This is a genomic window from Streptomyces sp. HmicA12, assembly GCF_000373565.1.
Classification (GTDB): Bacteria; Actinomycetota; Actinomycetes; order Streptomycetales; family Streptomycetaceae; genus Streptomyces.
Genome location: NZ_KB891809.1, coordinates 455702 through 566149 on the forward strand (window position 1 = coordinate 455702; position 110448 = coordinate 566149).

The following is a 110448-nucleotide window of genomic DNA, read 5'->3' on the forward strand; positions in this document are numbered from 1 at the left end:
TGAGCGCGCCGTTGCGGGTTCTGCTTTCTTGTCGGGTGCGGCGCCGTCGTGTCTGGTCGCGCAGTTCCCCGCGCCCCTGAGGCATGCGCTCCGCGCAGCCTCCCCGGGGCGAGCGGAGCTCGCTTCAGGGGCGCGGGGCTGTGTCCATCAGCGGCTCCGCCGCGGGGCGCGAGAAGCCCCACCGGGCCGCACCCGCGAGACGAGCGGCGCCCCGCAGACGCCCCACGCGCTACCGGAACACAGAAGCCGGCGGCGCCGGGGACGCCTTCGCCGTGGCGTCCGTCACGGGGGACGCGCCACCCGTGAAGGACAGCAGATCGCGGCCGTGCTCGACCCGCCCGGGATGGGGATCACCGGCCGCGCGACGCGTCAGCTCCGCCACCGGCAACGGCACCGCCGAGGCGACGAGCACCGCGTTGCCGAAGCGTTTGCCGCGCAGCACCGTGGGGTCGGCGATCAGGGCCAGTTCGGGGAAGACGGCCGCGGCGGTGGCGATCTGGGCGCGGAGGTGGGTGAGGGGCGGCCCGTCCGCGAGGTTGGCGACGTACGTTCCCGTGGGCCGCAGCACGCGCCGCACCTCGGTCAGGAACTCCGTGCTGGTCAGGTGGGCCGGGGTGCGGGCCCCGCTGAAGACGTCCGCCACGAGCACGTCGGCCCACGCCTCGGGCAGTTTGCCGAGCGCCTCGCGGGCGTCCGCGGTCCGGACGCGGATGCGGGCACCGGGGTCCAACGGCAGCTCCCGGCGGACCAGTTGGACGAGCGGGCCGTCGCGTTCCACGATCTGCTGGGTGGCACGCGGGCGGGTCGCGGCGACGTAGCGGGCGAGCGTGAAGGCGCCCCCGCCGAGATGCAGGGCCTGGATCGGGCGGCCCCGGTCGGCGGCGAGATCGAGGACGTGGCCGATGCGGCGCTGGTACTCGAAGGAGAGGTGGGCCGGATCGTCCAGGTCGACATGCGACTGCGGAGCGCCGTCCAGGAGCAGCGTCCAGCCCGCGGGCCGGTCCCGGTCGGGTATCAGCTCGGCGAGCCCGCCGTCGACGCTCTCCACGACCGACTCGCGGGAACCCCGGCCGGCCCCGTCCCCCTTGCGCGCCTGCTGCTTCCCACCACGTGACCTCGCCATTCGGCCATTATCTGCGGGTTACGGCCATTCGGCCCAACGGCCGGGGGTCCCGGCCGTCGGGCCCGCCCGGCTCACTGGCAGTTGTCGGCGGCCTCGATCAGGCGCGCGGCCTCGTCGAGGGCGGCGCGCAGCACGGCCGGGTCGGTGACGAGGTCGGCGGTCCCGTCCCCGTCGGGGTCCGGCGGCAGCAGCCAGCCGGTGCCCTCGACCGGCGGGGCCAGCGGGGCGCCGCGGCCCTCCGTGTGCGTACAGGCGCTGCCCGGTACGTCCCAGGCGTCGGCGGTGCCGGGCGGCACGAGGAAGCCGAGGGTGTCGCCGCCGCCGTCGTGCAGCACCGGGGCCAGCGGCTCCGGGCTGCCGCGGCGCAGGATGTCCACCGCCTCCAGGCCCTGCCGGGCCGGAACCGTGACCAGGTCGCAGGCGCCCGGCGGCTGCTCGCTGTGCTCGTCGGTCGGGCAGTGCTGCGCCGTCGACGTCGTGGGCTGTACCGCGTCCAACACCTCGGCCCCTCCTAGCTCGTGGGGGTTTCGCCGCATGGTTCAACGCACAGACGCGTCAACGGCTACGGCGGCGCGCCGCCGCAAAGGATGGCAGTTCATGGCAGATCGCGGGTGAGATATCCGGTTTGTAGGCAAACCCTGCGTGTCGGCTCCGTCGCAGCCGGTACCTTCGAGCCTCGCCGGAACAAGGGCCCGCACGGCCCGACAGGTCCCCCGCACCCCTTGGTGTCCGGCACGGTTCGCACGGGAGGACCCGCTCATGACGTCGTCTCCGCATCGCCAGGATGCCTCGGCGCCGCAGCCCCCGCGGCCGAACCTCGCTTTCCGGGAGCTGCGCGGACTGCGCTCACCCGGCGAGTTCGCCGCCTCGGTGCGGCGCGCGGCGCGGGAGATCGGTGAGCGGGTCAGCTGCGACGCGCGCTACATCGGACGCGTGGAGGCCGGCGAGATCCGCTGCCCCAACTACGCGTACGAGCGGGTGTTCCTGCACATGTACCCGGGCCGAACCCTCATGGACCTGGGGTTCGCGCCCCGTTCCGCGGTACGCGGCCGGGGCGCGCGCCCGGCCCCCCGTTCCCTGCACGACGAGGAGAGCGACGTGCGACGTCGCGCATTCATGACCGGCATGACCGGCTCGACGGCCACCGTGGCCGTCGCCGCCCTGGCGCCCCTGGGCGCCCCCGCGCCGCAGGCTCCCCTGGACCGGCATCCCGCACGCGCGGGGGTCGGCGCCGTCGAGGAGGCGATCCGGCGGATCCGGCTGCTCGACGACCGGCACGGCGCCGACGGCCTGTACCGGCGGGCCGCGGCCCCGCTGCGCACCGCCTTCGAGCTGCTCGACTCGGGCACCGCGCAGCGTGACGTCACCGACCGGCTGCAGGCGGGGGCCGGTGAACTGGCCATCTCCGTCGGCTGGTTGGCGCACGACTCGGGCCGGTTCGACGATGCCCGCTCGCACTACGCGGAGGCGCTCGCGACGGCGCGGGTGGCGGGTGACGAGGCGCTGGAGGCGCACGCGTTCTGCAACACGGCGTTCCTCGCGCGGGACGCGGGGCGCCCGCGCGAGGCCGTACGGGCGGCGCAGGCGGCGACCCGGGTGGGCGCCCGCCTCGGCTCGCCGCGGCTGCTCTCGCTGCTCGCGCTGCGGGAGGCCGGGGGCTGGGCCGGTCTCGGCGACCAGCGCTCCTGCGAGCGGTCGCTGGCGCGGGCGCAGGCCCTGTTCGCGCGGGGGGCCTCGGACGCCGACCCGGAGTGGATGAGCTTCTACGGCGAGGCCGAGCTGGAGGGCCTGGAGGCGCAGTGCTGGTCGGCGCTCGGCGCGTGGGACCGTGCGGCCCGGCACGCGCGCCGGGCGGTCGCCCTTCAGGACCCGCACTTCACGCGCAACATGGCGCTGTACACGGCCGAGTCGGCGGACGATCTGGCCCGCGCGGGCCAGCCGGACGAGGCCGCCTCCGCGGGGGCGCGTGCGCTGGCCCTGCTCCGGGATGTGCGCTCGTCCCGGATCGAGGGGATGCTGGCGACGACGGCCCGGGTCCTCCTGCCGCACCGCCGGGCGGCCGGGGTGTCGGCGTTCCTGGAAGCCCACGCGGAATCCCGCCGCTGACCTCCGGTCGCGTGCCGGGTGCGGGTTCGGCGGGGCTGGTCGCGCAGTTCCCCGCGCCCCTTTTCGCCTTCGCGTCTGCTGAGTCGCTGTTCGTCTCGCGGGTGCGGGTTGTGGTGGGTTGCTCGCGCACCCGCACCCGCACCCGCACCCGCGAGACGGACCGCCACCCGGCGGACGGGACCGCGGCGCGGTCAGTTCAAGTGACCCGTCTCGTTCCACGACTCGATCGCCGGGTCACCGTAGGCCCAGCCCAGTACGGAGAGCGACGTCGGATTCAGGCGCACGCGGGCCGCGAAATCGAGCGGCAGCCCGAGCCAGCGCGCCCCGATCGACCGCAGCATGTGCCCGTGCGCGAACACCAGCACGTCCCGGTCCGCGCTCCGCGCCCACGCCACGACCTCGTCGGCCCGCGCCGTCACATCGGCGATCGTCTCGCCCTCCGGAACACCGTCCCGCCAGATGAACCAGCCGGGCCGCAGCTCCTGGATCTGGGCCGGCGTGAGGCCCTCGTACGCGCCGTAGTCCCACTCCATCAGCGCGTCCCACGCGGTGGCCCGCTCCCCGAACCCGGCGAGCTCGCACGTCTCGCTCGCGCGGACCAGCGGCGAGGTGCGCACCTCGACCCCGTCGAGCCCGTCGTACGGGGCGCGGTGCAGCCGCTCACCGAGCAGCTTCGCGCCGCGCCGGCCCTCTTCCAGGAGCGGAATGTCCGTCCTGCCGGTGTGCCGTCCGGACAGGGACCATTCCGTCTGTCCGTGCCGGGCCAACAGGATGCGCGGTGCCATGCGAGGGGGGCCTTCCATAACGACAGGGGTTTACGGGATGAACCGGGGGCAACAGGGAGTGTCGCCCCAACCATCATCGCGCAACCGGAACACGGGCCGCCCGCCGGGCAACCCGCCGCTTGATCTCTGCGTCTACGAGGATCAGGGGTCGCCCACGCAGACCCCCACATACACCTTAGGGTGGGCACGTGGCCGGAGGCCGCCGACAAGGAAGAGGGGGAGCGGCCCGAATGTCGCAGCAGATCGACGACGCACCACGCACGGAGGCAATACCCGTCGCCCGGCTCCGCTGGTGGACGGAGTTGCCGCTGCTCCTCCTCGTCTACGGCGCGTACACGGCCGGCCGGCTGCTGGCCCGGGGCGACGTGAGCACGGCCGTCGACCACGGCCTGGCGATCCTCAAGGCCGAGAAGGTGGTCCGGCTCAATCTCGAGCATCCACTGAATCGTCTGTTCACCCGCGAGGCCTGGATCGGCGTCCCCGCCGACTTCTGGTACGCCTCCCTGCACTACGTGGTCACGCCGGCCGTCCTGATCTGGCTGTTCCGCCGCCGCGCCCTTCTCTACCGCACGGCCCGCACCTGGCTGATGACGTCGACGATGATCGGCCTCATCGGCTTCACCCTGCTTCCGACCTGCCCGCCCCGGCTCCTCACTGCGGGCCACGGCTTCGTCGACACCATGGCCCAGTACAGCTCGTACGGCTGGTGGGGCGGCGCGGCCAGCGCGCCCAAGGGCATGGGCGGGATGACCAACCAGTACGCGGCCATGCCCAGCCTGCACGTCGGCTGGGCGCTGTGGTGCGGGATCATGCTGTGGCGCCACGGCGGCAGCCGCTGGGCCAAGGCCGCGGGTGTCGCCTACCCCCTCATCACCACGATCGTCGTGATGGGTACGGCGAACCACTACTTCTTCGACGCGCTCGCCGGGGTCGCGGTGATGGGAGTGGGCCTGCTGCTCACCAAGCCCGTGATGCGGGTCGCGGCGCTGGTCAGGGACTGGGCGGGCGGCCTCTTCGTGGGCGTGCGCGGGGGCACGGCGACGGCCCCTTCCGCCACACGTTCCTCGAATGTCAGTGGAGAGTGCCAGACTTCCCCGGGTGAGCGAATTCCCCGACAGCGCAAGGCCGCCACACAGCGCGACACAGGCGACGGGGCTGCGGCACCGGCTCGCTGAGCTGCGCGGCCCCGACACCCCGCCACGCCCGATGGACGCCCGCGCCCTGGCCGCCCTCGCGGCGAACCCGGGGTGCAACCGCAGAGCGCTCCTGGACGGCGCGGGCGTCGACAAGGGCCGGATCGCGGACGCGCTGGGTTCACCGGCCGCCTTCGGCCAGTCCCAGTTCGCGCTGACGCGGGGGAACGCGTTCGAGGCGCGGGTGAAGGCGGACGGCGGCGCGGAGCTGCTGCGGCTCGTGCACGCGTGCGTGGGCGGCGCCGACGACGCCGAGCCGGTCCCCGGCCTCGTACGGAATCCGGACCTGTCCGCGATCGGTCCCGAGGGTCGCACCGCGCGCACGGCGCTCGCCCTGCGCGAGGCGGTCGAGTCCGCGGCCGCCGACGGGACGTGGGCGTTCCTCGACCATCCGATGCTGGCGCTCGACGTGGCGGGCAGCCCCGCGTTCCTGGAGCCGGACGCGGTGGTCGTGCACCCGGACGGCAGCTGGACGGTCGTCGAGATCAAGTCCTTCCCGATGATCGACGGCGCGGCGGACGCGTCGAAGGTGGGTGCGGCGGCCCGTCAGGCGGCGGTCTACGTGCTGGCGCTCGAACAGGTGGCGGCGCGCATGCCGGAGGCGGGGGTGACGGTCCGGGACCGGATCGTGCTGGTCTGCCCCAAGGACTTCACGAACCTGCCGGCCGCGTCCGCGGTGGACGTGCGCAAGCAACGGGCGGTGACGCGGCGCCAGTTGACGCGGCTGACCCGGATCGACGACATCGCGGAGGCCCTCCCGCCGGGCACGGTCTTCGACCCCGAGCTGTCGCCGGACGCGCTGACGGCCGCCGTCGAGGCGGTCCCCGCGACGTACGCGCCGGAGTGCCTGGCCGCGTGCGAGCTGGCCTTCCACTGCCGCGACCGCTCGCGGGCGGCCGGCGCGGTGACCACCCTCGGCCGTCCGCTCCGCGCCGAGCTGGGCGGCCTGACGACGGTGGACGCGGTGCTCGCCGCGGCCCACGGCGAGGCGGGCGACCCGGCGGACCCGACGGTGGCGGCCCTGCGGCGGGCCGCGGCCCTGCGCGCGGAGGCGCTGGCCGGGGCGGGGGCGGGGAGCCGATGAGCCTGATCAACCACCTGGCCCGGCTGGAGGCGACCAGCACGGGCCGCGCCCAGCCGACCGCCACGGTCCGGCACCGGCATCTCTCCCAGCGCCCCCTGGTCCTGGTCCCCCTCACCACGGCGGGCGAGACGGGCGCGCCGCTCGGCGCCCTGGTCGGCACGGAGCGCACCTCGCCGCGTCTGCTGGTCGTGCCGCAGCCGCGCGACCGCGACCTGCGTTTCGCGTTCCTGACGCAGCTCGCCGAGACGGTCCTGCCGTACATCGACTCGTACGCCGCCGACGTCGAGACCGCCGAGCGCAGCGAGACGGACCCGGCCACGAACAAGCGGGTCAAGGTCGAGGTCGAACTGTGCGCGGACGCGCCGCAGTTGATCGTGCCGAGCCGGGCGGGCATCGAGTTCGTCCGCCTCCTCGGCCGCTCGATGCGCTTTCGCCGCACGGCGGAGCAGGACCCGGAGACGCCCTACCCCGCTCCCCCGCACGTCCCGCTCCTCGGCCGCTGGCTCACGCACTACGGCGAGCGCGCCCGGGTCCCGGGCTCCTCGCTGCTGCTCGCCATGACGGACCTGCTCTCGCGGCACTGGGCGACGGGCCAGTCCAGCCTGGAGGACCAGCACCTGGGCGCGCTGCTCGCCTGGATCGAGGCGCCGGAGGGCACCTCGGGCGCCGACGCGGCGCTCCGCGCCGAGCTGGACCGGGACGCGCACGGCCAGCTCCTGCACCCGCCCGCGGGACCGGCCACCGACCCCGCCTTCGACAACAAGCTGCTCGCGCCCGCCATCGAGCGCTACGACAAGGCCCGTACGCGCCTCGCGGCCACCGAGGACGCGGTCGAGGCCGACGGCCGGCTGGCCGAACTCACCGCCGCGGAGCGGGAGATCCACGCCCTGGTCGAGTCCCGCACCCGGCCCACCTGGGACGCGGCGTGGCGCGGCCTCGACGCGCTGTGCACCCTGCCCGAGGGCCCGCACGCCGCCGACCGCTGGACGCGGGACCGCTGGTCGTTCACCGGCCACCGCGACCGGGTCGCGGCGGGCGAGCCGCCTCAGCCGCGCCGCGACGACGCGGTGACGGCGGCGAACAAGCTGGCCACGCGCGAGCGCGAACAGGCCCGCCTGGACGCCCAGGAGGCGCTCGACGACCCGCTCGTCATGGCGGGCCGGCGCCTCGCCGGGGAAGCGCTGACCGGCGAGGTGACCGAGGTCGTGGCGGCGTACAACGAGAAGAAGCGCCCCCGCCCCCTGGTCACGCTCCGCACGGACGACCGGCCGCACCTCGGCGAGCGCGTGAAGCTCTACCGGTCGCTGGACGGCAAACCGCAGACCGCCGAGTTCGTGACGTACGAGAGTGACGGCTCGGTGGTGCTCCGGCTGCTGGACAAGATGGGGCGCGGCAAGGAGCCGGACCCCGGGTCGGTGCCGGACAAGGGCGACCGGCTGTGCTGGACGCTGTTCGAGCACGAGCAGCGCGGCGGCCCCAAGCTGCCGGAGCCCGAGGAGACGCCGTGGACCCACGGCGGGCCGCCCGGGGCCGGGACCGAGTCGCCGGACGCCGTGACCGTGGAGGACATCCTGTGACGACCGCACCCACCGCTGTCACCGCGTTCGACCCCGGCGCCGAGGCGGCCCGCGCCACCGACGCGATCCTGCGCGACACCCTGCACAGCGAGGCCCGCGGCATCGTCGTGGACTCCCCGCCCGGTGCCGGGAAGTCGACGCTCGTGGTGCGCGCCGCGCTCGAACTGGCCGACGCGGGCCGCCCGTTGATGATCGTCGCGCAGACGAACGCGCAGGTGGACGACCTCGTCCTGCGCCTGCACGAGAAGAGCCCCGAGCTACCCGTCGGCCGGCTGCACAGCAGCGACCCGGACGCGTACGACAAGACGCTCGACGACCTGCCGAACGTGCGCCTGTCGACCAAGGCCGGCGACCTCGCGCCGCTCCCGATCGTCATCTCCACCGCCGCGAAGTGGGCGCACGTGCGGCCCGACGACGCGGGTGGTCCGTGGCGGCACGCGATCGTCGACGAGGCGTACCAGATGCGCAGCGACGCGCTGCTCGCCGTGGCGGGACTCTTCGAGCGGGCGCTCTTCGTGGGCGACCCGGGGCAGTTGGACCCGTTCTCGACGGTCGGCTCGGAGCAGTGGGCGGGCCTGACCTACGACCCGTCGGCGTCGGCGGTGTCGACGCTGCTGGCCCACAATCCCGACCTGCCGCAGCACGAACTGCCCGTGTCCTGGCGGCTTCCGGCGTCGGCGGCGCCGCTGGTGTCGGCCGCGTTCTACCCGTTCACGCCGTTCCGCAGCGGTACGTCGGAGGGCGACCGCACGCTGAACTTCCGTGCCGCGTCGGACGGTTCGGGCCCGGACCGGGTCATCGACGAGGCGGCGCGCGCGGGTTGGGGCCTGCTCGAACTGCCCGCCGCGCACACCCCGCGCACGGATCCGGAGGCGGTGCGGGCCGTGGCGCTCGTGGTGCGGCGCCTTCTCGACCGGGACGGCGTGACGACGTCCGAGCGCGGCCCCGAGGAGACTCCGCTCACCGCCGACCGGATCTGCGTCGGCACGGCCCACCGCGACCAGGCGGCCGCGGTGCGCTCCGCGCTGGCCGGGCTCGGCGTGCAGGGCGTCACCGTCGACACGGCGAACCGGCTGCAGGGGCGCGAGTACGACGTCACGGTGGTGCTGCATCCGCTGTCGGGGCGGCCCGACGCGACGGCGTTCCACCTGGAGACCGGGCGGCTGTGCGTGCTCGCCTCTCGGCACCGGCACGCGTGCGTCGTGGTGTGCCGGGCGGGCGTCTCGGAGCTCCTCGACGAGCACCCTTCGGCGGAGCCCGTGCAGCTGGGGGTGACCGTGAAGTTTCCCGACGGATGGGAGGCGAATCACTCCGTGCTGAGCCGGTTGTCGGAACACCGGGTCGCTTGGGGTGGTTGAGGGGGTTGCGTTTGTCCGCGGGCCCGGTGGGGGCTTCTCGCGCAGTTCCCCGCGCCCCCGAGATGCGCACTTCGTGCGGCATCTCATCGGGGAAGGCTGCGCGCGGCGCACACCTTCAGGGGCGCGGGGAACTGCGCGACCAGCCCCCACTCACCCGCACCCGAAGGCCCACTTGCGCCCCCACGGACAATGGAAGGCGGCCCGGGCGACAAGACGGGCCGTGTCTCGGAACCAGGAGGAACACCATGGCGGAGCCCGAGCGGCAGCCCCGGCTGCGGCCCGCGCCGTTGATCTTCGAGCCCGCGGAAGCGGCCGCCGACCCGGAGCACTTCTTCGACCTGGAGTCCGTCGAGGACCCCCGCGAGCTGCTCGCCCGCGCCACGGAACTGACCCACGCGTTCCGCGCGGCGGCCGACCGTTCCGTCGAGTTCCAGGCGATCGCGGCGGCCCAGCTCGCCGATCCGCGCCGCTTCGACCGGCTGACCACGGCGGACATCGCGGAGCGCGCGGAATGGACCGAGGACTACGCCAAGAAAATGGTCGAATTCGGCCGTGACCTGCTGCGCGGCACCGCCGAGCCGACCGCCTGAGGACCGGGTCAAGATCTTTTGGCATATGCCAGAGGGGCAAGATACTCCACCCCGCCCCCTCCTGTCCTGATTTCCCGCAACCCTTTGGAGCTGCACCCTCACGCCCTGTAGATGTAGGGGTCATGAGCACCGCGTACCCCCACATCGCCCCCGCCCGCACGGACCGGGCCACGACCCACGACCGCTTCGACGTCTCGGGTGTGACCCCCGAGGGCGCTGCCTGGCTCGCCTCCGCAGGAACGTATCCGCGATCAACGCTGACTCACTGGGAGTCCCGGCCCCACGCCCCCGTGGTGCTGCCCTGCGGCTCCGTCTTCGACGTGGTGAACGTGCCCGCGATCTTCGGCCGCCGGATGTTAGACCGCCTCTGGGACGAGGGACCTGGCTCGGGCCCCGTCGCCGCGTACCGGGGCCGCATGCTCCTGTTCGCCGCCCCCGGCACCGCCCAGCGCCTGCCCTCGCTGCTGCGGTGGGAGGAGTGGGGCTCCGCGGTACCGCCGTTCCTGTGCCACGGCAGCGGCGACGCGGTCACCGTGCCGGCCCCGACAACCCCCGCCGAGCCGCACCATCCGTCCCGCTGGGTCGTCGCCCCCGACACCCGTCATCCCTGGCTGCCGGGGGCCGAGGTACTGCTCTGGGCCTGCGTCAAGGCGGCCCGCGCCGCCGCGCAGTCGACCGTGCAGGTATCGATTTTTCCTGCTGCCGATCAGAGTGCTAATGTCTACGACGTCAGCCGGCGCCATTAGCTCAGTTGGTTAGAGCAGCGGACTCTTAATCCGCGTGTCCGGGGTTCGAGTCCCTGATGGCGCACAGACAATCAAAGGCCTTCCGCAAGCGCGGAGGGCCTTTGTCGTCGAGCCTGCACTGTGGCCCGGCACCCGGCTGGGGGTCCGGGGGTTACCCCCCGGGGGATGCAGCATCCGCGTGTCCGGGGTTCGAGTCCCCGATGGCGCACAGACAATCAAAGGCCTTCCGCAAACGCGGAAGGCCTTTGCCGTTGAACCTGCACTGTGGCCCGGCACCCGGCTGGGGGTCCGGGGGTTACCCCCCGGGGGATGCAGCATCCGCGTGTCCGGGGTTCGAGTCCCTGATGGCGCACATACAATCAAAGGCCTTCCGCAAACGCGGAGGGCCTTTGTCGTTGAACCTGCACTGTCGCCCGGCACCCGACTGGGGGTCCGGGGGTTACCCCCCCGGGGAGATGCAGCATCCGCGTGTCCGGGGTTCGAGTCCCTGATGGCGCACCTGAAACGAAGGCCTCCCACCAGCGTGGAGGGCCTTCGTCATTGCCGGGCGCGGCTGTCGTCGCGGCTGGTCGCGCCCCGCGGCGGAGACGCTGATGGACACAGCCCCGCGCCCCTGACAGCGAGCTCCGCTCGCTTCAGGGGAAGCCTGCGCGCAGCAGGACCACCGGACCGCACCCGCTCACGAAACGCCGGCCCCGCAGACGGAGACGGTCGCCACCCCGGTCAGCCCGTCGTCACCTTCACCGTCCACGCGCCCGACGCCGTACGGTCCTCCACCTCGACCCGTACCTTCTCGCCGGGGACCGTGAAGCTCTCGCCCGCCTGGATCGGGGCGTCGGCGAGGGGTGGGTAGACCGAGTCGCCGTAGCAGGCCTCCGTGAACGGGTGGGAGTCGATGACCTGGACCGGGCCGCCCCCGGACGAGGAATCGTTGCGTACGCGGTAGGCGAGGACGCCCTGCGTGCAGGTCGCGTCGTCGTTGCCGCCACCGCCACGGGCCTCCAGGGCGATGGCGCTGGACGGACCGGTGCGGACGACCGCGAGCTTGGTGCCGCCCCCCGCACCGAACGGCGCGCCGGCCGAGCGCCGCGCCGTGCTCAGCGGCTCCAGGGTCAGCCGGGTGTCCCCGGCGCGCGTCACGCACGCCACCTGCCGCGGCTCCAGCCAGCCCAGCTTCCACTTGTGCCAGCCGAAGAAGTCGGGGGCCAGCCCGAACTGGCTGCCCATGACGTCCCAGTCGCCGACGTACGTGTCCCAGTCACCCTCGCCGTCGGCGGGCCGGTGATAGAGGTCGGGCAGGTCGAAGACGTGCCCCGTCTCGTGCGCGAGGACGTTGCGGTCCGGCGGGTGCTGCTCGAAGACCGTGACGATGCGCCGGATGTCGGTGCCGTCGGCCCGCATCGGCCGGTCGAAGTTCACGACCTTCGTCGCGTCCGAGTCGACACCCGGCGCCTCCGGATCGGCGACGAAGTAGACGACGTCGTACTTGCTGAAGTCCGTGTGCGCGTCCGCCACCTTCAGGGCGTCGCGCAGATAGGCGCTGCGGTGCGCGGCGTTCCAGTCACGCTTTATGGCGTACGAGGTCGAGTCGTGCGGCATCTCGATCCACTCGCGCTGCGGATGCGGCACCAGCCGGAACTTCCCGTACGAGGCGCGCTCGAAGAAGCGGCTGGTGGCCGGGAAGTAGTCGGCCGTCAGCTCCTCGGGCGTGGTGGTGGGCTCCCAGTCCGGGAAGGACAGGAACACCATCACCGCGTTGAGTGGCTTCGTCGGACGCGGGTATCCGGAATGCCATGAGTCCAGGCCCTCGGAGTGATGGGCGGCCGTGCGTTCCAGGGCGCACGGCCCGGCGTACGGCGCGGCGGCAGCGGCGGGGCCGGCGACCAGACCTGTGGCGGCCAGGGCGGTGAGAGCGGTCAGCGCTGCGGCGGCGGCACGCAGACGGCGCTTGTCCACTCCCCCGAGTGGCTGCGGACGCGGCAAGTCGACCTCCGGGCGAGGAATGCGGGACACCTGACCCAGACTGTGGCTATTTGCACAGGTTCGCCTTGTTTATCTGGCCCGGATGAGTGAGCACCCGACACCCCCGTCGCTCACAGAACGTCACAGATGATCGGGGTCCGGTCGCCGCACGGAAGAAGCCCGTACGACCCCGAGCAGAAACGATCTGTCGGAGTGGCGCAGTCCGGTCCGGAACCGAACCATCTCGGTCCGCAGGCTGGATAGGCCGTCCGACCTGCCTCTATGATCGGCACACTTTCCTGCCGGGACCCGGCGCACCAGATCACGCAACCAGACGACGCACTGCGGGAGCGAGCGGTGAGCGCACAGCCCGAAGGGCCCACGACGGCGGCGGAGGCGACCCCACCCGGCCCGCGCCTCGAACCCCTCACGGAGAGTGGCCGCGCCGGCCGGCCCGAGGCCGCCTACCGTTCCGCGTTCCTCGCCTCTCCTCTCCCCATGGCGGTCGTCGACCGCGCCGGAGTGATCGTCGGCGCCAATGCCGCGGCGCTCACGATGCTGCGCGGCGAGGGCACCGAGCCCCTCGTCGGCCGCGTCGCCGCCGAACTGCTCGACCTCTCCGGCGACCCGCGCACCTGGCACGCGTACCGCGAGGTGCTGCGCGGCCGCCAGCCGCGGCTCTCGCGCACCCGCCGGCTCAAGCACCCCGGCGGCCACTCGCTGTGGGTCCGGGTCACGGTCTCGCCGGTGCCCGGTGACGACGTCGTACTCATCTCGCTCAGCGACATCAGCGCGCACCGTGAACTCCAGGCCCGGCTGCGCCACCTGGAGATGCACGACCCGGTGACGAAGCTGCCCAACCGCGCCCTGTTCTTCGAACGGCTCACGGCAGCACTGGAGGCGGGCACGTACGACGACGCGGGGACGACCGGCCGGGTGGGCCTGTGCTACCTGGACCTCGACGGGTTCAAGGCGGTCAACGACACCCTCGGTCACCACGTCGGCGACCGGCTGCTCGCCGCCGTCGCGCAGCGGCTCGGCCAGTGCGCGGAGCGGGCCCGGCAGACCACCGGCGCCCCGCTCGTGGCCCGGCTCGGCGGCGACGAGTTCGCGCTGCTCGTGGAGGAGTCGACGGGCACCGAGCAGGTGGCGGATCTGGCGGAGGCGGCGCTGAAGGCGCTGCAGGAGCCGTTCGACCTGTCCGGTCAGCGGCTGTCCGTGTCCGCGTCGATCGGGGTCGTGGAGCGGCAGGTCGCGGGGACGACGACCACCGGTCTGATGCAGGCCGCCGACACCACGCTGTACTGGGCGAAGGCCGACGGCAAGGCCCGCTGGACCCTCTTCGACCCGGAGCGCAACGCCCACCGCATGACCCGGCAGGCGCTGTCGTCGGGGCTGCGGCCCGCCGTCGAGCGGGGCGAGTTCGTCCTGGAGTACCAGCCGCTCGTGCAGTTGGAGGACGGCGGGCTGCGGGGCGTGGAGGCGCTGGTGCGCTGGCAGCACCCGCAGTTCGGCCTGCTGACGCCGAATCGGTTCGTCGGGCTCGCCGAGGAGGACGGCTCCATCGTGCAGTTGGGGCGCTGGGTGCTGCGCACCGCGTGCGCGCAGGCGCGGCGCTGGCAGCTGGAGCACCCGGACGTGCCGCCGGTCTTCGTCAGCGTGAACGTCGCGGTGCGGCAGGTGTGGGACTCGGACCTGGTCGCCGACGTCGCGCAGATCCTGCGGGACACGCAACTCGCTCCGGAACTGCTGCAGTTGGAGCTGACCGAGTCCGCGGTCATGGGCTCCGCCGGGCGGCCGTTGCAGGCACTCCAGGCGCTCAGCGACATGGGCGTACGCATCGCCATCGACGACTTCGGGACCGGGTACTCGAATCTCGCGTACCTGAGCCGACTCCCGGTCTCCGTACTGAAGTTGGACGGTGCGTTCGTGCGCGGTTTCCAGTACGAGGACGGGGAGCGGCCCACCGATCCGGCCGACGCGGTGATCGTGGAGGCGCTGGTGCAGTTGGCGCACCGGCTCGGGCTCACCGTGACGGCGGAGTGCGTGGAGACGGCCGAACAGGCGGATCGGCTCCGCCGGATCGGGTGCGACACGGGGCAGGGCTGGCTGTACTCACGGCCCGTCGCGGCGGAGCGGATCTCTCAGCTGCTGGCCGACGGTTAGACCCGCACCCGGGCAACTCGCCCCGGATTCAACGGGTTTCGGGCTCCGCTCGTGGCTGATCCTCATCACGCTCGCCGGTGCCACGTTCATGACCGCCTCGACTGCTCCATCGTCATGGTGGCGCTGCCGGAGATCGGGCGCGACCTCTCCTTCGGTTCGGCGAGCGCCCTGCAGTGGGTGGCCACGGCCTGTCTGTTGCCGACGGCGGGGCTGCTGCCGCTCTTCGGCCGGCTGTCCGATCTGCTGGGCAGGCGGCGGCTCTTCGTTCTCGGGGCGTTCCTGTTCACGGCCCTGTCCCTGGTGGCCGCGGCCGCCGTCTCGCCGGGCATGCTGATCGCCGCGCGGGCCGGGCAGGGCATCGCCGCCGCGATGATCGCGCCGACCGCCCTCGCGCTGATGACGTCGCTCTTCCCCGAAGGGCCGCGACGCACCCGGGCGTTGGCGGTGAACGGCGCCCTGCTCTCCCTCGGCTTCGTCGTCGGCACCATCCGCGGCGGCGTCATCACCAATGGCCTGAACTGGCGTTGGACGATGGCGCTGCTCGTGACGCTCGGCTCCGTGGTGCTCACCGGGGCGCTGGCCGTGCTGCCGCGCCACGGCGACGTACGGCGGGCGAACCGGCTCGACGTACCCGGCGCGGTGCTCGCCGCCGTCGCCGCGTCCACCGGCGGCTCGGTCCTCGCCGGACTGCAGCACGCGTTCCTCACGGCCGGGCTGGTCACGGCGGCCGCGCTGCCGGTGACGGCGGTGTTCCTGCGCCGCCGGTGAGTGTTCTGTACGTGGAGGAAGGCGCCGCCCTCACTGTTGCGAGGGCGGCGTCTTCCTGCGCGTACGGGATACGGGGGATCAGCCTTGCGGCAACCCGTAGGCGTCCGCGATGAGTTCGTAGCTGCGCAGCCGGATCTCACCGCTGTGGGCGTTGGCCGTGAGCATCATCTCGTCGGCGCCCGTGCGCTTCTGGAGGTCGTCCAGGCCGGAGCGGACCTCGTCGGTGGTGCCGTGGATGACGTTGGAGTTCCAGGAGTCGATGAAGTCCCGCTCCATCTCGTTGAACCGGTACGCCTCCGCCTCCTCGGGCGTCGGGACCAGGCCGGGGCGGCCGGTGCGGAGGCGGACCATGTTGAGGGCGGCGGCCAGCACCTGGCGGCGGGCCTCCGTTCCGTCGTCGTCGGTCGCGAGCGCGGAGACGCCGATCAGGGCGTACGGCTCGGAGAGCACCTCGGAGGGCCGGAAGGACTCGCGGTACAGGTCGAGCGCCGGGATCGTGTTCTGCGCCGAGAAGTGGTGGGCGAACGCGAAGGGCAGGCCGAGGGTGCCGGCCAGGCGGGCGCTGAAGCCGGAGGAGCCGAGCAGCCAGATCTGCGGGCGGTGCGGGTCCTGGACGCCGCCGGGGGACGTGGCCTGGACGGGGCCCGGGACCGCGTGGATGCGGGAGTACGGGTGGCCGTCGGGGAAGTCGTCGTCGAGGAAGCGGGTCAGCTCGGCGAGCTGCTGCGGGAAGTCGTCCGCGCCCTCGTTGAGGCGGTCCGAGCGGCGCAGGGCGGCGGCCGTGGCTCCGTCGGTGCCGGGGGCGCGGCCGAGGCCGAGGTCGACGCGGTGCGGGGCGAGCGCCTCCAGGGTGCCGAACTGCTCCGCGATCACCAGCGGGGCGTGGTTGGGCAGCATGACGCCGCCGGAGCCGAGGCGGATGCGCTCGGTGTGCGCGGCCAGGTGGGCCAGGATCACGGCGGGGCTGCTGGAGGCGACGCCGGGCATCGAGTGGTGCTCGGCGACCCAGTAGCGGTGGTAGCCGCGGCGCTCCGCGAGGCGGGCGATGTCGGCGCTGGTGGCGAGGGCCTGGCTCGCGGTGCGGCCCGCTCCTACGGTGACCAGGTCCAGGACCGAGAGGGGGGTCGGGGCGGTGCCGTGGGCTGCGCCGCGGATCTCGTCTTGGGTGGCCGGCACGGGGTCCTCCTGCGGGGCGTGTGCGTATGTCTGGGTTGGACCCCGGCGTAACGGAGGCGTTCTCCGGTTTATTCCCCGCCGGTTCGTCGGCTGCGGGCCGGTGGGGGCTTCTCGCGCCCACGCGGCGGAGCCGCATATCGATACAGCCCCGCGCCCCTGAAGCATGCGCTGCGCGCAGCTTCCCCCATGAGATGCCGCACGCAGTGCGCATCTCATGGGCGCGGGGAACCGCGCGAGAAGCCCCACCGGTCCGCAGCCGAGGACGGTCTACGCCTGAATCAGCGGCTCCTTCGTGAACAGGGTGCCGAGGGAGGGCGCGTTCACCCGGCGGCCGCCGAGCCGCAGGGCCTCCCAGACGGTGACCTGGTTGGCGGTGAGGACCGGCTTGCCCAGTTCTCGTTCCAGGTCGGAGATGTACGCCGCCGTGTGCAGGGCGGTGTCCGGCAGGAGCACCGCCTCCGCGTCGGGATGGTCACCGTTCCTGGCCATGGCGAGGACCTCGTCCCAGCCCCACGTGCCGACCTCGGCCGCCGTGATGATGCCGCTGCCGCGCACCGAGAGGACCTCGGCGCCGGCCGCCTTCAGGAACGTGGCGAAGTGGTCGGCGACGTCCTCGGGGTACGTCGCCGCCACCGCCACCCGCCGCACCCCCAGCTCACCGATGGCGTGCGCGAAGGCGAACGACGTGCTGGACGCGGGCAGCCCCGCGGCCTGCGCGAGGCCGCGGACCTGGTCGTGGGCGCCGTCCCAGCCGAAGACGAAGCTGCCGGACGTGCACGCCCAGACCACCGCCTCCGCGCCGGACATCCGCAGCTCCTCCACGCCGGCCGCGAGCCGCTCCGGAGCGCCCATCTCCAGCAGCGCGTCGACGCGGTGCGCGTCCTCACCGATGTCGGTGTGCACGACGGCGAGGCGCACGTCGCTGTCGATCAGCATCTCGATCCGCGGGTAGTCGTCCTCCGCGGAGTGTCCGGGGTAGAGAAATCCGAGCGCTGTCATGCTCTATGCCCACCCTTCCTGGCCCTCCGGAAAGTCCGGAAGGACCTGTTCTGGCTGCAGTCCCGGCCCTGTCTGCAGTCCCGGTTCCGGCTGGAGCTGCTGCTCCGGCAGACCCGGTACGGGCCACTGGCGGCGTGCCGCCGGGTCGAGCAGCGCCTGGTAGGGGCCCACCGCTCGCGTACCCAGCTGACGCAGGGCTGCCCACATCGTGACCTGGTTGGCCGAGATCACCGGCATCCGCAGCTCGGCCTCCAGCTGCGGGATGACGTCGTACGTGGGCAGGTTCGTGCAGCTGATGAAGAGCGCGTCGGCGCCGACGCCGACCGCCGCACGGGCCATCTCGGCGACGTCCCGGTAGGGGACCTTCCAGATGTGCCGGGTCAGGCCGAGGTAGGCGCGGCCGACCACGGTGATGCCGGCCTCCCCCAGGTACTCCTCGAGGGACTCGGTGACGGAACGGGTGTAGGGCGTGACGAGCGCGATGCGGCGCGCGCCGAGGTCGGCGAGGGCGTCGAGCAGCGCCCCCGATGTAGTCACGGAGGGGAGTTCCCCCGCCCTGCGCATCGCTTCGCACATGGCACGCTCTCCCGCGATGCCGCCGACGAAGCTGCCCGAGGTGCAGGCATAGGCCAGAACTTGCGGCTCGGCGGCGCCGAGCGCCCGTACCGCCTCGCCGAGCGTCTCGTGCTCGCTGACGAGTCGGGCCAGGTCGAGGCTGACCTCGACCGGCACGAACGGGGTACGGGTGAGGTGCAGGGAGATGTCATCGGGTACCCAGCGCCACAGTTCACGGTCGAGGGCGAAGTCGAACGGTGCGACAACGCCTACGCCGCGCTGCGGCTGAGGTCCCCCGAGGAAAGAGACGTCCATAGAGCATGCCCCAAGTTCAGTGACGTGGTGAATGGCCGATGTGATGCCTGAGCCGGCAGAGCGCCGGGACGTCGGGACAGCGAAGAGGAAGGCCTCCACAGACAAAGTCCCTCTGTGGGTACCCCTGTTGACGAAGGTAGGTTCAGGTGCCAGCGTGGTCAATCCGCGCATGTCAGATGGGATGCGGAGAGAGCGCCCACATCTCATGATCCCGACGTTTCCGACCGTCTCCCCCAAGGAAAGCGGACCTTCGTTGCGAAACGATTTCCCTCCGGTGTCCGGCCCGGACGACTCCGACGCCCGCCGCCCCACCGTGCTCGTGCTGGACGCCGCCCTGTCGGCGCCGCCGCCCCGGCTCGGCAGCCTCACCGGGCGGGCCCGCGTCCTGCATGCCGCGGGCACCGCCGAGCTGCGTGATCAACTCCCTTACGCGGACGTGCTGTTGGTGTGGAACTTCCTCTCCGACGCGGTCCGCGACGCCTGGCCGGGGCGTGGCTCGCGGCCACGCTGGGTGCACACGGCGAGCGCGGGAGTGGACCGGCTGATGTTCCCCGAACTCGTCGAGTCCGAAACGGTGTTGACCAATGCCAGAGGCGTCTTCGACCAGCCGATAGCCGAGTACGTGGCCGCGCTCGTGCTCGCGATGGGCAAGGACCTGCCCGGCACGATCGCCTTCCAGGCGAACCGGCAGTGGCGGCACCGGGAGACCCAGCGGATCTCCGGCACCCGCGCCTGTGTCGTCGGCACGGGACCCATCGGGCAGGCGATCACCAAGCAGCTCAAGGCGCTGGGGATCACCTCGGCCCTGGTCGGCCGGCGGGCCCGGGCCGGTGTGCACGGCCCGGCCGACCTCGACCGGCTGCTCGCCCGCGCCGACTGGGTGGTGTGCGCGGCGCCGCTCACCGAGGAGACCCGCGGCATGTTCGACGCCCGCCGGTTCGGCGTGATGCAGCCGTCGGCGCGGTTCATCAACGTAGGACGCGGTCCGCTCGTGGTGGAGCCCGACCTGGTGGACGCGCTGGAGAAGCGGTGGATCTCGGGTGCGGCGCTCGACGTCTTCGAGCACGAGCCACTGCCGGACGACAGCCCGCTGTGGACGGCTCCCGGGCTGCTCGTCTCGCCGCACATGAGCGGTGACACGGTCGGCTGGCGGGACGAACTGGGGCGCCAGTTCGTGGAGTTGTACGGGCGCTGGGAGAACGGGCGGCCGCTGATGAATGTAGTAGACAAGAAACGTGGGTATGTCCCCGGGAACTGATCACCGTAGCTTTGCTGTGGAGGGCGGATGACCACCGAGCTCACCGGACTGACCGCGCAGGACCTTCTCGACGGCTACCGCAAGGGCGAGTTCAGCCCGGTCGACGCCACCCGGGCCGTGCTCGCCCGGATCGAGGAGACCGAACCCGCGCTGAACGCGTTCGTGCGCGTCGACGCGCAGGGCGCGCTGCGGGAGGCCGAGGCGAGTACCGAGCGGTGGCGGCGGGGTGAGCCACAGGGCCTGGTCGACGGGGTGCCGGTGACGGTCAAGGACATCCTGCTGCAGCGCGGGGCACCCACCCTGAAGGGTTCCAAGAGCTCGCGCGCGGAAGGGACGTGGACCGAGGACGCGCCGTCCGTCGCGCGGTTGCGCGAGCACGGCGCCGTGTTCGTCGGCAAGACCACGACGCCCGAGTTCGGCTGGAAGGGCGTCACGGACTCGCCGCTGTCGGGCGCGACCCGCAACCCGTACGACCCGTCGCGCACGGCGGGCGGCTCAAGTGGCGGCAGCGCGGCGGCGGTTGCCGTCGGCGCGGGCCCCCTGTCACTGGGCACGGACGGCGGGGGATCGGTCCGCATACCCGCCGCCTTCTGCGGGATCTTCGGGCTGAAGCCGACGTACGGGCGGGTCCCGCTGTACCCGGCGTCCGCGTTCGGCACGCTCGCGCACGTGGGGCCGATGACGCGCAGCGCGGCCGACGCGGCGCTGCTGATGGACGTGATCTCCGGGCCCGACCCGCGGGACTGGTCGGCGCTCGCCCCGGCGGGCGCCGGCGGCTTCCGCGAGGGGATCCAGGGCGGGGTGCGCGGCCTGCGCGTCGCGTTCTCCCCCTCGCTCGGCGGACAGGTCGCGGTGCGGCCCCCGGTCGCCCACGCGGTGCGCTCGGCCGTCGAGCGGCTCGCGGGACTCGGCGCGTACGTGGAGGAGGTCGACCCCGACTTCACCGACCCGGTCGAGGCGTTCCACGTGCTGTGGTTCAGCGGGGCCGCGCGCGTGGTCCAGCAACTGACCGCGGCCCAGCGGGAGTCGCTCGACCCGGGCCTGCGCGAGATCTGCGCGCAGGGCGCCCGGTACAGCGCGCTCGACTACCTCGCGGCGGTGGACACCCGCATGGACCTGGGCCGCAGGATGGGCCTGTTCCACTCCACGTACGACGTGCTGGTGACGCCGTCGCTGCCGATCACGGCGTTCGAGGCGGGGGTGGAGGTGCCGCGCGGTTCGGGCCTGCGCCGCTGGACGGGCTGGACCCCGTTCACGTACCCCTTCAACCTGACCCAGCAGCCCGCCGCGTCCGTCCCCGTGGGGGTGGACGGGGACGGCCTCCCGGTGGGCTTGCAGGTGGTCGGCGCCCGGCATCAGGACGCGCTGGTGCTACGGGTGGCGCACTCCCTGTACGAGGCAGGGGTGGCCGGGATCCCGCGCCCCTGAAAGGGGCGCGGGGCTGTATCGATGTGCGGCTCCGCCGCGCGTGCGCGAGAAGCCCCACGCACCCGCAGGCGCGCGGCCCCGCAACCACCAACGGCGAGCGGGCGGATCAAACCCGCCGGAACCCCAACGTCTCCCCCACCGCCCCACTGCGCCACAGGTCCTGGCACGCGTCGGCCATGGCATCGAGCCCTTCGACGACCTGCCCCCACACGATCCCCGGCACCCACCCCACGTCCCCGTTCATGAGCAGGTTGTTCCGCTCGTAGAACAGCGCGAGGTCGATGACGGGCGTCCCGGCGTTCAGCCCGGCGCCCGTCCCGTACCCGTACGACTGGGACCCCAACTGCGTCCCGTTGAAGGAGAAATAGCAGAGGTCGCCGGGAATGGGCGTCACCGTCGGATTCTCCAACGGTGGCTCCTGTTCCGCGAATGCCGGGAACAGGGCGTAGATCTCGTTGCGGGCGTATTTGGCGTGGTAGACGTCGGAGACGAGCGGCAGCGCGTCCCAGACCGCCGCGCACGTCAGCGGTGCGCGGTCGTCGAGGAGCTTGGCCGTGCAGGCAACTCCCCTTTTGGCCAGGGAGACTTCGATGAATCGATCCGGTGTGTCAGCCATGCGCTCCATGGTCATCCCGAGACACCCCACCCGGTCAAGACCGCCTCCGGAACCGCATCGTCCGCGGCAGGGGCGTGAATTGATCGGCATAGTTCGAATCCAGCCGGGTAGCCGCGCGCCCATGGCTCCGACTCCTCAAAGACGAAATCGGCGAGATCCAAGTGGCATAGCCCGCAGAACACTTCTGGCGGGGGCCGCGGCACTCGGCACCGCGGTGGCCGTGGGCGGTGCGAGCGGCTGCAGCAGGATCGAGAAGGGAAACACTCTCGAACGACTGCGGGCCCAGGGCGTGGTGCGCCTGGGCATCGCCGGCGAAGTGCCCTTCGGCTACGTCGACGAAGACGGCGAGTTCACCGGCGAGGCACCGGAACTGGCCAAGAAGATCTTCAAGCGGCTCGGCATCGAGACGGTCCAGCCGGTCGCCACCGAGTTCGGTTCCCTGATCCCCGGCCTCAACTCGCAGCAGTTCGACGTGGTGTCGGCGGGGATGTACATCAACGCGGACCGCTGCGAACAGGTCATCTTCTCCGACCCCGAGTACCAGATGCTCGACGCGTTCATCGTGCGCAAGGGCAATCCGCTCGGGATCAAGAACTACAAGGACGTCGTCGAGAAGAAGGTCAAGTTCGCCACCGGCACCGGCTATGCCGAGATCGGCTACGCGACCGAGGCGGGCTACCCCGAGAAGAAGATCACGATCCTGGGCGACCAGGTGGCCGGTCTCGACGCGGTCGAGGCGGGCCGGGTCGACGTCTTCGCGGGCACCGCGCTCACCGTGCGCACCGTGGTGAAGGGCAGCAACAAGGCCGAGGCGACGGCGGCGTTCGCCCCGCTCGTCGACGGCAAGGAGCACGTGGACGGCGGCGGATTCGCCTTCCGGCCCACGGACACGGACCTGCGCGACGCCTTCAACCGCGAGATCCACAAGATGAAGAAGAACGGCGAACTCCTCGACACCCTGCGCCCCTTCGGCTTCACCGAGAAGGAAATGACGACCCTGACGGCGAAGGAGCTCTGCGGCGCATGACGAGCGGACTCTGGCAGCACTGGATCCTTCCCGGCATCTGGATCACCGTCCAGCTGACCATCTACAGCGCCGCCCTGGCGACCGTGGTGGCGTTCGGCATCGGCATCGCCCGCACCCACCGCCTCAAGACCGTCCGGTTCCTGGCCGGCTTCTACACCGAACTGTTCCGCGGCACCTCGGCGCTGGTGCTGATGTTCTGGATGTTCTTCGTCATCCCGGTGCTCTTCGGCTGGCAGCTGGTCCCGATGTGGGCGGCCGTCCTCGCCCTCGGCCTGTCCTACGGGGCGTACGGCGCGGAGGTGGTGCGCGGCGCGCTCAATTCCGTGACCCCGGCACAGTGGGAAGCGGGCATCGCCCTGAGCTTCACGCCCTGGCAGCGGATGCGGCTGATCCTGCTTCCGCAGGCCGTCCCGGAGATGATCCCGCCGTTCAGCAACCTGCTGATCGAACTCCTCAAGGGCACCGCGCTGGTGTCCCTGCTGGGCGTCGCCGACACCTCGTTCGCCGCGAACCTGGTGCGTCTGGCGACCCAGGAGAGCGCCAAGATCTACTCGGTCAGCCTGGTCATCTACTTCGTCATCGCCTTCGTGCTCTCCCGCGGCATGCGGTCCCTGGAGCGCAGGACCAAGGCGAACATCGGTCAGCCCGGTGAGCCCGGGTTCTTCAAGAACCTGTCGACGAGCCGGACGACCGACCTCGATCAGGACGTGGCCAAGACCGGAGGTGTCGCGTGAACAGCTGGGACTGGTCGGCCGTCGGTGACTTCATGCCGCGCTTCTGGGACGGCGTCCTCGTCACCCTGCAGGCCGTGGTGCTGGGTTCGCTGATCTCCTTCGCCCTCGGGCTCGTGTGGGCCATCGCCTTCCGGGCCCCCACCCGGTTCGTCCGCTGGCCGGTGGGCGTGATCACCGAGTTCATCCGCAACACCCCGCTGCTGGTGCAGCTCTTCTTCATCTTCTACGTGCTGCCGGAGTGGGGCATCCAGTTCTCCGCCCTGACCACCGGCATCGTCGCGATCGGCCTGCACTACTCGACGTACACGATGCAGGTGTACCGGGCCGGGATCGAGGCGGTCCCGGTGGGCCAGTGGGAGGCCGCGACCGCGCTGAGCCTGCCGGCCCGGCGCACCTGGACCGCGGTGATCCTGCCGCAGGCGATCCGCCGCGTGGTCCCGGCGCTCGGCAACTACGTGATCTCCATGCTCAAGGACACGCCGATGCTGCTCGGCATCGGTGTCCTGGAGATGCTGAACGAGGCGAAGCTGGAGGGCGCCGCCTCGTTCCAGTACGCCGAGCCGATCACCGTCGTGGGCATCGCCTTCATCCTCATCGCCTACCCCGCATCCCTTCTCGTCCGAGTTCTGGAGCGTCGCCTTGTCCGCTGACAGCAGCACTTCCCAAGAGATCAGAAACCCCGCCGTCGACGGCAGCGAACTCATCCGGTTCGACCACGTCACCAAGCGGTTCGGCGCCAACACCGTCCTCGACGAGCTGGACTTCTCCGTCGCCTCCGGCAAGCACGTCACGCTGATCGGCCCGTCCGGCTCCGGCAAGACGACGATCCTGCGGCTGCTGATGACCCTGCTCAAGCCGGACGAGGGCACGATCAAGGTCGGCGGCGAGTACCTCACGCACGAGGAGAAGAACGGCAAGCTGGTCCCGGCCGGCGAGAAGCACGTCCGCGAGGTCCGCAAGAACATCGGGATGGTCTTCCAGCAGTTCAACCTCTTCCCGAACATGAAGGTCCTGCGCAACGTCATGGAGGCGCCGGTCACCGTGCTCGGCCTGTCCAAGGACGAGGCGGAGGAGCGGGCCCGCGAGCTGCTCGACATGGTCGGTCTCGGCGACCGCTGCGACGCGTACCCGACGCAGCTCTCCGGCGGCCAGCAGCAGCGCGTCGCCATCGCGCGGGCCCTCGCGATGCGCCCGCAGGTGCTGCTCCTCGACGAGGTGACCTCCGCGCTCGACCCGGAACTGGTGGCGGGCGTCCTCGACGTGCTGCGCGACATCGCGCACACCACGGACATCACCATGCTCTGTGTGACCCACGAGATGAACTTCGCCCGGGACATCTCTGATCAGGTACTGATGTTCGACGCGGGCCGGGTCATCGAGTCCGGATCGCCGGAAAAGATATTCAGCGACCCGGAGCACGAGCGCACACGGGAGTTCCTGAGCGCGGTCCTGTGACCAGCCGCTCACAGATCGGGGCATGACTTTGGCATATGCCAGGGTGGCGCGTTCCTGCTGAGAGGCTACGGAATGCGCCACCAATCCCCCAACAGCCGCCCCGCTGAGGTGCGTTGGCGGCTATCGTGGACGGAGCCCAGCTGTCCGGAACCGTTCCATGCAGGGGGAAGCCGTGGCGCTGAAGCACGAGCAGGATGCGTCGTCGCACCAGCCGCACCAGTCGGTGCAGCACGCCCTTCGCGTGCTGGAGGCCGTCGCCCACCGTGGCGTCGGCATCACCGACATCGAGCTGGCGCGCGTCACAGGCCTGCCCGCCGACCCGCTGACCACCTTGCTGCGCATGCTGCGCCGCGAGGGATACGTGGAGCAGACCACCGACGGCGCCTACATCACGGGCAAGTCCCTGGCCCAGCTCGGCGCCGCCGAGGGCCACGAGGCCGCGCTCACCGCCAAGCTCCAGATCACCCTCGACGAGCTGCGCGACACCGTCGGCGCCGCCGTCTACATCAGCCGGTACATCGACGGTGAGGTCCACGTCACGCAGTACGCGGCGGGACCCGACGCCCCGCCGGTCAACGAGTGGGTGGACTTCCGCGTCTCGGCCCACGCCAGCGCGGTCGGCAAGTCCCTCCTCGGCCAGCTCGATGTGAACGGGCGGCGCGATCACCTCTCCCGCCACAAGATGGCCCGCCTCACCTCGCGCACCATCACGAACGAGAAGGTGCTGCTCTCCAAGCTCGCCGCCCAGCCGGCGACCGTCCCCGTCCTGGACATCCAGGAGTACGCGGTGGGCACGGTCTGCGCGGCGGTCCCGATCACGGCGGGCGCGGCCGTCGGCTGCCTGGCCCTCTCCCTCCCGATCGAACACGCCCACCGCCTCCGCCACGCGGCGGACCGCCTCAACCAGGGCGCGGCACCGGTACTCCTGTCCCTGGCGATCTGAGCCCTACGCGTCCGCGGGCTGGGCGGCCATCGCTGTCGGCTGCGGCCCGGTGGGGCTTCTCGCGCAGTTCCCCGCGCCCCTGGAAGGCCTGCGGCCTCCAGGGGAGGCTGCGCGCAGCGCATGCCTCAGGGGCGCGGGGAACTGCGCGAGAAGAGGCCACCGGCCGCCGGACAGCCACGACCCCCGTGGGGCAGACGCAGACCTGTCAGACGCGCGGGCCCGTGCCGATCACCCGCTACCCCGCGGGGCGCGCCTCGTGACGACGAAGGCCCCCCGCATGATGCGAGGGGCCTTCGTTTTGTGTGCGCCATCAGGGACTCGAACCCCGGACACGCGGATTAAGAGTCCGCTGCTCTAACCAACTGAGCTAATGGCGCCGGTTGACGAGGTAAATACTACCTGGTCCGAGGGGGTGCTCAGGACCAGGCGCGCAGCAGCTCCTCGCGGCCCCGCTCCCGATAGGCCGCCACCAGCTCCGCGCGGTCGTCGGACGTGAGACGCCGGTACGCCGCCCCGCCCGGCGGCCGCCACCACAGCTCACCGTCACCGCCCCAGAAGCCCTCCCGCCGCAGCTCCCCGCGCCGCACCTTGTTCGTCGCGGTGACCGGTATCCGCTCCACCACCCGCACGAAGCGCGGCGCCATCTTCGTCCCGAGGTCACCCTGCCCGAGCAGGAACTCGCCGAACGCGAGCGGGTCGAACGCCACCCCCTCGCGCGGCGCGAGCGTCGCCATCACCTGGTCCCCCGAGACGGGGTCGGGCACGCCGTACACGGCGACCGCGGCGGCATCCCGCCACCGGGCCAGGATGTTCTCGATCATCGCGGGGGCGAGGTTCTCGCTGTCCACGCGGATCTTGTCGTCGCCGCGCCCCGCGAAGTACAGGAACCCCTCCGCGTCCCGGTAGAAGAGGTCCCCGGTCCAGTACCAGCCGTGCTCGCGCACCCGCTCCGCGTACGCGGCGTCGTTGCGCCAGTACCCCTCGAAGGGCGAGCGGCCGCGGTTGACCAGCTCGCCGATCGCCGCCGCCCCGTTCACGAGCCGCCCGCCCGTGTCGAACTCGGCGGGCGGGCACTCCCGCTTCGTCTCCGGGTCGAGGACGACGAGGTCGTCGCGGGGCGCGGCCCGGCCGATCGCCCCGGCCGGGGTGTCGGCGGTGCGCTGCACGGCGGCGCCGCCCTCGGACGACCCGTACCCCTCGACGAGCCGCACCCCGAACCGCTCCTCGAAGCGCGCCGCGTCCACCGCCCCCGCCTCGGTCCCGAACCCGACCCGCAGCGGGTTGTCCCGGTCGTCCGGCCGCTCCTCGGTGGCCAGGAGGTACTGCACGGCCCGTCCTACGTACGTGAAATAGGTCGCCCCGAACTTCCTTACGTCGTCCAGGAAATGGGACGCGGAGAAGCGCCGGCGCAGAGCCACACCCGCGCCCGCCGCCATCGCGGGCGCCCAGTCGGCGATGACCGCGTTGCCGTGGAAGAGGGGCATGCAGATGTAGTGCACGTCGTCGGCCCGTACTCCGAAGTGGTCGACCAGCGACTGTCCGGCCGCCGCGAGCCGCCCCTGGCTGCACAGCGCGGCCTTGGGCGCCCCGGTGGAGCCGGAGGTGAAGTAGAGCAGCATGCGCGAGTCCGGGCGGACCCCGGGGGCCGGTTCCGGTGCGGCGCCCTCGTACGGGGCGAGCAGTTCCGCGTACGCGCCGGTGTCGGTGACCAGGACGCGCACGCCGGGCAGTGCGAGCCCGTCGAGCAGCGGGAGGTGGCGGCGGTCGGTGACCAGGGCGCGGCACTCGGTGTGGGTGATGTCGCGGGCGAGTTCGGCTCCGTGGCGGGTCGGGTTGATCCCGGCGACGGCGGCCCCGGCGAGCGCCGCGGCGCCCAACCACTGGGGAAACTCGGGAGTGTTGTCGAGCAGGACGCCCACGTGCGGCTCGGCGCCGCGCGGCAGCAGGTCGGCGAGGAGCGCGGCGCGGGCGGCCGCCCCCGCGGCCACCTGGTGGTGGCTGAGCACCTGGTCCTCGTACGCGAGTCCCGGCCGGTGGTCGCCCCACCGGGCCCGGACCAGTTCCGCGAAGGTGCGCGTGTCGGATCCCATGGCCGCGCACCATAATTGACGAGCCGTCAGAAAGGGAGACCCTCTGTGTAGTACACACCCGTGGGCTGATCCGGCTCCAGCTCAGGGGTCGACCACGTCAGCGCGGCGTAGATCATGACGCAGCACCCCGTGACCGCGACGGCCACGAACGCCACGACGAACCCCATGCCCACCGCGAGCGCGACCGGCCGGTACGGCTGGGCCGTCGCGTGCTCGGGCTCGTCGGCCGAGTAGCGCACCATGACGGTGTCGCCCTCCAGGACCGTCTCACGCCCGCCGCTCTCGCTGATGCGGACCGTGCGGCCCTCGCGCGTGGTGAACTCGTACACGCGGTGCTGATGGGTGGTCGGCGTGTCGCCACTGGACCTGGTGGTGAACACCTGCAGACAGCGTGCCTCGGACGTGCGCCCGCCGTGCCAGGCCTTGCGTATCCGCATCGCGCGGCGCAGCAGGATCCAGCCGACGGACAGGAACCCCGACGCGATGATCGTCGCGAGCCCTACGAAGAAGAACTCCATGCCCCGCCCCCGTGGTCGAACACTCCCCCGTACGCCGGCGAGACATCGTCGGCGTACGGGGAAGCTACCCGGGTCCGGACCCGAAGTTGCTCAAGGGAGGCTCAGAACATCCTCGCTCAGAAGGTGACGTCCGAGCAGGCGTAGAACGCGTTCGCCGTGTCCGCGATCGTCCACACCGCGAGGATCACGTGGTGGCCGGACTTGCCGGACGGCAGGGTGCCGGAGTGCGAGAGGGTGGCCGGGGGCTGTCCGCTGTAGGGCACCGTGAGGAACGGGGTGGTGTCCAGGGCCGCGCGGGTGAGCGGCTTGCTGTCGTCCCAGCCGTTCTTGGTGACGTAGTAGCGGAAGTCCGTGGTGGAGTGCCGCGCGGTGAACTGCCAGCGGAACGTGTAGCTCTGACCGCCCGTCACCTTGGTCGTCGGCCAGGCCGAACCGTTCGGCTGCTTCGCGGCGTTGAGCTGGCCGAACTCGCCGTGGTTCGCCGAACAGATCTGACCGTCGGCGGGGCCCGCGGCCGGGAAGCCCTTGGGACCCTCGACGCTCTGCGGCTCCCATTGGATGTTGCCGCAGTTGGCGACGGTGCCGTTGGCGCAGAGTTTCTGCCGGCTGATGGGCAGGTCGGTGTAACCGTGGCCGCTCGCGCCGCCCGCCGACAGGGCGAACGCCCCGGCGGTGGTCAGGCCGAGCAGGGCCGCGTAGATCTTCTTCCGCATGCTGCCGCTCCTGGGGGTGTGGGGAGTACCGGTAGCTGTGCGCACAGCGATGTTTCAGGTCTAGACCAACCAACACCCAATGTATGGCCGGGAGTTGAACATGTCCATACCAATCGCGGAGTCGGCCGGACCCCGGAGCGCCGCTCTCCCCTTACGCGCCCCTCACTCGCCCCTTCCCGTGTAGAACGCCACCGTCAGGTCCTTCACGAGCGCCTTGCGCTCGTAGTCGTCCAGCTCGACCAGGCCGCGCGTGGTCAGCCGCGTCACCGTGTCCTCCACCGAGTCCACGACGGAGGTCAGCACGCTGTCCCGGTGCTGCGCGTCGAGCGCGGCGATCCTGCGGCGCTGCATCGCGGCCGCCACCTCGGGCGCGTACTCGATCCGGGTCGGCTGGGCGGAGAACACCTCGATGCCGACCGGCTCGACGTCCGCGGCCAGGCGCCGGGTGAGCAGGTCGCCGACGGCCTCGGCGTTGCGCAGCGTCGGCGCGTCCTCGTGGAAGGCGTCGGCGGGCAGCTGCGAGAGCACCCGCGCCATGTCCGCCTCCACGCACTCGCGCAGGTACGTCTCGTGGTCCTCGACGCCGAGCGTGGCCCGCGCCGTGTCCCTGATCCGCCAGACCACGAGGACGACGACGCGCAGCGCGACCCCGTTCGCGTCGACGGCGGGCATCGGCTCGCTGCGCCAGTGCCGCAGGCGTACGTCGACCCGGCGGCGCAGCAGCAGCGGGTTCACCCACAGCAGCCCCGCCTTGCGCACGCTGCCCCGGTAGCGCCCGAAGAGGGAGAGCACCCAGGCCTGTCCGGTGCGCCCGCGCGCGAGTCCGCCGAACCCGAAGAGGGCGAGCACGCCCGAGCCCGCGACCGCTCCCCACTGCGCGGGCCCGAGCCCCACGCCCTCGTAGCGGGACAGCCCGGCCACCTCGGTCACGATCTGCGGCAGCGCCCCGGCCCAGCCGAGCGAGGCCACCGCTCCGGCCGCGCCGGCCAGACCGCCGAACAGCCCGACCGCGCCGGGCAGCACCCGTCCCGCCCGCTCCTTCACGTCCGGGTCGGCGACCGGCGCCGGGCGGGCGGGGGCGCGCGGCGGCATCCGGCGCGGTGCAACGGTCCGCTCCTTGCCGCTCACGCCCGTACCGCCCGCACCCGCACCCAGGCGGCCCGTGCCGACGACCGCGGGGCGCAGCGGCACGGCCACCGGGTCCGGGTCGTCGCGGAAGAGCAGGTGGACCGGGATCTCGGTGGTGGCCTCGTTCTGGATGAGCCGCGCGCCGCGCGGCCGGTCCCCGATTGCGCTGGGTTCGCTCATCGCTTCCTCGTCGTTGTTCTCTCGGTCTGCCCCGACGCTCCCCGGCACGGTCTCCGTCATGAGAAGAGCCGCCTCCAGGTCTCGGGGCCCGGGTAGCCGTCGGCCGCCGCGCCCCGCCAGCCCTGGGCCCGCTGGAACGCCTCGACGGCCCGCCGGTCCGCCTCGCCCCAGCGCGGGCCCGGGCCCTGCGTGTAGTACTTGCCGAATCCTTTCTTCACGAGCTGTCGCCCGAGCTTCGTCACGGCGTCACCGCTCGCCCCGGACCGGAACGCCGCCCGCCCGGGAAAGGCCGGTGCCTTGGACGCGGCGGACCCCTTCGACCCCGACGAGCTCTTGGCGCTCCCCGGGATGTCCTTGCCCTTGCCGGTGACCAGGTACGACCAGGTCGTCGGCCCGGGAATCCCGTCGGCGTCCTTGCCGCTCCAGCCCTGGGCCCGCTGGAACGCCTGCGTCGCCCGGCGGTCGGCCTCGCCCCAGCGCGGCCCGGGGCCCTCGCTGTAGAACCGCTTGCCGCCGCGCTCCACGAGCAGCCGGCCGAGCTGGGTGACGGACGCGTTGTTCGCGCCGGGCCCGAAGGCTCCGGTCCCCGGGAACTTCGTCACCGAGGAGTCCGCGCCGGACGCCGTCCCCGCCTTCACGCCCTTGTAGCGATAGGCCAGGTACTTGCCGGAGTTGCTCCAGTACGCGTACGGGGTGGCCTGTTTCCTGGTGCCGGGCCGGGTCTGTTCGTATGCGATGTAGTAGGTGCGCGTGTAGTCGGTCCAGCCGCCGAAGATCGTGACGTGCGAGCCCTTCTCGGGGTCGGCCGGGTTGTGGAAGAGCAGGATGTCGCCGGGCTGCAGCTGCGCCTTGGTGATCCGGGTGCCGTACGTGGCGAGGCTGCCGGTCCACTCGTTGCCCGGCAGGTCCCACGCCATGGAGACGAAGCCGGAGCAGTCCTGGCGGTAGCCGTCCTTCCAGTACTTGTCCATGTTGTACGGGACCTTCGCCGAGACCCAGGTCTTGGCGCGGTTGATGATCGCGGCCCGCGTCGTGGTGCGCAGCGCCGCGTCCTGCGCCAGGTCCACGCTGCCCGCGCTGCCCGCGGCCTGGCCCGGCGCCCCGTGCAGCGGGCTGGTGCCGCCCTGCGGGGTGACCTCGTCGTCACCGGGCACGGGGTCGCCCGGTCTTGCCTCGTGGTGCCCGGCCGCGGTGGCCGGGGTCAGCTGGACGCCGCCGATGACGGTGCCCGCGGCCGCGGCGACGACCAGGGCGTGCCGCGCACCGACCTTCGTACGGCCCCGCTGCGGGTTGGCGCGCCGCCACTGGACGCACCCCGCGCAGTGGCAGTCGCCCGCCGGGTCGTACTCCTCGAAAACCGGAGCCTCCATGCGATTCCCCTCACACTCCAGAGCCGGACGCTGTACCGATGAGCCTCGCGTTCGCACGCAGGAAGCGTCTCAACTGTCCAGGCAAATCGCATGTTGACGGTCCGAATGATGGAAATCGTCAGAAATCACCCCACTCCTCGGCGCGTCGACTGGCCCCGGGCGGTCCGGAGCACCCCTGGAGTTCGGGTAGAGTTATGCAGGTCAGCGGGCGCCATTAGCTCAGTTGGTTAGAGCAGCGGACTCTTAATCCGCGTGTCCGGGGTTCGAGTCCCTGATGGCGCACCAGATCGAAGGCCTCCCGCCTCACGCGGGGGGCCTTCGTCGTCGGGCCTGAACTGCCGCACAGCCAGCGGCTGGGGGTCCGGGGGTCATCCCCCGGGGAATACAGCATCCGCGTGTCCGGGGTTCGAGTCCCTGATGGCGCACACGAAACGAAGGCCTCCCGCCTCACACGGGGGGCCTTCGTCGTCAGGCATGAACTGCCGCACAGCCAGCGGCTGGGGGTCCGGGGGTCATCCCCCGGGGAATACAGCATCCGCGTGTCCGGGCTTCGAGTCCCTGATGGCGCACCAGATCGAAGGCCCCTCGTTTCTACGAGGGGCCTTCGGCGTCTAACGTGACCCCATGGCGCAGCGTGACCTCCAAGAGCGGATCAAGAAGCTGATCGTCGACCGGCGGCTTCCCCCGGGGGCCCCGCTGCCCACCGAGCCCGAGCTGATGGAGTTGCTCGGGGTCAGCCGGAACTCCGTGCGGGAGGCGCTCAAGGCGCTGCAGGCGATGGGCATCGTCGAGATCCGGCACGGTTTCGGGACGTACGTCGGCCCGATGTCGATGGCGCCGATGGTCGAGGGCCTCGCCTTCCGTACCGTCGCCGCGCACTACCGCGGCGAGGACAGCCTGCTGCAACTCCTCGAACTGCGCGAGGCCGTGGAGACCGGCCTCGTGGCCCGGCTCGCGGGCCGGGTGCCGGACGCCGATCTGGCCGAACTCGACGCGCTCGTGGGCGAGATGGAGAAGGAGGCCGGGTCCCCGGAGGGCGCCGTCGCCGCCGCCACCGACCGAGCGTTTCACGCCACTCTCTACCGAGGCCTGGGTAACCCACTGCTCGGCGAGGTACTGGACGCGTTCTGGGAGGCGTTCCACCGGGTGCGGACGGACCTGGTGGACGTACCGCGGGACCCGCAGGTGACGTGCCGTCAGCATCGGGAGATTCTGGACTCCTTGCGCTCAGGTGACGCGATCCGGGCGGAGCGGGCGATACGCGATCACTTCGGGAACATCCGTCACCGACTGACCGCAACCCCACAGCAAGACCGGTAAACACCGTGTTTCGCTCCGTATCGCCCTTGCGATCATGAGGTGGGGCGCAGCACCCTATCCTGGAGCCATTGGCTCCAATGAGGCTTACGGTGCAGGGCAGTTGCAGCCAGCAGAAGCCCGCGCCGAAGCCGCATTCGGCGGGAGTACGGCACGATCCGGTTGCTCACGGCGCGGGGATGGGGGTCCCGTTCATGAAGCGATGTCGAGGGGGGCATCATGCAACCGGAAGGACGTCGTCCCAGTCTTAAGAGGAAGGGTGGGACGGTGGCCTGCCACTGATACGCCCGGAGACGGTCGAGGGGGACCTGACACGGGCGGAAGGACCGACGACCACGCGGTGACTCGCGTGCGGGGGGATGACTCATGACGTCGACGCCGACGGGCGCCCGACAGGGCTTTGACCCGTCCGAGACGACCCAGCTGCGGGTGCCGTCGCACCGCACCGGCGGCTTCAAACGCATCAAGAAGACGCTGCCTCGTTACGACTACGAGCACTACAGCCGGCTCGCGGGTCCCCTCACACAGCCCGACCCGAACAAGCCGTACCGGGTGCAGTACCGCTCGCTGCTCTCGCAGGAGCCGCACCGGATCCGCGCGGCGCTGATGCTGGGCGCGGCCCCGCTGCTCTCGCTCGTCCTGCTGTTCTGGCTGATGCAGCCCGAGCACTGGACCGAGCGCGACTACGTGGAGTACGACTTCCTGCCCACGCTCGACATCGTCATGCTGGTCGCGATCGGCCTGATCGAGTTCTTCCGGTGCATGAACGTGCTGTCGAACGCGCACGCCACGCTGGTCGCCCGCGACCCGATCCCGGTGGTGCCCGAGACCGGCACGAGAGTCGCGTTCCTGACCTCGTTCGTGCCCGGCAAGGAGCCGATCGAGATGGTGACGAAGACCCTGGAGGCGGCGGTCAAGCTGCGCCACCGGGGCCTTCTGCACATCTGGCTGCTCGACGAGGGCGACGACCCCGAGGTCAAGGCGGTCTGCGAGCGGCTCGGCGTGCACCACTTCTCCCGCAAGGGAGTCGCGAGATGGAACCAGGCCAAGGGCCCGCACCGCGCCAAGACCAAGCACGGCAACTACAACGCCTGGCTGGACGCGCACGGCGACGACTACGACTACTTCGCCTCCGTCGACACCGACCACGTGCCGCTGCCCAACTACCTGGAGCGGATGCTCGGCTTCTTCCGCGACCCGAACGTCGGCTTCGTGATCGGCCCGCAGGTCTACGGCAACTACGACAACTTCGTGACCAAGGCCGCCGAGTCGCAGCAGTTCCTCTTCCACGCGCTGATCCAGCGCGCCGGCAACCGGTACGGCGCCCCGATGTTCGTCGGCACCTCGAACGCCGTACGCATCAAGGCGCTCAAGCAGATCGGCGGCCTGTACGACTCCATCACGGAGGACATGGCGACCGGCTTCGAGATCCACCGCGCGAAGAACCCGGCGACGGGCCGCAAGTGGCGCTCCGTGTACACCCCGGACGTGCTGGCCGTCGGTGAGGGCCCCAGCGCCTGGACCGACTTCTTCACGCAGCAGATGCGGTGGTCGCGCGGCACGTACGAGACGATCCTCAAGCAGTACTGGAAGGGCTTCTTCACGCTCCCGCCGAGCAAGCTCTTCAACTACACGATGATGATCATCTTCTACCCGATGGCCGCCATGAACTGGATTCTGGCGGCCATGAGTTGTGCCCTGTTCCTCGGGCTCGGCGCCTCGGGTGTGAACATCGACCCGACGGTCTGGCTGATGCTGTACGGCAACGCGTCGGCGCTGCAGATCGGCCTCTACATCTGGAACCGCCGGCACAACGTCTCGCCGCACGAGCCCGAGGGCTCCGGCGGTGTGGCCGGCATGGTGATGTCCGCGCTGTCCGCGCCGCTGTACGCGAAGGCCCTGGTCGACTCCCTGCTGCGCCGCAAGAGCAAGTTCGTCGTGACCCCGAAGGGCGACTCGGCGAGCCCCGACCGGTGGTTCGGGACCTTCCGCTACCACTGGTACTTCATCCTCATCTTCGGCGCCTCGATCGCCGCGGGCTTCGTCTACGGGCACGCCCACCCGGCGATGATCACCTGGGCCACCTTCGCCCTGCTGATCACCGCGCTGCCGATGTTCGCCTGGCGCTACATGCTGCGCCAGGACAAGAAGAAGCCGAAGCCCCCCGCCGAGGCACCCGCCGAGGAGCAGCAGCCCCGTCCGGCGCCGCAGCCGCACAGCGTGCCGCAGCAGAAGCCCAGTTGGGCCGCCGCCGAGCGCCGCGACGGAGGTGCCGAGGGCAGCGGGGGCAACGACCAGACCATGCAGATCTCCCTGGGGGGACGTAACAAGTGAAAGACGGTGCGAGCCGCCGCCGTGCCCGACGCATAGCCATCGGCACGGTGGTGGTACTGGCGCTCGCCGGGATGAACGGACCCTGGCTGTATCGCTTCGGGTCGGCCAAATACCACGAGTACAAGATCAACAGACCCGAGTACAAGGCCGACAACGGGCACTGGGACGTCATCGATTTCCCCGAGGACATGCGCCTGAACACGATCCACGCGGCGCTGCTCCACACCGGAAAGATCCTGCTCGTCGCGGGGTCGGGCAACAACCAGAAGAACTTCGACGCCAAGAAGTTCGACACCCGGCTCTACGACCCGGTGAAGAAGACCATCAAGAAGATCCCGACGCCGGTCGACCTGTTCTGCACGGGCCACACGCAGCTGGCGAACGGGAACCTGCTGATCGCGGGCGGCACCAAGCGCTACGAGAAGCTCAAGGGCGACGTCACCAAGGCCGGCGGCCTGATGATCGTGCACAACGAGGACCCGGACGCGCCGAAGACGATCAAGGCCGGCACGAAGTTCACCGGCAAGGAGAACGGCAGGACGTTCGTCGCCAAGGACAACATCACCGTCGAGCGGGCGACGAAGAAGTTCGACCCCGCCACCGGCAAGTTCCTGCGCAACGACCCGGGCATCGGCCGCGTCTACGTCGAGGCACAGCGCTCCGGCGCCAAGTACGAGACCGGCACCCAGGACAACTACCGCGTCCAGGGCCTCACCGGCGCCGACGCGCGCAACGTCTACGGCATCGCGCAGAAGCTCGCGCTCGACAAGAAGGACTTCCAGGGGATCAGGGACTCCTACGAGTTCGACCCGGTCGCCGAGAAGTACATCAAGGTCGACCCGATGAACGAGGCGCGCTGGTACCCGACGCTGACCACGCTCTCGGACGGCAAGGTGCTCTCCGTCTCCGGCCTCGACGAGATCGGGCAGCTGGTGCCCGGCAAGAACGAGGTGTACGACCCGAAGACGAAGAAGTGGACGTACCTGACCAAGCAGCGCCAGTTCCCGACGTACCCCGCGCTCTTCCAGATGGCGAACGGCAAGATCTTCTACTCGGGCGCCAACGCGGGCTACGGCCCGGACAACGTCGGCCGCAAGCCCGGCATCTGGGATCTGGAGACGAACAAGTTCGAGAAGATCCCCGGCCTCTCCGACGCCACCATGATGGAGACGGCGAACACCGTCGAACTGCCGCCCGCGCAGAGCCAGAAGTACATGGTGATCGGCGGCGGTGGCGTCGGCGAGTCCAAACTGTCCAGCAACAAGACCCGGATCGTCGACCTGAAGGACGCGGACCCGAAGTTCGTGGACGGCCCGCAGCTGGAGAAGGGCACCCGCTACCCGCAGGCCTCCGTGCTGCCCGACGACTCGATCCTGGTCTCCGGCGGCTCGGAGGACTACCGCGGGCGCGGTGACTCCAACATCCTCCAGGCGCGGCTCTACGACACGAGGACCAACACCTTCAAGCAGGTCGCCGACCCCGAGGTGGGCCGCAACTACCACTCCGGTTCGCTGCTGCTGCCCGACGGCCGGGTGCTGTTCTTCGGCTCCGACTCCCTCTACGCGGACAAGGCCGACACCAAGCCGGGCACCTTCGAGCAGCGCCTGGAGATGTACACGCCGCCGTATCTGTACCGGGACTCGCGCCCGAGCCTGGAGGGCGGCGAGCGCACGATCGCGCGCGGGGCCTCGTCGACGTACAAGACGGAACACGCCTCGTCCATCAAGACGGCGCGGCTGATCCGGCCGAGCGCGTCGACGCACGTCACCGACGTGGACCAGACCTCGATCGCGCTCGACCTGAAGAAGTCCGACGACTCCATCACGGTGACGGTTCCCAAGAACCGGGCCCTGGTGGAATCGGGCTGGTACATGCTGTTCGTGACGGACGATCAGGGCACGCCCAGCAAGGCCCAGTGGGTGCACGTGACGTGACCGGCCGCCCGCACGGGCACGGCAACCGACCGAGGGGCGCGGGGAGTTCACCCCGCGCCCCTCGTCGTCAGTTGGAGGCCTCGGCCAGCTTCACCGCGTACTCGCCCCACCATTCGCCCGCCTTGGGCCCGCCCTTGCACGTGCCGTCCGACTCGCCGGGCCGCTTGACCCACAGGTACGCCTTCACCAGGTCGTCGCCCGTCTTCGTGGTCGGCGCCTCGCCGAGCGCACGGCCCGGCGGGTTGCACCAGCGCTCGTCCGGATCGCCGCCCGTGTACGGCCCGTTGCCGTTGCGGCTGGTGTCGATGACGAAGGGCTTGTTGCCGACCTTCGCCGAGAGCTCCTTGCCGTACTTGACGGAGTCCTCGGTGGAGTAGAAGTTCGACACGTTCAGCGCGAAGCCGTCGGCCTGGCCGATGCCGGACCGCTGCAACGGGTCGTAGAGCTGGTCGGGCGTGCCCCAGCCCGCGTTCCCCGCGTCCAGGTAGACCTTCGTCGCCTTCAGGGACTTGAACTTCTCGATGGCGCCGTTGAGGAGGTCGTAGCGCTCCTCGTGGAACTGCTCGGGCGTGCAGTTGTCCACCATGTGCTGGACCGCGTCCGGCTCCAGGATGATCGTCGCGGGCCGGTCGCCGATACCGGCGGCGACCTGGTCGATGAACGTCCGGTACGCGTCGCCGTCGGCGGCGCCGCCCTGCGAGTAGTTGCCGCAGTCGCGGTGCGGGATGTTGTAGATGACCAGCAGCGCGTCCCGGTCCGCCTTCTGGGCGGCCTCCGTGTACCCGCGCGCCTGGTCCTCGGCGTTCTCCGGAATCAGCCACTCGCCGCTGGGCTGCTCGGCGATCTTCCGGACCGCCTGCGCGTCGTCGTCCTTGCCGTCCTTCTCCAGGTCGGAGACGGCCTGCGCGGCCTTGCTGTCCGGATTGACCCAGAACGGATCGGAACTCTTCGGCTGTTGTGTCACGGGAGGAGCCGAGCCGTCGCCACCCTTCTTGTCTCCTCCGGAGGAACACGCGGACACGAGCAGCGCCGCCCCCACGACGACCGCTCCAGCCCTCAGTTTCCGGTACATCCACTCCCCCTTGGGTGCACTGTCTGGCCCTCAATCGTGACATACGCCCCGGGCGGGTCACGAGGCCGGACGGCGCTTGTCAAAGACCTGTTACAGCACGCGGGATCTGGGTAGGCGCCGGGCCTCGGGGAGTCGGACCTGTGGGGCGAAAGAGGTGGACCACATGTCGCTGGAGTCCCGTGAACTGCGTCTCGCATCAGCCCTGCTGGAGTTCACGGATACCCTCATCGGTGAGTTCGAACCAGCACGCCAACTGAGCCTGCTGGCGGACCGCTGTGTGGAGTTCCTCGGCGCCCAGGGCGCCGGAGTGACCCTGCTGGAGGCGAGCGGCCAGCCGGGCCCCGTCGTCCACAGCGCCCAGCAGAAGGACGTCGTCCGCGAGTTGATGGAGTGGGAGCAGGCCGCGGGGCCGGTGCGCGAGAGCCTGGAGTCCGGGAAGCCGGTGCAGGCCATCTCCCTGACGTCACGGGAGGCCGCCGAGCGGTGGCCCGCGTTCACCGCGGCCGCCCGCCGGTTCGGGATCGCCTCGACCTACGCGGTCCCGCTGCGCCGGCGCGGGACGACGCTCGGCGCGCTGAGCATCTACACCCCTCAACCGCCGCCCCACAACGGAGCGTTGGCGATCGCACAGACACTCGCCGACGCGACGACCGTGGGCCTGCTCAACCACCGCGCCTACGCGCAGTACAGGGAGCTTTCGGGCCAGCTGCAACAAGCACTTGCCAGCCGTGTGCGGATCGAACAGGCAAAGGGGATGCTCGCCGAGCGCTGGGAGACCTCCCCGGACGGCGCGTTCGGGACGTTGCGCCAGTACGCGCGCAGGAACCGGCTGCCGCTCGATCAGGTCGCCCGCGCCGTGGTGAGCCGCGATCTGACCGACGCCCAGTTACGGCGCGACGATGCCTGACCCGCCCGGCAACCGGCTCCCACCTGCGCAGACCACGCTGCGCCACCATCCTCGTACTTGGCGTCAAACGCCCCCTAGGCCGCGCGGCGCATCCGTTCTAGAGTCTCTCTCAGCGGCCCCAGACCTCGGCCTTCAGGACCGGAAGGGTTTCCTCCTCGGGGGAAATTTCTCCTTCAAGCCTCCTGCGCCGACGCCGGGTTACTCCCGCAGCCCGCTGCGTGCGCGGTCGAGGACCGTCCGGCCGGCGGCTCCGGGGGGAGCGGGTCGCCGGCCGGGCCAGGTGCCCGGCGCTCAGCCCGCCTTCGACGGCGCCTCGTCGACCCCCGACAGATACGCGGAGACGACGACGTTCGCCGTGTACGTCCGGGACGCCTTGTCGAAGGTGCCGCCGCAGGTGATCAGGCGCAGCTCGGCGCGGGCCGGGTCGTGCGGCCCGTACACCTTGCCCGGGTCGAAGCGGTCACGCTCGTAGACCTGCACGTCGTCGACGGTGAACGCGGCGACGGACCCGTCGTCGCGCACCACCTTCACGGTGTCGCCGGGCTTGGCCTCGCTCAGGTGGTAGAAGACGGCGGGCCGGGTGTCGGTGTCCACGTGCCCGACGAACAGGGACGTGCCCCGCTCCCCCGGCTGCACGCCCGCGCCGTACCAGCCGACGACGCCGGCCTGGTCGTAGGGCGGCGGGTCGACGGCGCCGCCGCCGTCCAGGCCGCGGGCCACGACGGGGGCCTGGATGCGCAGCGCCTCGACGTCGACGCGCTGCGGCTTCGCGGCTTTGACCGGCTTGTGCGCGGCGGGCAGGTCGACCCCGAAGGGGCGTCCGACGGCGGCCGCGTCTCCCGTCGCGGGCCCGGACAGGGACACGTCGGTGACGTCGCGGCCCCACAGCCACAGCCCGAGCAGCAGCACGGCCCAGGCGAGGCCCGTGATCAGCCGGCCCGCGCCGTGGTGCCTGCTCACTGCCGTGCGGACCGGCGGCGCCGGACGCTGCGGAAGGCCACGGCGACCGCGGCGACCGCGGCGAGGACCAGGCCGATGACGGCGTGCCGGGTGCCGGGGCCCTCGCTGGGGGCGGCCGCGGGGTGCGCGGCGGCGAGTTCGGCCGCGGCGCCGCCGCCCCCGGCGTGCACGGGCGCGGTCGGGGTCGGGGTGACGGTGTGGCTGCTGCCCATGACGCGGATGCTGCCCTTGATCTCGGACACGATGTCGCGGCCGGGGCAGACCACGAGGATGTCGTACGTGCCGGGGGCCGTGGACGACTTCACGCGGGCCTCCGCGAACAGGGTCGGCTGATCGGCCGACGGCCCGAGCGACACGGTGGAGACGAAGGCGGCGGAGGATGCCTTGCCGGTCGTCCCGTCGCAGCCGGAGACCCGCAGGTCGACCTCGCTGCCCGGCGGGACCCCGTACGGGGTGACGGTGACGGATCCGCCGCCCTCGGCCTGGGCGGCGGTGACCGGCAGGGCCACCAGGAGAGCGGCCGCCCCTGCGGCACGGAGAGCAAGCAGACCAGTACGCATCGTGAACCTCCTGTTACTGGCAGGTTCACGCGCCCGGCGGCATTCCGCATCCCGGGAGCCGCCGGGCGTATGGCGTCCGGGTCCCGTACGGGTCTCAGACCAGGTCGACGAGGTCCGCGATGGAGTCGACGACGTGCGACGGCGTGAACGGGTACTTCGCGATGTCGGCGTCGCTGGTCAGGCCGGTCCGTACGAGGAAGGTCTGCATGCCCGCCTCCAGGCCGGCCAGCACGTCGGTGTCCATCCGGTCGCCGATCATCGCGCTCGACTCGGAGTGCGCCCCGATGGCGTTCAGCCCGGTCCGCATCATCAGCGGGTTCGGCTTGCCGGCGAAGTAGGGCTGCTTGCCGGTCGCCTTCGTGATGAGCGCGGCGACGGCACCGGTGGCGGGCAGCGGGCCCTCGGTGGAGGGGCCGGTCTCGTCGGGGTTGGTGCAGATGAAACGGGCCCCGTCGTTGATCAGCCGGACGGCCTTGGTCATGGCCTCGAAGGAGTACGTGCGCGTCTCTCCCAGAACCACGTAATCGGGGGCGTGGTCGGTGAGCACGTACCCGATGTCGTGCAGCGCCGTGGTCAGGCCGGCCTCGCCGATGACGTACGCCGTGCCGTCGGGCCGCTGGGACTCCAGGAACTTGGCGGTGGCGAGCGCGGACGTCCAGATGTTGCCGACCGGGACCTCCAGGCCCATGCGGGTCAGCCGGGCCTGGAGGTCGCGGGCGGTGTAGATGGAGTTGTTGGTCAGCACCAGGAACGGCTTGCCGGAGTCGCGGAGCTTCTTGATGAAGGAGTCGGCGCCGGGGATCGGCACGCCCTCGTGGATGAGCACACCGTCCATGTCGGTGAGCCACGATTCGATGGGCTTGCGCTCTGCCATGGGGTGCACTCCTGCGGTTTCGCTGTGGACCAAGGGAACTGAGGGGCGCCGGGACCACTCTGTGCCGACGCCCCTCACCCTAATCAGGATTGGGTGATCGCGACCCCGTCGATCGTCCAGAACCAGTTGTTGCCGCCGGTGTACCGGAAGCGCACCTTCGCCCTGGTCACGCCGGTCGGTACGGTCAGCGCGACGGTCTCGGTGCGGGAGGGGACGTCGGCGGTGTAGGTCTTCACGGAGACCGGGGTGCCGCCGTCGTAGGAGACGAGGACCTCGCCCTTCTGCGGGGACTCCTGGCGGTAGAAGGTCGTGTACGTGAGGGTGGCCGGACGGCCGCCGGTGACCGGGAAGTCGGGGCTGACCAGCGTCGAGTCGTAGGTGCCCGAGACCGTCTTGTCGGACCACTCGTCGCCGTCGGCGACCGCGAAGACGTTCCGGGCGCGGACGTTGCACTCGCGCTGCTGGTCGCGCTCGGCCCTGGTCCAGAACTCGTCGGTGGTGAAGGCCCAGCCGCGCCACTCGGTGACGCCGCCGGTGCCCATCGCGGAGTTGTCGACGGACCAGCCGGAGGGCGGGGTGTGGGTGAAGCCGACGACGCCCGCGCCGATGCCGGTCTCGTCGACGGGTCCGGTGAGCTGGGCACGCAGGCTGTCGAAGGCGTCGGGGGTGGGCTGCTGGATCGGGCGGCCGTCCAGGGACCAGGCCGGGTCGATGGCGACGCCGAGGTGGGCGAGGGCGGTGGCAGCGATGTCGGGCATCTTGACGTCGTGGCGGGTCGAGCCCGCGGCCGCGGTCCCGCCGACGGCGATCATGAAGGTCTGCCGCTCGGGCCAGGTCGAGCCGCCGTGGCCGCCCGCGTCGGTGTGCCCGTGGTCGGCGGTGACCAGGATCAGCCAGTCCTCGTTCCCGTACGTGGCACGGGACTTGAGGGCGTCGACGAGCTGCCCCACCTGTCCGTCGACGCCGTGGATCGCGTCGAGGTACTGCTGGCTCGCGGCCCCGTAGGAGTGCCCGGCGTGGTCGACGTTGTCGAGCTGGACGAAGACGGCGTCCGGGTTGCCGGACTTCAGCTGGGCGACGGCGCGGCTCGTCGTGCCCGTGTCGTACTCGGCGCTCGGGGTGGAGACGCGGGTGTCGACCTTCGAGGAGAAGACCGTGTCGGTGATCGGGGCCCAGGAGGAGACGGCGTACGTGGTCAGGGCCGGCTTGGCGGTCTCGATCCGGGTGAGGAAGTCCGGGTACTGGGCGAACTTGTGCCCGGTGAAGTTGTTGTCCTTGACGTTGTGCTTGTCGGGCCAGACGCCGGTGATGAGCGTGGACCAGCCGGGGCCGGACATGGTGGGCGCCATCGGGTTGGCGTAGATGGAGCTCGGCGCGGTCAGGCCGGCGGCCATGAGGGCCTTCAGGCGGGGCGCGTCGGCGTCCTTGACTCTGCCGAGGAGCGTGCCGTCGAGGCCGATGACGAGGACCTTGGGGGTCCGGGCCGCGGCGAACGCGGTGGTGGGCACGGTGAGGGCTGCGGCGGCCGTGGCGGTGCCGATGAGCAGGGCGCGGCGGGAGATGCCGGACGTGGTGCGCGACATGCGGTCCTCCGGTGGTGTGGGGGAACGGGCGTGGTCCAACACCCCTGATTCCATCGGAGTGTTGGACCAGACCCGTTATCTTTTGGTGACGCGGACACGAAGAGCCATGGACATTCGTCACCGCCGGATGGACTCAGCTGCCGGTCGCGGACTTCCAGTCGTCGACGTACGTCTGGAGGTTCTTGTCGATGTCGTTCCAGTCCGGTTCGAAGATCTCCACGCCGTCCATCACCTTGGCGAGGGCGATCGCGTTCTCGTCGGTGGCCTTGACGTCCTGGCGTGCCGAGAAGCCGCCGCCGACGGAACTGACCTCCTGCTGCTGCTTGGTGGCGAGCATGAAGTCGAGGAGCTTCTTGCCGTTGGCGGTGTGCGGGGCGTTCTTGACGAGGCCGGCCGCGTACGGGAGGGCGAAGGAGGTGGGCTTGCCGCCGGACGTCCTGGGGAACCAGATGCCGAGGTTCGGCATGGTCTTGGACTGGGCGTAGTTCATCTGCACGTCGCCGTTCGCGACGAGGAGTTCGCCCTTGTCGACCTTGGGGGCGAGTTTGCCGGTGGAGGCGGACGGGCCGACGTTGTTGGCCTGGAGCTTCTTCAGGTAGTCCATGGCCTGCTGCTTGCCGCCGAAGTCGTGGACGGCCTTCACGACGACGGCCGTGCCGTCGCCGGCGACGCCGGGCGTGGAGTACTGCAGCTTGTTCTTGTACGAGCCGTCGAGGAGCTGTTCCCACGTGGTGGGCGGCGTCTTCAGCTCCTTCTTGTTGTAGATGAAGCCGAAGTAGTTGTTGACGACGGAGGTCCAGGTCCCGTCGGCGGCCTTGTCGGCGCCGTGGACCTGGTCCGAGCCCTCGGGCCGGTACTTCGCCAACAGGCCCTTGCCGTCGGCCTGTTGGATGAACGGCGGCAGGGTGACGATGACGTCGGCCTGGGTGTTGGACTTCTCGCGGACGGCGCGCTGCACCATCTCGCCGGAGCCGCCCTCCACGTACTTGACCTTGATGCCGGTCTTCTTGGTGAAGTCCTTGAAGACCTGGTCGTACCAGCCGTCGCCGTTCTCGCCCTTGAGGCCGTCGGCGCTGTAGACGGTGACGGCCTTCTCGTCGGAGGCGGCGTTGCCGGTGCCGCATCCGGTCAGGGACCCGGCGAGGACGAGGCTGCCGGCGAGGGCGGCGATCGGGGTGAGTGTGTTTCTGCGCATGGCGAGGTGAACTCCTGGCGAGAGGGAGGGAGTTAGCGGTACGTGGCCTTGGTGCGGATCCGCGACACGGCGAGCAGGACGAGGAGTGTCGCGGTCATGAGCACCACCGCGATCGCGGAGCCGGTGAACAGCGAGCCGCGGTCGGTGGTCGCGTAGATCTGGACCGGCAGCGGCATCCAGTCCGGCGGGTAGAGCATCATCGTGGCGCTCAACTCGCCCATGGACAGGGCGAAGCAGAGGCCGGCCGCGGCGTTCAGGGACGGCAGCAGCAGGGGCAGTTTCACCTTCCACAGGACGTACGCGGGCCGGGCGCCCAGTGACGCGGCGGCCTGTTCGTACGCCGGGTCGAGACGCACGATGGCGGCCGAGACCGACTGGTAGGCGAACGCGGTGACAAGAATCGTGTGCGCGATGATGACGATCCAGCGGGTGCCGTTGAGCAGCATCGGCGGCTTGCTGAAGGCGACCAGGACCGCGAGTCCGACGACCACGGACGGCACGGCGACGGGCAGCATGAACAGCGCGTCCATGGCGCGCCGTCCCCGCTTCCTCAGGCCGGCGGCCGCGAGCGCGGCCCAGCCGCCGACGACGAGCGCGAGCACGCTCGCGGTGACGGCGGTGACCAGGCTGGTGGTGAGCGCGGTGAGCGAGTCGCCGCTGGTGGCGGCCTTGTAGTGGCCGCCGGTGAGGCCGGAGGGGAAGGCGCCGGACCAGTTCGTGGCGAACGAGGCGGCGACGATGACGAGGAGGGGCAGGGCGAAGAGGGGCAGGAAGAGGGCGAAGAAGAGGGCCCAGGTGGCCCACTTGCCCGGCTTGCTATGCACCAGCACGACGGCTCACCACCCGGTACAGGCCGTAGAGGCCCACGGATATCAGGACGTTGACGACGGCGACGACGCAGGCGCCCGGGTAGTCCGACTCCAGGATCGCCTTGCTGTACACGAGCATCGGGAGGGTGGTGACGCCCTTGGCGCCGGTGAAGAGCACGATCCCGAACTCGTTCAGGCACATCACGAGGACCAGTGAGCCGCCGGCGGCGAGCGCGGGCAGCGCCTCGGGCAGGATCACCTGGCGCACGATCCGCGCCGGGCGCGCGCCGAGCGACGAGGCGACCTCCAGCTGCGCGGTCTCCACCTGCGAGAACGCGGCGAGCAGTGGCCGCATCACGAACGGTGTGAAGTAGGTGATCTCGGCGAGGAGCACGCCCCACGGGGTGGTCAGGAACTGGAAGGGGCCGGTCGCCGTGCCCGTGACGTCCGTCCACAGTCCGTTGGCCATGCCGACCTGCCCGTAGACGAAGAGCAGGGCGAGCGTGATCAGGAAGGACGGGAAGGAGAGGAACACGTCGATGAACTTGGCGACGGCCTTTCCGCCGGGGAACGGCACGAACGCGATGATCAGCGCGAGCGTGAAGCCGAGGACGAGGCAGCCGACCGTCGCCCCGGCGGCGAGCCAGACCGTCGTCCAGAGCGCCTCGCGGAACGCGGAGGAGGCGAAGACGTCGGCGTACGGCTTGAGGGACGTGCCGCCGGTGTCGGGCTGGAGCGACTGCTGGACGACGAGGAAGAGGGGGTAGAGGAAGACGACGGCGAGGGCGGCGACCGGGGGCAGGGCCCACACCCAACCGCCGTGCGCCTTGCGGGTTCTGGCCGTCTTCTCGACGGGTGCGCTGAGCGTGGCGCTAGTCATCCTCGGCCACCCCCGCGCGGAGCAGCACCGCGTCCTGCGGCGCGAAGTGCACCGTCACGCGCTCGCCGAGCGCGGGCGGATCGCGCAGTTCGCGGAGGTCCGCCTTGACCTGCCGGCCGTCCACGTCGACGTAGAGGCGATGGGTCGAGCCGCGCCACTGCACTTCGGCGACCGTGCCGCTCAGCGCGTTGGGGCCGTCGCCGAGTCCGACGAGGTGCGGGCGGACGCACAGGGTGGCCGTGGCTCCGGCGGCGACGCCGTCGGTCGCGACCTTCAGTTCGGCCTGCCCGAAGGACACGGAGCCCGAACCGACCTGTACGGGAAGGAGGTTGGCGCCTCCGACGAAGGACGCGGTGAATTCGGTGCGGGGGCTGCGGTAGAGCTCCTGCGGGGTGCCGACGTCCTGGAGCCGCGCCTTGTCCATGACGGCGATCCGGTCGGCCAGGGTCAGCGCCTCGACCTGGTCGTGTGTCACGTACAGGATCGACACGTCCGGCAACTCGCGGTGCAGGCGCGCCAGTTCGGCGAGCATGCCGGACCTGAGCTGGGCGTCGAGCGCGGAGAGCGGTTCGTCGAGGAGGAGCACGCCGGGCCGGATGGCGAGGGCGCGGGCGATGGCGACGCGCTGCTGCTGGCCGCCGGAGAGTTCGCGCGGGTAGCGCTTGGCGTAGGCGGCCATGCCGGTGAGGTCGAGGGCCTCGGCGACGCGCCCCGGGATCTCGCTCTTCGGCACCTTCTGCGCGCGCATCCCGAAGGCGACGTTGTCGGCGACGCGCAGGTGCGGGAAGAGCGCGTACTGCTGCACGACCATGCCGATGCCGCGCCGGTGCGGTGGCAGGTCGGTGACGTCGCGCTCTGCGATGTACACCCGCCCGGCGGCCGGTCTCACGAATCCGGCGACCGCGCGCAGGGCGGTGGTCTTGCCGGATCCGGAGGGCCCGAGCAGGGCGAGCACCTCGCCGGGTTCGACGGTCAGTTCCAGGGAGTCGAGCACGGTACTCCCGCCGTACGCGACAGATACCCGGTCGAACCGGATGCCGCTGCGGCCCTGTGTCATCAGGCCTCAACTCCCTTGTTTTCCGGTGCACTCACGGCGCCCACGCTCCTCAAGGCGGGTGTCCCGGGCCGGTCCGCACGGCAACGGGACGGTGAACGGGCACCCAAGGTTGGCCTAGACCCGTTACGTTCCCGTTATCATTCTGGGTCGATCAGCCGCAACCGGCCACGGCATAAGGGGAGTTAGTGCTCGCTGCCGCCCAAACGCGTCGTGAAGGAGAAGCGGTCCCCGCGGTAGAGCGTGCGGACCCGCTCGGTGGGCCGGCCCCCGGTGTCGTACGAGACGCGGTGGATCAGCAGCATCGGCAGCGCGGGCGGCGTCCCGATGAGCAGGGCCTCGCGCGGGGTCGCGAGCACCGTCTCGATGCGTTCGTCGGCGGAGCCGAAGTCGATGCCGAGGCGCTCGTGGACGTAGGAGTAGAAGGACGAGTCGGGGTCGAAGTCGCGGTCCAGGTGCGGGATGCGGGCCACGGAGACGTAGGTGGACTCCAGGCCGACCCGTTCGTCGTCGGCGAGCAGCACGCGCTCCATGTGCCAGACGGGCTCCCCGCGCTCCAGGCCGATCTCGGCGGCGAGCGCGGGCGGGCACGGGAACCGGTCGAGCCCGATCAGGGTGCGCCCGGGGCGCCTGCCCTGACGCCGGACCCCTTCGGTGTACGAGGCGAGCGAGAGCGGCTGTTCCAGCTTGGGGCCCGCTACGACGGTGCCGCGGCCCCGGCGCCGGAGGCGTCCTTCGAGGAGCAGTTCGCGCAGTGCCTGGCGGACGGTCTCGCGCGACACGGCGTACCGCACGGCGAGGTCGCGCTCGGTGGGCAGCGCCTCGCCCTCGGCCAACTCGGATATGAGGGAGCCCAGTCGCGCCTTGACGGCGTAGTACTTGGGGATCCGGCCGTGCTCGGGGATGCCGTCGCGCACGGGGGCGCCGGGGGCCTGGGCGTGCGGGTAGTTCGGGTGGTCCACGCCGGGATGGTCGCAGACGCGGGTGAACACGCGGGGCGGGACCCCGCGGGTGAGGGTCCTGAGTGCGAGGTCCTGGGTGCGGGTCCTGGGTGCGGGTCCTGGGCGGGGTTCCTGTGTGGGGATCCTGGCCGCGGGTCCTGCCGGGTTCAGCGCCTGTCGACGCGCAGGCGGCGGGATCCCGCCACGAGGGCCCCGCCGCCGAGGAGGAAGGCGCCCGCGGTGGCGCCCAGGCCGAGCAGGGAGGAGTCCGGGCCCGTCTTGGCGAGCTCGTCGGTGAGGGACGGGCTCGCGCCGCCGTCCGCGTCGATCGCGAACGGGTAGTCGTTCGACGCGCCCACCCAGTCGCCGTCGTCGCCGTGGCGCTGTACGACGGCGGCGTTGCCGACGACCTGGCCGGGGCGGGTGTCAGGGGTGAAGCCGAGCCGGACCTCGACGGTGACCGTCTTGCCGGGGCCCACCGAGAAGCCGGGGAAGCCGTCGTCGAAGACGCCGATGTACTCGTCCCGGTCGGTCTTCTCGAAGGGCACGGGCCGTCGGCGCGTCCCGTCGGAGAAGTCCAGCCGGATCTGGCGCGGCTTCAGCTGCCGTCCCTCATCGACGAGTACGAGGATCGGGTGGATGTTCGCGCAGCTCACGTCGGTGGTGTTGGTGAGCTCGATCGACCAGGTCCGGTAGCCGTCGCCGGGGTGGTAGGTGGTCGGCCCGCGGTCGATCCGGGTGTCGATCGGGAAGGCGCCGCCGTCGCGCTCGGCGTCGCAGGCGGGCTCGCGGGCGGCGGGCCGATGCGCGGCGGCCTGCGGCATCCGGTGCGCCCTGGTCCCGGCCCCGGCCGTCGACGGGCAGGACGCCTCGGTCACCGCGCACGCCCTGCTCCGCGTGTGCCCGCTGTCCGCCGCGGCCGTGAAGGGCCCGACGAGGGCGAGGGTCACGGCGGTCGCGGTGCTGCCGAGGGCGATCGGTCGGCGCAGTGGCATGAAGGGCCTTTGCTGGTCGCGGAGTTGTGCGGAGTCGGACGGAACGGAGCGACCACCACGGCATCTCTACGACGGGTACTGCGATACGGCGATTACGACGGACACGGCGGAGCGGTCGTGGCCCAGGACCCTGCCACGCGTCCGCGACGCGACGGGCACGCCACGGCCCCATACGTCTCAATGGCCGTCGGATACCCCTCCTTCAGCTGGGTTTCCGTCAGTTCTGGTTGGCGGGGAAGGCCACGTTCCCGCGTCCGAAGAGCGGCGCGAGGATCAGCTGCGCGGCCCCTTCGACGACGAGCGTGGCGCCGCCGGGCGCGCCCCGCACCGGTATCGCCCGCCCGCCGCCCCCGCGCCGCGCCCGGGCGTCGAGCACCGCGCCGACCCCGCTCACGAACGGCTCCTCGGCGGCGGAGACGGTCCGGCCGCCGAGCAGTACGGCGTCGATGTCGAGCAGGCTCACCAGGTTCGCCGCGCCCTCGCCGAGCACCCGCGCGGCCTCGTCGACGGCGCCCTCGGCGACCGCGGACAGGCAGAGGACCTCGATGCAGCCGCGGTTGCCGCAGCCGCATCGCGGGCCGTCCAGCTGGATCACCTGGTGGCCGAACTCGCCCGCCCCGGTCCGCGCCCCGCGATACAGCGCGCCGCCCAGGACGAGCCCGGCGCCGAGGCCGGTGCCCAGGTGCAGATAGACGAAGGAGCGCTCGCCGTGGCCGGCCAGGGCGAGCCCGAGGGCCGCGGCGTTGGTGTCCTTGTCGACGACGACCGGCAGGCCGAGCCGCTCGGCGAGCGCGTCGCGCAGCGGGAAGCCGTCCCACTGCGGGAAGCCGGTCACCCGGTGCAGCACCCCGTCGGCGTGGTCGAGCGGCCCCGGCACGGCGACGCCGACGCCGAGCGCCTGGCCCCCGTCGAGCAGCTGGTCCACCTGGCAGGCCGCGGCGGTGAGCACGGCGTCGGCCCCCGCGCCCAGGTCGAGCGGGGCGCGCCGGCTCGCGACGACCGCGCCCGTCAGGTCGGTCAGGACGACGCGCAGCTCGTCGCGGTCCAGGTGCAGGCCGATGGCATGCCCGGCGTTCGCGACCAGACCGAGCACCGTGCGCGGCTTGCCCCCGGTGGAGGCCCGGCGGCCCGCCTCGACGACGAGGCCCTCGCCGCGCAGGCGTGCGGTGATCTTGCTGACGGCCTGCGGGGTCAGCCCGGTGCGCTCGGCGAGTTCGAGGCGGCTGATGCCGTCCTCCCCCGCGCTGCGGAGCAGGTCGAGCACGAGCGCGGCGTTGTGCCCGCGCAGCGCGGTCAGGTTCACGCCGGCGGTGGGCTTCGCATGCTGGGCATGCGTGACATGCGTGTTCACTCGGCCATTGTCCCTCGCGCTTGCACTTTGGCAACAGCGTTGTTTAAGTGGATGGCATGACTGGTACGAGTGCTTCTCTTCGCGTGGGCCTGATCGGCTACGGCCTCGCGGGCTCCGTCTTCCACGCCCCGCTGATCGCCGCGACCGAGGGCCTGACCCTCGACACGGTGGTCACCTCGAACCCGGAGCGGCAGGCCCAGGCCCGCGCCGAGCACGGCGACGGGCTGCGCTTCGCGGCCTCCCCCGACGAGCTCTGGGCGCGGGCCGACGAGCTCGACCTGATCGTGATCGCCTCCCCGAACAAGACGCACGTACCGCTGGCGAAGGCAGCGCTCGCCGCGGGCCTGCCGGTCGTCGTCGACAAGCCGGTGGCGGGCACGGCGGCCGAGGCCCGCGAGCTGGCGGCGCTCGCCGACGAGCGGGGACTGCTCCTGTCGGTCTTCCAGAACCGCCGCTGGGACAACGACTTCCTCACCCTCGAAGCCCTGCTCAAGGGCGGTGACCTGGGTGACGTGTGGCGCTTCGAGTCGCGCTTCGAGCGCTGGCGCCCGCAGCCCAAGGGCGGCTGGCGCGAGTCCGGGAACCCGGAGGAGATCGGCGGCCTGCTCTACGACCTCGGCAGCCACGTCGTCGACCAGGCCCTGGTCCTCTTCGGCCGGGCCGTCTCGGTCTACGCCGAGTCCGACGTGCGCCGCGCGGGCGCCGAGGCCGACGACGACACGTTCATCGCGATCACCCACGAGACCGGTGTCCGCTCCCACCTGTACGTGTCGGCGACGACCGCCCAGCTCGGCCCGCGCTTCCGCGTCCTCGGCTCACAGGCGGGCTACGTGAAGTACGGCCTGGACCCGCAGGAGGCCGCGCTGCGCGACGGCAAGCGCCCGGTGGCCGGTGAGCCGTGGGGCGTGGAGTGCGAGTCGATGTGGGGCCGCGTCGGCTCCGGCGAGTCCCCGCTGGCCGGGGGCGGCCGCCCGCGGCCGACGGTCGACGGCGACTACCCGGCGTACTACGCGGCCATCGCCGCGGCCCTGAGCGACGGCGCCCCGAACCCGGTGCCCGCCACGCAGGCGGCCGACGCGCTCGACGTGCTGGAGGCGGCCCGCCGCTCGGCCGAGCAGAACGTGACGGTGACGCTGTGAGCGCCCCGGACATCGCGGCCCTGGAGGAGCAGGAGCGCCGTCTGGTCCTGGACTCGTTCACGTACGACGACGCCTGGGCGCTCGGCTCCCTGCTGGTGGAGCTGGCGCGCGAGCGGCAGGCGCCGGTCGCGATCGACATCACGCGCGGCGGCCAGCAGCTGTTCCACGCGGCGCTGCCCGGCTCAACGCCGGACAACGACGCGTGGATCGCCCGCAAGCGTCGCGTGGTCGAGCGCTATCACGCCGCGTCGTACCTGGTCGGCAGCCGCTTCCGCGCCAAGGGCACGACGTTCGAGGACTCGTCGCGCCTGGACCCGGACACGTACGCGGCCCACGGTGGCGCGTTCCCGATCACCGTGCGGGGCGCGGGGGTCGTGGGCGTGGTCGTCGTGTCCGGGCTGCCGCAGATCGAGGACCACGCGCTGGTCGTCGAGGCCCTGGAGCGGTTCACCTCCGGCGGCTGACCCGGTTCTGCCTGCGCGTCACGACGACGATCGCCGCGCCCGCCGCCACGGTGGCCGCGGCGATCCCGCCGAGCACGACGGCGCCCTCGCCGTCCGCACCGGTCTCGGCCAGCTCCCCGCCTCCTCCGGAGGCCCCGCCCGAACCGCCGCCCGTGACACCGCCGTTCCCGCCCGTGCCTCCGTCGGTGCCGGGGGTGCTGTCGGATGGGCTGGGGGTGGGTGTGGGGGTGGGGGTGGGGCTCGGCGAGTCCGTGGGCGTGGGAGTCGGCGAGTCCGTGGGAGTCGGGGTGGGCGTCGGAGTCGGAGTGGGCGTCGGCGTCGGCGTCGGCGTCGGCGTCGGACCCACGTTCCCGCATCCCGGGAGATCCCCGTCGAAGGGATAGGCGTGGAACTCCTGCCCTCCGCCGCCACTGGCGGCGGACGCGTGGACGAGTGAACCGGCCGAGTAGAAGCGCCCGTTGAACCCGGGCATGGTCACCGTCGTCGTGCTGGCCGGGTTGCCGACCAGCATGCTGCCGGAGAACTGGGCGGTGCCGTTCAGCGCGACGTCGGTGGCGTCCGGGAAGTTCCACAGCAGCTTGGTGCGCAGGTCGTACGGGAGCAGCCCCTCGTACGTGTTGATCTCGCGGGCGTCCCCGTACACGTTGACGAGGACCGTGGCACCGGCGGGGATGTCGTCGAAGCGGAACCCCTCCTGGCCGCCGCTGCCGCTGAGGATGTCGAAGTCGACGTCGAAGACCTGGAGGGCGGAGCTGCCGTCGCCGGTGAAGACCGTGGTGCTGCCGTCGTTCACGGCGGTGCCGGTCGTGGTGCGGTGCTCGCCGTCCACGTACGCGTAGCACCTGCTGGCGTCGGTGAGCTGTCCGCGCAGCGCGCTGTAGGGCGCGGCCGCGTCGGCGTCGCGCACGGACTGGGTCTCGACGGTGCCGGTGAGACTGCCGCCGTAGCGGACGACGCCGCTGGCGCTGGCGTCCTCCACGACGACGCGCTCGCCGGAGTCGACGGTCACGTTCCCGCCGACGGTCAGGAAGTCGGTGCCGTCGTCCGGCGGGACGCGCGAGCCGACGCCGGCGACGCCGACGTTGTAGATCTGCGAGACGCCGGCGTCTTTGTCCTGGTCGAAGTCGCCGAGGACGACCACCTTGCCCTCGGCCTCGGCGGCGGCGCGGCGCACGCGCATGTCCCCGCCGACGAAGATGTTGACGTTGTTGTCCCGCCCGGCCGGGGTGCCGTTGTTCGGGTCCGGGTAGACGTCGGGGCAGTTGCTCCCCTTGCAGGGCCCGAGGCCCCCCGGGAGCGGGTCGGCGTAGGCGGGCCCGCCGACGACACCGACGACGAGGGCCGCCGCGGCGGTGACGATCAGTGGCAGCCGCCCCGCCCGAAGCCGCATTCGCATATTTCCCATAGGCGCACTATGTGAAGAACCCGCCCCCACCCCCGGCAGACACGCACACCCCGGCCCCCGAACGGGGGCCCGCATCGCCGCCAGAAGAACGCAAGGAGCACGCCCGCCCCCACCAGGGACGCGAGGAACCGCGCACCCAGCCACAACGACGCAGCACCCGACAACGAGACCCAAGCCCCCTCAGGGGCGCGGGGAACTGCGCGCCCAGCCCCCACCCACCGACACGAGACCACACCACCCAAGCCCCCTCAGGGGCGCGGGGAACTGCGCGAGAACCCCCACCGGACCCGCACCAGACCACGACACCCGAAAGAAGAACCCGGGGCCCAGATCCCCCCGCCCCCAGCGGAGCGCCTACGCGTTCTTGAGTTCCTGGCGCTGCCGCCCCAGCCCCTCGATCTCCAGCTCCACCACGTCCCCGCCCCGCAGATACGGCTTCGGCTCCGGGTGCCCCATGGCGACCCCGGCCGGCGTACCGGTGTTGATGACGTCCCCCGGGTACAGGGTCATGAACTGGCTCACGTACCGCACCACTTCGGCGACCGGGAAGATCTGCTCAGCCGTCGTCCCGTCCTGCTTCAGCTCCCCGTTGACCCAGAGCTTCAGACCGAGGTTCTGCGGGTCGGGGACCTCGTCGGCGGTGACGAGCCACGGTCCGAGCGGGTTGAACGTCTCGCAGTTCTTGCCCTTGTCCCAGGTGCCGCCGCGCTCGATCTGGAACTCGCGCTCGGAGACGTCGTGGGCGACCGCGTACCCGGCGACGCACGCCAGCGCGGCCTCGTGGGACTCGGCGTAGCGGGCCGTACGTCCGATGACCACGGCGAGCTCCACCTCCCAGTCGGTCTTGACCGAGCCGCGCGGCACGAGCACCGTGTCGTGCGGCCCGACGACCGTGTCCGCCGCCTTGAAGAAGACGACGGGCTCGGCGGGCGGCTCGGCGCCGGTCTCGCGGGCGTGGTCGTGGTAGTTCAGCCCGATGCACACGACCTTGCCGATCCGGGCCACCGGCGGACCGATGCGCAGCCCGGCCGCGTCAAGGGCGGGCAGCTCTCCGGACGCGGCGGCGGCCCGGATCCGGTCCAGTGCGGCGTCGTCCGCGAGGAGCGCGCCGTCGATGTCCGTGACCAGGCCCGACAGGTCGCGCAGGGTTCCTTCGGCGTCGAGGAGCGCGGGGCGCTCGGCTCCGGCGGGACCGACTCGCAGCAGCTTCATCTAGGTGACTCCCTCTGATCTAGGAGATGCCTCCAAGGCCAGGTGCGGCCACAGCCATCGGAGGTCTGGTCGATCCTCCAAGTTCAACGTCCAGTCCGCAATACCCCGTTCACGGACTGGACCTGGCACGGGGTGCCTTCGAAGCGGGTGCGCGGGTGTCAGACGGCGGGCGCCGCGGCGGCGATCCCGTACGGCATGTCGCGGTAGAGGACGGCCCGCTCGATCGCGCTCCAGGTCGTCGACGTGACGACGTACAGCGCGGCCGCGAGCGGCACCGCGGCGACGGTGAACAGCGTGAAGAACGACATCAGCGGCATGAACTTGGTCATCGCGCCCATCGCGCCCGCACCCGGCACCTGCGACTGCTGGTCGTCGGCCGGGCGGGCGGCCGCGGAGAGCTCCATCTGCCGCTTGGTGCGCCGGTAGTTGAAGGTCGCGACGGTGGCGACGAGGGCGAACAGCGCCACGTAGACCAGCCCCTGCGACCCGAAGAGCCCGCCGTGCCCGAGCGCGTCGGTGAACCGCCCGCCGAGCGGGGCCGCGCCGAGGGTGTGGCCGAGCAGGGCGTTGGGCTCGCCGCCGATGCTGCCGCTGGAGAACACGTGGTAGAGCAGGAAGAACGCCGGCATCTGGAACAGCATCGGGAAGCATCCCGACAGCGGGGAGACCTTCTCCTCGCGGTGCAGTTCCATGATCGCCTTCTGTAGCGCCTCCGGGTTCTTCTTGTGCTTCTTGCGCAGTTCGGCGATGCGCGGCTGGAGCTTGAGCTTCTCGCGCTGGCCGCGGGCGGCGGCCCGGGACAGGGGGTGGACGAGGAGGCGTACGAACGCGGTGAACAGGATGATCGCCGCGGCCGTCGCCGAGGCGTGGAAGAGCGGCTGGAGCAGGTCGGCGAGATGCGCGACCAGGTTCGCGAAGACAGACAGGAATGTCGACATGGGTGAGCCCTCCGGGGGTCTCGTCGTGCCGGAACGTCAGGGAGTTCGGCGTGACGGACTACGGACCCGGCGCGGAGAAGGGGCTCGGTGTCAGCAGGCCGTCGGGACGGGACGGCCGGGTGCTCGGGGCCTGGTGCGCCCCGACGCGTCGGGGTCGCGCTGCGGCAGGAACGCGGTGCGTTGTTCACGGTCGCGGATGGCCGTGCGCACGCGCGTGCGCGGCACGCTCGGCACGCAGCGCGCGGCGAGCAGGGTGCAGGCGGCGAGCGCGGAGCCCGCGGCGGCGGTCGCGGCGAGGGCGACGGCCCCGGCGAGGCTGCCGGTGTCGGCGAGCACGGCCTCGAGAAGGAGGAACAGCAGCAGTGCGGCGGGCCGCAGGGCCGTGGACCAGGCGCTGGTACGGGTCACGGGTGCCACGGGGCTTCCTCCTCTCTCGGCATTCTCACGATTCTCACGCCTACGGATACGCGTGCACGTTCCTGCCAGTTATACAGGCTCGGTCACGACCGGCTGAAGGAGCCGCCGGGGCCGGGCCAGCGCCCGGCTGACCGGATCGGCCGGGTCCGGGTCGAGCCCGGCGCCCGGCAGTATCTCGACGTCCTCCAGCGGTACGGGCCCGCCGCCGCACGTTGCGCACTCCCCCACGACGCCGAGGTCGGTGCCGCAGGGGGCGTGCCGGAACTCGCGCATCGGTTGCACGCCGGGCAGGCCGAGCCCCCACGCGCCGAGCGCCCGCAGCGCCGGCCACAGGTCGCGGCCGAGGGCGGTGACGACGTACTCGTCGCGCGGCGGCGCCTCCTGGTAGCGCCGCTTCTCCAGGACGCCCGCCTCGGTGAGCGCCTGCAGCCGGGCGGCGAGGACGGCGCGCGGGATGCCGAGGTGGACGAGGAAGTCGTTGTAGCGCCGGACGCCGTAGAGGGCGTCGCGGACGACGAGGAGCGTCCAGCGTTCGCCGACGATCTCCAGCGCGCGGGCGATGGAGCACTCCTGCGTCGCGTAGTCCTTGCCGAGAGCCATGCCCCCACTGTAGCCACTTTCCCCTTTCAAGGTTCATTGACCGAACCGACCGTGCTACGTTCATGTCACCCACTAAGTTCATTCACTGAACCCATGACTGGACGGGCCACCCATGCCGCAGCCACAGACGCGGACCGCACAGACCTCCCGGACTGTCGTTCCCGCCGCCCCCTCCGCTCCCGCTCCCACTCCCGTCCGCCCGGCCGCCACCCTGGCGATCACGAGCGTGGCGACGGCGGCGGCCCTCATGACGTACACCGCGCCGATGATCACGCTCGCCGACACGGCCGCGTCCCTGCGCACGGGTCTGTCCGCCCAGGCCTGGCTGCTCAACGGCATGCCGCTCGGCCTCGCCGCCCTGCTCCTCGTCGCGGGCAGCCTCGCCGACGACTACGGGCGCCGCCGCGCCTTCGTCCTCGGTACCGCGCTGCTCGGCGTGACGACGGCACTCGGTGCCCTCGCGACGAACACCCTGCTGTTCACGCTGGCCCGCGTCGCGCAGGGCGCCGCGGCCGCCGCGATCCTCGCCGCGAGTCTGGGGCTGCTCGTGCACGCGTTCCCGACTCCGGCGAGCCGGGTGCGGGCCACCGGCGTCTGGGGCGCGTGCGTCAGCGGCGGCATCGCGCTCGGTCCGGTCGTGGCGGGCGGCGTGGGAGACCTCGCCGGCTGGCGCTGGGTGTACGGGGTGCTGGCGGCGGTCACCTTGCTGGTGGCCGCGTGCGCGCCCCGCGCCCTGACCGAGTCCGCCTCGCCGCGCGGCGGCCGCCCCGACCTGCCCGGCGCGCTCACGCTCGGCCTCGCGCTGGTCGCCCTGCTGGCCGCGCTCACGCTGGGCCGGGACGGCTGGCTGCGCGCGCCCGTCGGCGTACTCCTCCTCTCGTCCGCCGTACTCCTGGTGGCCTTCGTGGCCGTGGAGCGGCGCGGCGCGAGCCCGATGCTGGACCTGTCGCTGCTGCGCCGCCCGCTCTTCCTCGCGTCGACGGCGGGAGCGCTGTTCACCGGGCTGTCCGTCATCGCGCTCTTCAGCTACGTCCCGACGCTCGTCCAGCACACGATGGGTGTGACCCCGATGGGCACGGCGGGGCTGTTCGCGCTGTGGTCCGGGATCTCGTTCGCGGTGGCACTGCAGGTGCGGCACCTGGCCGGCCGGGTCTCGCCGCGGCACCAGCTCGCGGCCGGGTTCGCGCTGCACGCGCTGGCCGTCGTCACCATGCTGGGCGCGGCGGGCTCGGGCCACTGGACACGCCTGGTCCCGGGGCTCGTCGTCTCCGGCGTCGGCAGCGGCCTGCTCAACGCGGCGCTGCCACGGCTCGCCGTCGAGTCGGTGCCGGGCGACCGCGCGGCGATGGGTTCGGGGGCCAACAACACGGCCCGCTACATCGGTTCGGCCGCCGGCGTGGCCCTGATGATCGCGGTCTCCACGGCGACGGGCACGGACCGCTCCGCGCTGGACCGGGGCACGAACGCGGCGTTCATCGCCTCGGGCGTCCTGGCGCTCGGCGCGGCGGCGTTGCTGCTGGCTCTGCGCGACCGGCGCCCGGGTCGCGGCGCGTAGTCGCCCGCGCCCGTCCGTCACCGCCTTCGCGCCTGCCCGGTGGCGGTTCGTCTCGCGGCTGCGGGAGCGTCGTGGCTGGTCGCGCAGTTCCCCGCGCCCCTGAAGCGAGCTTCGCTCGCTCGGGGGAAGCTGCGCGGAGCGCATGCTTCAGGGGCGCGGGGAACTGCGCGAAGCAGGACCACCGGCCCGCACCCGCGACCCAACACCCGCCCCGCAGACGCGAAGGCGATCAGGAGCGCGGGGCACTACGCGACCGGCCCCACACAAGTCACCCGGCAACCCCGGCAGGGCCCCGCGCCAGCACATCCTCGTCCGCCCGCTCATCCCGATCCCGGGGCCCCGCGTACGTAACCCCCACCGTCACCACCACATTCAGGGCCAGAGCAACGATCCCCGCGTTCATCCCGAACACCGGATCCCGCCCGCTGAACACCAGCCCGCACACAACCCCGACCCCCACGACAAGCCCGCTCACCGCTCCCACCAGACTCAGCCGCCGCCACACCAGCCCCACCAGCAGCATCGGTACGAGCTGCGCCATGCCCTCGTACGAGATGAGGGACAGCCGCACGAGGGTGTTCGGCGCGACGTACGTCAGCAAGAGCGCGAGCGCCCCGGCCACGACGACCACGACCTGCGCACCCCCCTTCCGCAGCCGCTCCCCACCGCCACGCCCGGCACTGGCACCGGCACTGGCACCCGCGCTCCGGGACAGCAGCGGCAGCACACTGCTCCCCCACATCGTCCCGATGACCAGCATGAACACAGCCATCGGCACGATCGACGAGAGCGCAGCGGCAACCCCGACCATGCCCACGACCCACGCGGGCAGGGAATCGACGACGAGCTTGAACAGTGCGAGGTTCGAGTCGGCCCCGGTGAGCCCCGGCACGACGAACAGCGCCGCCATCCCGAGGAACATCGGCACGAACAGCAGGATGTTGTACGCGGGCAGCCACACCGCGTTGCGCCGCAGCCCGTCCGCACTGCGCGCACCCAGGTACCCGGCGACGGTAGTCGGGAAGATGACGACGGTCAGAGCGTTCAGAAACGTCGTCGTGGCGAACCACCCTTCCCCGTACGGGCTTCCCCCGCTCCCCGGCAGCGTCAGCCACGCGCTCTTCTCCTCCACCAGCCGGTCGAGGAAGGGCCCGTACCCGTCGAAGTAGTGCAGTGGGACGTAGAACGCGAGGAAGGCGAGCGTCGCGATGACGAGAACGTCCTTCAGCACGGACACCCAGGCGCTCCCCCGCAGCCCGCTCACCACCACGAAGCCCGTGGTGACGGCGAAGCCGATGAAGTAGGCCCAGTTGAGGCTGATCGCGCCGTAGGAGATGGTCGAGACGACGACCCCCATGCCCGTGATCTGCAACTGGATGTACGGCAGCAGGAAGACGGTCACGAGGATCGCGACGGCGGCGCCCAGCCACGGCCGCCCGAACCGGTGGGCGACCATGTCGGTGATGGAGACGAGCCCGTGCCGGCGCGCGTAGGCCCAGAGCATCGGCCCGACCACGTATCCCACGGCGTAGCCGCACGACATGTAGGCGACGACGTACAGGACGGGCGCCCCGTAGTTGTAGCCCCAGCCCGCGGCGCCCAGGTACGAGAAGCTCGTGTATCCCTCGCCCGCCATCAGCACCCAGATGAACACGGCCCCGAGCGACCGCCCGCCCACCGACCACTCGGCGAGCCCGCCGCCCTTGCCCCTGCCGCGTACGGCGAGCAGTCCGAGCGCGACGGTGGCGACCATGAAGACGCCGAAGAGGGTGGTGGCGACGGCTCCGTCACTCATGACCGGCTCCTCCGCCCTGACCGGCTGCTCCACCCTGACCGGCTGCCTCGCGCGTCTTCCGGTCCCCGCGCCAGGTCAGCCACACGGCGACGGGCGTGAGGAGCGTCGCGGCGAGCAGCCACGCGAACAGGAAGGGCAGGCCGAGCACGACGGGTTCGACGCGGTTCACGAACGGGAGCGCGCCGATGTACAGCACGAAGGGCACGAGGAGCCAGAGGAGATGAGGCCGGTTGATCACGAGCATGGAGCCTAACGGGGCTTCATCCGGCTCAGCTTCCCCCACACCACCAGCCGGTACTTGGACGTGAACTCGGGCGTGCAGGTGGTGAGCGTGATGTAGTACCCGGCCGCGTCGTACCCGGCGGACGGCACGACCCGGCTCCTGGGCACCGGGTTGATGACACCGCCGTCGGACGCGGACGTCCGGCCGAGCGTCTTGTCGACGACGTACGTGTACGTGGCGCTCCTGGTCCGCACGGTGAGGGTGTCGCCGCGGCGCAGCCGGTTGATGTACCGGAACGGTTCGCCGTGCGTGTTGCGGTGCCCGGCGAGCGCGAAGTTCCCGGCGCTGCCCGGCTGGGCGGTGCCGGGATAGTGGCCCACGTACCCGTGGTTGAGGACGTTCGCCTTGCTGACGCCCTGGGCGACGGGCGCCCGCAGCCCGAGCCGCGGGATGGAGAGGATGGCGTAGGCCTGGTCCCAGCGGGGCGCGGGGGCGACCTGGTGGGCCCCCGCGTCGCCCTTGCCGGTGGGTTCGTCCGTGGGGGTGCCGGACGGGCTGACGGCGGGGTCGTCGGAGGCGTCGGAGGCATCGGGCTGATCGGTGGCCGGGACCTCGCCGTCCGGTGTCTGCTGCCACTCCCGCTCCAGGGCCTGCACCTTGTGCCCGGCGTCGGCCTTGGCCTGCCGGTTGGTCCACCACAGCTGATGCACGACGAGCAGGAGCAGCACGAGTCCGACGGTGACGGCGACTTCGGCGCCGTTCCACAGGACGCGGCCCGCCGTGGACCGCGGGGCCCTCTCGGCCCGCCGGACCGACCGGGTGTGTCGGGGCGGCCAGGCTCTTCGGGCGCGCCGGGTCCGTCGCCCCTGCGCCACCACACTGGGCCTGTCCTTACGCTGCAGCACGCGCGCAAGATAGATCGCGCGTCCTCAACTTGCCAGGCCCACAGCGCAATTGACCGTGCGCGCGCTACGGTGGGCCGCCATGAGTCCCCTCTGGCTGCTGGCCCTGATCCCGTTCCTCGCCGGACTGGCGCTGACGGCGGCGTTCGCCGTGCAGGTGGTCACGGAGGCCCTGCGCCGCAGCACGGGCACGGTGATCCAGGCGACGGTCACCGGTCACGTCGCCTCGCGCGAGGCCACGTACGCGGCTCTGCACCCGGTGGTCTCCTGGACGGACGCCGACGGCACCGCGCACGAACGCGCGCTGCCCGACGACGCCACCGCCCGCACCCTTCCCGAAGGCGCCCCCGTCCGCGTCCGCTTCGACCCGGCCCGCCCGGACCTGGCCTCACTCGACACGGACGCGCACTACCGGCAGGCGGTCACGGGCGTGTGCCTCGGCATGACCCTGTGGGTGGGCACGCTGATCGTGGTGATCTGGCGCATCGCCTACGTCCTGAACGACCTCAGGGACCACGTGAGCTGGCGCTACTGATCACCCACCGCGCTCTGCCCGATACGGGCGGTCCCACCAGGGCCGCGCGGCAGTACCGTGTCCTTCATGCGCCCCGACACGCCTGCCACGCCCGCCGAGAACGAGCACGCCGACCACGTAGCGGAAGCCGAGCGCCTGGAACGCACGGCGGCCATGTACCCCGAGGACGCGGAAGCGCTGCTCCTCCAGGCCGCGGCCCACTACGAACTGGCCGACGCCCGAGAGCGCGCGACGTCCCTCTACGACACCCTGCTCGCGTCGCCCGAGGCCCACGACCCCGCGCTGATCCGCGCCCTCAAGGCGGCGAACCTGTGGGAGTACGGCCACGACGCCGAGGCCCGCGCCATCATCACGGGCCTGCGCGCGGCGGCACCGCGCGACCCGGCGCCCTGGACGATCGTGGCGGAGTCCCTGGAGTCCCACGACGAGCTGGAGCAGGCCCACGAGACGTTCACGGAGGCGCTGGAACTCCTGATCCCGCCCTCGGAGCGCGACGCGGACACCGCCCCCGACCCCGGCTACGCCAAGCACCCCCTGATCCTGGGCCGCCACCGCGTCCGCCGCATGCTGGGCCAGGAGCACGACGCCTGGGACGCCCTCGCCGACCGCGTCAACCGCACCTCGGTCTCCCTCGACGAACTCCACGACCCGAAGCGCCTGTGGGCCCTCGGCTCCGAGAACCCGGCGGAACTCCAGGCCGAAATCGCCCGCCTCCGCGCTGAGTTGGGCTCGTACCGCGAGGCCCTGTCCCGCCCGTTCCCGGTGGCGGTCCTGCACTGGCCGTCGACGGAGTACGCGGAACTGCTGTCCGCCTATCCCTCGCTGGGCAGCGAATACCCGTCGTACGAGGCGCACTTGGCGTCGATAGAGGATTCCCTGCGCGAACTGTCGGCGTCGGGCACGGCGAACCTGGGCATCGTCACGGGCACGGTCCCGTCGTACGAGGCGTTCGCGGCATCAGAGGCCTCGTCCCCGGAGGACGTCTCCCTCCTCCCGCAGTACGCGACGACACTGGCGGCGCGAGGCCGCGCGGTGGCGTGGCCGCCGGCGCAGGATGCGGTGTGCTGGTGCGGGTCGGGGTCGGCGTACGGGGCTTGCCACGGAACTCCCGCCTGACGCTCTACGGATGGCTTCGGTTCTGGCGCCGATACAGGCTCGGCGCCAGACCGAGACTCCACCAAGCGTTGGCTATCCGGAGAGCTGAGACCAACGACGGTAGAGATCCACTGGGAGCGTGTGCTCCAGTTCCAACGTGAGTCGCATCGGCCGATCGTTCTCGTGAGTCACGTACGTGGCCGGGCCCACGTAGATGAACGACGGGGCGCCGAGCAGACCATCGGCCTTCTTCGACTCACGAACGAACAGATGCAGACTGCTACCGCGGGCCTCGTGGTTGATGTAGCGCTGGCCCGTCTCCTGGGTTATAGATGTACGACTCTGAGTCTCCCACTGGAAGCGTCTCGGACTGATCACGCGGTCCTCGTACCTGGTCGTCTCGGAGTAGTGCTTCTCAGACTTGACCAAGTCGATGAAGAACACGTCAGCTTGCTCCCCTTCGAACCACTTCACCCCCGTGGGCTGTCCCTTGTATTCGCCGCCGAACGCCGCCTCCGCCTCGGCCCTGGTGTAGTGGGCGTGGACGTGCAGAGGATTCGGTCCACCTGGATCGAGCGGGCGCGTGACTCGTTGCAGGCGCTCGCGAAGCTCGGGTACGAGTTGCTGCAGTTCCTCCTTACGCCGATGCTCTACCAGAATTCTTTCGGCGGCAGCCTCAACAGGGCTGGCAAGCAGAGCGTCGCCCCACAGAACGCTGTTGGCCATAGCGGCTAGCCGCCTCAGACGCTCTGTAGGCCAGTCTCGGACGCCAGCCTGCAACCCGTCCGGGCTCTTAGCCCCGGACAGTAGGCGGAGATAGGTCAGACGCTCAGGATCATCTATGTGCAGAGAGCGACGAAGGGCCTTGGAGAGTTCAGCGTCAGCCGGACCTGGCGGGGCCACGGCCATGCCTGCAGCGTCCCTCAATTCACTCCAGGTACCTCGTGAAGGTCGATACACATCCTCAATCTCGCTGGCCGTACCCTTCAGGAACTCACCCAGCGAGACGTCTCCCAGTCGCCTCAACTCAGCGACAGACTGCGCCCAACGCGGCTTCAGCGTGCGCTGAAGGCTATCGAGCACGTACTTCCTTGCCACACGATCCAGTTGGACAGCACAGCCGCTGGGGAGCGTCGGGAATCCCTGCTCCACCTCCCTGGCCACCTGCCGGTGAGTAGCCCCTGTCAGAGCACGCATCGACGGTTCGAACCGGAAGTCTGCGTGCTGAGCACCAATGAAGTCCAGCACGGTCAAGCTGGTCTTGTTCTCTGCATGCCGCAAGCCACGACCGAGTTGCTGCAAGAAGACGGTAGCGCTCTCCGTAGGGCGCAGCAGTATGACCGTGTCGACACAAGGGATATCAACACCCTCGTTGAATAGGTCCACAGTGAAAAGCGCCTTGATGCGTCCCTGGACAAGGTCCGACACCGCTTGCTCGCGCTCCCGCGGACTAGACTCTCCGGTCAACGCCTGGGACGGCAGGCCTGCTTGGGTGAACTTCTCTGCCATGTATCGAGCGTGGGCGACAGATACGCAGAAGCCGAGGGCGTGCATCGCGCGCGGGTCAAGCACCTTCTCGTGGAGTTCGTTCAGGATGATGCGCACACGGGCATCGTCTCCGGTGTACAGCTTCTCCAGCTCACGGGTCTGGTATCCGGTTCGACGACTGAAGCGCAAGCTACGAAGATCGGTCTCGTCATTTATGCCGAAGTAGTGAAACGGCACCAGCAGACCGCGCTCGACGGCCTCCCACAGCCTTAGATCGACTGCAGTACGCCCTTCGAACCACCGCGTGATGTCGTACTGATCGGTGCGCTCCGGGGTGGCTGTGAGGCCCAGCAGTTCTTTTGGATAAATATGGGTGAGAAGCTCCTCATACGTGCGAGCCCCGGCGTGATGGAACTCGTCGACGATCACCATGTCGAAGTGTTCCGGGTGCAGCCGCTTGTAACCAGAACTGGTCAGGGACTGAATCGAAGCGAAAACGTGACGCCATTCGTCAGGACGCTCACCCCCGACATACAAACCGCCAAATGCACCGTCTTTCAGTACGTGCCGGAAGACGGCTCGACTCTGCTTGAGGATCGAATCTCGATGCGCGACAAACAACAGGCTGTCCACCTTTCCTGCCTGCCGCAGCGCCCGATAGTCAAGAGCAGAGACGACGGTCTTTCCCGTACCAGTCGCCATGACTACAAGGTTGCGGTGGCGATCGTGTAGTTCCCGCTGCGCCTGCAGTTCGTCCAATACCTCCCGCTGGTGAGGGTGGGGCTGAATATCGAACGGGGCGAGTTCGATTGGCAGCTGAGCCGGGCCACTTCGCTCGGTATTCAATGCATCGGCAAGCCGATTTCGGTCCCGTTCGCTCTGCGGGTCGTACAGCTCGAACGCCGGGTCCGCCCAGTAATCCTCGAACGTATCCGTAATCGATGTAACGAGCGTAGGGGACTCCAATTGAGATAGGCGAACATTCCACTCCAATCCGTCGACAAGAGCAGCCTTCGACATGTTGGAAGACCCGACATAGGCGGTTGAGGTACCACTCTCGCGATGAAAGTGCCACGCCTTGGCGTGCAGCCGCGTTGCTTGCGTCTCATACGAGATCCGCACCTCGGCGCCGAGTTCAGCCAGCGCATCAACGGCCCGCTGATCCGTAGCGCCCATATACGTCGTTGTGATGACGCGCAGGCGCTTGCCGCGACGACGTACATCCTTGAGTTTCCCCAACAAGAGCCTCAGACCGGACCACTTGATGAAGGCACAAATCAGATCGACGCGGTCGGCCGATTCCAACTCCCGCTGAAGCGCATGCCCCACGCTCTCTCTTGACCGGTTGGCAAAGAGCGCGCTGGCCGCCAGCGGAACATGAGGGCGTTCGGGGAAGACCTTCTCACCGGGCAACGGCGCTCGGTCTGCGACAGCCAGAAGCAGGTCTCTCGTGAGAGCGACTGCATCCTCGTCCCCAACCTGCATCGGCGAAAGACGCCCCAGTTCCTCAACGATCCGATTGATCGCTGCAACCTGGTCCACCAACCTCTGAGCAGCCCCATCGGAACCTCGCTGCTTAGAGTGCGCTCGCAGCGTCCGACGGACCAGATCCCCGACATAGCGACCCAAGATTTCAGGAGCGTCTTCCGGATCCAGAGGTTCGCGCTGGACCCGCCCCTCACCGGCCGCCTCGACCGTGCGTTGGTCGAGTTCATTGGTGACAATGTGCTCGTAGAGGCCAGGGGTAAGTCGTCTAGGCATGAGTGCACTGTAGAGGCGGAGACTGACACTGCCTTCGGTAACTACCGATCTCAGTCTGCCGCTTGAGGTGCCTGGCACGGTATGACCAGCATGTACCGTGAGGCGCAACGTGTCATCTACGAGCCTTCGCGATCAAAGCGCGTCTCGACGCACTGGAGGAGCTCATCCGTGTCGTGACCATGAGCGCGAGCCCAGCAGAGTAGGTCCGTAATCAAAGCGGCTGCTGCCTGCATGTCCACTGGTCCAGCCAACCTGTGCCGCTGCAGCAACTCCTCAGCTCGGTCGACGGCCGCACTACGGACGTGCCCTCCCGCAGCATCGATTCCGGTGGCCAGCTCACACCACATCACCTTGCGGTCGGACCTGACGAGCACACCCCACCTGTGGGCCACCGCATCCAGCATCCTGATGCCGCGCCCACTCTCGTCATCGTTCGCCGCATGGACAAGTGTCGGCAAGACTCGAAGATCCGGGTCTTGAACCTCCATACGAAGGTAGACGCCGTTCATCAGTAGACCCAGTTCGGTGGGTGTACCGGCGCCAACGTGCGTGATGACGTTGGAGACCATCTCCGTCACGCACAGTTGAGCGGAGTCGACGAGGTCGTGCAGGCCCCAGCGCATGAGGTGTAGCCGCACGATCCGGCGCAGGCCGGCCAGTTCCTCGGGCTCGGCGATGAAGGCCAGCTCCCATGGCTTTCGGAACACACAGTCCTGCTGGAGCACAGTCTCGTCCTCTCCGTAGAGGTGCAACAACTCCCGCCTCAGGGCTGCGAGTTCGTCGCCGCCCCCACAACACAGCGTGACCGCATCCGATCCCTTCTTGCAATTTGCAGAACGGGATTCCCACTAACGAGTGATTGGCAGGCATGCCTCTTGGCGCGGAGACTGAGGCCGGCTAGCAGGGAGGTGTCGAGATGGCTGGATCTCCGACCGCACGACGTCGGCGGCTTTCGATCGAGCTGAAGAAGCTCCGCGAAGCCAGTGGGCTGACCTGCGCCCAGGTGGGTGCGGCAGTGGACTGGAGCGGTTCCAAGGTGAACCGGATGGAGACCGGCCATGGCCGTGTGCAGCCATCCGACGTCGACGCGTTGTGTCGGCTCTACGAGACCAGCGACGAGATGCGCGACTTCCTCAAGTCGCTTGCTCGGCAGGCCAAGACGAAGGGCTGGTGGCAGATCCACGGCTCGGGAGTGCCCGAGTGGTTCAACATCTACATCGGGCTGGAGCAGGAAGCTTCGTCGTTCCGGCAGTACCAGTGCGAACTCATTCCCGGCCTCATGCAGACGGCCGCCTACATGACCGAACTGCACGTCGCTGGTTCGCACATGACGCCGAACGACTCAGAGCGAGCGATCCGCGTACGTCAGGAGCGCCAGGAGATGCTGTCGCGGGCGAACGCCCCGGACTCTTGGTTCATCATGAGCGAGGGCGCGCTCCGGAACGTCGTAGGCGACCGCGCTGTCATGCGTGAACAGCTCGAACACCTACTGAATGTCGCCCAATTGATGTCGCTCACTCTGCAAGTGCTTCCGTTCGACTCGGGTACGCGACCGGTGCCGGGCTCGTTCACGATCCTCGACTTCCCCGACCAAGAGGACCCAGCCGTCGTCTATCGGGACGGCATCACCGATGCCATCTACCTCGAAGGGGACCATCATGTCCGTGAATACACGCGAGCCTTCGATGGGTTGATGGCAGCCGCCTTGAGCCCACAACGCTCTCTTCTACTGATCAAGAACATGATCAAGGAGTACGCAGGATGACCACGGACCACCCCGAGAGCTCGGCCCTTTCGGAAGCTCCAGAACAACTCCGCTGGCTCAAGTCGTCGTACAGCAACGGCGCTGGAGGCGAGTGTGTCGAGTGCGCCATCGGCGCAGGTGGGGAGGTGCTTGTGCGCGACTCAAAGCGGGCGGATGGACCGACTCTCACTGTCGAAGACCGCACTTGGGCCTGCTTCCTGAGCGGTCTCGGCGTGGGGTAGGCGGGACCGGCGCCTTGCACCGGTGGGGTGGTTCCGGTGGTCGAAGTCGGTTGCGGGCCGGTGGGTTTTCCTGGATTGCTTGGCTGGTGCCGGTGGGTGGCTGCTGATGCCTCCCCTACCTACCGCCTCTGGCTGACGGGCCGTTGGGGCTGGCTTTCGTCGGCTTGGGATTCGTTGGGGACAGGGCGCGGGTCAGCCGGGCAGGCAGGCCTTCGGTGGGCTAGCGCCGCAGATTGTGGTGGGGCGAGTGCGCGTTGGCTGGGGGTGAGGTCTCAACTCTGGTTGGGCTACCGAGAGTTGCTTCCCTAGGCAGAGATTGCCTGTTCTGCCCCTCTCGTGTCACTCTCCGTCTACACAACTTCACGCACAGGCGACCCCCGCGAGGCGGCAACCTCCGGGGGCCTGGCACAAGGAGCAGCAACTCCCCATGCAGATTCATCGTATCCCTCGGCATGCGCGGGACTTCACCGTCATCGCCAACAAAGCCATCCGCGATCCGCGGCTCTCGCACACCGCTCGCGGCATCCTCGTCTACGTTCTGTCGCTGCCCAGCGGCTCCCCGGTCAACGTCCGGACCCTCAGTGACGGCTTTCCTCAGGGGCGGCTCGCTGTCTCCAAGGCCGTAAAGGAACTGCGGGAGTTGGGGTACTGGGTCACCCGGACCGAGCGGGACTCTCGTAGCAAGCGGATCATCTCCAGTGTCGAGGTGTACGAGCTGCCCGAGCTGCGCGGTTCTACGAGCGTCGGCGAGCCGGTTCCCGGGCGGGTGGGAACCGGGGACTCGGGCGCGAAATCCCCTGGCGGGGAGGACTTCTCCAAGGACGGGAGGAAGGACCCTCCCCTCCCTCCCGCCGAAGTCCAGGCTGAGGCTGAGGCTCAGGTCGCGGCCGAGCCCGGGGCCGAACCAGCCCGGGATCCGCGAGCCGCCGAAAGTGCCCACATCCTGTGGCGGCTCGGGACCGTCGACGCTCGGCTGCGGTTGTCCGAGCGGAGTGTGCGGGAGCTGGTGCCCGAGGTGTGTGACTGGCTCGATCGGGGGGCCTCGGCCGCCCAGATCATCGATGCCGTCAGCGCCGGGCTGCCCGCCAAGGTGTACTCGGCCGCGCGGCTCGTCGGTGATCGGCTCGCCCGGAAGCGGCCTGAGCGGAAGCGGGCCTGGCGGGCGGTCGTCGACTGTCCTGAGTGCCGGGATCCGTTGCCTTGGGGGCAGGAGGGCGGGGTGTGTCGGGAGTGTGCCGCCGCCGGGGCCGCGGAGCAGCTCCCCGCCGGCGGTGATGGCTGCGGTGAAGTGCGGCGGATCCTGCGGGAGCGGGAGCGAGGGTCGTGGGGAGGCCGGCTTCCGGTAGGGGTTGTGTGACCGTGTGCGGCTGCTCTGACCAGGCATGCTGTCTCTTGAGCAACGTAGAGACGTAAACGGTGCAGAGAACGGCGCAACGGCAAGGAGCGACATGGGGGTGCACGTCAGTCTCGTACGTGTCACGCAGCGCGGTACGAGTTCGAAGGGGCGCAGGGTGGAGTATCTGGCGTCCGTAGGGCGGTCCGGTGACACGTTCGCCGGGCTGTGTGCGCGGAGTGAGCTGCCGATGCTGCGTCGCGTGGACCCGTACAACAGCCAGATCCTGACCGCGCGGGACATGCCGCAGTTCATCTCGGAACTCGAAGCCACGCGGGCGGGCAGCGCGGGCCAGGACGTGGGGGTAGCAGGACTGCTCGACGACCTGCTCGGCCTGGCCCGGCGCTGCGCCTCCCAGGCGGGGCTGGAAGTCCATCTGGACGGCGATTAAGCGGGCCGCAGCCCGACTACCGCGCGAACTGCGGGTCCTTCGCCTGGTTGTAGATCTGCTTGCCCGATGCGTCGTACGCGTGGACGTACGGGGTCGGGCCGAAGTAGTGCTTCCCCTGTGGGGTGTTCGGGGTGATGGTCGCCGCGTAGGTGAAGGCGCCGCCTGCCAACTTCGCCGGGTACTCCTGCGGCTTCTCGCCGTAGCTGATGGTGATCTTGGCTACGGCGGCGGTGTAGTGGCCGGCGCCGTACATGAGGTACTGGCCCTTGGTCGCGGGTTCCATCGCGGAGTCGAAGTACGAGATCGTGCGGCCCTCGCCCCACAGGCGGTTGTTGATGAAGGTGGGCGGGGAGTTCGGGGTCGTCCCCTTGCCGTTCTTCGCCTGGCACTGGACGTACTGGCCGGCCGAGTCGACAGCTACCAGGACGCCGTCCGTGGTCTGTGAGGGCGTGGGGACGCTGATCGCGTTCACCACGTGGAACTTCGACGCGGCCGCGCCCAGGCAGGAGTTGAGGATGCCGGTGGCGGTGACGGTGGCGATGGGGGGTGTGGTCGCCGAGGTGACGGTGAAGGCCGACTCGGTGGAGTTGGCGGGTGCCGTGGACGGTGTGCCGGGGCTCGGTGTCGCGGAGGGGGACGGGTTGCCGCCGGGGCGAGCGGTCTCGGTGGCCTGCGGCCCGGCGTCGCCGGTTCCGCCGAAGGCCGCCACCGCCGCCAGGCTCACCGCCGTCACACCCGTCGCCACCGCCAGCGGCACTCCCCATCTGCGGCGCAGCGAGGTGCTGTTGTCGTTCTCCCGGGGGTCTTCGGGGTCGATCTTCATCAGAAGCTCCTCTCGCAGCCGCCGGTGGTCCGGCAGATCACGATCGGAAGGAGCCGCAGGAATGCCCTGCTTGTCATTCATCGTGCGACTTCCTTCGCGTGGATGGGGTTCTGGGGACTGAACGGAGCTGGTGCGGCGGCCGCGTCGGCCAGGTCGGCGCCCAGTCGTCGTCGGGCGCGGTGCAGTCTGGACTTCACCGTTCCGACCGCCACCTTCAGCACTGCCGCGGCCGCCTGCTGGTCCAGGCCCGACCACACGCACAGCTCGATGACCTCGCGCTCGTGGCGCGGCAGCCTGGCCAGCGCCCGGTGAATCTCCGACATGCGGCGCTCGTCGTCGACCTGGCCCGCGACGCCCTCCGCGTGGTCGCCCACCGGTTCGTCGTGCGAGACGAGGCGGCGCAGCAGTGCCTCGGCGCGTCTCAGCCGCCGTCTGGTGTTCGACAGCAGGCCGTCGGCGACGCCGAGCAGCCACGGCAGCGCCGAGTCGCGGTCGAGGACCGTCTCCGAGCGTCTGCGCCAGGCGTGCAGAAACACGGTCGACGTGAGGTCTTCGGCCTCGGCCCAGTCGGCCGTCCGCCGGAACAGGTAGTTGTAGACGGCCTTCCCGTGCCGGTCGAAGATCTGGCCGAACGCCTGCCGGTCGCCGTCGACGGCTCTGGCCCACAGCTCTCGGTCGGATGTCCCCCTGCCCGGTGCGGTGGGATCAGCGTCGTTCAGTTCCATGCTCTGTACGTGTCCGGCACCCCGGCGAAGGTTCCCGTCGATCCTGTCGGTCTTGTCGGTCCCGTCGGTCTTGTCGGTCCCGTCGGTCCTGTCGATCCCGTCGGTCTCGTCGATCCCGTCGATTTCTCCCCCCGCGCGTCTCCCCTCGAAGATCCCCATGGTCCCGGACGGCTCGTGTGCCCGAACCGCTTACCCCCTCGCTCTGGAAGCCGTACGTTTCTTCACGGGGCAGAAGGTCGGTTTAGGCGATGTGTGAAGGAGGGCGCTCGTGTGGGGCGTCGACCATGTCGTGAGTTTCCGGCGCGAAGTGACGGCCTTCGAGAGGTGTGCGGCGGGTTGGGAGGGGCGTGACGTTCCGCTGGTTCCGGGGTGCCCCGGGTGGTCCGTGGCGGATCTCGTACTGCACCTGGGGGCCACGCACCGGCGGGTCATTCACATCGCCGGGGCCGACCGCGTGGAACCGCCCGAGGCGCTCGGGGATCCGGAGTTGCTGCGGTTGCCCGCCGAGCGGTCGGGGTGGCCCGAGCCCGGCGGCGGGCCTTCGCTCGGGAAGATGCCGAGCGGGCTGCTCGACTGGTTCCGGGACGGGGCCGACCGGCTGGAGAAGGTGTTCACCGCCCGGGATCCCGGAGAGACGGCGTGGTCGTGGGCGGCCGGGCAGGGCGAGTCGGGGGCCGATTCGTTCGGCGGGCGGACCGTCGGGTTCTGGCTGCGGCTGCAGACCATCGAGGCCGCCGTGCACCGGTGGGACGCCGAGTCCGCCGCCGGAGGAGTGCCCTCGCCCGTGGACACCTGGCTCGCCGCCGACGCCGTCAGCCACGCCTTCGAGGTGATGGCTCCGGCACGGCGGGCCTGGGGGCAGGTGCCGGGCGGGCAGGGCGAGCGGCTGCGGTTCAAGCAGGCGGACGGGTTCCGTACGTGGGTCGTGCAGGTCGACCCCGAGGATGTGCTGCTCAACCAGGGCAGCGGGTGCTGCCTCGTCGAGCTGGCGGGCTCGGTGTCCGATCTGATGCTGCATCTGTGGCAGCGCGTCCCACGGACGGCGCTGGGCGTGCGCGGCGACGAGTCGCTGCTCGACCGGTACTTCCCCTCCCCCGCGCCGTGGACGTCGGGCGGCGCCGCCGGGTACTGCCCGGATCCCGGCGGTGAGGGGGCCGGGCGGCGCTGAGGGCCGAGTGACCCCGCGCACAGTCCACGCCCCGTCGGCCGCGCCCCGAGGCGCGCGGCGTAACCTCGCAAACGGCGCCAAGCCGCGCCAGTCAGCGCATTGCCGGGCATCCGGCCCGGCGGTCCGTCCACCAGGAGACTCCATGGCCCGCACGCTCCCCACCGCCCCGATCGCCGCCGCCGGCCTCATCGGCGGCTACGCCACCGCCCGCTTCACCAAGAAGCGGCCGCTGGGCGGGGCCGTGCTCGCCGTCGCCGGTGCGGCCGCCGCCACGCAGTGGACCAAGGTGCGGGGCGGGAAGGTCGCCGGGGCACTGACCGGGGCGTACGTCGCCGCGTTCGCCGGGTCGCACCCGCTCGCCAAGAAGGTCGGCGCCTGGCCCGCCGTCTTCGGGGTCGCCGGGGCCGTCGCCGCCGCGTCGTACGTCGTCGTGGACCGCAAGGCCTGAGCAGGCCTGGGCCCAGCCGCTCAGGGGCGGTGGGCCAGGACGTTCACCACCCGGCCCTGCGGGTCCCGTACGAAGAAGCGGCGGACGCCCCACTCCTCGTCCCGCAGGGCGTGGACGATCTCGGCGCCCGCCGACCGGAACGCCTCGTACGCCGCGTCCACCTCCGTCACGTCGCCCAGTTCCACGCTCAGGTCCGGGACCACCGGCGCCGTCGCGTCGTGCGTGAGGAACGAGACCTGGGCCGTGGGGTGGGTGGGCGACGCCATCGTCATGATCCAGCCCTGGTGCATGACCTGCTCGAAGCCCAGCGTGCCGTAGAAGTCGCGGTTCGCCTCCAGGGAGTCCTGGGAATCCTGGGGATCCCGGCAATCCCGGGACTTCTCGCCTTCCGGCACCTGTACGTTCGGGACCACTCTGCGAATGTCGGTCATGGCGTCATCATGGCGGTCATCGCCCCCGGAACGTGGTCCGGTACGCGCCCGGCGACACCCCCACCAGCCGCTGGAAGTGCTGGCGCAGCGAGACGCCCGTACCGAAGCCGGTCTCCGTCGCGACGCGGTCCACCGTGTGGTCCGTCCGCTCCAGCAACTCCCTTGCCCTGTCGACGCGTTGATGCGCCAGCCAGGTCATGGGGGTCATGCCCGTCTCCTCGCGGAAGCGCCGGTTGTACGTGCGGACCGACATGCCGTCGCGGGACGCAAGCTCCGCGAGGGTCAGGGGCTCGGACAGGCGCGTCAGCGCCCACGCCCGGGACGCCGATGTCGACGTCAACCCCGTTTCCTCCACCGGGCGTTGGATGTACTGCGCCTGTCCGCCCTCCCGGTACGGGGGCACCACCGTGCGCCGCGCGACCTCGGCCGCGACCGCCGAGCCGTGGTCCGCCCGGATCATGTGCAGGCACAGGTCGATGCCCGCGGCCTCGCCCGCCGAGGTCAGCACCCGGCCCTCGTCCACGTACAGGACGTCCGCGTCGACCGTGACCCGCGGGAACGTACGGGCGAAGCGCGCCGACGACATCCAGTGCGTCGTCGCCCGGCGGCCGTCCAGCAGACCCGCCGCCGCCAGCACGAACGCGCCCGTGCAGATGGACGCCACCCGGCCCCGGGACGCATCGACGGCCTGCGCCAGCTCGGCTTCCAGCGCGCCGGGTCGCAGGGACTCGTCCAGCTCGTGCGAGGCCGGGACCAGGACCGTGTCCGCCGCCGCCACCGTCTCCAGTCCGTGCTCCGCGTAGATGGGGAAGTCGGCGTCCGTACGCACCTTTCCCGGCCGGGGCGCGCACGTACGGACGTCGTAGAGCAGCTCGCCCGTCGACGGGTCGCGGGCCGTGCCGAACAGCTGGTGGACCAGGCCCAGTTCCATGGGCAGGACGCCGTCTCTGACGAGGACCGCCACCGAGTGGGCGGTGTCACGGGTACGTCGCGTGCTCATGGGGCGATGCTGTCATCCGGGCGGCGCCACCGCCGACAGCGGCTGGGCGATGTCCTCCAGGGACTTGCGTTCCGCCTTCACCGCGAACGCCACCGCCACCAGGCCCGCCGCGCACATCAGCCCGGCGCCGACCTGGAAGGCGAGCACCGTGTCGGCGACCTTGCCGCTCTCGGTGAGGTCGGCGAACAGCAGCGGGCCGCTGATGCCGCCGGCCGCCGTGCCGACCGCGTAGAAGAAGGCGATCGCCATCGCGCGCGTCTCCATCGGGAAGATCTCCGAGACGGTGAGGTACGCGCTGGAGGCGCCCGCCGACGCGAAGAACAGGACCACCGACCAGCAGGCCGTCAGGGTCGTCGCCGTGAGCGAGCCGCGGTCGAAGAGCCAGGCCGTGACGAACAGGAGGATGCCCGACAGGAGGTAGGTGGAGGAGATCATGACGCGGCGGCCGACCGTGTCGAAGAGCTTGCCGAGCAGCAGCGGGCCCATGAAGTTGCCCGCCGCGATCACCGCGAAGTAGTAGCCGGTGGAGCCGGTCGGCACGTCGTAGAAGGTCGTGAGGATGACGCCGAAGCCGAAGGTGATGGCGTTGTAGAGGAACGCCTGGCCGATGAAGAGCGACAGGCCGAGAGTCGTGCGGCGGGGGTAGGAGCGGAAGACCGTGCGGGCGATCTCCAGGAAGCCGGTGCTCTTGCGCTGGTGGATGGTGATCTCGCCCGCGGGCGGCGGGAGTTCACGGTCGGGGTGTTCCGCCCTGATCTTCTCCTCCACCCCGTCCACCAGGGAGTTCGCCTCCTCTCCCCGGCCGTGGATGAACAGCCAGCGGGGGCTCTCGGGAACATTGCGCCGCACGAGCAGGATGACCAGGCCGAGGACGACGCCGAGGGCGAAGGTCAGGCGCCAGCCGACGTTCATCGCGAACAGGTCCGTGTCGAGGGCCACGATCGAGAGCAGCGAGCCGCCGATCGCGCCGAGCCAGAAGCTGCCGTTGATGATCAGGTCCACGCGGCCGCGGAACTTCGACGGGATCAGCTCGTCGATCGCCGAGTTGATGGCCGCGTACTCGCCGCCGATGCCGAAGCCCGTGAAGAAGCGGAAGACGAAGAACCACCAGGTGGAGAAGGACAGCGCGGTGAGGGCCGTGGCCGCCAGGTAGACCGCCAGGGTCAGCAGGAAGAGCTTCTTGCGGCCGAAGCGGTCGGTGAGCCAGCCGAAGAAGAGGGCGCCGGAGCAGGCGCCCGCCACGTACAGGGCCGCCGCGGTGCCGGTGACCTGCGCGGACGAGATGGGCAGGCCGCTGCCGGACTCGGACAGGCGGCCCGCGATGTTGCCGACGACCGTGACCTCCAGGCCGTCCAGAATCCAGACCGTGCCGAGGCCGATCACCACCATCCAGTGCCATCGCGACCAGGGGAGGCGATCCAGGCGGGCGGGGACGGCGGTGGTGACGGTGCCGGTGGCTCCGCCGGTGCCGGTGGCTCCGCCGGTGCCGGTGCCGGGTTGCTGCGGGGGTTCCAGGGACATGGGCCCTCCTCGTTGAGGGAATGGCCCGGCCCGAGTTCCCCGGCCCACCAGGGCTTACGCCCCGAAGGCCCGCGACACCGTATAGATCAGCAGCCCCGCCAGCGAGCCGACCACCGTGCCGTTGATCCGGATGAACTGCAGGTCACGTCCGATGTGCGCCTCGATCTTGCGGGAGGTGTGCTCGGCGTCCCAGCCGGCCACGGTGTCCGTGATGAGGGACGTGATCTCGGCGCGGTACGTCGTGACGACGTACACCGCCGCGCCCTCCACCCAGCCGTCGACCTTCGCCTGCACCTTCGCGTCGGACGCCATCCGCCGCCCGAGCGAGAGCAGCGACGCCCGCACGCGCAGGCGCAGCTCGCTGCGCTCGTCCTCGGCGGCCGCCACGATCATCGAGCGGACCGCGGACCAGGTGGAGGCGATCAGGTCCTGCACCTCGGAACGGCCGAGCACCTCGGACTTCAGGCGCTCGACGCGCGCCCGGGTGTCCGAGTCGGACTGCAGGTCGCCCGCGAAGTCGCGCAGGAAACGGTCGACGGCGCCGCGGGCAGGGTGCTCCGGCATGTCGCGCATCTCGGTGACGAAGCGGAGCAGCTCCTTGTAGACCCGCTCCCCCACGCGCTTGTCGACGAAGCGGGGCGTCCAGCCGGGGGCCCCGCCCTGCACCGCGTCCATCACCGAGTCCGAGTGCAGGACGAGCCAGTCGTGGGCCCGCGCGCACACCAGGTCGACGACCCGCCGGTGGCCGCCGTCCGCGACGACCTTCTCCAGCATCTTGCCGAGGCCCGGCGCGATCTCGGCGTTGTCGGCGCGGCGCGTGATGGCCTCGCCGACCACCGCCTGGACGTCGGAGTCGCGCAGGACCGTCAGCGCGCCCCTGAGCGCCGTGGCCAGCTCCGCCGTCACCCGGTCGGCGTTCTTGGGCTCGGCCAGCCAGGCGCCCAGGCGGGAGCCGATGCCGACGGCGCGCAGGCGGTCGCGCACGACGTCGCCGGAGAGGAAGTTCTCACCGACGAACTCACCCAGCGAGAGGCCCAGTTGATCCTTCTTCTTCGGGATGATCGCGGTGTGCGGGATGGGGATGCCCAGCGGGTGGCGGAAAAGGGCCGTGACCGCGAACCAGTCGGCGAGCGCGCCGACCATGCCGGCCTCGGCGGCCGCCGCGACGTACCCGGTCCAGGCGCCCGCGCCGGAGTGCCCCGCCCAGGTGGCGAGTACGTAGACGATCGCGACCAGGACCAGCAGGCCCGTCGCCGTCGTCTTCATTCGGCGTACACCGCGGCGCTTCTCCTCGTCGGCCGCGGTGAACTCGGTGACGGAGCGGCGGGCGGTGCGGGGTTGGGCGGCGGGGCCGGGGGCATACTGCCCAGAGCCTCCTTGACCCGTTTCGCCCTGTTTGTCCGTCTCGTTCATGATCGATCCGTCCCGTTCATCCGTCCGTCCGCCTCGTTCCTCGCCCGTTCCACGTCCGGTCCCCGGTCGGCAATGTCATTCCCCTCACACATTGTCTCTTCCTGACCTACTCCCGGAACGAACCACAAGTTCCCGACGTCTCATTGGTCGGAGGGGGGCACCGTCGGCCTCGTCCCGCCCCATGACGCATCATGGGTTCATCACACCGGAGCCTTGGGCTCCCCCTGCCCGAGGAGACACACACCGCATGACCAGGCGTCACGGTTATGCCTTGTTGGCCGCGCTCGCCGCGGTCGTCGTGGTGATCTCGGCCGCCATATACGTCGGGTTCTCCGGCGTCCTGCGAGGCGGCGACGACAACGTACAGGCGGGTGGCACCCACCCGCGCAGCTCCGCCGCGCCCGCCTCCACCGGCACCTGGGCCGGCAGCTGGTCGGCCTCCCCCGCGGGCGCCGAGCCCGGCACGGAGACGAATGGATTCTCCGGCCGCTCGGTCCGCAACGTCGTGCACACCAGCATCGGCGGCACCGGTGCCCGCATCACGCTCTCCAATCTCTACGGCCAGTCCCCCCTCACCATCACCCACGCCTCGATCGCCGTCGCCTCGGCGCCGAACAGCCCGACGGCGCTCGCGAACACGGTGCGCCGCCTGACGTTCTCCGGGAACACCTCGGTGGTCATCCCGGCCGGCACGCAGGTCCTCAGCGACGCCGTGCGCCTCCAGGTGCCGAGCGACTCCGACATGCTCGTCACCACGTACTCGCCGACCCCCTCCGGACCCGTCACGTACCACCCGCAGGCCCGGCAGATGTCGTACGTGGCCGACGGCGACCTCGTCGAGGAGCCGAACGGCACGCGGTACACCGCGCAGAGCCCCTACTGGCGCTACCTGACCGCGCTCGACGTGCTCAGCAACGAGGCGGCGGGCACCGTCGTCGTCGTCGGCGACTCGCTCACCGACGGCATCACCTCCACCATGGGCGCCAACCACCGCTGGACGGACTTCCTCGCCGAGCGCCTGCGCGACGAGTCGGGTGCCCCGCACTACGGCGTCGTGAACCAGGGCATCAGCGGCAACCGCGTCCTGTCCGACGGCCTCGGCCGCCCCGCGAACAACCCGAGCGGCCTGTCCCGCTTCGACCGGGACGCGCTGAACCGTTCCGGCGTGCGGGCCGTCGTCATAGACCTCGGGATCAACGACATCCTGCGCAACCCGCAGCAGACCAACCCCGACAAGATCGCGGACGGGCTGCGCGAGCTGGTCCGGCAGGCCCACGCGCGCGGGCTGCGGGTCGTCGGGGCGACGCTCATGCCGTTCCAGGGGCACCGCGGGTACGAGCCGTACCTGGAGACCGTGCGCCAGGGCGTCAACGAGCAGATCCGGGCCGGCAAGGTCTACGACAGCTACGTCGACTTCGACAGGGCGCTGCGCGATCCCTACAACCCGCGGCGGCTGCTGTCGCAGTACGACTCGGGCGACCATCTGCACCCCAGCGACGCGGGGTACCGCAAAATGGCCGAGACCTTCGACCTGACCTCGTTGAAGGGCTCCACCGGCGCCGAGCTGTAACCGGGCTACGGCCTGCCCAGGGCGCCCCCGCCTTGGGCAATCTGCCGCCCCGCCGCGTTCCCGCCCCGGGCGCGTGCCACCCCCCGCCTTGGGCAATCTGCCGCCTGGGGCGGCAGGGTGGGCAAGGCGGCACCCCGGCGCGGGGTGAGCGCTTCATCGGGCGGCCGGTACAGCGCCGTTCGCGGGTGATCGCCCGGTGGGGGCTGAGCGCGCAGTTCCCCGCGCCCCTGACGGGGCGCTGATCCCGGCCCGCGCCGCAAGCGGGCCGAGCTCAATCCCAGTGACGGCCCCGCCGGCGGCGCTCGCGGCGTTCCTCCAGGCGGTCCAGGTGCTCCTCGACGCGCTCACGGTGCCGCTCCACGCGGTCCTCGTGGAGGTGCCGGTGCCGGTCGTGGTGGCCCTCAAGGAGCTCGCGGCGCCCCTCCCGCCGCTCCAGCTTGTCGCGGCGGCGCTCCTCCTTCAGGCGCTGGCGCTCGGCGCGGGTCACCTTCCGCTCCACCCCGACACCGCCCCAGAACGCGAACCCGGTGACGATCACCCGCGGCGCCCCGGGATCGCCGGCCACCCCGGACTCGCTGTGGTCGAAGCCGCCCATGATGCCGATGCCGCGCACGACGACCTCGACGCCGGGCGGCACGATCACATTGACGCCGCCCATGATCGCGACGCAGTTGATGACGATCTCGCGGTCCTCGAAGTTCGCCTCGCGCAGGTCGAGTTCACCACCGCCCATCACCGCGACACAGTCGAACCGGCGCGGCGCCGTCCACCGCCCCTTGCGCTCGAACCCCGAGAGGATGCCCACGCCCCACGCCGAACCGCCCGCCTCGCCGCCGATCCGCGCAGCCCAGTCCACGGCGCCCTCGGGCAACGGCCCCTTCACCAGGTTCACCGGGGCGGGCGCCGGGGCGGGCGCTCCCGCGCCGGGCAGGTCGCGGGTGATCGGCGCCAGCTCCCGGTACGTACGCGCCTTGTACGTCTCTTCGAGGCGCTCGGTGAACTCGTCCATGTCGAGGCGCCCCTCGGCCATGGCGTCGCGCAGCCGCTCGGCGACCTGCTCCCGGTCGGCGTCGGAGGCGCGCAGATCGAGGCCGTCGTCGGAAGGGTTCGAGGCGTCGGGGCGGTCCGGGAGCGATGCGTCCGTCATACGTTTCAGCCTACGGGCGTCAGGGCTTTACGGAAGCTCCCCCGGCATACATCCGCGCGATCACGCTCTCGATGTCCGGCTCCCGCACCGACAGGTCCGCCAGCGGATAGCGCCCGGCGATCTCCGCCACCAACGGCGCCGCCGACTGCCCGGCCGGGAACGCCAGCCACTGCCGCGCCCCCTCCACCTTCACCACCCGCGCCGAGGCGACCATCTCCAGCTCCAGCGGCGGCAGTTCACGCTCCAGGTCGACGACGAGGGTGCGCTCGCCGCCGCCCAGGTCGTGCAGCCCCTCCAGCTCGCCGTCGTACATCAGACGGCCGTGGTCGATGACCATGACGCGGCGGCACAGCTGCTCGATGTCGGTGAGATCGTGCGTGGTCAGCAGCACCGTCGTGCCCTGCTCGGCGTTCAAGTCCCGCAGGAATCCCCGCACTTTGACCTTGGACACGACGTCGAGGCCGATCGTCGGCTCGTCCAGGTACAGCACCTCGGGGTCGTGCAGAAGCGCCGCCGCGATGTCACCGCGCATCCGCTGCCCGAGCGAGAGCTGCCGGACGGGGACCTCCAACAGCGGCTCCAGTTCCAGGAGTTCGACACAGCGGGCCAGGTTCTCCGTGTAGCGCGCGTCCGGGATCCGGTACATGCGGCGCATCAGACGGTACGAGTCGATGAGCGGCAGGTCCCACCAGAGCGTGGTGCGCTGACCGAAGACGACACCGATGCGGTGCGCCAGCCTGGAGCGGTCGCGCGACGGGTCGATACCGGCGACGCGCAGCCGGCCCGCGCTCGGGGTCAGGATGCCGGTCAGCATCTTGATGGTGGTCGACTTCCCGGCGCCGTTCGGCCCGATGTAGCCGACCATCTCACCGCGCGGCACCGTGAACGTCAGCGAGTCCACGGCCCGCACCTCACGCCGCTCGCGCCGCAGGAAACCCGCCTTGCGGCGCACGTCGAAGACCTTCTCGACGCCCTCCACCTCGATGAGTACGTCCGTGCCGACGTCAACCGCCATGTCCCACACTCCCGTTCAGCTCCCCGTACTCCGATACGCGCGCAGCGCCGCCCGCCACAGCATCCCCGCCACCGCCAGGGCCGCCGCGGCCACCAGCGGCGTCGTGAACGCGGTCCACCGCGGCAGGTCCAGCGGGTAGGGGCGGCCGAGGATGTAGAGCGCCGGGATCCAGTTGACGAAGGCCAGCGGCAGGACGAAGGTGACGCCCCGCAGCAGGTTGTCGCCGAACACGGTCGGCGGGTACTGGAGCAGGGCGTTGCCGCCGAACGTCGCCGCGTTCTGCACCTCGGCCGCGTCCTGCGCCACGATCTGGAAGGCCGCGCCCGCGAGGAACACGGCGACGAAGATCCCCGCCCCGCTGACCAGCAGCACCGGCACGAGCAGCACCTTCAGCGGGGTCCAGGCCACGTCCATCGCCGTCACCGACCAGCCGAGGACCACCAGGCCCTGCGCGAACCGCCCCACCCTGCGCAGCGCGAACCGGTCGGCCGCCACCTGCGCGAGCACCGGCGCGGGCCGCACCAGGAACACGTCCAGCGTGCCGTCCCGCACCCGCTGCCCGACCCGCCCCAGCGAACCGGCGGCCAGGTCGGCGAGCCCGAAGGCGGCGCCCGCGGTGCCGTACAGGAAGGCGATCTCGGGGAGCGTGTACCCGCCGAGCCGGTCGACCTGCGAGAACATCAGCAGGATCCCGACGAACTCCAGGGCCGTCACCGCGAAGTTGCCGATCGTCGTCAGCACGAAGGACGTGCGGTACGCCATCGTGGAGCGGATCCACGCGCCGCTGACCAGCCGGAACGCCCGTACCCCCACCACCGTCCTGCTAGCCACCCTGCACCACCACCCGCCGCGTCGCCGCCCCCTGCATCAGCCGCCCCACGCCGAGGAGCCCGGCGCCCCACGCGGCCTGGAACAGATAGCTGCCCAGCAGGCCCCGGTCGGGATGCGTGCCCATCAGCACGTCGGCCGGGACCTGGAGCAGCGAGGACCAGGGCAGCGCGCGGGCGAGGTCGCCGATCGCGCCCGGGAAGACGTTCAGCGGCAGCAGCATGCCGGAGAAGAGGGTGCCGACGATCCCGTACATCTGGGTCACCCCGCTGCCCTCCATCAGCCAGAACGAGGACAGCGCCACGAGATAGCGCAGCGCGAAGCTGACGACGCAGCCGAGCACGACCGCGACGAGGAAGGCGAGCCACCGCAACGGGTCCGTCGGCAGGGCGAGCGGGAAGACGAGCGCGCCGATCGCCAGCGGGACGACCCCGCGCCCGACGAGCTGGAACAGCGCCCGGCCGAGGTCCAGCGACAGCCACCAGCACTGCAGATCGACGGGCCGGTACAGGTCGACGGCGATGTCCCCGCTGCGGATCCGGTCCATCAGCTCGACCTCGACCCCGGCCGGCATGCCGAGCATCATCACCGAGAAGAGGGCCTGCCCCACCCAGACGAAGGTGAGCGCCTGCGTCTGGTCGTAGCCGCCGAGGTGCGGGCGCTCGTCCCACAGCGCGACATACGCACAGGCGATGATCATGCCGAAGACGGTGTTGGTGAAGATCCCGGCGGCGGTGGCCGCACGATAAGTCGCGTAACGCCGCACTCCACTGGCGGCGACAGCCGCGTACAGCCGTAAAGATCCCATCGTCGGCACCCTAGGGGCGGCCTGGCCTCGCCTGCCATGCATTTTCTCAGCGATGTAGGAGGCTTGTGTGTCATACGAGGCGTTCGTGACGTACGACGCGAATCAGGAGTTCCACAGGACATGAGCAGCGACGAGCCGGCCCAGCCTGAACAGCCCGCCGGGCAGCACAACGAGACGGACGAGCCCAAGCCCTCCAAGCGCCCCAGGCGCACGGGCTGGCGCCGGCTGATCCCCACCTGGCGCATGGTGCTCGGCACGGTCATCGGCTTCGTCCTGCTGTGCATCGGCCTGTTCGCGCTCGGCTACTTCCTCGTGGACATCCCGCCCGCCAACTCGGCGGCGACCGCGCAGAGCAACGTGTACCTGTACGCGGGCGGCACGCAGATCGCCCGCGACGGCGAGGTCAACCGGGAGAACGTCCAGCTCGCCCAGATCCCCAAGACCGTGCAGCACGCGGCGCTCGCCGCCGAGGACCGCGACTTCTACTCCGAGTCCGCGATCGACCCGAAGGCCATGCTGCGCGCGGCCTGGAACACCGTCACCGGCAAGGGCAAGCAGTCGGGCTCCACCATCACGCAGCAGTACGTGAAGAACTACTACCTCGGCCAGGAACAGACCGTCTCCCGGAAGGTGAAGGAGTTCTTCATCTCGATCAAGCTGGACCGCGAGGAGTCCAAGGACGAGATCCTGGAGGGCTACCTCAACACCAGCTACTTCGGCCGCAACGCCTACGGCATCCAGGCCGCCTCCCAGGCCTACTACGGCGTCGACGTCGAAGAACTGACGACCGCTCAAGGCGCCTACCTGGCAGCCCTGCTGAACGCCCCGAGCGCCTACGACGTGATCGCGCACCCGGAGAACAAGGACAAGGCGCTGGCCCGCTGGAACTACGTGCTCGACGGCATGGTCAAGAAGAAGTGGCTCAGCGCCTCCGACCGGCAGAACATGACGTTCCCGATGCCGCAGGAGGCCAAGGGCCCGGCCGGGATGTCGGGACAGCGCGGCTACATCGTCCAGGCCGTGAAGGACTTCATCACCAGCAACAAGATCCTCGACGAGGACACCCTCGCCACCGGCGGCTACCGCATCACGACCACCCTGCAGAAGAAGAAGCAGGACGCCTTCGTGGACGCCGTCGACGACCAGCTCATGTCGAAGATCGACAAGAAGGCGCGCGACGCCGACAAGAACGTCCGCGCGGGCGGCGCCGCCATCGACCCGGCCACCGGCAAGGTCCTCGCGATGTACGGCGGCGTCGACTACACGCAGCAGTACGTCAACAACGCCACCCGCCGCGACTACCAGGTCGGCTCGACCTTCAAGCCGTTCGTCTTCACCTCCGCCGTGGAGAACGGCTCGACGACGCAGGACGGCCGCGTCATCACCCCGAACACCATCTACGACGGCACCGACAAACGCCCGGTCCAGGGCTGGGACGGCGGCTACTACGCCCCCGAGAACGAGGACGGCGTCTCCTACGGCAACATCACCGTCCGCACCGCCACCGACAAGTCCGTCAACTCCGTCTACGCGCAGATGGCCGTCGACGTCGGCTCGGACAAGGTCAAGCGGACCGCGGTCGACCTGGGCATCCCGGAGAACACCCCGGACCTGACCGCCTCCCCCTCGATCGCCCTCGGCCCGTCCACCGCCAGCGTCCTCGACATGACCGGGGCGTACGCGACGCTCGCCAACCACGGCAAGCACGGCACGTACACGATCCTCGCCTCCATCACCAAGAACGGCGAGAAGATCGAACTCCCCGAGCAGGACAGCCGGCGGGCCGTCAGCCGCGAGTCCGCCGACACCACGACCTCGATCCTGCAGTCCGTCGTCGACTCCGGCACGGGCACCGCCGCCCAGGCCGCGGGCCGCCCCGCCGCCGGCAAGACCGGCACCGCCGAGGAGGACACGGCGGCCTGGTTCGCGGGCTACACCCCGGACCTGGCCACCGTCGTCTCCGTCATGGGCCAGGACCCGGAATCCGGCGCCCACACCTCGCTGTACGGGGTCGCGGGCCTGCCCCGGATCAACGGCGGCGGGTTCCCGGCGCAGATCTGGGCCCAGTTCACGAGGACGGCACTGAAGGGCACCCCGGCCAACGACTTCGACCTCGACCTGGAGGCGGGCGCCGAGCAGCTCCCGATCCCCACGGCGACGACGTCACCGACCACCCCGGAGTCCGACGAGCCCTCCGCCTCCGAGGAGCCGTCCGGCGAACCCACCGGCGAGACGGCGTCCCCGACCACCGAGTCCCCGGACACCTCCGCGACCCCCGAGACCACCGCCCCCGACGAGGAACAGCCGGACGGCGGCGGCGGCGAGGGCGTCCTCAATGACCTGACGTCGCCTTCAGGCCGACGATCGCCACAAGCAGCAGAACGATGAAGAAGATCCGCGCGGCCGTCGCGGGCTCGCCCAGCGCCAGCATCCCGACGACGGCCGCACCCGCGGCGCCGATGCCCACCCAGACGCCGTACGCGGTACCGATGGGCAGCGACTTCGCCGCGTAGGAGAGCAGCACCATGCTGGCGACGATTCCGGCGCCCGTGAAGACGCTCGGCCACAGGCGGGTGAAACCGTCCGTGAATTTCATACCGATCGACCAGGCGACCTCGAGAAGTCCGGCGATCACGATCAGGATCCAGGCCATGACTGGCACCTCCGTCAGTGGTTCTCAACAGGGGTGCGTCGTCTTTGCAGATCCCGGTACGGCGCGTCTCGTCGGGTACCCATAAAGGTAGCAAAGGGCATGCAAAAAGGGCTGGTGACGATGGTCACCAGCCCTTTCCCGATCGACGACGCGGACTACAGGTACAGGCCCGTCGAGTCCTCGGAGCCCTCGAAACGGTCGGCCGCCACCGCGTGCAGGTCCCGCTCGCGCATCAGCACGTAGGCGACACCGCGGACCTCGACCTCCGCCCGGTCCTCCGGATCGAACAGGACCCGGTCACCCGGCTCCACCGCCCGCACGTTCTGCCCGACCGCGACGACCTCGGCCCAGGCAAGACGCTTGCCGACCGCGGCCGTGGCGGGGATCAGGATGCCGCCACCACTGCGCCGCTCGCCCTCGGCGGAGTCCTGCCGCACGAGCACACGGTCGTGCAGCATCCGGATGGGCAACTTGTCGTGCTGGGTCTTCTCGCTCACGCGACGAAAATACCCGCCCGGCGCCGCGCACGGTGCGCTCGGGTCGACACTCGCCCGCTGCCACCGGCCCCAGCCGGCTCTCGTCGGTACTGACCGCTACTAGCCGGTACCGGCCAGTACCGGTCGGTTCTCGTCGGTTCTCGTCAGCTCTTGCGTCGACGCGACGTCACCGCGAGTAGCCCGACGACACCGACCACGACGAGCGCGACCGGCACGATCCGCTCCAGACGCGGCGCGCCCTCCTCGCTCACCAGCTGGCCCTTGACGTCCGAGACCAGCCGGTTCGCCCCGACATAGGCCCGCCCGACGGTGTGATCCACCTGAGCGGCGAACTTGGCCTTGGCGTCACCGACGATCGTCTTCGGGTGCACCCGCACCCCGAGCTCGTCGAGCGTGTCCGCCAGGGTCTCGCGGCGGCGCTTGATGTCCGCCTCGATCTGCGCCGGCGTCCGCGTATCCGGCGTATCCGTGTCCGACACCGCGCTGCCTCCGTGGTCGCTGCGTAACTAGCTGTGTGGGTAGTGATGGACAGTCTGTCAGCTCGCCGCCACGGTTACCCCTCGGCACCCCCATTACGCTCAACGGGAGTCCCACGGGGGAGCCCGAACAGAAGGCACCCCACACCGCGAGGAGATGCGAGCGACATGAGCGAGCGACTGCAGCCCGGCGACACAGCCCCCGCCTTCACCCTGCCCGACGCCGACGGCAACGAGGTCTCCCTCGCCGACCACAAGGGCCGCAAGACGATCGTCTACTTCTACCCGGCCGCACTCACCCCCGGCTGCACCAAGCAGGCCTGCGACTTCACCGACAACCTCGACGTCCTCGCCCAGGCCGGCTACGACGTCATCGGCGTCTCCCCCGACAAGCCGGAGAAGCTCGCCAAGTTCCGCGAGAAGGAAAACCTCAAGGTCACGCTCGTCGGCGACCCCGACAAGAAGGTCCTCGAGGCCTACGGCGCCTTCGGCGAGAAGAAGCTCTACGGAAAGGTCGTCACCGGAGTCATCCGCTCCACGGTCGTCGTGGACGAGGACGGCAAGGTCGAGCGCGCCCTCTACAACGTGAAGGCCACCGGACACGTGGCGAAGATCATCAAGGACCTCGGCATCTGACCCGCATCACGCCGACCCCACCGGGTACCCACGCTGTGACGAAAGTCCCCTCTCCCGGGGACTTCCGTTTGCAACCGCCACGATCGAGCAAGTGATCCCCTGGATAAATCTGTCCAGAGAAGGGATCCACCCCATGACCACCGACACCGAGGAAGGGCAGGCGCCCGACCCGGAGGCGGTCAAGCGTCACCGGGCACTGTTCCGCGCCGTCAACCGGCGCAGGAACCCACCGCTGCGCCGTACCGACATCACCGTCACCGACGACGCGGCAGTGAAGCGCGCGGTCAAGGCCGCCTCGCTCGGCAACGCCATGGAGTGGTTCGACTTCGGCATCTACTCCTACCTGGCCGTCACCATCGGCCATGTCTTCTTCCCGTCAGGGAACGACACGATCCAGCTGATCTCGTCGTTCGCGACGTTCGCCGTCTCCTTCCTCGTGCGGCCGATCGGCGGCATGGTCTTCGGCCCGATGGGTGACAAGATCGGCCGCAAGAAGGTCCTGGCGATGACCATGATCATGATGGCGATCGGCACGTTCGCCATCGGCCTGATCCCGTCGTACGCCACCATCGGCTTCTGGGCCCCCGTCCTGCTGATCCTCTTCCGCCTCGTCCAGGGCTTCTCGACGGGCGGCGAGTACGGCGGCGCCTCCACCTTCATCGCCGAGTACGCGCCCGACAAGCGCCGCGGCTACTTCGGCAGCTTCCTGGAGTTCGGCACCCTCGCCGGGTACGTCGGCGCGGCCGGCCTCGTCACGATCCTCACCTCGATGCTCGGCAGCGACGGCATGGAGTCCTGGGGCTGGCGCGTACCGTTCCTCGTCGCGGGCCCGATCGGCCTGGTCGGCCTCTACCTGCGACTGCGGCTCGACGAGACCCCGGCGTTCCAGAAGCTGGCGGACGAGTCCTCCCACAAGGCCTCCGACGCCGCCAGCTCCGTCGAGACGACCGCCAAGGGCGACCTCGCGAAGATCTTCCGCGACTACTGGCCGACGCTGGTCCTGTGCATCTGCCTGGTCGGCGCGTACAACATCACCGACTACATGCTCCTGTCCTACATGCCGACGTACCTGTCGGACGAGATGGGCTACTCGGAGACCCACGGCCTCCTGATCCTCATCGCGACGATGATCGTCCTGATGTGCATCATCAACCAGGTCGGCAAGCTCTCCGACCGCTTCGGCCGCAAGCCCCTGCTGATGACCGGCATGCTCGGCTTCTTCATCCTCTCCGTCCCCTCCTTCCTCCTGGTCAAGAACGGCGCCCTGTGGGCCGTCTCCCTCGGCATGCTGCTGCTCGGCCTGTCCCTGGTCTGCCTCCTCGGCACGATGTCGGCGGCCCTCCCGGCCCTCTTCCCGACGAACGTCCGCTACGGCTCCCTCTCGGTCGGCTACAACCTCTCCGCGTCGATCTTCGGCGGCACGACCCCGCTGGTCATCACGGCCCTCATCGGCCTGACCGGCTCCGACATGATGCCCGCGTACTACTCGATGGCCGCGGCCCTCGTCGGCGTCATCGCGGTGGCCTGCATGAAGGAAACGGCCCAGAAGCCCCTGGCCGGCTCCCCGCCCTCGGTGGAGACCCCGGAGGAAGCCGTGGAAATCGTGGAGTCCCAGACCCCGGACCCGAAGTTCTGACCCTCGACTCCCCGCCTTATGTGGTCCGCCCGCACAAATCGGACCTGATGCGGCGCTTGGGCCTGCCCGACTTCGACACGGCCGCACGTGCCAAGGCTCGGCGCAGCATCGACGAGTACGGCCTGTCGACTGAACATTTCACCGGGCAAGGGCACTGCGCCGGTGTCCCGTCACCGGCACGCAAGTCCGCCGAGGAGATCCTCGTGCGCCTCCCGTCGGGGGCCCAGCGCACCAGCACAGCCTTGTTGCGCCGGGCGCTCGACGAGATGGGCGCCCCTCGCGTCTGCGCCAGGTGCGAAGTCGGCGAAGCGTGGCGTGGCAGGCGACGGACTCTGGAGATCGACCACATCAACGGCGACCGCATCGGCAACCGCCGCGAGAACCTGCGGCGCCTCTGCCCGAACTGCCATGCACTGACCAGGACTTGGGGCCGCCGGCAGAGGTGCGCTCCCGCCCCGGGCAACGCCCCCGTACACTGACGGAGCGGGCACACCAGGAAGACGAGATGCCCGTTTTGTCGCGGTCGTGATGGAATGGCAGACATGTCGGATTTAGGTTCCGATGGGAGTAATCCCGTGAGGGTTCGAATCCCTCCGACCGCACGCGAGAGGGGCCGTCCACATGGACGGCCCCTCTGCATACAGCCTCAGCCCAACAACTCCCGCACCACCGGCACCAGCGCCCGAAACGCCTTCCCCCGGTGCGAGATCGCGTTCTTCTCCGCGGCGGTGAGCTCCGCGCAGGTCCTCGTATCCCCCTCGACCTGGAGGATCGGGTCGTAGCCGAAGCCGTTCGAGCCCGCCGGGGCGTGTCGGAGTACGCCCCGGAGTTGGCCCTCGACCACGCGCTCCGTGCCGTCGGGGAGGGCGAGGGCCGCGGCGCAGGCGAAGTGGGCGCCGCGGTGGATGTCGTCGTCGATGTCGCCGAGCTGGGCCAGGAGCAGGTCCAGGTTCGCCTTGTCGTCGCCGTGCTTGCCGGCCCAGCGCGCGGAGAAGATGCCGGGGGCGCCGCCGAGGACGTCGACGCAGAGTCCTGAGTCGTCGGCGACGGCCGGGAGGCCGGTGGCCTTGGCGAGGGCGTGGGCCTTGAGCAGGGCGTTCTCGGCGAAGGTGACGCCGGTCTCGCGGACATCCGGGATGTCCGGGTAGGCGTCGGCGCCGACCAGCTCGTGGGGCAGGCCGGCGTCGGCGAGGATGGAGCGGAGTTCGACGATCTTGCCGTTGTTGCGGGTGGCGAGGATGAGGCGGGTCATGCCTCTCAGCCTACGAGCACCGTCAGGGCGTGCAGACCTTGGTGAGTTCGCCCGCGGCGTCGGTGACCGGTGTGATGTCGGGTGTCTCGTCGCCGTTCTTGATGGCGGTGCGGACGTTGTCGACGGCCTTGTTGAGGTCGCCGACGGCCTTGGAGACATCGGCGTTGTCGGTCTTGTCGCCGATCTCGTCGAGGTTCTGGTCGATGGAGGCGAGAGCCTCGTCGGCCTGGCCGGGGTCGTTGGACGCGTTGTCGACGGCCTGTTGGAGGTCGGTGACGCTGTCGGCGATGGAGTCGGCGGTCTGGACGCAGTCGAGCGCCTTGTCGACGGCCGAGCAGCCGACGGTGGTTCCCCCGGCGATCAGTGCCGCCGCGGCGGCGAGCATTGCGGTACGACGGTGACGGCGCGCGGCCATGGATCGGTCCTCCCCAGGTGTACGGACAGGGGACGGCGTTTCGCGTGCGGGTGCCGTCCCCTGTCCGTAGTGACGCGGTCGGTGGCTGATCGGTTGCCACTCCGCTTGGGGAGTTCTTTACCTATGGCTACGGGTGTGGCTGTGGTTACGGCTTGGGGAGGTCGCCCTCAAGTGCCTTGCGCTGCAGGGCGGCCAGTTCGTCGCAGCCGGAAACGGCGAGGTCGAGCAGGGAGTTGAGCTCGTCGCGGGCGAACGGCTCGGCCTCGGCGGTGCCCTGGACCTCGACGAAGCGGCCGTCGCCGGTGCAGACGACGTTCATGTCGGTGTCGGCCCGCACGTCTTCCTCGTAGCAGAGGTCGAGGAGGGGGACGCCGCCGACGATGCCGACGGAGACGGCGGAGACGGTGCTGACGAGCGGCTGGCGGCCGGCCTTGATGATCTTCTTGCTCTGGGCCCAGGCGACGGCGTCGGCGAGGGCGACGTAGGCGCCGGTGATGGCGGCGGTGCGGGTGCCGCCGTCGGCCTGGAGGACGTCGCAGTCGAGGACGATGGTGTTCTCGCCGAGGGCCTTGGTGTCGACGACGGCGCGCAGGGAGCGGCCGATGAGGCGGGAGATCTCGTGGGTACGGCCGCCGATCTTGCCGCGGACGGATTCGCGGTCGCCGCGGGTGTTGGTGGCGCGCGGGAGCATCGAGTACTCGCCGGTGACCCAGCCTTCGCCGCTGCCCTTGCGCCAGCGGGGGACGCCTTCGGTGAAGGAGGCGGTGCAGAAGACCTTGGTGTCGCCGAAGGAGACGAGGACGGAGCCTTCTGCGTGCTTGCTCCAGCCGCGTTCGATGGTGATCGGGCGGAGCTGGTCGGGGGTGCGGCCGTCGATGCGAGACATAGGGATGAGCGTATCGGCAGTGGTGGGGGTCGGAGGTCCCGCGTCCGGGGGTCCGGAAGGCCGTGCGGGGGTGACGAGTGGCCCGGGGTGGAGGCCGGGGAGGGCGTTAGAGTGAGATAAGGGTTTAGGTTTGAAGTCTTCCAGGTTGAACTCGCAGTTCGACGGTGGCGGACACCACGGACCCCTCGGGGGGGGCACCACCTGTTCCTGACCTGTTCCTGCTGAAAGGTCCCATGCATGTCCGCCCCGCCCCCGCCCATGCCTCCACCCGGCGAGCACAGCCCCGACCCGCCCTCCACGCTGGCGATCCTGGAGGGCTCGCCGCACGGCATCCTCATCGCCTCGACGCGGGCCGGCGGCACCACGCTGTACGCCAACCAGCGGCTGGAGCGGATGTTCAACACCCCGGTGCCGAAGGAGCCCGGAGGGCTGGTGGCCGCCTCGCAGGCGCTCTTCGACCGCAACGGCGAGGAGATGCCGTTCGAGCAGTCGCCGCTCGGCATCGCGCTGCGCCTGCGCCGCCCGGCGCGGGCCGAGGTCCAGTACCTGGTGCCGGGCCTGCCCACGCTGCGCCTGGACATCACGGCGACACCGCTGGAGTGCGCGCACTACGACGAGCCGCTGGCCGTCGCGTATCTGCACGACATCTCGCACCAGCAGCACGCGGCCGACGCGCTCGACGAGGCGAACCGTCGGCTCGCCCAGCAGCTGGAGGACCAGACCTGGGTGCACAGCCTGACCGAGCGCCTCGCCGACCACGGCGGCGTCGAGGAGACGCTGCGTCAGGTGCTCGCCGAGGGCGCGCTGCTGCTCCAGGCCGACATGGGCGCGGCGCGGCTGTACAACGAGGACCTGCGCAGGATGGAGACCCGGGCCGTGCACGGTTTCCCCGAGGAGCGGGAGGGCGCCCACAAGCTCCTGGACTCGGTCGGCATCGGCGAGGATCTGGTCGACGTGGCCGTGCGGGCGGGCGGCTGGCTGGTCTTCGAGGATGTGACGACCGATCCGTCGGCCACCACGGCGCTGCGCGAGCTCGGCCACCTCGTGGGGTTCCGGGCCGTGTACGTCCTCGCGCTGCACAACGCGTGCGGTCGCAAGCTGGGCGTGGTGGCGTGGGCGTTCCGGGCGCCGGGGCGGCCGACCGCGCGGCAGCGTCAACTGGCTTCCACCTACTGCCGGTTCGCGGGGCAGGTGGTGGAGAACAACCGCCTCTACGAGCGGGAGCGGCGGATCGCGAGCACGTTGCAGCAGTCGATGCTGGCCCAGCAGCTGCCGGAGGTGGCCGGGGTGCGGGTCGCCGCGTGCAGTCTGCCCGGGGCGCGGGGGATGCAGGCGGGCGGCGACTGGTACGACGTGATCTCCCTGCCGGAGGGGAAGGCCGGGCTCGCGCTGGGCGACGTGATGGGCAAGGGGCTCGGCGCGGCCACGGCGATGGGGCAGTTGCGGACGGCGCTGCGCAGTTATGCGCTGGTGCAGGGCGAGGATCCGGTGGCGGTGCTGTCGAACCTGAACGCGCTGACCGCGGACATGGCGCTGACCGATCTGGCGACGGTGCTGTATCTGACGGTGGATCCGGTGCGGCGGCTGGCGCGGGTGGCTTCGGCGGGGCACTGTCCGCCGCTTCTGGTGGATGGTTCGGGTGCCTCGTTCGTGGGGGCCGGGCAGGGGGTGCCGCTGGGCGTGCTGGATGACTGGCAGGCGGAGGAGAGCAGCTTCGAACTGCCGGAGGGATCCCTGTTGGTGCTGTACACGGACGGGCTCGTGGAGCGGCGGGGCGAGGAGCTGGGGGTGGGGCTCGAGCGTCTGCGGCAGGCGGCGCTGTCGGCGCCGGAGGAGCTCGACGAGTTGTGCGCGCATCTGGTGGAGCGCTGCGCCGAGGACGGGGCGGAGGGGGCCGAGGAGAGCGCGAACCCGGACGACGTGGCGATTCTGGCGGTCCGGGTGGGCTGAGGCGCGCCCCCACGCGCAGGGGAACGGCACGTACGGGAAAGGTGCGTGGGGGGGGGACGGCGCGTACGGGAAAGGCGCGTACGGGAAAGGCCGCCGTCTCCGTCAGGAGGAGCGGCGGCCGTCCGTGCGAGTCCGGTGGGCCGGGCTCGGTGAGCTCAGTGGAGCGAGCTCACATCATGTCTTCGATGTCGGCGGCGATCGGGTCCGCGTCGGTGCCGATGACGACCTGGATCGCGGTGCCCATCTTGACGACGCCGTGGGCGCCGGCGGCCTTCAGCGCGGCCTCGTCGACCTTGGACGGGTCGACGACCTCGGTGCGCAGGCGGGTGATGCAGCCCTCGACCTCTTCGATGTTGTCGAGCCCGCCGAGCCCGGCGACGATCTTCTCAGCCTTGGTGGCCATTTCGTTCTCCCTGTTTGTCCCGGGCCCGCATTGGGCCGCTTTGTCACGGTAACCCACGGTTGGCCCATCTTCACGAGCGGTCATCCCCTTCGTACCGAATGATGACGAGCACGTGGACCGACCGTCGCGCAACTGGTGCAACTGGTCTACACCAGTTAACAGAGTATCTAACGCCCGCCAAACGTGGCTTGTTCCGGGAGGACGCCCATGAGCACGAATGCTGCCGTCGCACCTCGGCCGAGCCCCTGGAGCAACTTCTTCCAGGGGCTCCAGAAGATGGGGCGCAGCCTCCAACTGCCCATTGCCGTGCTCCCGGCCGCCGGTATCGTCAACCGGCTCGGCCAGCCGGACGTCTTCGGTGACGACGGTCTGGGCTGGACCAACGTCGCCAAGGTGTTTGCAGGTGCGGGCGGTGCCCTGCTGGACGCGGACCTCGGTCTGCCACTGCTGTTCTGCATCGGTGTCGCGATCGGCATGGCGAAGAAGGCGGACGGCTCGACCGCGCTCGCGGCGGTGGCCGGCTTCCTCGTCTACCGGGGCGTGCTGCGGCAGTTCCCGATCGACTGCGCCGACGGGGCGAAGGCGGTGGCGACGGGGTGTCAGGCGGCGGACAACACCGTCTCGGCGTTCCAGTTCCAGAACCCGGGTGTGTTCGGCGGCATCATCATGGGCCTGCTGGCGGCGTTCTTCTGGGTCCGCTTCCACCGCACGAAGCTGGTCTCGTGGCTCGGCTTCTTCAACGGCCGCCGTCTCGTCCCGATCATCATGGCGTTCGTCGGCATCATCTTCGCGGTCGTGTGCCTGTGGATCTGGCCGCCGATCGGTGACGGCCTGGAGAGCTTCTCCAACTGGCTGGAGGGTCTGGGTGCCGTCGGTTCGGGCATCTTCGGTGTCGCCAACCGCGCGCTGCTGGTCATCGGCCTGCACCAGTTCCTGAACGTGCCGCTGTGGTTCCAGTTCGGCTCGTACACGAAGCCGGACGGCACGACCGTGCACGGTGACATCAACATGTTCCTCAGCGGCGACCCGAGTGCGGGCATCTACCAGTCGGGCTTCTTCCCGATCATGATGTTCGCGTTGCCCGCGGCCTGCCTCGCGATGGTGCACTGCGCCCGCCCCGAGCGCCGCAAGGCGGTCGGCGGCATGATGCTCTCGCTGGCGCTGACCTCGTTCGTCACCGGCATCACCGAGCCGATCGAGTACTCGTTCGTCTTCATCGCGCCGGCCCTGTACGCGGTGCACGCGGTGCTGACCGGTGTCTCGATGGCGGTGACCTGGGCGCTCGGGGTCAAGGACGGCTTCAGCTTCTCCGCGGGCCTGATCGACTACCTGATCAACTGGAACCTGGCGACGAAACCGTGGCTGATCATCCCGATCGGCCTGGCCTTCGCGGTGGTGTACTACGTGATCTTCCGCTTTGCGATCACGAAGTTCGATCTGAAGACCCCGGGCCGCGAGCCCGAGGAGGAGGTCGAGGACATCACCAAGGCCTGACGGCCTTTCAGCCCCACGCGAAGGGCCCCCGGACCATTGGTCCGGGGGCCCTTCGTCACGTATGAGGCGTACGCCCCACATATGTTCCAGCCCACAAAAAAGACGGGTTCCTTATCCCACCTTCACCGTGCTACAACAGGTCTACACCACTGAGGTGGTGTAGACCATCTGGCTGCTGCCCACCCCCGTTTTTCTTCCTTTCCGTCCCCGGCAGCACCCCAGCACATGGAGGAATTCATGAGCAGCACCGCTACGGCGGCACCCGCGAAGAAGCGGGGCTCCGGCCTGTTCCAGGGCCTTCAGAAGGTGGGTCGCAGCCTGCAGCTGCCGATCGCGGTGCTGCCGGCCGCGGGCATCCTGCTCCGTCTCGGTCAGCCCGACGTGTTCGGCCCCAAGGGGCTGGGCTGGGACAAGGTCGCCTCGGTCTTCGCGACCGCGGGCGGCGCCGTCTTCGACAACCTGCCGATGCTCTTCTGCATAGGCGTGGCCATCGGCTTCGCCAAGAAGGCCGACGGCTCCACCGCTCTCGCCGCCCTCGTCGGGTTCCTCGTCTACAGCAATGTGCTGAAGGCGTTCCCGGTCACCGACGCCGTCGTCAACACCACGGCCAACAAGGGCGTCGACGTCGCGGCGACGTACAACAACCCGGGTGTCCTCGGCGGCATCATCATGGGTCTGCTCGCCGCCGTGCTGTGGCAGAAGTACCACCGCACCAAGCTCGTCGACTGGCTCGGCTTCTTCAACGGCCGCCGTCTCGTCCCGATCATCATGGCCTTCGTCGGCACCGTCATGGGTGTCTTCTTCGGTCTGATCTGGGAGCCGATCGGTGAGGGCATCTCCAACTTCGGCGAGTGGATGACGGGTCTCGGCGCCGCCGGTGCCGGTCTGTTCGGTCTGATCAACCGCGCGCTGATCCCGGTCGGCATGCACCAGTTCGTCAACACCGTCTCCTGGTTCCAGCTGGGCGACTTCAAGGACGCCACGGGCGCGGTCGTGCACGGCGACCTGAACCGCTTCTTCGCGGGTGACCCGACCGCCGGTCAGTTCATGTCGGGCTTCTTCCCGATCATGATGTTCGGCCTGCCGGCCGCCGCGATCGCCATCGCGCACGCCGCCCGCCCCGAGCGCCGCAAGGCCGTGATGGGCATGATGGTCTCGCTCGCGCTGACCTCGTTCGTCACCGGTGTGACCGAGCCGATCGAGTTCTCGTTCATGTTCATCGCGCCGGTCCTGTACGCGATCCACGCGGTGCTGACCGCCCTGTCCATGGCCATCACCTGGGCCCTGGGCGTCCACGCGGGCTTCACCTTCTCCGCGGGCTTCATCGACTACGCGCTGAACTGGAACCTGGCCACCAAGCCGTGGCTGATCATCCCGATCGGCCTGGTCTTCGCGGCGATCTACTACACGCTGTTCCGCTTCGCGATCACCAAGTTCAACCTCACCACCCCGGGCCGCGAGCCCGAGGAGGAGATCGAGGACATCACCAAGGCGTGATCCTCGCCCCCAGGGCATGACGAAGGCCCCCGGAACCGACAGGGTTCCGGGGGCCTTTCACGTCTCGTCGGCTCAGGCCTCGTACGACGGCATCGGCTCAGACCTCGTACGACACACCGGGCCTGGCCAGCTCCACGGGCCCGTCGTACACGCCCCGCGCGTCCGCCAGGTTCACCTGCGGATCGGTCCACGGCGGGATGTGCGTGAGGACCAGCCTGCGGGCCCGCGCGCGCCGCGCGGCCTCCCCCGCCTCGACGCCGTTGAGGTGCAGGGCCGGGATGTTCTCCTTGCCGTGCGTGAACGCGGCCTCGCACAGGAACAGGTCGCTGTCCGCGGCCAGTTCGTCCAGCGACTCGCACGGGCCGGTGTCCCCGGAGTACGTGAGGGAGCGGCCGCCGTGCTCGACGCGGATCGCGTACGACTCGACCGGGTGGCAGACCTTCTCCATGCGCACGGAGAAGGGCCCGATCTCGTACGAGCCCGGCTTCACGGTGTGGAAGTCGAAGACCTCGCTGAAGGCGGAGGCCGACGGGGTGTCGGCGTGGGCCGTCGTCAGACGCTGTTCCGTGCCCTCGGGTCCGTAGACGGGGATCGGATCGCAACGGCCACCGTCGTGCCGGTAGTACCGCACGACGAAGTACGCGCACATGTCGATGCAGTGGTCCGCGTGCAGATGACTGAGGAAGATCGCGTCGAGGTCGTAGAGACCACAGTGGCGCTGCAGCTCGCCCAGGGCGCCGTTGCCCATGTCGAGGAGCAGCCGGAAGCCGTCGGCCTCTACGAGGTAGCTCGAGCAGGCCGATTCCGCGGACGGGAACGACCCTGAGCAGCCGACGACGGTGAGCTTCATAGGAGCTGGAACCTCCGCGCTGGCGGTCGGGATGCGGGGTGGAACCTAGGGATTCTGTCGAGCGTAAGGCGCAAAAGGGCGGGTGGCTCCTCCGTCACCGGCTGTTGTGGGCGAACTCACCTGCGCTGTCACCGGTTCGGGGGGCGCTCGCCCGGTAGCGCGCCCCGTGCGCCCCGCCGGTACCGTCGTGCCTATGGACACGTCATGGTGGCTGGCGCTCGCGGCCGTCGTTCTGCTGGCGCTCGTCGCGACGCTGGTCGACGGGTGGGGCCGCGGTTCCGTGCGGCGGCGCGCCCGGCGGGGGCAGCTGCCGGGCGGGCCCGCGTCCGGGGAGATCTGGTGGGCGCTCGTCCCCTACGAGGACGGGCCCGGCGGGAAGGACCGGCCCTGCCTGGTGCTCGATCCGCGGGGCCGCACCGTGCTCGTCGCGAAGATCACCAGCCGCTACCACGGCGAACGGCCCGGGGTGATTCCGCTGCCGCCGGGCGCGGTGAGCGACGCGCAGGGTCGGGCCAGCTATCTGGAGACGGACGAGCTCCGCGAGGTGCCGGTACGGGACTTCCGGCGGCGGGCGGGTGTGGTCGACCCGGTGCTGTGGGATCAGGTGCGGCATCTGGGGCAGTGAGTGCCGTCGCGTTGCCGGGTGCGACCCGGTGGGGCTTCTCGTGGTCGGCCGCGCCCCTGAAGCGAGTTTCGCTCGCTTCAGGGGCGCGGCCGATGCTCAGGCCCAGAGCTGGCCGTGCAGGACCTCGATCGCTTCTTCGGTCGTCGCGGCCGTGTAGACCCCGGTCGACAGGTACTTCCAGCCGCCGTCGGCGACGACGAAGACGATGTCGGCGGACTCCCCCGCCTTCACCGCCTTCTTGCCGACCCCGATCGCGGCGTGCAGCGCGGCGCCCGTGGAGACTCCCGCGAAGATGCCCTCCTGCTGCAGCAGGTCCCGCGTACGCGTCACCGCGTCGGCGGACCCCACCGAGAAACGCGTGGTCAGCACCGACGCGTCGTACAGCTCGGGGACGAAGCCCTCGTCGAGGTTGCGCAGGCCGTACACCAGGTCGTCGTAGCGCGGCTCGGCCGCGACGATCTTGATGTCGGGCTTCTGCTCGCGCAGGAAGCGGCCGACGCCCATGAGCGTGCCGGTGGTGCCGAGGCCCGCCACGAAGTGCGTGACGGAGGGCAGGTCGGCGAGGATCTCGGGGCCGGTGGTGGCGTAGTGCGCGCCCGCGTTGTCCGGGTTGCCGTACTGGTAGAGCATCACCCAGTCCGGGTGCTGCTCTGCGAGTTCCTTGGCGATGCGGACGGCCGTGTTGGAGCCGCCCGCGGCGGGTGAGGGGATGATCTCGGCGCCCCACATGGCGAGCAGGTCGCGCCGCTCCTGCGAGGTGTTCTCCGGCATGACGCAGACGATGCGGTAGCCCTTGAGGCGGGCGGCCATCGCCAGCGAGATGCCGGTGTTGCCCGAGGTGGGCTCGAGGATGGTGCAGCCGGGGGTGAGCCGGCCGTCCTTCTCGGCCTGTTCGATCATGTGGAGCGCGGGGCGGTCCTTGACCGAGCCGGTCGGGTTGCGGTCTTCCAGCTTCGCCCAGATCCGTACGTCGTCGGAGGGCGAGAGCCGCGGCAGGCGCACCAGAGGGGTGTTGCCCACCGCGGCCAACGGGCTGTCGTAGCGCATGAGTTGGCGTGTCCCGGGCTCAGCGCATGCCGCCGGCCACGGCCGGCAGGATGGTGACGTTGTCGCCGTCGGCGACCTTGGTGTCGATGCCGTCGAGGAAGCGGACGTCCTCGTCGTTCAGGTAGACGTTCACGAAGCGGCGCAGCTGACCGTTGTCCACGATCCGGGCGGCGATGCCCGCGTGCCGGGTGTCCAGGTCGGCGAACAGCTCGGCGAGGGTGTCCCCGCTCGCCTCGACGGCCTTGGCGCCGTCGGTGTACGTGCGGAGGATGGTCGGGATGCGGACCTCGATGGCCATGCTGGGCTCCTGTCAGGAGTCGGAAGTCGAGTGGGTGAGCGCGCGGCGGCGCTTCCGTACTGGCCCGTACGTGACGGTGGTACGGCGGTGCGGCTCAGCGCGGACAGATGGCGCTGGCGAGGCGGCACAGGTCGACGTGCAGCCGCGCCACGAGCAGCGTGCCCGGCGTCTTTTCGCTCACGTCGTGGGAAACCATGGGCTCATCGTATCGATTCCCGGTCGGGGTCCCGGAATGTGATCTCATCATGCGGTCGAAAATCGTCCGGCTGGTGAGATTCAGTCCGTGATCTCGACCTCCTCCTCCGTCACCTCGCCCTCGACGATGCGGAAGGAGCGGAACTGGAAGGGGCCCGCGTCGTCGGTGTCGGCGGTGGATACCAGGACATAGTGGGCGCCCGGCTCGTTGGCGTACGTGATGTCGGTGCGTGACGGGTACGCCTCGGTCGCCGTGTGCGAGTGGTAGACGATCACCGGCTCCTCGTCGCGGTCGTCCATCTCGCGGTAGAGCTTGAGCAGATCCGTGGAGTCGAACTCGTAGAACGTGGGCGAGCGGGCCGCGTTCAGCATCGGGACGAAGCGCTCGGGGCGGCCCTCGCCGACCGGTCCCGCGACGACCCCGCAGGCCTCGTCGGGGTGGTCCTTGCGGGCGTGCTCCACGATCTGGTCGTACAGGGTCCGGGAAATCTTCAGCATGCGGCCAGGATAAGCAGGTGGGCCGTCCCGTACCGGAGTGCGGTACGGGACGGCCCACCTGGTGAGACGTACGGGGTCAGCCGCGCTTGGCGAACGCGACGCCCTCGGGCTTCCGCGCCTTGAGCACCAGGTAGGCGACCGCGAGGATCGCGCCCCAGACCGGTGCGCCGTAGAGGGCGACCCGGTTGTCCTTGTCCATCCCCATGGTGACGATGACCAGGGCGATGAACGCCAGCGAGAGGACGCTCGCCCAGATGCCGCCCGGGGCGCGGAACGTGGACTTGGGCAGCTCGCCGCGGTCGGACTTGAGGCGGTAGCGGATCTGGCAGATCAGGATGACGATCCAGGCCCACATGCCGGAGATGGTGGCGAAGGAGACGACGTAGTTGAACGCCTCGCCCGGCCACTGGTAGTTGATCCAGACGCCGACCAGCATCATCGCGGCGGAGAACGTGGTGCCGATCACCGGCAGACCCTTGTCGCTCAGCCTGGTGAACAGACGCGGGCCCTGGCCGTTCTGCGCGAGGTCGCGCAGCATGCGGCCGGTGGAGTACATGCCCGAGTTGCAGGAGGACAGCGCGGCGGTCAGCACGACGAAGTTGACGATGGCGGCGCCGATACTCAGGCCCATCTCGTCGAAGGCGTGGACGAAGGGGCTCTCGCCGGCCTTGAAGGACGTCCACGGCACGACCGAGAGGATCATGATCAGTGCGCCGACGTAGAAGACGGCGATGCGCCACGGCACGGTGTTGATGGCCTTGGGCAGGACGGTCTTGGCGTCCTTGGCCTCGCCCGCGGTGACGCCGACGAGCTCGACCGCGAGGAAGGCGAACATCACCATCTGGAGGGTCATCAGCGTCGAGCCGATGCCGTTCTCGCCGGCGAAGAAGCCGCCGAGGTCCCACAGGTGCGTGACGGACGCGGTGTCACCGACGTCGGAGAAGCCGATGGTGAGGATGCCGGCGCAGATCAGGATCATGCCGATGATGGCGGTGACCTTGACCGTGGAGAACCAGAACTCCAGCTCGCCGAAGAGCTTCACGGAGATCAGGTTGGCGCCGTAGAGGATGACGGTGAAGACGAGTGCGGACAGCCATTGCGGGATGTCCCACCAGAAGGTCATGTAGACGGCCGCCGCCGTCACCTCGGTCATCCCGGTGATGACCCAGAAGAGCCAGTACGTCCAGCCGGTGACGAAGCCCGCGAAGGGGCCGATGAACTCGCGCGCGTACTCCGAGAACGAGCCGGAGACCGGGCGGTACATGAGGAGCTCGCCGAGCGCCCGCATGATGAAGAAGATGACGACGCCCGCGATGGCGTACGCCAGGATGAGGCTGGGGCCGGCCTTGGAGATGCCCTTGCCCGCGCCGAGGAAGAGACCCGTGCCGATGGCGCCGCCGATGGCGATCATCTGGATCTGGCGGGAGCCGAGGCCCCGCTGGTAGCCCTCGCCGGACACTTCCGTGCCCTGCACGGCCTCATCGCCGCCGGCGTGGTGCTTGTCGTCGACCTGCGCTGAGGTCATGGTGGTGCGCCTTTCTCCATGCCGATCCGTGCCGTACGCGGCTCGGATCGACTGTGACGATCCTTCGGACTCTGCGGCCCTGGATGGATGGAGCTGTTGCCTGCCGGGGTCAGCCGACAAGGGCGCCCCTGACGGACAGGGGTGGCGTCCGTCAGGTGGTCGTGAAGATCTATCACGGCGTTCACGGTGATCGATTGAGCCACATGTGGCACAGGCCACAGGGAAAACCGGACAAAATCGTTTTCGCGCCATGTAGCAGGGCAGCGAAGTGACCGGATCGTTATCCGGATTTGAGCGTCCGCTGAGCGAACAGAATGCGCCTGATCAGGGCGTCAGGAGATCAAGAGATCGGGCATCAGGGCATCAAGGTCTCGACGAGCGTCTCCTGGAGACCGCCCAGCCAGAGGTACGCCATCACCATCGGCTTGCGCGGGTCCTCGTCGGGGAGGCGGTAGAGGAGGTCGGTGTCCTCCTCGTCGGTGATGTCGAGGCGGGTGCCGATCGCGAGGCGCAGGTCGTTGAGCGCGCGCATCCACTGGACCGACTCGCCCTGCGTCAGTTTGAGCACCGCGCCCTCGGCCGAGCCGATCCCGTCCAGGGAGCGGATCACCGCGAGGGCGTCCTCGCGCTTGCCGGCCCGCAGGTCGTTCTCGGTGAAGCGCCTGAACTCCGAGGAGTGTTCGTCCAGTTCGGCCCGCGAGGCCGCGTCCTCGGGTGCGCCGGGACCGCCGTACGCGTCCGGGAACAGGCGGTGGAGCACCGGATCGGCCGGGGGTTCGCTGGGGCCTTCGGCGAAGAGCTCGGCGAGCGGGTCGTCGGAGGGCTCACCGCCGGGCCCGGGGCCGATCAGCTCCAGGAGCTGCACGGCCAGCGAGCGGATGATGGAGATCTCGACGTCGTCGAGGGCGACGGCCGCGCCGCCGCCGGGGATCGGTTCGAAGTGTCCGGGCATGAGTACGGCGCTACTTCCCCTGCTATTTGCGGTCCTGTTGCAGCGTGGCCCACAGGCCGTAGCCGTGCATCGCCTGAACGTCCCGCTCCATCTCCTCGCGGGTACCGGAGGAGACGACCGCGCGCCCCTTGTTGTGGACGTCCATCATCAGCTTGGTGGCCTTGTCCTTGGAGTAGCCGAAGTACGTCTGGAACACGTACGTCACGTAACTCATCAGGTTGACCGGGTCGTTGTGGACGAGCGTGATCCAGGGGACGTCCGGCTCGGGGACCACGGAGAGATCCTCCGTCGTCTCGGGGCTTTCGATCTCAAGGGGTGCTGGAGCCGTCACACGGCCCATGCTGCCACCAGGAGGGGCCCATCGCACAAACGGACCCAGAAATCGTCACCTTGACGCTAATTCGGGGTACCATCGGCTCATGAACACAGCGGACCTTGGCCTGCCGGTGGATGTTCCGTCGACAGCGCTCTTCACCGACCACTACGAGCTGACGATGCTCCAGGCCGCTCTCCACGCGGGCACGGCCGACCGGCGCTCCGTCTTCGAGGTCTTCACCCGGCGCCTGCCCGAGGGCCGTCGCTACGGCGTCGTGGCGGGCACGGGCCGCGTCCTGGACGCCGTCGAGAACTTCCGCTTCGACCCGGCCGTGCTCGGCTTCCTGCGCGAGCGCGACGTCGTCGACGAGCCGACCCTGGCGTGGCTCGCGGACTACCGCTTCTCCGGCGACATCTGGGGCTACCCCGAGGGCGAGGTGTACTTCCCCGGCTCCCCCGTGCTGCGCGTCGAGGGCTCCTTCGCCGAGTGCGTGCTCCTGGAGACCGTGATCCTGTCGATCCTCAACCACGACTCGGCGATCGCCGCGGCCGCCTCCCGGATGGCCTCGGCCGCCGGGGACCGGCCGCTGATCGAGATGGGCGCGCGCCGCACGCACGAGCTGGCCGCCGTCGCCGCCTCGCGGGCCGCGTACGTGGGCGGGTTCGCCACGACGTCGGACCTGGCGGCCGGGTTCCGGTACGGGATCCCGACGGTCGGCACGAGCGCGCACGCGTTCACCCTGCTGCACGACTCCGAGCGGGACGCGTTCCGCGCGCAGGTCGACTCGCTCGGTGAAGGAACGACTCTGCTGGTGGACACGTACGACGTCCAGGAAGCCGTGAAGACGGCCGTGGAGATCGCCGGACCCAAGCTCGGCGCCGTCCGCATCGACTCCGGCGACCTGCTGCTCGTCGCGCACCGGGTGCGCCAGCAGCTCGACGACCTGGGCGCCAAGGACACCAAGATCGTGGTCACCTCCGATCTCGACGAGTACGCCATCGCCTCGCTCGCGGCCGCGCCCGTGGACGCGTACGGCGTCGGCACGCAGCTGGTGACCGGCTCGGGGCACCCGACCTGCTCCATGGTCTACAAGCTGGTCGCGCGCGCCGAGTCCGCCGATCCGAAGGCGCCGCTCGTGCCGGTCGCGAAGAAGTCGGCGGGCGGCAAGACGTCCATCGGCGGGCGCAAGTGGGCCGCGCGCCGGCTCGACCGGGACGGGGCCGCGGAGGCCGAGGTCGTGGGCACCGGCGCCGTACCGGCCGAGCTCGCCGACCGGCAGCTCCTGGTCGAGCTGGTCAAGGGCGGCGAGGTGGTCTCCCGCGAGCCGCTGGACGCGGTGCGCGAGCGGCACATCGCGGCGCGCGACGGCCTGCCCCTGTCGGCGACCCAGCTCTCGCGGGGCGAGGCCGTCATCCCGACGGAGTACCTCTAGGAACCCGGCGGAGTCCCCTGTGCGCCAATTGCCCCCTCCCGCAACCAACTTGAAGCTTCTACGCTCGTAGTCTCCAAGCAGAAGGACACCGACCATGCGCCGCGCCCTGATCGTCGTAGACGTGCAGAACGACTTCTGCGAGGGCGGCAGCCTCGCGGTGGCGGGAGGTGCCGACGTCGCTGCCGCGATCACCGACCTCGTCGGCCAGGCGGGCGGCGGCGGCTGCTACCAGCACGTCGTCGCCACCCGCGATCACCACATCGAGCCCGGTGACCACTTCGCGGACCATCCCGACTTCCGGCACTCCTGGCCCGCGCACTGCGTCGCCGGGACGGAGGGCGTGGGGTTCCATCCGAACTTCGCGCCGGTCATCGCCTCCGGGGCGATCGACGCCGTCTTCGACAAGGGCGCGTACGCGGCGGCGTACAGCGGGTTCGAGGGCGCGGACGAGAACGGGGTGTCGCTGGCGGAGTGGCTGCGCCGGCGGGAGGTCTCCGAGGTCGACGTCGTCGGGATCGCCACGGACCACTGTGTGCGGGCGACCGCGCTGGACGCCGCGCGGGAAGGGTTCCGTACGCAGGTGCTGCTGGACCTGACCGCGGGGGTCGCCGCCGCGACGACCGAGGCGGCGCTGGAGGAGATGAGGGCGGCCGGCGTCGAGCTCACCGGCAAGCCCGTCGTGGCTTAGGACCGGCCGGATCGTCCGCCCCCGCCGGATTACGCGGAGTGGCTGATCTTGAGGGCCCGGATCGGCTGCCAGTAGGCCGCCGGGGAGCGGTCCGGGGCCGCGCGCCAGACCAGGCCGTCCGGATGGTGCAGGACCGCCGTTATCTCGTCCGGGCTCGGGGGCTGGGCGTTGCCGCGCAGGTACACCGCGCGCAGGCCCAGATTGCGCAGGCGGGTCAGGGCACGGGCCCGGTTCACGGCGTGCACGAGCACCCGTACCGCACCCTCTCCGGGACCCGGCGCGGGCAGTGTCAGTGCCACCACCACGCTGCCGCCCGGCAGCTTGCAGAACCCTCCTGCGGCCATGCTTGTCACACCCCCGTGAGACGTAGTGTCAATAAGGAACGCATAGGACGCACCTAAACACGATCGGCCGCGACCCGCTAGCCCTCGCTAGCAAAGTCGCGGCCGATACGTCTGTGACCAGCAGGTTTACAGGATCAACGCTGCGAGGGGCCGACCTTGACAGTGATCGACGATCCGTCGAGCGGCTGGCTCAGGATCGAGATCCGGGTATTGGTGTCAGTTGTCTTGACACTCCCGGTCGGGTTCTCCGCGTACCAGTACGTGCCCTTGTGGTCGTCGAAGACCGGGTTGCCGAGCTGCGCCGGGATCTTGGTCTCGACGCCCAGCTTGTGGAGCTTCATGCCGGGCACCGGGTACCAGCCGAAGGCGGCGTCGTAGGGCGTGATCTTGTTGGAGATCAGCTTGCCGTCGGCCCACTTCAGCGGCTTCGCGTGCGCGTCGATCGGCAGAATCAGACCCTGACCCGGGTGCTGGCCGACGTTGTTGTTGCGCTGCGAGGTGTCCCACTGCCAGACGACCAGGCCGGGGCGGTACTGGTAGTGCTCGACCCAGTTCTGCTTGTCGCCGCCGTCGCGCCAGCCGAAGTTGTACGGGCCGACCTTGAGGGTCTTGTCGTACGACACGTACTGGCGGTTCTCGGCGAGGTAGAACTGCGGGAAGTCGCCGGTGATCGAGGCGCCGACGCGGGAGAAGCCGTGGCTCGTCCAGCCGGACTGCTCGGACTCGGCGTCGTCGGCGAACAGGGTCGCGCCGTCGCCCTTGACCGTGAGGTTGTCGAAGGCGAAGCCCATCTGGGCCACGCCGCCGTCGGTCTTGTAGCGGAAGCGGACGTCGATCTTCTGGCCCGCGTAGTCGTTCAGCGGGAAGACCAGGTGCTGGAACGCGCCGTTGGTGCCGGTGAGGGCCGGCTTGTCGCCGCCGTCGCGCGGGATGGGCTGGCCGTCGGCGGTGCCGTCGATCGTCTTCCAGCTCGCGCCGCCGTCCGTCGACACCTGCGTGTACAGGTAGTCGTAGTCCTTCTCGATGTCGTACCAGCCGTCGAGTTCGAGCGAGCCGGACGTCTTGCCGGTCAGGTCGACCGAGCGCGAGAGGGTGTTGTCGAGGTCGTCGCCGTAGTCCGACCACCACTGCTTGCCGCCCTGCGCGGGCTGCACGATGTTCGTGGTGACGGTCTTCTTCGGCAGCTCGACGACGAGGGCCTGCTTCAGCTTGGTGTTGTACTCCGAAACACCCAGCTTGTGCAGCGAGTTGGTCGCCGCCTTCGCGGTGTCGTAGTTGAGCCAGCCCAGCTGCAGCTTGTCCCAGGCGGTCATGTCGCCCGGCATGTCACCGATGGCTTCCTTGCCGGTGCCGAGCCAGGAACCGGCCGACATCAGCGACCAGAAGCCGACCGAGTTCTCGCCGAGGTACGTGGTGTCGTACAGGTCGGGCAGGCCCAGGTCGTGGCCGTACTCGTGGGCGAAGACGCCGAGGCCGCCGTTCTCCGGCTGCATCGTGTAGTCGCCGACCCAGATGCCGGTGTCGCCGACCGGGGTGCCGCCCGCCTTGAAGCCGGTGGGGCCGGTGTCGCCGTCGTCGCGGCTGTAGGCGTAACCGCGGTGCGCCCACAGGGCGTCCTCGCCCTGCACGCCGCCGCCGGCGGACTCGTCCTCGCCCGCGTGGACGATCTGGAAGTGGTCGATGTAGCCGTCGGGCTCGTTGAAGTTGCCGTCGTTGTCGTGGTCCGTGCGGTCCCACTGGTCGTACTGCGCGAGGTCGGCCTTGATGTCGGCGTCGGACTTGCCGGCCGCCTTCTGCTGCGCGACCCAGGCGTTGACGCCGTCGCGGACCAGGTCCTCGACGTTCGGGCAGTTGCTGGCGCCGCAGTAGTTGGAGCCGTAACGGGCCTCGTTGTACTCGACCTTGACCCAGTCGGAGACCTCGCCGTCGACCGAGTAGCGGCCCGACGACGTCTTCTCGTAGTAGGTCTTGAGGGAGTCGACGCCCTTGCCCGAACCGAAGTACAGGTTCTGGAAGTGGTCCTTGTTGTAATCCGCCTGCCAGGCCGTGCTGTTGTCCTTGGAGCGGTCCGGCTCGGCTATCTCGTTGTGCAGCGGGCCCGGATCGCCGCCGTACTTGCTGTCGACCTTGTCGCCGAACTCGGCCAGGATCGTGAAGATCTTGTCCGTGCGCTCACGGCCCAGCTCGACGTACTTGTCCTTGCCGAGCTGCACGACCTTGGAGCCGTGCTTCTCCTGCACCTTGGAGGTGCCCTTCAGCACCTGCTCCAGGGCGGTCTGCCGCTGCTCCTCCTGCTGGCGGCTGAACGGGCCGTCGATGACGTGGCCCTTGCCCTGGTAGCTGTCGCCCGACGACGCGCTCGGCGGCGCGGCCGGGGAGTCGGCCTGGGCCGTCGTCGCCGCTATCGAACCGGTGGCCGCGGTGGCGGCCAGGGTCACGAGGACGGCGGCGGATCTCAACGCCCGTCTCTTGGTGGTCACTTGGGTGTTCCCCTCCTCCGTGGCCGACAGGCCACGCATCACAAGTGACGCCATTTGACCGGAGGTAGGAGAGAAATAACAGTCCTTGACTGTGACATTTGAGTTGCACTATGCAGGGCCGCCGGTCCGATATCCGAACCCGTGCGGAGATACGCGCGGAAACCCGGCAGACCGCCCAACAGGCGCGCCCATCAGTCCAATTGGTGGACCGAATGACTCAATGCGCCCCCCATGCACCGGCACTGTGGGTTAGGTCATGCTTACTGGCCGTTCCGCTCGGGCACACGTCGGAATAGAGTTCGGTTCGACAGTGGGCCACAAGCCCGGATCGATCCACTCACGCTTCCCCGATGTCACGAGGACGGATATCGCCATGCCTCGCCCGACTGTCGCACAGCTCGCCTACGGTTCGGCCACCGTCGTTCTCTCCACGCTCGCCATGCTGCTGCTGTCACAGACCGAATCGGGACCCGGTATCGGCGTCATCGCCGTATCGGCGGTCATCCTGGGTCTGTTCGTGGCGCTGAGCGTGCCCAAGCCCAAACCGGCGCCCGAGCCGGAGGCCGAGTCCGAGTCCGAGCGGGTGCCCACGCAACGCACGGTCACGGCCGGACCGACCCGGAAATCCTCCGCGCGCGAGCGTGAGCCCGCACGCGGACCGGCGGGCCCGTGAGACACGGACCCGCCGGTCGTTCGCCTTGCTCGCCACGCCGCGTGGTCAGTCGCTGCTGACCACCACGGTCTTGGCGGCCTTGTCGTGCAGGCCCTGCTTGTAGGGCTTGTCGAAGAAGCTCCAGCCGCCGCAGATCGCGGTCCAGATGCAGGCGCAGCAGAACGCGAACGGGACCCACAGCACCAGGGCGCGCACCAGGTTGGTCTGCGTGCTGGGCGTGGCCCCGTTGTCGAGGTTGGCCACCCGCAGCTTCATCAGCTTCTTGCCGAGAGTCTGGCCGGTCCTCGCCGTCAGAATCACGTCGTACGCGATGTAGAGGACGGCCGTCAGGAGTGACGACGCGGCCTGCTTGCCCGCGTTGATGTCGTCGGTGTCGGTGTCGAATCCGGTGATGCCGAAGGCCCACGACAGCAGCCCGACGATGATGCCGATCAGCACCATGTCGATGAGCCGGGCGAGCACGCGCTTGCCGCTCTCGGCGAGCGGCGGCATACCGGCGAGCGGGTCGGCCCCGCCGTGGCCTCCTCCGTACGGGTCCCCGCTGTAGGGCGGGGGGGTGCCGCCGTAGGGGGGCGGGGTCCGGGAGGCGTCTCCGTAGGGGTTCTGGCCCTGCGGCATGTCGTACGGGGAGCCGCCGCCCTGGTTCGTCGGCGGCGGCTTGCGGAACGGGTCGTCGTCCGGCGGCTGGCCGGATCCGTTGGGCGGCGGTTCGGTACTCATGGCCCGAGTGGACCGCGATCCGGGGCGTCCTGCACGTGGCATGCCGCCGTCCGGATGACCTGGCGCCCGGTTCCGGCCAGCCGCCCCTGACAGTTCTACTCCGCGGCGACGAACGTCCGGGCCAGCTTGTCGTGGAGGCACTGGCGCCACGGGCGGTCGAACGCGCCCCAGAGCACGCCGAAGATCCCGATGACGAGCACCCCGGGCACGCTGTAGGCGAACCAGCGCTTGAGGGCCGCGCCGAACGTCGGGGTGTCGTGCTCCTCGATGTCCCGGACGGACAGGCCGAGGATCTTCTTGCCGAGCGTGCGGCCCCATTTGGCGGTGGGCAGGGCCTCGTAGAGGACGCCGAAGACGAGCAGGACCGCGAGCACGATGCCCAGGTAGGTGCCCGTCGTGCCGTCGAGCAGCCAGACCGTGACCTGCCGGCCGGAGGCCTTCGCCTCGTCGATCTTGCCGTTGATGTGGTCGGCGGCCCTGGTGCCGAGCGGCACGGCGGCGGCCGCGGTGACCGCGCCCAGGATCAGCGTGTCGATGAGCCGCGCCGCGAACCGCTTGCCGAGCCCGGCCGGGCGGACGTTCGCCTGGGCCTGGGCGGCGGCGAGGAACGGGTCGTTCGCCACCGGTCTGAACGGGGTGACGGGACCGCCGCTCTCCGGCTCCTGTCCCTGGCCCTGCGCGGTGTTCGGGGCCGCCAGCTGGTGCACCTGCTGCGCCCAGGAGGGCTGACCGCCGCCGGAGCCCTGGGTGACGGGCGTGGGCAGGGGCGCCTGCTGCTGCGGCGGGTAGCCGTACCCCGACTGCGGCTGGGCCGGGGCGGCGGCCTGCTGCTGCTGCTGCTGCTGCGGATAGCCGTACCCGGACTGCGGCTGGGGCTGGGGCTGGGCGGGAGCGGGAGCGGGAGCGGGAGCGGGGGCCTGCGCCTGGGCCGGGGGCGCGCTCGCCTGCGGGGGCCGCTGCTGCGCGGCCTGCTGCGGGAGGGCCCGGATCGACATCGTGCCCTCGGTGCTCGGGGCCTCGGCCGCGGCCGAGGCCGCGCCGGGCCGCGGGAGGCGGATGGCGACGGTGCCGTCGGTACGGACGGC

At 70.4% G+C, this 110448-nt stretch carries 108 protein-coding genes, 4 tRNA genes and 1 riboswitch (2 of these 113 only partly in view); of the genes, 47 read left to right on the forward strand and 65 right to left on the reverse strand.

The window, feature by feature from the left end:
* Nucleotides 1–3: the 3' end of a hypothetical protein gene (locus tag B072_RS0119945; protein WP_018531740.1), read on the forward strand. It extends 522 nt beyond the left edge of the window; only the last 3 of its 525 coding nucleotides appear in the window; the start codon falls outside the window, past its left edge; its stop codon occupies nucleotides 1–3.
* Nucleotides 4–229: 226 nt separating this feature from the next.
* Here the strand turns inward: B072_RS0119945 and B072_RS0119950 are convergent, their stop codons facing one another.
* Together B072_RS0119950 and B072_RS0119955 are read right to left on the reverse strand one after the other, a co-directional pair.
* A complete protein-coding gene (locus tag B072_RS0119950; RefSeq protein WP_026246045.1) occupies nucleotides 230–1123 on the reverse strand; it encodes a spermidine synthase in 894 nt (297 codons plus the stop codon).
* A gap of 71 nt (nucleotides 1124–1194) precedes the next feature.
* Nucleotides 1195–1623, reverse strand: coding sequence for a hypothetical protein (locus B072_RS0119955; RefSeq protein ID WP_018531742.1), 429 nt, complete (start codon nucleotides 1621–1623; stop codon nucleotides 1195–1197).
* Between the two features lie 259 nt (nucleotides 1624–1882).
* Here B072_RS0119955 and B072_RS0119960 point away from each other — a divergent pair, with 259 nt between their 5' ends.
* Complete coding sequence (locus B072_RS0119960) at nucleotides 1883–3229, forward strand: hypothetical protein (RefSeq protein WP_018531743.1); 1347 nt, start codon at nucleotides 1883–1885, stop codon at nucleotides 3227–3229.
* Between the two features lie 191 nt (nucleotides 3230–3420).
* Here the strand turns inward: B072_RS0119960 and B072_RS0119965 are convergent, their stop codons facing one another.
* The gene (locus B072_RS0119965; protein ID WP_018531744.1) at nucleotides 3421–4014 is read right to left on the reverse strand and encodes a histidine phosphatase family protein; all 594 of its coding nucleotides are present in this window, start codon (nucleotides 4012–4014) and stop codon (nucleotides 3421–3423) included.
* Nucleotides 4015–4244: 230 nt separating this feature from the next.
* Here B072_RS0119965 and B072_RS0119970 point away from each other — a divergent pair, with 230 nt between their 5' ends.
* From B072_RS0119970 to B072_RS0120000, 7 genes are all read left to right on the forward strand, one after another.
* The gene (locus B072_RS0119970; protein ID WP_018531745.1) at nucleotides 4245–5189 is read left to right on the forward strand and encodes a phosphatase PAP2 family protein; all 945 of its coding nucleotides are present in this window, start codon (nucleotides 4245–4247) and stop codon (nucleotides 5187–5189) included.
* Nucleotides 5083–6291, forward strand: coding sequence for a hypothetical protein (locus B072_RS0119975; RefSeq protein ID WP_420707555.1), 1209 nt, complete (start codon nucleotides 5083–5085; stop codon nucleotides 6289–6291). Before B072_RS0119970 ends, B072_RS0119975 begins: the two co-directional genes overlap by 107 nt.
* Nucleotides 6288–7868, forward strand: coding sequence for a hypothetical protein (locus tag B072_RS0119980; protein ID WP_018531747.1), 1581 nt, complete (start codon nucleotides 6288–6290; stop codon nucleotides 7866–7868). The genes B072_RS0119975 and B072_RS0119980 overlap by 4 nt, the downstream gene beginning before the upstream one ends.
* Nucleotides 7865–9226, forward strand: coding sequence for an AAA family ATPase (locus B072_RS0119985; protein WP_018531748.1), 1362 nt, complete (start codon nucleotides 7865–7867; stop codon nucleotides 9224–9226). The genes B072_RS0119980 and B072_RS0119985 overlap by 4 nt, the downstream gene beginning before the upstream one ends.
* A gap of 245 nt (nucleotides 9227–9471) precedes the next feature.
* On the forward strand, nucleotides 9472–9816 hold the full coding sequence (locus tag B072_RS0119990) for a hypothetical protein (RefSeq protein ID WP_018531749.1): 345 nt from the start codon (nucleotides 9472–9474) through the stop codon (nucleotides 9814–9816).
* A gap of 122 nt (nucleotides 9817–9938) precedes the next feature.
* Nucleotides 9939–10562, forward strand: a complete 624-nt coding sequence (locus B072_RS45610) for a bifunctional DNA primase/polymerase (protein ID WP_078506494.1) — start codon at nucleotides 9939–9941, stop codon at nucleotides 10560–10562.
* Nucleotides 10553–10626 (forward strand) — tRNA-Lys (locus B072_RS0120000). Before B072_RS45610 ends, B072_RS0120000 begins: the two co-directional genes overlap by 10 nt.
* Before the next feature lie 659 nt (nucleotides 10627–11285).
* On the opposite strand, the gene B072_RS0120005 is transcribed toward B072_RS0120000, so the two are convergent.
* Entirely contained in the window at nucleotides 11286–12518 is a 1233-nt protein-coding gene (locus B072_RS0120005; protein ID WP_018531750.1) for a M6 family metalloprotease domain-containing protein, read from the reverse strand.
* Nucleotides 12519–12881: 363 nt separating this feature from the next.
* On the opposite strand from B072_RS0120005, the gene B072_RS0120010 reads away from it, so the two are divergent.
* Nucleotides 12882–14690: an EAL domain-containing protein gene (locus tag B072_RS0120010; protein WP_018531751.1), complete on the forward strand. Its 1809-nt coding sequence runs from the start codon at nucleotides 12882–12884 to the stop codon at nucleotides 14688–14690.
* Between the two features lie 51 nt (nucleotides 14691–14741).
* Nucleotides 14742–15458 (forward strand): MFS transporter, encoded by a 717-nt coding sequence (locus tag B072_RS43560; protein WP_199791065.1) that lies wholly within the window; start codon nucleotides 14742–14744, stop codon nucleotides 15456–15458.
* Nucleotides 15459–15536: 78 nt separating this feature from the next.
* Here the strand turns inward: B072_RS43560 and B072_RS0120020 are convergent, their stop codons facing one another.
* From B072_RS0120020 to B072_RS0120030, 3 genes are all read right to left on the reverse strand, one after another.
* Nucleotides 15537–16634: an LLM class flavin-dependent oxidoreductase gene (locus B072_RS0120020; protein WP_018531753.1), complete on the reverse strand. Its 1098-nt coding sequence runs from the start codon at nucleotides 16632–16634 to the stop codon at nucleotides 15537–15539.
* 267 nt (nucleotides 16635–16901) lie between these two features.
* A complete protein-coding gene (locus tag B072_RS0120025; RefSeq protein ID WP_018531754.1) occupies nucleotides 16902–17633 on the reverse strand; it encodes a decarboxylase in 732 nt (243 codons plus the stop codon).
* A gap of 3 nt (nucleotides 17634–17636) precedes the next feature.
* Nucleotides 17637–18503: an aspartate/glutamate racemase family protein gene (locus tag B072_RS0120030; RefSeq protein ID WP_018531755.1), complete on the reverse strand. Its 867-nt coding sequence runs from the start codon at nucleotides 18501–18503 to the stop codon at nucleotides 17637–17639.
* Between the two features lie 274 nt (nucleotides 18504–18777).
* Here B072_RS0120030 and B072_RS0120035 point away from each other — a divergent pair, with 274 nt between their 5' ends.
* Both B072_RS0120035 and B072_RS0120040 read left to right on the forward strand, forming a co-directional pair.
* Nucleotides 18778–19761 (forward strand): D-2-hydroxyacid dehydrogenase, encoded by a 984-nt coding sequence (locus B072_RS0120035; protein WP_018531756.1) that lies wholly within the window; start codon nucleotides 18778–18780, stop codon nucleotides 19759–19761.
* A 27-nt stretch (nucleotides 19762–19788) separates the two neighbouring features.
* On the forward strand, nucleotides 19789–21189 hold the full coding sequence (locus B072_RS0120040; RefSeq protein ID WP_018531757.1) for an amidase: 1401 nt from the start codon (nucleotides 19789–19791) through the stop codon (nucleotides 21187–21189).
* Between the two features lie 106 nt (nucleotides 21190–21295).
* Here B072_RS0120040 and B072_RS0120045 read toward each other — a convergent pair whose 3' ends face one another.
* Nucleotides 21296–21805 carry a DUF3830 family protein gene (locus B072_RS0120045; RefSeq protein WP_026246050.1) on the reverse strand — a complete coding sequence of 170 codons (510 nt, stop codon included), beginning with the start codon at nucleotides 21803–21805 and terminating at the stop codon, nucleotides 21296–21298.
* A gap of 121 nt (nucleotides 21806–21926) precedes the next feature.
* Between B072_RS0120045 and ehuB the strand changes: the two genes are divergently transcribed.
* The 5 genes from ehuB (at nucleotide 21927) to B072_RS0120070 (ending at nucleotide 25964) form a co-directional block, all read left to right on the forward strand.
* Nucleotides 21927–22832, forward strand: coding sequence for an ectoine/hydroxyectoine ABC transporter substrate-binding protein EhuB (gene ehuB / locus B072_RS0120050; RefSeq protein WP_026246051.1), 906 nt, complete (start codon nucleotides 21927–21929; stop codon nucleotides 22830–22832).
* Nucleotides 22829–23566: an ectoine/hydroxyectoine ABC transporter permease subunit EhuC gene (ehuC, locus tag B072_RS43565; RefSeq protein WP_018531760.1), complete on the forward strand. Its 738-nt coding sequence runs from the start codon at nucleotides 22829–22831 to the stop codon at nucleotides 23564–23566. Before ehuB ends, ehuC begins: the two co-directional genes overlap by 4 nt.
* A gap of 32 nt (nucleotides 23567–23598) precedes the next feature.
* Nucleotides 23599–24216, forward strand: coding sequence for an ectoine/hydroxyectoine ABC transporter permease subunit EhuD (gene ehuD, locus B072_RS0120060; protein WP_043244325.1), 618 nt, complete (start codon nucleotides 23599–23601; stop codon nucleotides 24214–24216).
* Complete coding sequence (ehuA, locus tag B072_RS0120065; RefSeq protein ID WP_018531762.1) at nucleotides 24206–25021, forward strand: ectoine/hydroxyectoine ABC transporter ATP-binding protein EhuA; 816 nt, start codon at nucleotides 24206–24208, stop codon at nucleotides 25019–25021. The genes ehuD and ehuA overlap by 11 nt, the downstream gene beginning before the upstream one ends.
* A gap of 172 nt (nucleotides 25022–25193) precedes the next feature.
* Nucleotides 25194–25964 (forward strand): IclR family transcriptional regulator, encoded by a 771-nt coding sequence (locus B072_RS0120070; RefSeq protein WP_026246052.1) that lies wholly within the window; start codon nucleotides 25194–25196, stop codon nucleotides 25962–25964.
* A gap of 303 nt (nucleotides 25965–26267) precedes the next feature.
* On the opposite strand, the gene B072_RS0120075 is transcribed toward B072_RS0120070, so the two are convergent.
* The 6 genes from B072_RS0120075 to B072_RS0120100 form a co-directional block, all read right to left on the reverse strand.
* Nucleotides 26268–26341 (reverse strand) — tRNA-Lys (locus tag B072_RS0120075).
* Nucleotides 26342–26380: 39 nt separating this feature from the next.
* The gene (locus B072_RS0120080; protein ID WP_018531764.1) at nucleotides 26381–28054 is read right to left on the reverse strand and encodes an AMP-binding protein; all 1674 of its coding nucleotides are present in this window, start codon (nucleotides 28052–28054) and stop codon (nucleotides 26381–26383) included.
* A 26-nt stretch (nucleotides 28055–28080) separates the two neighbouring features.
* Entirely contained in the window at nucleotides 28081–28572 is a 492-nt protein-coding gene (locus B072_RS43570; protein ID WP_018531765.1) for a DUF3592 domain-containing protein, read from the reverse strand.
* Between the two features lie 116 nt (nucleotides 28573–28688).
* Nucleotides 28689–29285 carry a lytic polysaccharide monooxygenase auxiliary activity family 9 protein gene (locus tag B072_RS0120090; protein WP_018531766.1) on the reverse strand — a complete coding sequence of 199 codons (597 nt, stop codon included), beginning with the start codon at nucleotides 29283–29285 and terminating at the stop codon, nucleotides 28689–28691.
* A gap of 162 nt (nucleotides 29286–29447) precedes the next feature.
* The gene (locus B072_RS0120095; RefSeq protein ID WP_026246053.1) at nucleotides 29448–30593 is read right to left on the reverse strand and encodes an SPFH domain-containing protein; all 1146 of its coding nucleotides are present in this window, start codon (nucleotides 30591–30593) and stop codon (nucleotides 29448–29450) included.
* A 56-nt stretch (nucleotides 30594–30649) separates the two neighbouring features.
* Nucleotides 30650–31963, reverse strand: a complete 1314-nt coding sequence (locus tag B072_RS0120100; protein ID WP_018531768.1) for a peptidoglycan-binding protein — start codon at nucleotides 31961–31963, stop codon at nucleotides 30650–30652.
* 208 nt (nucleotides 31964–32171) lie between these two features.
* On the opposite strand from B072_RS0120100, the gene B072_RS0120105 reads away from it, so the two are divergent.
* From B072_RS0120105 to B072_RS0120120, 4 genes are all read left to right on the forward strand, one after another.
* Nucleotides 32172–32248, forward strand: a tRNA-Lys gene (locus B072_RS0120105).
* Nucleotides 32249–32587: 339 nt separating this feature from the next.
* A complete protein-coding gene (locus tag B072_RS0120110) occupies nucleotides 32588–33283 on the forward strand; it encodes a FadR/GntR family transcriptional regulator (protein ID WP_018531769.1) in 696 nt (231 codons plus the stop codon).
* 363 nt (nucleotides 33284–33646) lie between these two features.
* A complete protein-coding gene (locus B072_RS0120115; RefSeq protein WP_018531770.1) occupies nucleotides 33647–35614 on the forward strand; it encodes a glycosyltransferase family 2 protein in 1968 nt (655 codons plus the stop codon).
* Entirely contained in the window at nucleotides 35611–37548 is a 1938-nt protein-coding gene (locus B072_RS0120120; RefSeq protein WP_026246054.1) for a kelch motif-containing protein, read from the forward strand. Before B072_RS0120115 ends, B072_RS0120120 begins: the two co-directional genes overlap by 4 nt.
* Nucleotides 37549–37615: 67 nt before the next feature.
* Here B072_RS0120120 and B072_RS0120125 read toward each other — a convergent pair whose 3' ends face one another.
* Nucleotides 37616–38620, reverse strand: coding sequence for a glycoside hydrolase family 6 protein (locus B072_RS0120125; protein ID WP_026246055.1), 1005 nt, complete (start codon nucleotides 38618–38620; stop codon nucleotides 37616–37618).
* A 163-nt stretch (nucleotides 38621–38783) separates the two neighbouring features.
* Between B072_RS0120125 and B072_RS0120130 the strand changes: the two genes are divergently transcribed.
* Nucleotides 38784–39527: an ANTAR domain-containing protein gene (locus tag B072_RS0120130; protein ID WP_026246056.1), complete on the forward strand. Its 744-nt coding sequence runs from the start codon at nucleotides 38784–38786 to the stop codon at nucleotides 39525–39527.
* 291 nt (nucleotides 39528–39818) lie between these two features.
* On the opposite strand, the gene B072_RS0120135 is transcribed toward B072_RS0120130, so the two are convergent.
* The 11 genes from B072_RS0120135 to B072_RS0120185 all read right to left on the reverse strand — a co-directional run bounded on the left by B072_RS0120135 (nucleotide 39819) and on the right by B072_RS0120185 (nucleotide 50729).
* Nucleotides 39819–40487, reverse strand: coding sequence for a class F sortase (locus B072_RS0120135; RefSeq protein WP_018531774.1), 669 nt, complete (start codon nucleotides 40485–40487; stop codon nucleotides 39819–39821).
* Nucleotides 40484–41047, reverse strand: a complete 564-nt coding sequence (locus tag B072_RS0120140; RefSeq protein WP_026246057.1) for a hypothetical protein — start codon at nucleotides 41045–41047, stop codon at nucleotides 40484–40486. Before B072_RS0120140 ends, B072_RS0120135 begins: the two co-directional genes overlap by 4 nt.
* A gap of 94 nt (nucleotides 41048–41141) precedes the next feature.
* A complete protein-coding gene (locus B072_RS0120145; protein ID WP_018531776.1) occupies nucleotides 41142–41921 on the reverse strand; it encodes an HAD-IIA family hydrolase in 780 nt (259 codons plus the stop codon).
* A gap of 83 nt (nucleotides 41922–42004) precedes the next feature.
* A complete protein-coding gene (locus tag B072_RS0120150; RefSeq protein ID WP_018531777.1) occupies nucleotides 42005–43504 on the reverse strand; it encodes an alkaline phosphatase family protein in 1500 nt (499 codons plus the stop codon).
* Nucleotides 43505–43637: 133 nt separating this feature from the next.
* Entirely contained in the window at nucleotides 43638–44699 is a 1062-nt protein-coding gene (locus tag B072_RS0120155) for a 2-aminoethylphosphonate ABC transporter substrate-binding protein (protein WP_018531778.1), read from the reverse strand.
* Nucleotides 44700–44731: 32 nt separating this feature from the next.
* Nucleotides 44732–45529 (reverse strand): ABC transporter permease, encoded by a 798-nt coding sequence (locus tag B072_RS0120160; protein ID WP_018531779.1) that lies wholly within the window; start codon nucleotides 45527–45529, stop codon nucleotides 44732–44734.
* Nucleotides 45516–46388, reverse strand: coding sequence for a 2-aminoethylphosphonate ABC transporter permease subunit (locus B072_RS0120165; protein WP_018531780.1), 873 nt, complete (start codon nucleotides 46386–46388; stop codon nucleotides 45516–45518). Before B072_RS0120165 ends, B072_RS0120160 begins: the two co-directional genes overlap by 14 nt.
* Nucleotides 46381–47445: an ABC transporter ATP-binding protein gene (locus B072_RS0120170; protein ID WP_018531781.1), complete on the reverse strand. Its 1065-nt coding sequence runs from the start codon at nucleotides 47443–47445 to the stop codon at nucleotides 46381–46383. The genes B072_RS0120165 and B072_RS0120170 overlap by 8 nt, the downstream gene beginning before the upstream one ends.
* A gap of 182 nt (nucleotides 47446–47627) precedes the next feature.
* A complete protein-coding gene (locus B072_RS0120175) occupies nucleotides 47628–48404 on the reverse strand; it encodes a GntR family transcriptional regulator (protein WP_026246059.1) in 777 nt (258 codons plus the stop codon).
* A 146-nt stretch (nucleotides 48405–48550) separates the two neighbouring features.
* On the reverse strand, nucleotides 48551–49378 hold the full coding sequence (locus B072_RS43575; protein WP_018531783.1) for a hypothetical protein: 828 nt from the start codon (nucleotides 49376–49378) through the stop codon (nucleotides 48551–48553).
* 217 nt (nucleotides 49379–49595) lie between these two features.
* The gene (locus B072_RS0120185) at nucleotides 49596–50729 is read right to left on the reverse strand and encodes an ROK family transcriptional regulator (protein ID WP_018531784.1); all 1134 of its coding nucleotides are present in this window, start codon (nucleotides 50727–50729) and stop codon (nucleotides 49596–49598) included.
* A gap of 56 nt (nucleotides 50730–50785) precedes the next feature.
* Here B072_RS0120185 and B072_RS0120190 point away from each other — a divergent pair, with 56 nt between their 5' ends.
* Together B072_RS0120190 and B072_RS0120195 are read left to right on the forward strand one after the other, a co-directional pair.
* Nucleotides 50786–51868, forward strand: coding sequence for a Gfo/Idh/MocA family oxidoreductase (locus B072_RS0120190; protein WP_026246060.1), 1083 nt, complete (start codon nucleotides 50786–50788; stop codon nucleotides 51866–51868).
* Complete coding sequence (locus B072_RS0120195) at nucleotides 51865–52332, forward strand: heme-degrading domain-containing protein (protein WP_018531786.1); 468 nt, start codon at nucleotides 51865–51867, stop codon at nucleotides 52330–52332. The genes B072_RS0120190 and B072_RS0120195 overlap by 4 nt, the downstream gene beginning before the upstream one ends.
* Here the strand turns inward: B072_RS0120195 and B072_RS0120200 are convergent.
* The 5 genes from B072_RS0120200 to B072_RS0120220 form a co-directional block, all read right to left on the reverse strand.
* The gene (locus B072_RS0120200; protein ID WP_078506497.1) at nucleotides 52316–53737 is read right to left on the reverse strand and encodes a choice-of-anchor A family protein; all 1422 of its coding nucleotides are present in this window, start codon (nucleotides 53735–53737) and stop codon (nucleotides 52316–52318) included. The two genes, B072_RS0120195 and B072_RS0120200, sit on opposite strands and share 17 nt — an antisense overlap.
* A gap of 354 nt (nucleotides 53738–54091) precedes the next feature.
* Entirely contained in the window at nucleotides 54092–54949 is an 858-nt protein-coding gene (locus B072_RS0120205) for a fumarylacetoacetate hydrolase family protein (RefSeq protein ID WP_018531787.1), read from the reverse strand.
* Between the two features lie 158 nt (nucleotides 54950–55107).
* The gene (locus tag B072_RS0120210) at nucleotides 55108–55887 is read right to left on the reverse strand and encodes a YidC/Oxa1 family membrane protein insertase (protein WP_018531788.1); all 780 of its coding nucleotides are present in this window, start codon (nucleotides 55885–55887) and stop codon (nucleotides 55108–55110) included.
* Nucleotides 55888–55977: 90 nt separating this feature from the next.
* On the reverse strand, nucleotides 55978–56304 hold the full coding sequence (locus B072_RS0120215; protein ID WP_018531789.1) for a DUF6412 domain-containing protein: 327 nt from the start codon (nucleotides 56302–56304) through the stop codon (nucleotides 55978–55980).
* A gap of 69 nt (nucleotides 56305–56373) precedes the next feature.
* On the reverse strand, nucleotides 56374–56904 hold the full coding sequence (locus B072_RS0120220; protein WP_018531790.1) for a winged helix-turn-helix transcriptional regulator: 531 nt from the start codon (nucleotides 56902–56904) through the stop codon (nucleotides 56374–56376).
* 112 nt (nucleotides 56905–57016) lie between these two features.
* On the opposite strand from B072_RS0120220, the gene B072_RS0120225 reads away from it, so the two are divergent.
* Entirely contained in the window at nucleotides 57017–58459 is a 1443-nt protein-coding gene (locus tag B072_RS0120225) for an MFS transporter (RefSeq protein ID WP_026246063.1), read from the forward strand.
* A 268-nt stretch (nucleotides 58460–58727) separates the two neighbouring features.
* Here B072_RS0120225 and B072_RS0120230 read toward each other — a convergent pair whose 3' ends face one another.
* Genes B072_RS0120230 through B072_RS0120240 form a run of 3 tightly spaced genes read right to left on the reverse strand, consistent with a single transcriptional unit; the run spans nucleotide 58728 to nucleotide 61244 of the window.
* On the reverse strand, nucleotides 58728–60254 hold the full coding sequence (locus B072_RS0120230) for a sodium:solute symporter family protein (RefSeq protein WP_018531792.1): 1527 nt from the start codon (nucleotides 60252–60254) through the stop codon (nucleotides 58728–58730).
* On the reverse strand, nucleotides 60247–60498 hold the full coding sequence (locus B072_RS0120235; RefSeq protein ID WP_018531793.1) for a DUF3311 domain-containing protein: 252 nt from the start codon (nucleotides 60496–60498) through the stop codon (nucleotides 60247–60249). The genes B072_RS0120230 and B072_RS0120235 overlap by 8 nt, the downstream gene beginning before the upstream one ends.
* Before the next feature lie 5 nt (nucleotides 60499–60503).
* Entirely contained in the window at nucleotides 60504–61244 is a 741-nt protein-coding gene (locus B072_RS0120240) for a class E sortase (protein ID WP_051127241.1), read from the reverse strand.
* 217 nt (nucleotides 61245–61461) lie between these two features.
* Here B072_RS0120240 and B072_RS0120245 point away from each other — a divergent pair, with 217 nt between their 5' ends.
* The gene (locus B072_RS0120245) at nucleotides 61462–61914 is read left to right on the forward strand and encodes a DUF3592 domain-containing protein (RefSeq protein ID WP_018531795.1); all 453 of its coding nucleotides are present in this window, start codon (nucleotides 61462–61464) and stop codon (nucleotides 61912–61914) included.
* A gap of 66 nt (nucleotides 61915–61980) precedes the next feature.
* The gene (locus tag B072_RS0120250; RefSeq protein ID WP_026246064.1) at nucleotides 61981–63030 is read left to right on the forward strand and encodes an SEC-C domain-containing protein; all 1050 of its coding nucleotides are present in this window, start codon (nucleotides 61981–61983) and stop codon (nucleotides 63028–63030) included.
* Between the two features lie 72 nt (nucleotides 63031–63102).
* Here the strand turns inward: B072_RS0120250 and B072_RS0120255 are convergent, their stop codons facing one another.
* Together B072_RS0120255 and B072_RS0120260 are read right to left on the reverse strand one after the other, a co-directional pair.
* Nucleotides 63103–66258: a DUF3427 domain-containing protein gene (locus B072_RS0120255; RefSeq protein WP_026246065.1), complete on the reverse strand. Its 3156-nt coding sequence runs from the start codon at nucleotides 66256–66258 to the stop codon at nucleotides 63103–63105.
* A gap of 116 nt (nucleotides 66259–66374) precedes the next feature.
* The gene (locus B072_RS0120260) at nucleotides 66375–66983 is read right to left on the reverse strand and encodes an ATP-binding protein (protein ID WP_026246066.1); all 609 of its coding nucleotides are present in this window, start codon (nucleotides 66981–66983) and stop codon (nucleotides 66375–66377) included.
* A gap of 191 nt (nucleotides 66984–67174) precedes the next feature.
* On the opposite strand from B072_RS0120260, the gene B072_RS0120265 reads away from it, so the two are divergent.
* From B072_RS0120265 to B072_RS0120275, 4 genes are all read left to right on the forward strand, one after another.
* Nucleotides 67175–68023, forward strand: coding sequence for a helix-turn-helix domain-containing protein (locus tag B072_RS0120265; RefSeq protein ID WP_026246067.1), 849 nt, complete (start codon nucleotides 67175–67177; stop codon nucleotides 68021–68023).
* Nucleotides 68020–68244, forward strand: coding sequence for a DUF397 domain-containing protein (locus tag B072_RS46595; RefSeq protein WP_078506498.1), 225 nt, complete (start codon nucleotides 68020–68022; stop codon nucleotides 68242–68244). Before B072_RS0120265 ends, B072_RS46595 begins: the two co-directional genes overlap by 4 nt.
* A 427-nt stretch (nucleotides 68245–68671) precedes the next feature.
* A complete protein-coding gene (locus tag B072_RS0120270; RefSeq protein ID WP_018531801.1) occupies nucleotides 68672–69601 on the forward strand; it encodes a hypothetical protein in 930 nt (309 codons plus the stop codon).
* A 91-nt stretch (nucleotides 69602–69692) separates the two neighbouring features.
* Entirely contained in the window at nucleotides 69693–70028 is a 336-nt protein-coding gene (locus B072_RS0120275; protein ID WP_018531802.1) for a hypothetical protein, read from the forward strand.
* Nucleotides 70029–70044: 16 nt separating this feature from the next.
* Here B072_RS0120275 and B072_RS0120280 read toward each other — a convergent pair whose 3' ends face one another.
* Both B072_RS0120280 and B072_RS0120285 read right to left on the reverse strand, forming a co-directional pair.
* Nucleotides 70045–70851 (reverse strand): hypothetical protein, encoded by an 807-nt coding sequence (locus B072_RS0120280; protein WP_018531803.1) that lies wholly within the window; start codon nucleotides 70849–70851, stop codon nucleotides 70045–70047.
* A gap of 77 nt (nucleotides 70852–70928) precedes the next feature.
* Entirely contained in the window at nucleotides 70929–71576 is a 648-nt protein-coding gene (locus tag B072_RS0120285; RefSeq protein ID WP_026246068.1) for an RNA polymerase sigma factor, read from the reverse strand.
* A 307-nt stretch (nucleotides 71577–71883) separates the two neighbouring features.
* Here B072_RS0120285 and B072_RS43580 point away from each other — a divergent pair, with 307 nt between their 5' ends.
* Complete coding sequence (locus B072_RS43580) at nucleotides 71884–72744, forward strand: maleylpyruvate isomerase family mycothiol-dependent enzyme (RefSeq protein ID WP_234018891.1); 861 nt, start codon at nucleotides 71884–71886, stop codon at nucleotides 72742–72744.
* A gap of 142 nt (nucleotides 72745–72886) precedes the next feature.
* On the forward strand, nucleotides 72887–73192 hold the full coding sequence (locus B072_RS0120295) for a hypothetical protein (RefSeq protein WP_018531806.1): 306 nt from the start codon (nucleotides 72887–72889) through the stop codon (nucleotides 73190–73192).
* 20 nt (nucleotides 73193–73212) lie between these two features.
* Here the strand turns inward: B072_RS0120295 and B072_RS43585 are convergent, their stop codons facing one another.
* The 4 genes from B072_RS43585 to B072_RS0120315 are packed head-to-tail and all read right to left on the reverse strand — an operon-like array spanning nucleotide 73213 to nucleotide 77557.
* Entirely contained in the window at nucleotides 73213–73623 is a 411-nt protein-coding gene (locus B072_RS43585; RefSeq protein WP_018531807.1) for a VOC family protein, read from the reverse strand.
* A gap of 16 nt (nucleotides 73624–73639) precedes the next feature.
* A complete protein-coding gene (locus B072_RS0120305) occupies nucleotides 73640–74623 on the reverse strand; it encodes a GlxA family transcriptional regulator (protein ID WP_018531808.1) in 984 nt (327 codons plus the stop codon).
* A 12-nt stretch (nucleotides 74624–74635) separates the two neighbouring features.
* Nucleotides 74636–76144 carry an MFS transporter gene (locus tag B072_RS43590; RefSeq protein WP_018531809.1) on the reverse strand — a complete coding sequence of 503 codons (1509 nt, stop codon included), beginning with the start codon at nucleotides 76142–76144 and terminating at the stop codon, nucleotides 74636–74638.
* Nucleotides 76145–76198: 54 nt separating this feature from the next.
* Nucleotides 76199–77557 carry a DUF445 domain-containing protein gene (locus B072_RS0120315; protein ID WP_018531810.1) on the reverse strand — a complete coding sequence of 453 codons (1359 nt, stop codon included), beginning with the start codon at nucleotides 77555–77557 and terminating at the stop codon, nucleotides 76199–76201.
* 247 nt (nucleotides 77558–77804) lie between these two features.
* Between B072_RS0120315 and B072_RS0120320 the strand changes: the two genes are divergently transcribed.
* Complete coding sequence (locus B072_RS0120320) at nucleotides 77805–79127, forward strand: SGNH/GDSL hydrolase family protein (RefSeq protein ID WP_026246069.1); 1323 nt, start codon at nucleotides 77805–77807, stop codon at nucleotides 79125–79127.
* Between the two features lie 271 nt (nucleotides 79128–79398).
* On the opposite strand, the gene B072_RS0120325 is transcribed toward B072_RS0120320, so the two are convergent.
* The 4 genes from B072_RS0120325 to B072_RS0120340 are packed head-to-tail and all read right to left on the reverse strand — an operon-like array spanning nucleotide 79399 to nucleotide 82925.
* The gene (locus B072_RS0120325) at nucleotides 79399–80274 is read right to left on the reverse strand and encodes a DUF1707 SHOCT-like domain-containing protein (protein ID WP_018531812.1); all 876 of its coding nucleotides are present in this window, start codon (nucleotides 80272–80274) and stop codon (nucleotides 79399–79401) included.
* Between the two features lie 19 nt (nucleotides 80275–80293).
* On the reverse strand, nucleotides 80294–81289 hold the full coding sequence (locus tag B072_RS0120330; protein ID WP_018531813.1) for an ABC transporter ATP-binding protein: 996 nt from the start codon (nucleotides 81287–81289) through the stop codon (nucleotides 80294–80296).
* Between the two features lie 15 nt (nucleotides 81290–81304).
* Entirely contained in the window at nucleotides 81305–82120 is an 816-nt protein-coding gene (locus B072_RS0120335; RefSeq protein ID WP_234018884.1) for an ABC transporter permease, read from the reverse strand.
* The gene (locus B072_RS0120340) at nucleotides 82113–82925 is read right to left on the reverse strand and encodes an ABC transporter permease (RefSeq protein ID WP_026246070.1); all 813 of its coding nucleotides are present in this window, start codon (nucleotides 82923–82925) and stop codon (nucleotides 82113–82115) included. The genes B072_RS0120335 and B072_RS0120340 overlap by 8 nt, the downstream gene beginning before the upstream one ends.
* Before the next feature lie 120 nt (nucleotides 82926–83045).
* On the opposite strand from B072_RS0120340, the gene B072_RS43595 reads away from it, so the two are divergent.
* Nucleotides 83046–85313, forward strand: a complete 2268-nt coding sequence (locus B072_RS43595; protein ID WP_018531816.1) for a transglycosylase domain-containing protein — start codon at nucleotides 83046–83048, stop codon at nucleotides 85311–85313.
* Here B072_RS43595 and B072_RS0120350 read toward each other — a convergent pair.
* The 3 genes from B072_RS0120350 to B072_RS0120360 form a co-directional block, all read right to left on the reverse strand.
* Nucleotides 85258–85578, reverse strand: coding sequence for a DMT family transporter (locus B072_RS0120350; protein ID WP_018531817.1), 321 nt, complete (start codon nucleotides 85576–85578; stop codon nucleotides 85258–85260). The genes B072_RS43595 and B072_RS0120350 overlap by 56 nt on opposite strands.
* A gap of 32 nt (nucleotides 85579–85610) precedes the next feature.
* A riboswitch (guanidine-III (ykkC-III) riboswitch) is annotated at nucleotides 85611–85681 on the reverse strand.
* Nucleotides 85682–85733: 52 nt separating this feature from the next.
* On the reverse strand, nucleotides 85734–86075 hold the full coding sequence (locus B072_RS0120355) for a GroES family chaperonin (protein ID WP_018531818.1): 342 nt from the start codon (nucleotides 86073–86075) through the stop codon (nucleotides 85734–85736).
* Between the two features lie 143 nt (nucleotides 86076–86218).
* Nucleotides 86219–86554: a DUF3618 domain-containing protein gene (locus B072_RS0120360; RefSeq protein ID WP_018531819.1), complete on the reverse strand. Its 336-nt coding sequence runs from the start codon at nucleotides 86552–86554 to the stop codon at nucleotides 86219–86221.
* Between the two features lie 165 nt (nucleotides 86555–86719).
* On the opposite strand from B072_RS0120360, the gene bcp reads away from it, so the two are divergent.
* The 4 genes from bcp (at nucleotide 86720) to B072_RS0120380 (ending at nucleotide 89425) form a co-directional block, all read left to right on the forward strand.
* Entirely contained in the window at nucleotides 86720–87187 is a 468-nt protein-coding gene (bcp, locus tag B072_RS0120365) for a thioredoxin-dependent thiol peroxidase (RefSeq protein WP_018531820.1), read from the forward strand.
* Between the two features lie 133 nt (nucleotides 87188–87320).
* On the forward strand, nucleotides 87321–88823 hold the full coding sequence (gene proP / locus B072_RS0120370) for a glycine betaine/L-proline transporter ProP (protein WP_018531821.1): 1503 nt from the start codon (nucleotides 87321–87323) through the stop codon (nucleotides 88821–88823).
* 47 nt (nucleotides 88824–88870) lie between these two features.
* Nucleotides 88871–89302, forward strand: a complete 432-nt coding sequence (locus B072_RS43600) for an HNH endonuclease signature motif containing protein (protein ID WP_018531822.1) — start codon at nucleotides 88871–88873, stop codon at nucleotides 89300–89302.
* Between the two features lie 40 nt (nucleotides 89303–89342).
* A tRNA-Leu gene (locus tag B072_RS0120380) sits at nucleotides 89343–89425 on the forward strand.
* A gap of 44 nt (nucleotides 89426–89469) precedes the next feature.
* Here B072_RS0120380 and rdgB read toward each other — a convergent pair.
* The 3 genes from rdgB to rph form a co-directional block, all read right to left on the reverse strand.
* A complete protein-coding gene (gene rdgB / locus B072_RS0120385; protein WP_018531823.1) occupies nucleotides 89470–90075 on the reverse strand; it encodes an RdgB/HAM1 family non-canonical purine NTP pyrophosphatase in 606 nt (201 codons plus the stop codon).
* Between the two features lie 22 nt (nucleotides 90076–90097).
* Nucleotides 90098–90490: a hypothetical protein gene (locus B072_RS0120390; RefSeq protein WP_026246071.1), complete on the reverse strand. Its 393-nt coding sequence runs from the start codon at nucleotides 90488–90490 to the stop codon at nucleotides 90098–90100.
* A gap of 145 nt (nucleotides 90491–90635) precedes the next feature.
* On the reverse strand, nucleotides 90636–91376 hold the full coding sequence (gene rph, locus B072_RS0120395) for a ribonuclease PH (RefSeq protein WP_018531825.1): 741 nt from the start codon (nucleotides 91374–91376) through the stop codon (nucleotides 90636–90638).
* 237 nt (nucleotides 91377–91613) lie between these two features.
* Here rph and B072_RS0120400 point away from each other — a divergent pair, with 237 nt between their 5' ends.
* Nucleotides 91614–93326: a PP2C family protein-serine/threonine phosphatase gene (locus tag B072_RS0120400; RefSeq protein ID WP_078506499.1), complete on the forward strand. Its 1713-nt coding sequence runs from the start codon at nucleotides 91614–91616 to the stop codon at nucleotides 93324–93326.
* A gap of 169 nt (nucleotides 93327–93495) precedes the next feature.
* On the opposite strand, the gene B072_RS0120405 is transcribed toward B072_RS0120400, so the two are convergent.
* Complete coding sequence (locus B072_RS0120405; RefSeq protein WP_018531827.1) at nucleotides 93496–93729, reverse strand: glucose PTS transporter subunit EIIB; 234 nt, start codon at nucleotides 93727–93729, stop codon at nucleotides 93496–93498.
* 207 nt (nucleotides 93730–93936) lie between these two features.
* Between B072_RS0120405 and B072_RS0120410 the strand changes: the two genes are divergently transcribed.
* Both B072_RS0120410 and B072_RS0120415 read left to right on the forward strand, forming a co-directional pair.
* Nucleotides 93937–95223 (forward strand): PTS transporter subunit EIIC, encoded by a 1287-nt coding sequence (locus tag B072_RS0120410; RefSeq protein ID WP_026246072.1) that lies wholly within the window; start codon nucleotides 93937–93939, stop codon nucleotides 95221–95223.
* Nucleotides 95224–95460: 237 nt separating this feature from the next.
* Nucleotides 95461–96720: a PTS transporter subunit EIIC gene (locus tag B072_RS0120415; RefSeq protein WP_018531829.1), complete on the forward strand. Its 1260-nt coding sequence runs from the start codon at nucleotides 95461–95463 to the stop codon at nucleotides 96718–96720.
* 97 nt (nucleotides 96721–96817) lie between these two features.
* Here the strand turns inward: B072_RS0120415 and B072_RS0120420 are convergent, their stop codons facing one another.
* A complete protein-coding gene (locus B072_RS0120420; protein ID WP_018531830.1) occupies nucleotides 96818–97570 on the reverse strand; it encodes an MBL fold metallo-hydrolase in 753 nt (250 codons plus the stop codon).
* Nucleotides 97571–97763: 193 nt separating this feature from the next.
* Here B072_RS0120420 and B072_RS0120425 point away from each other — a divergent pair, with 193 nt between their 5' ends.
* Nucleotides 97764–98195 carry a type II toxin-antitoxin system PemK/MazF family toxin gene (locus tag B072_RS0120425; protein ID WP_018531831.1) on the forward strand — a complete coding sequence of 144 codons (432 nt, stop codon included), beginning with the start codon at nucleotides 97764–97766 and terminating at the stop codon, nucleotides 98193–98195.
* A gap of 96 nt (nucleotides 98196–98291) precedes the next feature.
* Here the strand turns inward: B072_RS0120425 and B072_RS0120430 are convergent, their stop codons facing one another.
* The 7 genes from B072_RS0120430 to clpS all read right to left on the reverse strand — a co-directional run bounded on the left by B072_RS0120430 (nucleotide 98292) and on the right by clpS (nucleotide 103050).
* The gene (locus B072_RS0120430) at nucleotides 98292–99242 is read right to left on the reverse strand and encodes a PLP-dependent cysteine synthase family protein (RefSeq protein WP_018531832.1); all 951 of its coding nucleotides are present in this window, start codon (nucleotides 99240–99242) and stop codon (nucleotides 98292–98294) included.
* 19 nt (nucleotides 99243–99261) lie between these two features.
* The gene (locus B072_RS0120435; RefSeq protein WP_018531833.1) at nucleotides 99262–99540 is read right to left on the reverse strand and encodes a MoaD/ThiS family protein; all 279 of its coding nucleotides are present in this window, start codon (nucleotides 99538–99540) and stop codon (nucleotides 99262–99264) included.
* Between the two features lie 94 nt (nucleotides 99541–99634).
* A complete protein-coding gene (locus tag B072_RS49800; protein ID WP_018531834.1) occupies nucleotides 99635–99736 on the reverse strand; it encodes a putative leader peptide in 102 nt (33 codons plus the stop codon).
* 80 nt (nucleotides 99737–99816) lie between these two features.
* Entirely contained in the window at nucleotides 99817–100233 is a 417-nt protein-coding gene (locus B072_RS0120445; protein ID WP_018531835.1) for a Mov34/MPN/PAD-1 family protein, read from the reverse strand.
* Nucleotides 100234–100309: 76 nt separating this feature from the next.
* Nucleotides 100310–101758: an amino acid permease gene (locus B072_RS0120450; protein ID WP_018531836.1), complete on the reverse strand. Its 1449-nt coding sequence runs from the start codon at nucleotides 101756–101758 to the stop codon at nucleotides 100310–100312.
* Nucleotides 101759–102113: 355 nt separating this feature from the next.
* A complete protein-coding gene (locus tag B072_RS0120455) occupies nucleotides 102114–102710 on the reverse strand; it encodes a DUF2017 domain-containing protein (protein WP_018531837.1) in 597 nt (198 codons plus the stop codon).
* Between the two features lie 22 nt (nucleotides 102711–102732).
* The gene (gene clpS / locus B072_RS0120460; protein WP_026246073.1) at nucleotides 102733–103050 is read right to left on the reverse strand and encodes an ATP-dependent Clp protease adapter ClpS; all 318 of its coding nucleotides are present in this window, start codon (nucleotides 103048–103050) and stop codon (nucleotides 102733–102735) included.
* Nucleotides 103051–103129: 79 nt separating this feature from the next.
* Between clpS and B072_RS0120465 the strand changes: the two genes are divergently transcribed.
* Together B072_RS0120465 and B072_RS0120470 are read left to right on the forward strand one after the other, a co-directional pair.
* Nucleotides 103130–104458 carry a nicotinate phosphoribosyltransferase gene (locus tag B072_RS0120465; RefSeq protein ID WP_026246074.1) on the forward strand — a complete coding sequence of 443 codons (1329 nt, stop codon included), beginning with the start codon at nucleotides 103130–103132 and terminating at the stop codon, nucleotides 104456–104458.
* Nucleotides 104459–104552: 94 nt separating this feature from the next.
* Complete coding sequence (locus tag B072_RS0120470; protein ID WP_018531840.1) at nucleotides 104553–105146, forward strand: isochorismatase family protein; 594 nt, start codon at nucleotides 104553–104555, stop codon at nucleotides 105144–105146.
* A gap of 29 nt (nucleotides 105147–105175) precedes the next feature.
* Here the strand turns inward: B072_RS0120470 and B072_RS0120475 are convergent, their stop codons facing one another.
* Together B072_RS0120475 and B072_RS0120480 are read right to left on the reverse strand one after the other, a co-directional pair.
* Nucleotides 105176–105490, reverse strand: a complete 315-nt coding sequence (locus B072_RS0120475; protein ID WP_018531841.1) for a hypothetical protein — start codon at nucleotides 105488–105490, stop codon at nucleotides 105176–105178.
* Nucleotides 105491–105624: 134 nt separating this feature from the next.
* Nucleotides 105625–107970 carry an immune inhibitor A domain-containing protein gene (locus B072_RS0120480; protein ID WP_234018885.1) on the reverse strand — a complete coding sequence of 782 codons (2346 nt, stop codon included), beginning with the start codon at nucleotides 107968–107970 and terminating at the stop codon, nucleotides 105625–105627.
* Between the two features lie 373 nt (nucleotides 107971–108343).
* Here B072_RS0120480 and B072_RS0120485 point away from each other — a divergent pair, with 373 nt between their 5' ends.
* Nucleotides 108344–108643, forward strand: a complete 300-nt coding sequence (locus B072_RS0120485) for a hypothetical protein (RefSeq protein ID WP_018531843.1) — start codon at nucleotides 108344–108346, stop codon at nucleotides 108641–108643.
* Nucleotides 108644–108688: 45 nt separating this feature from the next.
* Here B072_RS0120485 and B072_RS0120490 read toward each other — a convergent pair whose 3' ends face one another.
* Both B072_RS0120490 and B072_RS0120495 read right to left on the reverse strand, forming a co-directional pair.
* Nucleotides 108689–109363: an RDD family protein gene (locus B072_RS0120490; protein ID WP_018531844.1), complete on the reverse strand. Its 675-nt coding sequence runs from the start codon at nucleotides 109361–109363 to the stop codon at nucleotides 108689–108691.
* A 95-nt stretch (nucleotides 109364–109458) separates the two neighbouring features.
* On the reverse strand, nucleotides 109459–110448 hold the 3' portion of the coding sequence (locus B072_RS0120495) for an RDD family protein (RefSeq protein WP_018531845.1). The gene runs 474 nt beyond the window's last position; 990 of the gene's 1464 nt are visible here — the last part of the coding sequence; its start codon lies off the right edge, out of view; the stop codon is at nucleotides 109459–109461.

Excerpts from the sequence above, each read along its gene's own strand:
- B072_RS0120040 (WP_018531757.1), top strand. The coding sequence starts at position 19,789 with ATGACCACCGAGCTCACCGGACTGACCGCGCAGGACCTTCTCGACGGC.
- B072_RS0120170 (WP_018531781.1), bottom strand. The coding sequence starts at position 47,445 with ATGACACAGGGCCGCAGCGGCATCCGGTTCGACCGGGTATCTGTCGCG.
- B072_RS0120425 (WP_018531831.1), top strand. The coding sequence starts at position 97,764 with ATGGACACGTCATGGTGGCTGGCGCTCGCGGCCGTCGTTCTGCTGGCG.
- B072_RS0120430 (WP_018531832.1), bottom strand. The coding sequence starts at position 99,242 with ATGCGCTACGACAGCCCGTTGGCCGCGGTGGGCAACACCCCTCTGGTG.
- B072_RS0120115 (WP_018531770.1), top strand. The coding sequence starts at position 33,647 with ATGACGTCGACGCCGACGGGCGCCCGACAGGGCTTTGACCCGTCCGAG.
- B072_RS0120475 (WP_018531841.1), bottom strand. The coding sequence starts at position 105,490 with ATGGCCGCAGGAGGGTTCTGCAAGCTGCCGGGCGGCAGCGTGGTGGTG.
- B072_RS0120435 (WP_018531833.1), bottom strand. The coding sequence starts at position 99,540 with ATGGCCATCGAGGTCCGCATCCCGACCATCCTCCGCACGTACACCGAC.
- B072_RS0120165 (WP_018531780.1), bottom strand. The coding sequence starts at position 46,388 with ATGACTAGCGCCACGCTCAGCGCACCCGTCGAGAAGACGGCCAGAACC.
- ehuC (WP_018531760.1), top strand. The coding sequence starts at position 22,829 with ATGACGAGCGGACTCTGGCAGCACTGGATCCTTCCCGGCATCTGGATC.
- B072_RS43585 (WP_018531807.1), bottom strand. The coding sequence starts at position 73,623 with ATGACCGACATTCGCAGAGTGGTCCCGAACGTACAGGTGCCGGAAGGC.
- ehuB (WP_026246051.1), top strand. The coding sequence starts at position 21,927 with ATGGCTCCGACTCCTCAAAGACGAAATCGGCGAGATCCAAGTGGCATA.
- B072_RS43590 (WP_018531809.1), bottom strand. The coding sequence starts at position 76,144 with ATGTCCCTGGAACCCCCGCAGCAACCCGGCACCGGCACCGGCGGAGCC.
- B072_RS0119960 (WP_018531743.1), top strand. The coding sequence starts at position 1,883 with ATGACGTCGTCTCCGCATCGCCAGGATGCCTCGGCGCCGCAGCCCCCG.
- B072_RS0120470 (WP_018531840.1), top strand. The coding sequence starts at position 104,553 with ATGCGCCGCGCCCTGATCGTCGTAGACGTGCAGAACGACTTCTGCGAG.
- B072_RS0120265 (WP_026246067.1), top strand. The coding sequence starts at position 67,175 with ATGGCTGGATCTCCGACCGCACGACGTCGGCGGCTTTCGATCGAGCTG.
- B072_RS0120245 (WP_018531795.1), top strand. The coding sequence starts at position 61,462 with ATGAGTCCCCTCTGGCTGCTGGCCCTGATCCCGTTCCTCGCCGGACTG.
- B072_RS0120200 (WP_078506497.1), bottom strand. The coding sequence starts at position 53,737 with ATGGGAAATATGCGAATGCGGCTTCGGGCGGGGCGGCTGCCACTGATC.
- rdgB (WP_018531823.1), bottom strand. The coding sequence starts at position 90,075 with ATGACCCGCCTCATCCTCGCCACCCGCAACAACGGCAAGATCGTCGAA.
- B072_RS0119950 (WP_026246045.1), bottom strand. The coding sequence starts at position 1,123 with ATGGCGAGGTCACGTGGTGGGAAGCAGCAGGCGCGCAAGGGGGACGGG.
- B072_RS0120305 (WP_018531808.1), bottom strand. The coding sequence starts at position 74,623 with ATGAGCACGCGACGTACCCGTGACACCGCCCACTCGGTGGCGGTCCTC.
- B072_RS0120400 (WP_078506499.1), top strand. The coding sequence starts at position 91,614 with ATGTCCGCCCCGCCCCCGCCCATGCCTCCACCCGGCGAGCACAGCCCC.
- B072_RS0119990 (WP_018531749.1), top strand. The coding sequence starts at position 9,472 with ATGGCGGAGCCCGAGCGGCAGCCCCGGCTGCGGCCCGCGCCGTTGATC.
- B072_RS45610 (WP_078506494.1), top strand. The coding sequence starts at position 9,939 with ATGAGCACCGCGTACCCCCACATCGCCCCCGCCCGCACGGACCGGGCC.
- clpS (WP_026246073.1), bottom strand. The coding sequence starts at position 103,050 with ATGGGCCGTGTGACGGCTCCAGCACCCCTTGAGATCGAAAGCCCCGAG.
- rph (WP_018531825.1), bottom strand. The coding sequence starts at position 91,376 with ATGTCTCGCATCGACGGCCGCACCCCCGACCAGCTCCGCCCGATCACC.
- B072_RS0120490 (WP_018531844.1), bottom strand. The coding sequence starts at position 109,363 with ATGAGTACCGAACCGCCGCCCAACGGATCCGGCCAGCCGCCGGACGAC.
- proP (WP_018531821.1), top strand. The coding sequence starts at position 87,321 with ATGACCACCGACACCGAGGAAGGGCAGGCGCCCGACCCGGAGGCGGTC.
- B072_RS0120150 (WP_018531777.1), bottom strand. The coding sequence starts at position 43,504 with ATGTCGCGCACCACGTCCGGCATCTCCCGCCGCGCCCTGCTCATCGGC.
- B072_RS0120220 (WP_018531790.1), bottom strand. The coding sequence starts at position 56,904 with ATGGCTCTCGGCAAGGACTACGCGACGCAGGAGTGCTCCATCGCCCGC.
- B072_RS0120465 (WP_026246074.1), top strand. The coding sequence starts at position 103,130 with ATGAACACAGCGGACCTTGGCCTGCCGGTGGATGTTCCGTCGACAGCG.
- B072_RS43600 (WP_018531822.1), top strand. The coding sequence starts at position 88,871 with ATGCGGCGCTTGGGCCTGCCCGACTTCGACACGGCCGCACGTGCCAAG.
- B072_RS0120295 (WP_018531806.1), top strand. The coding sequence starts at position 72,887 with ATGGCCCGCACGCTCCCCACCGCCCCGATCGCCGCCGCCGGCCTCATC.
- bcp (WP_018531820.1), top strand. The coding sequence starts at position 86,720 with ATGAGCGAGCGACTGCAGCCCGGCGACACAGCCCCCGCCTTCACCCTG.
- B072_RS0120255 (WP_026246065.1), bottom strand. The coding sequence starts at position 66,258 with ATGCCTAGACGACTTACCCCTGGCCTCTACGAGCACATTGTCACCAAT.
- B072_RS43595 (WP_018531816.1), top strand. The coding sequence starts at position 83,046 with ATGAGCAGCGACGAGCCGGCCCAGCCTGAACAGCCCGCCGGGCAGCAC.
- B072_RS0120230 (WP_018531792.1), bottom strand. The coding sequence starts at position 60,254 with ATGAGTGACGGAGCCGTCGCCACCACCCTCTTCGGCGTCTTCATGGTC.
- B072_RS0120445 (WP_018531835.1), bottom strand. The coding sequence starts at position 100,233 with ATGCTGAAGATTTCCCGGACCCTGTACGACCAGATCGTGGAGCACGCC.
- B072_RS0120450 (WP_018531836.1), bottom strand. The coding sequence starts at position 101,758 with ATGACCTCAGCGCAGGTCGACGACAAGCACCACGCCGGCGGCGATGAG.
- B072_RS0120130 (WP_026246056.1), top strand. The coding sequence starts at position 38,784 with ATGTCGCTGGAGTCCCGTGAACTGCGTCTCGCATCAGCCCTGCTGGAG.
- B072_RS0120410 (WP_026246072.1), top strand. The coding sequence starts at position 93,937 with ATGAGCACGAATGCTGCCGTCGCACCTCGGCCGAGCCCCTGGAGCAAC.
- B072_RS0120110 (WP_018531769.1), top strand. The coding sequence starts at position 32,588 with ATGGCGCAGCGTGACCTCCAAGAGCGGATCAAGAAGCTGATCGTCGAC.
- B072_RS0120100 (WP_018531768.1), bottom strand. The coding sequence starts at position 31,963 with ATGGAGGCTCCGGTTTTCGAGGAGTACGACCCGGCGGGCGACTGCCAC.
- B072_RS0120225 (WP_026246063.1), top strand. The coding sequence starts at position 57,017 with ATGCCGCAGCCACAGACGCGGACCGCACAGACCTCCCGGACTGTCGTT.
- B072_RS43570 (WP_018531765.1), bottom strand. The coding sequence starts at position 28,572 with ATGGAGTTCTTCTTCGTAGGGCTCGCGACGATCATCGCGTCGGGGTTC.
- B072_RS0120455 (WP_018531837.1), bottom strand. The coding sequence starts at position 102,710 with ATGCCCGGACACTTCGAACCGATCCCCGGCGGCGGCGCGGCCGTCGCC.
- B072_RS0120275 (WP_018531802.1), top strand. The coding sequence starts at position 69,693 with ATGGGGGTGCACGTCAGTCTCGTACGTGTCACGCAGCGCGGTACGAGT.
- B072_RS0120390 (WP_026246071.1), bottom strand. The coding sequence starts at position 90,490 with ATGGCCGCGCGCCGTCACCGTCGTACCGCAATGCTCGCCGCCGCGGCG.
- B072_RS0120025 (WP_018531754.1), bottom strand. The coding sequence starts at position 17,633 with ATGACAGCGCTCGGATTTCTCTACCCCGGACACTCCGCGGAGGACGAC.
- B072_RS0120325 (WP_018531812.1), bottom strand. The coding sequence starts at position 80,274 with ATGACGGACGCATCGCTCCCGGACCGCCCCGACGCCTCGAACCCTTCC.
- B072_RS0119970 (WP_018531745.1), top strand. The coding sequence starts at position 4,245 with ATGTCGCAGCAGATCGACGACGCACCACGCACGGAGGCAATACCCGTC.
- B072_RS0120415 (WP_018531829.1), top strand. The coding sequence starts at position 95,461 with ATGAGCAGCACCGCTACGGCGGCACCCGCGAAGAAGCGGGGCTCCGGC.
- B072_RS0120095 (WP_026246053.1), bottom strand. The coding sequence starts at position 30,593 with ATGAGCGAACCCAGCGCAATCGGGGACCGGCCGCGCGGCGCGCGGCTC.
- B072_RS0120125 (WP_026246055.1), bottom strand. The coding sequence starts at position 38,620 with ATGTACCGGAAACTGAGGGCTGGAGCGGTCGTCGTGGGGGCGGCGCTG.
- B072_RS0119965 (WP_018531744.1), bottom strand. The coding sequence starts at position 4,014 with ATGGCACCGCGCATCCTGTTGGCCCGGCACGGACAGACGGAATGGTCC.
- B072_RS0119980 (WP_018531747.1), top strand. The coding sequence starts at position 6,288 with ATGAGCCTGATCAACCACCTGGCCCGGCTGGAGGCGACCAGCACGGGC.
- B072_RS0120155 (WP_018531778.1), bottom strand. The coding sequence starts at position 44,699 with ATGCGCAGAAACACACTCACCCCGATCGCCGCCCTCGCCGGCAGCCTC.
- B072_RS0120320 (WP_026246069.1), top strand. The coding sequence starts at position 77,805 with ATGACCAGGCGTCACGGTTATGCCTTGTTGGCCGCGCTCGCCGCGGTC.
- B072_RS46595 (WP_078506498.1), top strand. The coding sequence starts at position 68,020 with ATGACCACGGACCACCCCGAGAGCTCGGCCCTTTCGGAAGCTCCAGAA.
- B072_RS0120140 (WP_026246057.1), bottom strand. The coding sequence starts at position 41,047 with ATGCGTACTGGTCTGCTTGCTCTCCGTGCCGCAGGGGCGGCCGCTCTC.
- B072_RS0120340 (WP_026246070.1), bottom strand. The coding sequence starts at position 82,925 with ATGGGATCTTTACGGCTGTACGCGGCTGTCGCCGCCAGTGGAGTGCGG.
- B072_RS0120235 (WP_018531793.1), bottom strand. The coding sequence starts at position 60,498 with ATGCTCGTGATCAACCGGCCTCATCTCCTCTGGCTCCTCGTGCCCTTC.
- B072_RS0120405 (WP_018531827.1), bottom strand. The coding sequence starts at position 93,729 with ATGGCCACCAAGGCTGAGAAGATCGTCGCCGGGCTCGGCGGGCTCGAC.
- B072_RS0120270 (WP_018531801.1), top strand. The coding sequence starts at position 68,672 with ATGCAGATTCATCGTATCCCTCGGCATGCGCGGGACTTCACCGTCATC.
- B072_RS0120080 (WP_018531764.1), bottom strand. The coding sequence starts at position 28,054 with ATGGGATCCGACACGCGCACCTTCGCGGAACTGGTCCGGGCCCGGTGG.
- B072_RS0120330 (WP_018531813.1), bottom strand. The coding sequence starts at position 81,289 with ATGGCGGTTGACGTCGGCACGGACGTACTCATCGAGGTGGAGGGCGTC.
- B072_RS0120285 (WP_026246068.1), bottom strand. The coding sequence starts at position 71,576 with ATGGAACTGAACGACGCTGATCCCACCGCACCGGGCAGGGGGACATCC.
- B072_RS0120250 (WP_026246064.1), top strand. The coding sequence starts at position 61,981 with ATGCGCCCCGACACGCCTGCCACGCCCGCCGAGAACGAGCACGCCGAC.
- B072_RS0120205 (WP_018531787.1), bottom strand. The coding sequence starts at position 54,949 with ATGAAGCTGCTGCGAGTCGGTCCCGCCGGAGCCGAGCGCCCCGCGCTC.
- B072_RS0120190 (WP_026246060.1), top strand. The coding sequence starts at position 50,786 with ATGACTGGTACGAGTGCTTCTCTTCGCGTGGGCCTGATCGGCTACGGC.
- B072_RS0120350 (WP_018531817.1), bottom strand. The coding sequence starts at position 85,578 with ATGGCCTGGATCCTGATCGTGATCGCCGGACTTCTCGAGGTCGCCTGG.
- B072_RS0120090 (WP_018531766.1), bottom strand. The coding sequence starts at position 29,285 with ATGCGGAAGAAGATCTACGCGGCCCTGCTCGGCCTGACCACCGCCGGG.
- B072_RS0119975 (WP_420707555.1), top strand. The coding sequence starts at position 5,083 with ATGTCAGTGGAGAGTGCCAGACTTCCCCGGGTGAGCGAATTCCCCGAC.
- B072_RS0120420 (WP_018531830.1), bottom strand. The coding sequence starts at position 97,570 with ATGAAGCTCACCGTCGTCGGCTGCTCAGGGTCGTTCCCGTCCGCGGAA.
- B072_RS0120145 (WP_018531776.1), bottom strand. The coding sequence starts at position 41,921 with ATGGCAGAGCGCAAGCCCATCGAATCGTGGCTCACCGACATGGACGGT.
- B072_RS0120485 (WP_018531843.1), top strand. The coding sequence starts at position 108,344 with ATGCCTCGCCCGACTGTCGCACAGCTCGCCTACGGTTCGGCCACCGTC.
- B072_RS0120280 (WP_018531803.1), bottom strand. The coding sequence starts at position 70,851 with ATGAAGATCGACCCCGAAGACCCCCGGGAGAACGACAACAGCACCTCG.
- B072_RS0120315 (WP_018531810.1), bottom strand. The coding sequence starts at position 77,557 with ATGAACGAGACGGACAAACAGGGCGAAACGGGTCAAGGAGGCTCTGGG.
- ehuD (WP_043244325.1), top strand. The coding sequence starts at position 23,599 with ATGCCGCGCTTCTGGGACGGCGTCCTCGTCACCCTGCAGGCCGTGGTG.
- B072_RS0120210 (WP_018531788.1), bottom strand. The coding sequence starts at position 55,887 with ATGTCGACATTCCTGTCTGTCTTCGCGAACCTGGTCGCGCATCTCGCC.
- B072_RS0120030 (WP_018531755.1), bottom strand. The coding sequence starts at position 18,503 with ATGGACGTCTCTTTCCTCGGGGGACCTCAGCCGCAGCGCGGCGTAGGC.
- B072_RS0120045 (WP_026246050.1), bottom strand. The coding sequence starts at position 21,805 with ATGGCTGACACACCGGATCGATTCATCGAAGTCTCCCTGGCCAAAAGG.
- B072_RS43575 (WP_018531783.1), bottom strand. The coding sequence starts at position 49,378 with ATGCCACTGCGCCGACCGATCGCCCTCGGCAGCACCGCGACCGCCGTG.
- B072_RS49800 (WP_018531834.1), bottom strand. The coding sequence starts at position 99,736 with ATGGTTTCCCACGACGTGAGCGAAAAGACGCCGGGCACGCTGCTCGTG.